General features: G+C 44.5%; 97 protein-coding genes and 1 pseudogene (2 of these 98 running past the window's edge). 50 read left to right on the forward strand and 48 right to left on the reverse strand.

The features are described 5' to 3' along the window. The 3 genes in view from P2W76_RS10790 to P2W76_RS10800 are tightly spaced (at most 13 nt apart) and all read left to right on the forward strand, a layout consistent with a single transcriptional unit that may run on beyond the window. Positions 1–242, forward strand: the 3' end of a protein-coding gene (locus tag P2W76_RS10790) for a D-alanyl-D-alanine carboxypeptidase (RefSeq protein WP_276347839.1). It extends 1,054 nt beyond the left edge of the window; the window shows 242 of its 1,296 coding nt (coding positions 1,055–1,296); its start codon lies off the left edge, out of view; it ends in the stop codon at positions 240–242. A 10-nt stretch (positions 243–252) separates the two neighbouring features. Beyond that, positions 253–1,290 (forward strand): N-acetylmuramoyl-L-alanine amidase, encoded by a 1,038-nt coding sequence (locus P2W76_RS10795; protein ID WP_276347840.1) that lies wholly within the window; start codon positions 253–255, stop codon positions 1,288–1,290. Between the two features lie 13 nt (positions 1,291–1,303). Continuing rightward, positions 1,304–2,287, forward strand: coding sequence for a glycosyl hydrolase family 18 protein (locus tag P2W76_RS10800; RefSeq protein WP_276347841.1), 984 nt, complete (start codon positions 1,304–1,306; stop codon positions 2,285–2,287). A gap of 53 nt (positions 2,288–2,340) precedes the next feature. Here P2W76_RS10800 and P2W76_RS10805 read toward each other — a convergent pair whose 3' ends face one another. Continuing rightward, positions 2,341–3,825, reverse strand: coding sequence for a M14 family zinc carboxypeptidase (locus tag P2W76_RS10805; RefSeq protein ID WP_276347842.1), 1,485 nt, complete (start codon positions 3,823–3,825; stop codon positions 2,341–2,343). Between the two features lie 71 nt (positions 3,826–3,896). On the opposite strand from P2W76_RS10805, the gene P2W76_RS10810 reads away from it, so the two are divergent. After that, the gene (locus P2W76_RS10810; protein WP_276347843.1) at positions 3,897–4,799 is read left to right on the forward strand and encodes a serine hydrolase; all 903 of its coding nucleotides are present in this window, start codon (positions 3,897–3,899) and stop codon (positions 4,797–4,799) included. A gap of 5 nt (positions 4,800–4,804) precedes the next feature. Here P2W76_RS10810 and P2W76_RS10815 read toward each other — a convergent pair whose 3' ends face one another. Beyond that, on the reverse strand, positions 4,805–5,941 hold the full coding sequence (locus tag P2W76_RS10815) for a glycoside hydrolase family 18 protein (protein ID WP_276347844.1): 1,137 nt from the start codon (positions 5,939–5,941) through the stop codon (positions 4,805–4,807). A gap of 183 nt (positions 5,942–6,124) precedes the next feature. Between P2W76_RS10815 and P2W76_RS10820 the strand changes: the two genes are divergently transcribed. Continuing rightward, complete coding sequence (locus P2W76_RS10820) at positions 6,125–7,528, forward strand: putative oxidoreductase C-terminal domain-containing protein (protein ID WP_276347845.1); 1,404 nt, start codon at positions 6,125–6,127, stop codon at positions 7,526–7,528. A gap of 188 nt (positions 7,529–7,716) precedes the next feature. Here the strand turns inward: P2W76_RS10820 and P2W76_RS10825 are convergent, their stop codons facing one another. The 3 genes from P2W76_RS10825 to P2W76_RS10835 all read right to left on the reverse strand — a co-directional run bounded on the left by P2W76_RS10825 (position 7,717) and on the right by P2W76_RS10835 (position 10,091). Beyond that, positions 7,717–8,574, reverse strand: a complete 858-nt coding sequence (locus P2W76_RS10825; RefSeq protein WP_276347846.1) for a fumarylacetoacetate hydrolase family protein — start codon at positions 8,572–8,574, stop codon at positions 7,717–7,719. 134 nt (positions 8,575–8,708) lie between these two features. After that, positions 8,709–9,473: an SDR family oxidoreductase gene (locus P2W76_RS10830; protein WP_276347847.1), complete on the reverse strand. Its 765-nt coding sequence runs from the start codon at positions 9,471–9,473 to the stop codon at positions 8,709–8,711. Positions 9,474–9,512: 39 nt separating this feature from the next. Continuing rightward, positions 9,513–10,091, reverse strand: coding sequence for a YbhB/YbcL family Raf kinase inhibitor-like protein (locus tag P2W76_RS10835; RefSeq protein ID WP_276347848.1), 579 nt, complete (start codon positions 10,089–10,091; stop codon positions 9,513–9,515). Positions 10,092–10,338: 247 nt separating this feature from the next. Between P2W76_RS10835 and P2W76_RS10840 the strand changes: the two genes are divergently transcribed. The 6 genes from P2W76_RS10840 to P2W76_RS10865 all read left to right on the forward strand — a co-directional run bounded on the left by P2W76_RS10840 (position 10,339) and on the right by P2W76_RS10865 (position 17,824). Further along, on the forward strand, positions 10,339–10,839 hold the full coding sequence (locus P2W76_RS10840) for a DinB family protein (protein WP_276347849.1): 501 nt from the start codon (positions 10,339–10,341) through the stop codon (positions 10,837–10,839). A 17-nt stretch (positions 10,840–10,856) separates the two neighbouring features. Beyond that, positions 10,857–11,084 carry a hypothetical protein gene (locus tag P2W76_RS10845; protein WP_276347850.1) on the forward strand — a complete coding sequence of 76 codons (228 nt, stop codon included), beginning with the start codon at positions 10,857–10,859 and terminating at the stop codon, positions 11,082–11,084. A 120-nt stretch (positions 11,085–11,204) separates the two neighbouring features. Next, positions 11,205–11,708, forward strand: a complete 504-nt coding sequence (locus tag P2W76_RS10850) for a VOC family protein (protein ID WP_276347851.1) — start codon at positions 11,205–11,207, stop codon at positions 11,706–11,708. A gap of 75 nt (positions 11,709–11,783) precedes the next feature. After that, the gene (locus P2W76_RS10855; RefSeq protein WP_276347852.1) at positions 11,784–12,671 is read left to right on the forward strand and encodes an SMP-30/gluconolactonase/LRE family protein; all 888 of its coding nucleotides are present in this window, start codon (positions 11,784–11,786) and stop codon (positions 12,669–12,671) included. A gap of 387 nt (positions 12,672–13,058) precedes the next feature. Beyond that, a complete protein-coding gene (locus P2W76_RS10860; protein ID WP_276347853.1) occupies positions 13,059–16,343 on the forward strand; it encodes a SusC/RagA family TonB-linked outer membrane protein in 3,285 nt (1,094 codons plus the stop codon). A gap of 44 nt (positions 16,344–16,387) precedes the next feature. Then, on the forward strand, positions 16,388–17,824 hold the full coding sequence (locus tag P2W76_RS10865) for a SusD/RagB family nutrient-binding outer membrane lipoprotein (RefSeq protein WP_276347854.1): 1,437 nt from the start codon (positions 16,388–16,390) through the stop codon (positions 17,822–17,824). A 417-nt stretch (positions 17,825–18,241) separates the two neighbouring features. On the opposite strand, the gene P2W76_RS10870 is transcribed toward P2W76_RS10865, so the two are convergent. From P2W76_RS10870 to P2W76_RS10880, 3 genes are read right to left on the reverse strand one after another with little or no spacing between them, the layout of a single operon-like run. Next, a complete protein-coding gene (locus P2W76_RS10870; RefSeq protein WP_276347855.1) occupies positions 18,242–18,970 on the reverse strand; it encodes an MIP/aquaporin family protein in 729 nt (242 codons plus the stop codon). A gap of 49 nt (positions 18,971–19,019) precedes the next feature. Further along, positions 19,020–20,507, reverse strand: a complete 1,488-nt coding sequence (glpK, locus tag P2W76_RS10875; RefSeq protein ID WP_276347856.1) for a glycerol kinase GlpK — start codon at positions 20,505–20,507, stop codon at positions 19,020–19,022. 5 nt (positions 20,508–20,512) lie between these two features. Next, on the reverse strand, positions 20,513–22,114 hold the full coding sequence (locus P2W76_RS10880) for a glycerol-3-phosphate dehydrogenase/oxidase (protein WP_276347857.1): 1,602 nt from the start codon (positions 22,112–22,114) through the stop codon (positions 20,513–20,515). A 155-nt stretch (positions 22,115–22,269) separates the two neighbouring features. On the opposite strand from P2W76_RS10880, the gene P2W76_RS10885 reads away from it, so the two are divergent. Further along, on the forward strand, positions 22,270–23,034 hold the full coding sequence (locus P2W76_RS10885; RefSeq protein WP_276347858.1) for a DeoR/GlpR family DNA-binding transcription regulator: 765 nt from the start codon (positions 22,270–22,272) through the stop codon (positions 23,032–23,034). 36 nt (positions 23,035–23,070) lie between these two features. Continuing rightward, on the forward strand, positions 23,071–24,330 hold the full coding sequence (locus P2W76_RS10890) for a prephenate dehydrogenase (protein WP_276347859.1): 1,260 nt from the start codon (positions 23,071–23,073) through the stop codon (positions 24,328–24,330). On the opposite strand, the gene P2W76_RS10895 is transcribed toward P2W76_RS10890, so the two are convergent. The 3 genes from P2W76_RS10895 to lepB form a co-directional block, all read right to left on the reverse strand. Next, on the reverse strand, positions 24,308–24,883 hold the full coding sequence (locus P2W76_RS10895) for a DinB family protein (RefSeq protein WP_276347860.1): 576 nt from the start codon (positions 24,881–24,883) through the stop codon (positions 24,308–24,310). The two genes, P2W76_RS10890 and P2W76_RS10895, sit on opposite strands and share 23 nt — an antisense overlap. Positions 24,884–24,947: 64 nt before the next feature. After that, positions 24,948–25,535 carry a Crp/Fnr family transcriptional regulator gene (locus P2W76_RS10900; RefSeq protein WP_276347861.1) on the reverse strand — a complete coding sequence of 196 codons (588 nt, stop codon included), beginning with the start codon at positions 25,533–25,535 and terminating at the stop codon, positions 24,948–24,950. Positions 25,536–25,640: 105 nt separating this feature from the next. Continuing rightward, positions 25,641–26,753 carry a signal peptidase I gene (gene lepB, locus P2W76_RS10905; RefSeq protein WP_276347862.1) on the reverse strand — a complete coding sequence of 371 codons (1,113 nt, stop codon included), beginning with the start codon at positions 26,751–26,753 and terminating at the stop codon, positions 25,641–25,643. 16 nt (positions 26,754–26,769) lie between these two features. Here lepB and P2W76_RS10910 point away from each other — a divergent pair, with 16 nt between their 5' ends. Both P2W76_RS10910 and P2W76_RS10915 read left to right on the forward strand, forming a co-directional pair. After that, the gene (locus P2W76_RS10910; protein ID WP_276347863.1) at positions 26,770–27,876 is read left to right on the forward strand and encodes a ligase-associated DNA damage response exonuclease; all 1,107 of its coding nucleotides are present in this window, start codon (positions 26,770–26,772) and stop codon (positions 27,874–27,876) included. Further along, positions 27,873–29,468, forward strand: coding sequence for an ATP-dependent DNA ligase (locus tag P2W76_RS10915; RefSeq protein ID WP_276347864.1), 1,596 nt, complete (start codon positions 27,873–27,875; stop codon positions 29,466–29,468). Before P2W76_RS10910 ends, P2W76_RS10915 begins: the two co-directional genes overlap by 4 nt. Positions 29,469–29,601: 133 nt before the next feature. On the opposite strand, the gene P2W76_RS10920 is transcribed toward P2W76_RS10915, so the two are convergent. The 7 genes from P2W76_RS10920 to P2W76_RS10950 all read right to left on the reverse strand — a co-directional run bounded on the left by P2W76_RS10920 (position 29,602) and on the right by P2W76_RS10950 (position 39,223). Further along, on the reverse strand, positions 29,602–30,363 hold the full coding sequence (locus tag P2W76_RS10920; RefSeq protein WP_276347866.1) for a DUF72 domain-containing protein: 762 nt from the start codon (positions 30,361–30,363) through the stop codon (positions 29,602–29,604). Between the two features lie 172 nt (positions 30,364–30,535). Further along, the gene (locus P2W76_RS10925; RefSeq protein ID WP_276347867.1) at positions 30,536–31,657 is read right to left on the reverse strand and encodes a lactonase family protein; all 1,122 of its coding nucleotides are present in this window, start codon (positions 31,655–31,657) and stop codon (positions 30,536–30,538) included. Positions 31,658–31,804: 147 nt separating this feature from the next. Beyond that, positions 31,805–31,978: a hypothetical protein gene (locus P2W76_RS10930; RefSeq protein ID WP_276347868.1), complete on the reverse strand. Its 174-nt coding sequence runs from the start codon at positions 31,976–31,978 to the stop codon at positions 31,805–31,807. Positions 31,979–32,242: 264 nt separating this feature from the next. Then, positions 32,243–33,643: a glucuronate isomerase gene (gene uxaC / locus P2W76_RS10935; RefSeq protein WP_276347869.1), complete on the reverse strand. Its 1,401-nt coding sequence runs from the start codon at positions 33,641–33,643 to the stop codon at positions 32,243–32,245. 169 nt (positions 33,644–33,812) lie between these two features. Continuing rightward, positions 33,813–35,465, reverse strand: coding sequence for an altronate dehydratase family protein (locus P2W76_RS10940; RefSeq protein ID WP_276347870.1), 1,653 nt, complete (start codon positions 35,463–35,465; stop codon positions 33,813–33,815). Further along, a complete protein-coding gene (locus tag P2W76_RS10945; protein ID WP_276347871.1) occupies positions 35,465–36,985 on the reverse strand; it encodes a tagaturonate reductase in 1,521 nt (506 codons plus the stop codon). Before P2W76_RS10945 ends, P2W76_RS10940 begins: the two co-directional genes overlap by 1 nt. 42 nt (positions 36,986–37,027) lie before the next feature. Beyond that, positions 37,028–39,223, reverse strand: coding sequence for an acetylxylan esterase (locus P2W76_RS10950; RefSeq protein ID WP_276347872.1), 2,196 nt, complete (start codon positions 39,221–39,223; stop codon positions 37,028–37,030). Between the two features lie 237 nt (positions 39,224–39,460). Here P2W76_RS10950 and P2W76_RS10955 point away from each other — a divergent pair, with 237 nt between their 5' ends. The 5 genes from P2W76_RS10955 to P2W76_RS10975 all read left to right on the forward strand — a co-directional run bounded on the left by P2W76_RS10955 (position 39,461) and on the right by P2W76_RS10975 (position 45,514). Beyond that, complete coding sequence (locus P2W76_RS10955; protein ID WP_276347873.1) at positions 39,461–40,501, forward strand: LacI family DNA-binding transcriptional regulator; 1,041 nt, start codon at positions 39,461–39,463, stop codon at positions 40,499–40,501. 74 nt (positions 40,502–40,575) lie between these two features. Beyond that, positions 40,576–41,778 carry an alanine racemase gene (locus P2W76_RS10960; RefSeq protein ID WP_276347874.1) on the forward strand — a complete coding sequence of 401 codons (1,203 nt, stop codon included), beginning with the start codon at positions 40,576–40,578 and terminating at the stop codon, positions 41,776–41,778. Positions 41,779–41,788: 10 nt separating this feature from the next. Next, positions 41,789–43,048, forward strand: a complete 1,260-nt coding sequence (locus P2W76_RS10965; protein ID WP_276347875.1) for a cysteine desulfurase-like protein — start codon at positions 41,789–41,791, stop codon at positions 43,046–43,048. Between the two features lie 139 nt (positions 43,049–43,187). After that, positions 43,188–44,432 carry a PQQ-dependent sugar dehydrogenase gene (locus P2W76_RS10970; protein ID WP_276347876.1) on the forward strand — a complete coding sequence of 415 codons (1,245 nt, stop codon included), beginning with the start codon at positions 43,188–43,190 and terminating at the stop codon, positions 44,430–44,432. 179 nt (positions 44,433–44,611) lie between these two features. Next, the gene (locus P2W76_RS10975) at positions 44,612–45,514 is read left to right on the forward strand and encodes an aldo/keto reductase (protein ID WP_276347877.1); all 903 of its coding nucleotides are present in this window, start codon (positions 44,612–44,614) and stop codon (positions 45,512–45,514) included. 35 nt (positions 45,515–45,549) lie between these two features. On the opposite strand, the gene P2W76_RS10980 is transcribed toward P2W76_RS10975, so the two are convergent. Further along, positions 45,550–46,461 (reverse strand): pirin family protein, encoded by a 912-nt coding sequence (locus P2W76_RS10980; protein ID WP_276347878.1) that lies wholly within the window; start codon positions 46,459–46,461, stop codon positions 45,550–45,552. Positions 46,462–46,615: 154 nt separating this feature from the next. On the opposite strand from P2W76_RS10980, the gene P2W76_RS10985 reads away from it, so the two are divergent. Both P2W76_RS10985 and P2W76_RS10990 read left to right on the forward strand, forming a co-directional pair. Continuing rightward, complete coding sequence (locus tag P2W76_RS10985; protein WP_276347879.1) at positions 46,616–49,351, forward strand: PQQ-dependent sugar dehydrogenase; 2,736 nt, start codon at positions 46,616–46,618, stop codon at positions 49,349–49,351. An 18-nt stretch (positions 49,352–49,369) separates the two neighbouring features. Next, positions 49,370–50,515 carry a prolyl oligopeptidase family serine peptidase gene (locus P2W76_RS10990; RefSeq protein WP_276347881.1) on the forward strand — a complete coding sequence of 382 codons (1,146 nt, stop codon included), beginning with the start codon at positions 49,370–49,372 and terminating at the stop codon, positions 50,513–50,515. A 22-nt stretch (positions 50,516–50,537) separates the two neighbouring features. On the opposite strand, the gene P2W76_RS10995 is transcribed toward P2W76_RS10990, so the two are convergent. Further along, complete coding sequence (locus P2W76_RS10995) at positions 50,538–51,995, reverse strand: sulfatase (protein ID WP_276347882.1); 1,458 nt, start codon at positions 51,993–51,995, stop codon at positions 50,538–50,540. A gap of 162 nt (positions 51,996–52,157) precedes the next feature. Here P2W76_RS10995 and P2W76_RS11000 point away from each other — a divergent pair, with 162 nt between their 5' ends. Beyond that, positions 52,158–54,500, forward strand: a complete 2,343-nt coding sequence (locus P2W76_RS11000; RefSeq protein ID WP_276347883.1) for a DUF4838 domain-containing protein — start codon at positions 52,158–52,160, stop codon at positions 54,498–54,500. A gap of 75 nt (positions 54,501–54,575) precedes the next feature. Here the strand turns inward: P2W76_RS11000 and P2W76_RS11005 are convergent, their stop codons facing one another. Both P2W76_RS11005 and P2W76_RS11010 read right to left on the reverse strand, forming a co-directional pair. Next, positions 54,576–55,049 (reverse strand): OsmC family protein, encoded by a 474-nt coding sequence (locus P2W76_RS11005; RefSeq protein ID WP_276347884.1) that lies wholly within the window; start codon positions 55,047–55,049, stop codon positions 54,576–54,578. A 36-nt stretch (positions 55,050–55,085) separates the two neighbouring features. Continuing rightward, on the reverse strand, positions 55,086–55,295 hold the full coding sequence (locus tag P2W76_RS11010; protein WP_276347885.1) for a YqaE/Pmp3 family membrane protein: 210 nt from the start codon (positions 55,293–55,295) through the stop codon (positions 55,086–55,088). Positions 55,296–55,433: 138 nt separating this feature from the next. Here P2W76_RS11010 and P2W76_RS11015 point away from each other — a divergent pair, with 138 nt between their 5' ends. The 5 genes from P2W76_RS11015 to P2W76_RS11035 all read left to right on the forward strand — a co-directional run bounded on the left by P2W76_RS11015 (position 55,434) and on the right by P2W76_RS11035 (position 60,718). After that, complete coding sequence (locus P2W76_RS11015) at positions 55,434–56,015, forward strand: Crp/Fnr family transcriptional regulator (protein ID WP_276347886.1); 582 nt, start codon at positions 55,434–55,436, stop codon at positions 56,013–56,015. A gap of 76 nt (positions 56,016–56,091) precedes the next feature. Beyond that, positions 56,092–57,027: a ring-cleaving dioxygenase gene (locus P2W76_RS11020; protein ID WP_276347887.1), complete on the forward strand. Its 936-nt coding sequence runs from the start codon at positions 56,092–56,094 to the stop codon at positions 57,025–57,027. 6 nt (positions 57,028–57,033) lie between these two features. Then, complete coding sequence (locus P2W76_RS11025) at positions 57,034–57,660, forward strand: dienelactone hydrolase family protein (protein WP_276347888.1); 627 nt, start codon at positions 57,034–57,036, stop codon at positions 57,658–57,660. Between the two features lie 655 nt (positions 57,661–58,315). After that, complete coding sequence (locus tag P2W76_RS11030) at positions 58,316–58,738, forward strand: transcriptional repressor (RefSeq protein ID WP_276347889.1); 423 nt, start codon at positions 58,316–58,318, stop codon at positions 58,736–58,738. 24 nt (positions 58,739–58,762) lie between these two features. Then, entirely contained in the window at positions 58,763–60,718 is a 1,956-nt protein-coding gene (locus tag P2W76_RS11035) for a heavy metal translocating P-type ATPase (protein WP_276347890.1), read from the forward strand. 265 nt (positions 60,719–60,983) lie between these two features. Here the strand turns inward: P2W76_RS11035 and P2W76_RS11040 are convergent, their stop codons facing one another. Continuing rightward, entirely contained in the window at positions 60,984–61,937 is a 954-nt protein-coding gene (locus P2W76_RS11040) for a sugar phosphate isomerase/epimerase (RefSeq protein WP_276347891.1), read from the reverse strand. Positions 61,938–62,296: 359 nt separating this feature from the next. Here P2W76_RS11040 and P2W76_RS11045 point away from each other — a divergent pair, with 359 nt between their 5' ends. The 3 genes from P2W76_RS11045 (at position 62,297) to P2W76_RS11055 (ending at position 66,599) form a co-directional block, all read left to right on the forward strand. Then, positions 62,297–63,655, forward strand: a complete 1,359-nt coding sequence (locus P2W76_RS11045; protein ID WP_276347892.1) for a hypothetical protein — start codon at positions 62,297–62,299, stop codon at positions 63,653–63,655. Between the two features lie 161 nt (positions 63,656–63,816). Next, the gene (locus tag P2W76_RS11050; RefSeq protein ID WP_276347893.1) at positions 63,817–65,184 is read left to right on the forward strand and encodes a hypothetical protein; all 1,368 of its coding nucleotides are present in this window, start codon (positions 63,817–63,819) and stop codon (positions 65,182–65,184) included. A gap of 47 nt (positions 65,185–65,231) precedes the next feature. Next, the gene (locus tag P2W76_RS11055) at positions 65,232–66,599 is read left to right on the forward strand and encodes a hypothetical protein (protein ID WP_276347894.1); all 1,368 of its coding nucleotides are present in this window, start codon (positions 65,232–65,234) and stop codon (positions 66,597–66,599) included. A gap of 405 nt (positions 66,600–67,004) precedes the next feature. Here P2W76_RS11055 and P2W76_RS11060 read toward each other — a convergent pair whose 3' ends face one another. Beyond that, positions 67,005–67,913, reverse strand: a complete 909-nt coding sequence (locus tag P2W76_RS11060) for an EamA family transporter (protein WP_276347895.1) — start codon at positions 67,911–67,913, stop codon at positions 67,005–67,007. Between the two features lie 265 nt (positions 67,914–68,178). Here P2W76_RS11060 and P2W76_RS11065 point away from each other — a divergent pair, with 265 nt between their 5' ends. Next, a complete protein-coding gene (locus P2W76_RS11065; protein ID WP_276347896.1) occupies positions 68,179–68,760 on the forward strand; it encodes a YdeI/OmpD-associated family protein in 582 nt (193 codons plus the stop codon). 1,573 nt (positions 68,761–70,333) lie between these two features. Here the strand turns inward: P2W76_RS11065 and P2W76_RS11070 are convergent. The 7 genes from P2W76_RS11070 to P2W76_RS11100 form a co-directional block, all read right to left on the reverse strand. Further along, positions 70,334–71,764 carry an efflux transporter outer membrane subunit gene (locus P2W76_RS11070; RefSeq protein WP_276347897.1) on the reverse strand — a complete coding sequence of 477 codons (1,431 nt, stop codon included), beginning with the start codon at positions 71,762–71,764 and terminating at the stop codon, positions 70,334–70,336. Beyond that, the gene (locus P2W76_RS11075) at positions 71,757–74,957 is read right to left on the reverse strand and encodes an efflux RND transporter permease subunit (RefSeq protein WP_276347898.1); all 3,201 of its coding nucleotides are present in this window, start codon (positions 74,955–74,957) and stop codon (positions 71,757–71,759) included. Before P2W76_RS11075 ends, P2W76_RS11070 begins: the two co-directional genes overlap by 8 nt. A 23-nt stretch (positions 74,958–74,980) precedes the next feature. Continuing rightward, positions 74,981–76,060 (reverse strand): efflux RND transporter periplasmic adaptor subunit, encoded by a 1,080-nt coding sequence (locus P2W76_RS11080; RefSeq protein ID WP_276347899.1) that lies wholly within the window; start codon positions 76,058–76,060, stop codon positions 74,981–74,983. Positions 76,061–76,164: 104 nt separating this feature from the next. Next, positions 76,165–76,518 carry a hypothetical protein gene (locus P2W76_RS11085; RefSeq protein WP_276347900.1) on the reverse strand — a complete coding sequence of 118 codons (354 nt, stop codon included), beginning with the start codon at positions 76,516–76,518 and terminating at the stop codon, positions 76,165–76,167. A 482-nt stretch (positions 76,519–77,000) separates the two neighbouring features. After that, positions 77,001–77,885, reverse strand: a complete 885-nt coding sequence (locus P2W76_RS11090; protein WP_276347901.1) for a PorP/SprF family type IX secretion system membrane protein — start codon at positions 77,883–77,885, stop codon at positions 77,001–77,003. Between the two features lie 21 nt (positions 77,886–77,906). Then, positions 77,907–80,198 carry a cadherin-like beta sandwich domain-containing protein gene (locus P2W76_RS11095; RefSeq protein WP_276348372.1) on the reverse strand — a complete coding sequence of 764 codons (2,292 nt, stop codon included), beginning with the start codon at positions 80,196–80,198 and terminating at the stop codon, positions 77,907–77,909. After that, the gene (locus P2W76_RS11100) at positions 80,180–82,954 is read right to left on the reverse strand and encodes a cadherin-like beta sandwich domain-containing protein (RefSeq protein WP_276347902.1); all 2,775 of its coding nucleotides are present in this window, start codon (positions 82,952–82,954) and stop codon (positions 80,180–80,182) included. Before P2W76_RS11100 ends, P2W76_RS11095 begins: the two co-directional genes overlap by 19 nt. Positions 82,955–83,186: 232 nt before the next feature. On the opposite strand from P2W76_RS11100, the gene P2W76_RS11105 reads away from it, so the two are divergent. Beyond that, complete coding sequence (locus P2W76_RS11105) at positions 83,187–83,960, forward strand: helix-turn-helix domain-containing protein (RefSeq protein ID WP_276347903.1); 774 nt, start codon at positions 83,187–83,189, stop codon at positions 83,958–83,960. A gap of 257 nt (positions 83,961–84,217) precedes the next feature. Here P2W76_RS11105 and P2W76_RS11110 read toward each other — a convergent pair whose 3' ends face one another. Next, entirely contained in the window at positions 84,218–84,733 is a 516-nt protein-coding gene (locus P2W76_RS11110; RefSeq protein ID WP_276347904.1) for a putative immunity protein, read from the reverse strand. A gap of 481 nt (positions 84,734–85,214) precedes the next feature. Between P2W76_RS11110 and P2W76_RS11115 the strand changes: the two genes are divergently transcribed. After that, a complete protein-coding gene (locus P2W76_RS11115; RefSeq protein ID WP_276347905.1) occupies positions 85,215–86,153 on the forward strand; it encodes an HNH endonuclease in 939 nt (312 codons plus the stop codon). Positions 86,154–86,471: 318 nt separating this feature from the next. Here the strand turns inward: P2W76_RS11115 and P2W76_RS11120 are convergent, their stop codons facing one another. Continuing rightward, the gene (locus tag P2W76_RS11120; RefSeq protein ID WP_276347906.1) at positions 86,472–90,311 is read right to left on the reverse strand and encodes a tetratricopeptide repeat protein; all 3,840 of its coding nucleotides are present in this window, start codon (positions 90,309–90,311) and stop codon (positions 86,472–86,474) included. A gap of 251 nt (positions 90,312–90,562) precedes the next feature. On the opposite strand from P2W76_RS11120, the gene P2W76_RS11125 reads away from it, so the two are divergent. Next, positions 90,563–92,479, forward strand: a complete 1,917-nt coding sequence (locus P2W76_RS11125) for an AAA family ATPase (RefSeq protein ID WP_276347907.1) — start codon at positions 90,563–90,565, stop codon at positions 92,477–92,479. Beyond that, a complete protein-coding gene (locus P2W76_RS11130) occupies positions 92,479–94,197 on the forward strand; it encodes an ATP-dependent helicase (RefSeq protein WP_276347908.1) in 1,719 nt (572 codons plus the stop codon). The genes P2W76_RS11125 and P2W76_RS11130 overlap by 1 nt, the downstream gene beginning before the upstream one ends. 47 nt (positions 94,198–94,244) lie before the next feature. On the opposite strand, the gene P2W76_RS11135 is transcribed toward P2W76_RS11130, so the two are convergent. Then, positions 94,245–95,912, reverse strand: coding sequence for a hypothetical protein (locus P2W76_RS11135; RefSeq protein ID WP_276347909.1), 1,668 nt, complete (start codon positions 95,910–95,912; stop codon positions 94,245–94,247). 647 nt (positions 95,913–96,559) lie between these two features. On the opposite strand from P2W76_RS11135, the gene P2W76_RS11140 reads away from it, so the two are divergent. The 9 genes from P2W76_RS11140 to P2W76_RS11180 all read left to right on the forward strand — a co-directional run bounded on the left by P2W76_RS11140 (position 96,560) and on the right by P2W76_RS11180 (position 100,895). Further along, entirely contained in the window at positions 96,560–96,832 is a 273-nt protein-coding gene (locus tag P2W76_RS11140) for a hypothetical protein (RefSeq protein WP_276347910.1), read from the forward strand. Positions 96,833–97,038: 206 nt separating this feature from the next. Further along, on the forward strand, positions 97,039–97,323 hold the full coding sequence (locus P2W76_RS11145; RefSeq protein WP_276347911.1) for a hypothetical protein: 285 nt from the start codon (positions 97,039–97,041) through the stop codon (positions 97,321–97,323). Continuing rightward, positions 97,320–97,583 (forward strand): nucleotidyl transferase AbiEii/AbiGii toxin family protein, encoded by a 264-nt coding sequence (locus P2W76_RS11150; RefSeq protein WP_276347912.1) that lies wholly within the window; start codon positions 97,320–97,322, stop codon positions 97,581–97,583. The genes P2W76_RS11145 and P2W76_RS11150 overlap by 4 nt, the downstream gene beginning before the upstream one ends. 131 nt (positions 97,584–97,714) lie before the next feature. Beyond that, a complete protein-coding gene (locus P2W76_RS11155) occupies positions 97,715–98,086 on the forward strand; it encodes a hypothetical protein (RefSeq protein WP_276347913.1) in 372 nt (123 codons plus the stop codon). Between the two features lie 375 nt (positions 98,087–98,461). Further along, positions 98,462–99,037: a DUF6088 family protein gene (locus tag P2W76_RS11160; RefSeq protein WP_276347914.1), complete on the forward strand. Its 576-nt coding sequence runs from the start codon at positions 98,462–98,464 to the stop codon at positions 99,035–99,037. Positions 99,038–99,153: 116 nt separating this feature from the next. Next, positions 99,154–99,510: a hypothetical protein gene (locus tag P2W76_RS11165; RefSeq protein ID WP_276347915.1), complete on the forward strand. Its 357-nt coding sequence runs from the start codon at positions 99,154–99,156 to the stop codon at positions 99,508–99,510. Then, complete coding sequence (locus P2W76_RS11170; protein ID WP_276347916.1) at positions 99,510–100,139, forward strand: hypothetical protein; 630 nt, start codon at positions 99,510–99,512, stop codon at positions 100,137–100,139. Before P2W76_RS11165 ends, P2W76_RS11170 begins: the two co-directional genes overlap by 1 nt. 9 nt (positions 100,140–100,148) lie before the next feature. Continuing rightward, the gene (locus tag P2W76_RS11175) at positions 100,149–100,499 is read left to right on the forward strand and encodes a hypothetical protein (protein ID WP_276347917.1); all 351 of its coding nucleotides are present in this window, start codon (positions 100,149–100,151) and stop codon (positions 100,497–100,499) included. A gap of 36 nt (positions 100,500–100,535) precedes the next feature. Beyond that, positions 100,536–100,895, forward strand: coding sequence for a hypothetical protein (locus tag P2W76_RS11180; RefSeq protein ID WP_276347918.1), 360 nt, complete (start codon positions 100,536–100,538; stop codon positions 100,893–100,895). Between the two features lie 40 nt (positions 100,896–100,935). On the opposite strand, the gene P2W76_RS11185 is transcribed toward P2W76_RS11180, so the two are convergent. Continuing rightward, on the reverse strand, positions 100,936–101,112 hold the full coding sequence (locus P2W76_RS11185; protein ID WP_276347919.1) for a hypothetical protein: 177 nt from the start codon (positions 101,110–101,112) through the stop codon (positions 100,936–100,938). Positions 101,113–101,230: 118 nt separating this feature from the next. Further along, positions 101,231–102,451 carry a site-specific integrase gene (locus tag P2W76_RS11190; RefSeq protein WP_276347920.1) on the reverse strand — a complete coding sequence of 407 codons (1,221 nt, stop codon included), beginning with the start codon at positions 102,449–102,451 and terminating at the stop codon, positions 101,231–101,233. 528 nt (positions 102,452–102,979) lie between these two features. On the opposite strand from P2W76_RS11190, the gene P2W76_RS11195 reads away from it, so the two are divergent. After that, positions 102,980–104,206, forward strand: a complete 1,227-nt coding sequence (locus tag P2W76_RS11195) for a hypothetical protein (protein ID WP_276347921.1) — start codon at positions 102,980–102,982, stop codon at positions 104,204–104,206. 52 nt (positions 104,207–104,258) lie between these two features. Here the strand turns inward: P2W76_RS11195 and P2W76_RS11200 are convergent, their stop codons facing one another. The 6 genes from P2W76_RS11200 to P2W76_RS11225 all read right to left on the reverse strand — a co-directional run bounded on the left by P2W76_RS11200 (position 104,259) and on the right by P2W76_RS11225 (position 107,808). After that, complete coding sequence (locus tag P2W76_RS11200) at positions 104,259–104,942, reverse strand: metallophosphoesterase family protein (RefSeq protein ID WP_276347922.1); 684 nt, start codon at positions 104,940–104,942, stop codon at positions 104,259–104,261. After that, positions 104,939–106,015: an ACR3 family arsenite efflux transporter gene (gene arsB, locus P2W76_RS11205; RefSeq protein ID WP_276347923.1), complete on the reverse strand. Its 1,077-nt coding sequence runs from the start codon at positions 106,013–106,015 to the stop codon at positions 104,939–104,941. Before arsB ends, P2W76_RS11200 begins: the two co-directional genes overlap by 4 nt. Before the next feature lie 5 nt (positions 106,016–106,020). Beyond that, positions 106,021–106,440 carry an arsenate reductase ArsC gene (locus tag P2W76_RS11210; RefSeq protein ID WP_276347924.1) on the reverse strand — a complete coding sequence of 140 codons (420 nt, stop codon included), beginning with the start codon at positions 106,438–106,440 and terminating at the stop codon, positions 106,021–106,023. After that, the gene (arsN2, locus tag P2W76_RS11215; protein WP_276347925.1) at positions 106,437–106,868 is read right to left on the reverse strand and encodes an arsenic resistance N-acetyltransferase ArsN2; all 432 of its coding nucleotides are present in this window, start codon (positions 106,866–106,868) and stop codon (positions 106,437–106,439) included. The genes P2W76_RS11210 and arsN2 overlap by 4 nt, the downstream gene beginning before the upstream one ends. Positions 106,869–106,874: 6 nt before the next feature. After that, a complete protein-coding gene (locus P2W76_RS11220; RefSeq protein WP_276347926.1) occupies positions 106,875–107,417 on the reverse strand; it encodes a DUF6428 family protein in 543 nt (180 codons plus the stop codon). Between the two features lie 61 nt (positions 107,418–107,478). Continuing rightward, positions 107,479–107,808, reverse strand: coding sequence for a metalloregulator ArsR/SmtB family transcription factor (locus P2W76_RS11225; protein WP_276347927.1), 330 nt, complete (start codon positions 107,806–107,808; stop codon positions 107,479–107,481). A gap of 73 nt (positions 107,809–107,881) precedes the next feature. Here P2W76_RS11225 and P2W76_RS17910 point away from each other — a divergent pair. From P2W76_RS17910 to P2W76_RS11235, 3 genes and pseudogenes are all read left to right on the forward strand, one after another. Beyond that, positions 107,882–108,223 (forward strand): annotated as a pseudogene (locus P2W76_RS17910) (MerC domain-containing protein); the annotation flags it as partial. A gap of 81 nt (positions 108,224–108,304) precedes the next feature. Next, a complete protein-coding gene (locus P2W76_RS17915; protein WP_346429833.1) occupies positions 108,305–108,487 on the forward strand; it encodes a GDCCVxC domain-containing (seleno)protein in 183 nt (60 codons plus the stop codon). Between the two features lie 17 nt (positions 108,488–108,504). Beyond that, a complete protein-coding gene (locus tag P2W76_RS11235; RefSeq protein ID WP_276347929.1) occupies positions 108,505–108,915 on the forward strand; it encodes a hypothetical protein in 411 nt (136 codons plus the stop codon). On the opposite strand, the gene P2W76_RS11240 is transcribed toward P2W76_RS11235, so the two are convergent. Then, the gene (locus tag P2W76_RS11240; RefSeq protein WP_276347930.1) at positions 108,912–110,321 is read right to left on the reverse strand and encodes a HEPN domain-containing protein; all 1,410 of its coding nucleotides are present in this window, start codon (positions 110,319–110,321) and stop codon (positions 108,912–108,914) included. The genes P2W76_RS11235 and P2W76_RS11240 overlap by 4 nt on opposite strands. Before the next feature lie 116 nt (positions 110,322–110,437). Here P2W76_RS11240 and P2W76_RS11245 point away from each other — a divergent pair, with 116 nt between their 5' ends. After that, a complete protein-coding gene (locus P2W76_RS11245; RefSeq protein WP_276347931.1) occupies positions 110,438–110,857 on the forward strand; it encodes a helix-turn-helix transcriptional regulator in 420 nt (139 codons plus the stop codon). Here P2W76_RS11245 and P2W76_RS11250 read toward each other — a convergent pair whose 3' ends face one another. The 5 genes from P2W76_RS11250 to P2W76_RS11270 all read right to left on the reverse strand — a co-directional run. Then, on the reverse strand, positions 110,858–111,325 hold the full coding sequence (locus P2W76_RS11250) for a JAB domain-containing protein (protein ID WP_276347932.1): 468 nt from the start codon (positions 111,323–111,325) through the stop codon (positions 110,858–110,860). 304 nt (positions 111,326–111,629) lie between these two features. Continuing rightward, the gene (locus P2W76_RS11255) at positions 111,630–112,730 is read right to left on the reverse strand and encodes a DUF932 domain-containing protein (protein ID WP_276347933.1); all 1,101 of its coding nucleotides are present in this window, start codon (positions 112,728–112,730) and stop codon (positions 111,630–111,632) included. Continuing rightward, positions 112,687–112,863 (reverse strand): hypothetical protein, encoded by a 177-nt coding sequence (locus P2W76_RS11260; RefSeq protein WP_276347935.1) that lies wholly within the window; start codon positions 112,861–112,863, stop codon positions 112,687–112,689. The genes P2W76_RS11255 and P2W76_RS11260 overlap by 44 nt, the downstream gene beginning before the upstream one ends. Before the next feature lie 45 nt (positions 112,864–112,908). Continuing rightward, on the reverse strand, positions 112,909–113,463 hold the full coding sequence (locus tag P2W76_RS11265; protein ID WP_276347936.1) for a hypothetical protein: 555 nt from the start codon (positions 113,461–113,463) through the stop codon (positions 112,909–112,911). Between the two features lie 462 nt (positions 113,464–113,925). Next, on the reverse strand, positions 113,926–115,343 hold the 3' portion of the coding sequence (locus P2W76_RS11270; RefSeq protein WP_276347937.1) for an RNA-directed DNA polymerase. Its footprint extends 256 nt past the window's final position; 1,418 of the gene's 1,674 nt are visible here — the last part of the coding sequence; its start codon lies beyond the right edge, outside the window; its stop codon occupies positions 113,926–113,928.

The raw sequence follows: 115,343 nt of genomic DNA on the forward strand, positions 1-115,343 counted from the left end.
TGTTCCCTGTGGGCGGTGTAAGCGGCACTTTACGCACGGCGTTCAAAACAGACAATGGCGTTCCTTTCGTTTGGGCCAAAACCGGTACCCTCTCTAACGTGCGGATACAAGGTGGATACCTGGTAACCCGCAAAGGAAAGAAATTCATTTATTCCTTTATGAATAATAATTTCCTGATTCCCTCTGCCGATGTGAGTAATGAAATGGTCCGCATCATGACCCTGATCCGTGAAAAGTATTAAAATCCTGTAAATGAACCATCATCTAATTAAAATGCTTTCATCTGATAATTTACAGCGAATGATAAGGACGACAGCACTGTCATTCGCATTCCTTCAACTTTTCATTTTAAGCTCATACGCCCAGAAAACGCTGCCATTGGCAGGTAAGGTAATAGTAATTGATCCCGGCCACGGCGGTTCTGCCGCAACCGACAGTTACCGGCAAGGCCCTACCGGCGAACGGGAGGAATGGATCGATTTGCGGGTAGGAATCCTCCTAAAAAGCTTGCTGGAAGAAAAAGGCGCTAAGGTGCTTCTCACCCGAAGTGAAGACGTGACCTTCCCGCTCGCCGCCCGTTCAAAAATGGCGGTCGATAACAAGGCTGATCTTTTTGTATCTATTCACCATAATGCAACGGCTGACCCAGCTGTAAACTTCCCTATCATCTATTACCACGGGCTTGCTTCCGAGAATGCAGCCAGCGTAGAGTTCAGCAGGCATCTGGCGAAAAACCTGGCTAAATACATGTACAAGAAGAAAACTCCGGTAAGCATTGTTTCTGATTTTACCATATTCTCGGCACAGGGCGCTTCTGTACTCAGAGGCTCGTATGGCATACCCGGTGTATTGGCAGAGGCCTCGTTCTTTACGAACCCCGCTGAGGAAAGCCGCCTGAAAGAAAAAGAGCATAACCTCAACGAGGCCATTGCCTATGCCCAAGCCATGGAAGCATTCCTTACGAAACCCGTTCCGCAGATCCTGCCTAAATCCCAGTCGAAATTTCCACCGCAATTTCAAACGCTCCAGGAAGCAGAACGCATGAGCCCCGTTGCACGTCGTTGGATGCAGGATTACCAGGAGGCTAAAGTCCTAATGAAAAACAAGGACGAAGCATCACTTCAAAGAGCTTACGACCTCTTCTCCCAATCCGCAAAATCGTTTCCGGATTCGCCAGTTGCACGAGACTGCCATAAAAACCGGGCTGCCTTGCTTCGTAAGCTTGGGAAAACAGAGCAGGCGATCCAGGAGGAAACGCGGGTACGGGAATTTTATCCTGTAAAACCTTAAATTATTTCCCTTAATGACAAGATCACTTCTGGCACTGGTGCTGATACTTCTATCAATCTGGACCACAAATGCCCAGTCAAATAAGAAAAGCGCCAAAGAGAAACAATTCAGGGTAGTTGGGTATTATTCCCTGAGATCTGCAATGAATGCTGATCTAAAGACCGTTCCGTTTGATAAATTAACGCATGTTAACCTATCATTCCTTAATCCCGACACCTCGGGCAATTTCACTCAGGACCTCTCCCCCCTGGTACCTTTTGTTAAAGCAGCCCATGCCCGGGGAGTGAAAGTCCTTCCTTCCATTGCCGGCGGTGGCCGACATGAGTATTACCATAAGCTCCTTCGGGATGATAGGCGCTCAAAATTCGTCAGTGATCTCGTAGATATAGCGGTCAGATATGATTTCGATGGGATCGATGTAGACATTGAGGGCAAAGACATCGACGAAAACTACGAAGCTTTTGTCATAGAACTAAAAAAGGCGCTCAAAGCGAAGAAAAAACTTACAACGTCAGCCATAGCCGTATTTTATAAAGATCAGCCCAGCGACCGCGCCTTGAAGCAGTACGACTTCGTCAACCTTATGAGTTACGATCATACCGGGCCCTGGACACCTTCTAAGCCGGGACCGCACTCCACTTACGATCATGCAGTCGCAGATCTAAATTACTTCAGGGTGGATAGGAAGATCCCTAAAAAGAAAATTGTACTGGGTGTAGGATTTTATGGCTACGGCTTTGGACCCGATTTAACATCCAAGCCCTCCAGCATGAATTATGGCCAAATTGTAAAGAACTTTCCGGGATCCGAAAATTCAGATCAGGTGACCATGCCTGGCGGACAGACTATGTACTATAATGGTATTGAAACCATGAAAAAGAAGGTTCAATTGGCAAAAGAGAAAGCTTCAGGAATAATGATCTGGCAAATACTGGGAGATGCGCCGGGTGATCAATCATTATTGAAATTGATCAATGAGGTCGGTTACGCCAGGTAGATTCGAGAAACGAGATGCGGGGTTTCCCGTTTCTCCCATCTCGCTTCTCGTATCTAATACCCCATCGTATTCACCAAAACCTTCGCCGGCCGGCTCAAATCAACTTTATACCCGTTCACAACTGCGTAGACCGGCTTTTCGTCCCGCGTGAGAAGAAACTGGGCGCTTTGTCCGACGCCTGCCGTCTGCACAGGGCTCTGGTTGCTGCTCGTCAGATTCAACAGCCTGCCCTTTATCGCTCCGGCAGGAGATTTACCGTCCGACCATTTAACAAAAAGATAACCCGCCTTCATAAGATCTAATTCCTGCTGCGGGTTTAGTCTATCCCATTCAGCTCTGGTCATGCTCTTAATTTTGCCGGGTGTGAACTTTAATCCTTCGGCGTCGATCTCATCGTATCCAAATATCAGTTCCTGGTCGCCCAGTTCGGCAATACGGCCGCTGTATGACATGCTTGCATTCTCCGGTCCCCGGATCTGAGAACGGTTGACACCTAAATGAGTTTTAAACTCTCTGCCTTCTTTAGTTATCAGTACGTTTTTTACAAAAACATCATAGAGGGCGTTTTCATTTTCAGGAATAGCCTCGTAATCCTTGATGTTTTCCTGTTCATAAGACTGCTTAGCGATCGATTCGAATGCGGTAAGTAAAGCCAGGAAATTGAGTTTGCGTATATACTGCTTCTCCGGGTCATGATAGTATCCTCCTGATTCGATCAGGATAGTAGAGATTCCCATACCCTGAAAGGTATCGCCAAAGCACCGCGGGTCAAAATCATCGTTATATTTTGCCACGTTACCCGGAGATTTGATTTGCAAAGCCTTATTCATGGAAAGAATGATCTGTGTAGCTCTTCTCCGAACATCATTCATATCCTTGGCGTAATTATATGCAGGTGCAAGGAATGAAATAGTAGCAGATTTACCGGAGCGGCCGGCAGAATAGAGATAATTCTGATCATGCAGGTTAAAACCGATCTGGGGCTTAAGCTTTTTAGCAAGCGACATTAGGGCATTACCCTCCGGTGTAACCAACATACGGGCATCCCGGTTGATGTCTATTTCAAGTTCATTCCGCCTTCTCCATGCCTGTGCGCCATCCGGGTTCAGCATCGGCACAAAATGGAGCTCAAGATTATCGAGTATAAGATTTCTCAGTTCGCTATTATCGTCATCAGAACTCAGGAAGTTAAATATATCGAATAAGGCCATGGTTGCCGTCGACTCATCACCATGCATCTGTGACCATAACATCACGGTTGTTTTACCACGTCCTGCCATTAAATGATTAATGCTCCTTCCCCGAACCGATTTGCCGATTTCTTCCTTAGTTAAAAACTTCGAAGCTACATGCTTCTCTATAAGCGGAAGCATTTCACTGTGCTTCATAAAACGGTTGACTATTGCCGGTTCCCTGTATTTATCATACTGTTCCCATGCTTTTTCCACCGCCACACTGTTTTTTGCAGCGCTCTGGCACATGGCGAAGTGTGTGGTAACAAATAACAAGTTGAATAATAACAGCAGTCTGATTTTCATGACGGGTCTAAGTGTTAAAGCAATTTTATCAGATAAAAATACAATTGTATCTTTAATTATATCAAATAATTATGAGCATCCTCTTATCTGCAATCCTATTCACCCTTTCGGCAATGATGTCAATAACAAGAAACCCTGGGCCTGACCCGGAACACCTTAAAGAACAAATACGAGCCGAATTCGCCAGACAAAAGGGGACCTTTGCGCTCGCATACAAGAATCTGCAAACCGGGGAAGAAATCCTTATTAACGAAAAGGTTAGCTTTCATGCCGCAAGTACCATGAAAACCCCGGTTTTGATCGAGGCATACAAACAGACTGCAATGGGAAAGTTTAAAATAAACGAGCCCATACTTGTAAAAAATGAATTCAAAAGCATCGTGGATGGAAGCCTCTATTCTTTGAATGAGAACGATGATAGCGACTCAGTGCTCTATTCCAAAATAGGGATGAAACTTCCTGTCTATGATCTGCTTTACCTGATGATCATTAAAAGCAGCAATCTCGCGACGAACATCATTATTGATTTGGTCGGTGCTCAAAATGTAAATAAGACGATGCGTGAAATGGGAGCAAACGACATCCAGGTGCTCAGGGGCGTTGAAGATAGCAAAGCTTTCCGTAAAGGAATGAATAACACCACCACGGCTTACGACCAGATGCTGATATTTAATGCGATGGCTCAAGGGAAAATCGTAGACAAAGAATCATCCCGGGCGATGGTCAACGTTCTGTTTGACCAGGCCTTCAACGACAAGATCCCCGCTCTTTTACCAAAAAATGTAAAAGTGGCTCATAAAACCGGTTGGATCACAGGGATAAACCATGATGCGGGGATCGTCTATCTTCCTGATGGCAGAAAGTACACACTGGTACTGCTATCGAAAGAAATAACCGATGACAAAGCGGCCATCGCGGCGATGGCAAATGTGAGCAAGATGATCTATGACTACTTCGTTGGGGATCAGAAGTAACGATCCTACTGCAGTACCCGGTCGATCTTCGTTAGCAAATATTCCTTTGGGTCACTGAAATACTCCCAGAAAAATATACCTCCCAGCTTGTTCCTTTTAATATACCTGGCTTTCTTCTGAATGGATTTTTCATCATCATAAGTTAAGAATATCTTTGTCTCCGGATTAAAAAGGTATGGTGCCTGCGCGGCCTTATCCCAATACCGCTTATAGCCTTTCTGATTCACAAATTCATCTTTCATTTTAGTGTACCCCCCGCCTTGACCAGCAACAGCTTTAGACCCGCTTACTGAAGCCTGAAGTAGTCCATTGTTCTCTGCAGTTACCGCCTCGCGGCTGCGACTATAAAATGCGGCCCCCAGTCCTATCTTGTGAGCCGGAACACCGGCTGCCATAAAATCCACAACAGACTGATGAGCGGAACTCCCTCCCACCTGGCCTTTTGCTGGATAAAGATTAGTATGGTGAGATACCGATCTGCCTCCGTAGTCATAAGTCATAATTAGTATGTAGTCTAGTATTTTACCGACTTTATCCATCTCTGTATTGTTCACAAACGACTTCGACCCGCCCACTGCAGCTGTCAACAGATACTTTTTGCCTGTTTCTGCTGATAATTTATCAAGCTCAGCGCGGATCTCCTCGAACATCAGGGTAAAGTTCTGTTTGTCCTCCGGCCGGTAAATATTCCCTTCCTCTCCACGCATGGCTGGGTATTCCCAATCTATGTCTACGCCATCCAGGTTGTATTGCCGTACTATATCTATACTACTTTTAGCAAACTTTTTTCTTGACGAAGGTGTCAGAACAGCATCTGAAAAATTTTCGCTCCATGCCCAGCCACCAATAGACGGAACGATCTTTAAATCGGGATTTATCTTCTTCAGTTCATTGAGTTTGCGAAAGTTGGTAGAATCTGTCTTAAGATTTGTTAGAAATGCCATACTGTCTTTCACATTCACAAATGCGTAGTTGATATGAGTAAGTTTCCCGGCATCAATCTCTTCGGTGTTAACGAGGCCCCGGTATCCCCCCACATAGCCGTTGACTATATATTTCTTTTTCTTTACCTGAGAAAAGCCGCCGCCTGACAAAAGAAGCAGCAATACGATAAGAAATGATTGAAGTAACTTTTTTACCATAATAAGATCCTTAAATGCTATAATTTAATGGCCTGTACCTAAGAACAGTATAAACTAATATACAAATTGTCCCATTTAATTCATGTCACAATATATTGACGTTGCTATCGGACACAGTTCAAAGGCATGAATAGCTTGCCTTTTAGATTATAATTCCTATTTTCATTCCTGATACATCCAATTATGAGCAAACATTTAAAATTTACCCCCGGAAACAGAATTACATTTACGATAGTTCTTTCCGCGGTCATGATCGCAGTCAGCAGTTTTATAACAATTCCGACCGGCACAAAAAGCATTCAGGCTACATTAAAGCTTATAATACTTGATCCGGGCCATGGCCATGCAACGTTTATGCAAGGCTCAATGAACCCGGCTATCGATCCCGAAGTGCATATTTATGCGCCTGCCGGACCGGATGTTCAACAATATATGAGCGCCATCGAACGAGCGAATAAACGGCCAAACAACCCTACTAACTGGAAGCTCGTTTTATATACCGGTGCCGATTACCTGGAGAAAATGCTGGCCGACAAAAAGGGAAACGCAGTACTCATATCAGGTAATAACAGCAAAAAATCGAATTATATTATGCGCTCCGTCGAAGCTGGTTTTCACGTTATCGCCGACAAGCCCATGGCTATCACGGATTTCAAGTCGCTAAAAAAGTCTTTCGAAATAACCGAACGTAACAAGGTAGTACTTTTTGACCCGATGGACCTCCGTTACGCGGTCAGTAATATTCTACAAAAAGAACTCTCCCAAATACCCGAATTGTTCGGCACACTGCAAAAAGGAACACAAGAAAACCCGGCCCTGATCCAGGCCAACCTGCATCATTACCTTAAGGGCCCGGCGGGGCAGACATCTGTACGGCCGGCATGGTTCTTCGATGTCGAGCAGCAGGGACATGGTATCGTTGACGTAAGCACTCACCTCGTAGACCTGAACCAATGGCTTGCATTCCCGGAAAAACCACTGAACTACCAAACTGATGTCAAGGTTCTCTCTTCCAGGGAATGGCCGTCGACGCTAAGTCCCTCAGAATTCCGACTGGTCACCAAAACAGAAAACTATCCGGATTATCTCAAAAAGTATGTGAAAGACAGTATCCTTTCGGTATATTCTAACGGCGAAATGAATTACACGCTAAAGGGCATCCACGCAAAGGTTACGGTGCTTTGGAACTACAAAGAGCCCCCGGGCAGCAGCGACACTCATTATTCCTTGATGCGAGGTACAAAAGCTAATTTGGAGATCCGGCAGGGCCGCGAGGAAAAGTATAAATCTACGTTATATATCCGCCCACACGCAGATAGTGATATTGCTTTATTTGAAAAGTCGCTGCTGGCCGCACAACATATTCTCCAGCAAAAGTACCCGGGAACAGAGTTCATACAAAGAAGTAAGGAGTGGGAAGTAAAGCCGGGTCAAATTCAAAGGACAAACTCGGCCGCAGTTGCCTTGTCGTATATCCAGGCCAAAAAAATGCCCGTGTGGGAAGCCCCGAATATGCTGGCGAAATATTATACCACTATAGAGGCCTTAAAGAAGGCTAAAAAAGAGCCCGGAATCAGGAATCAGTAGTAACAAGCAACCTGGCAGACCCTCAGCAGGGCCAGTCCAAAAATGTTGCCGCGGCCGGCTGACCCTGCCTGAACACCTTCCCGTGATCATCTTGATCAGGAACCGGTTGGTTTTCAGGCAGGGAGCCGCAGCGAATAACTAACTATATCATTGCTGTCGAGCCAGATATCAGACAATACAGAGGCAAATCAATTTTTAACGTAGGCCTTAACACTCTGCCTTGACACTCCCAGCCCGTCAATACCGAGTTCCATCACATCACCGTCTTTAAGGAAGACTGGAGGGTTTAAGCCCAGTCCAACGCCGGCAGGCGTACCTGTTGAAACAACATCTCCCGGTAGAAGAGTCATAAATTGGCTTAAATAAGAAATAAGGAATGGTATATTAAAAATAAGATCGTCGGTATTGCTATCCTGCAATATTTTACCGTTAAGCTTAAGCCACAACCTCAAATTGTGGGGATCTTTAATTTCATCGGCAGTTGCCATAAAAGGCCCCATAGGAGCAAACGTATCACACCCCTTGCCTTTATCCCAGGTACCCCCTCTTTCCAACTGGAACTCTCTCTCCGATACATCATTGTGTAAACAATAACCTGCAATATAATCCATCGCTTCTTCCTCAGAAACATGACTGGCCCTTTTACCGATCACAAAAGCGAGTTCAACTTCCCAATCGCTTTTTACTGAGTTCTTAGGAATGACTACATCATCGAAAGGCCCGATCAGGGACGTGGTAGACTTCATAAATAAGATCGGCTCGATTGGTGTAGCCGCCCCGGTTTCAGCAGCGTGTTTAGCATAATTAAGGCCGATACAAAGTATCTTGGACGGACGTGCAAATGGTGCGCCAAGCCGCTCACTGTCACTAATAGGTTGTAACTTGCCCTGGTTACCAGCCAGGTAAGCCTCCAGTCTTTTCAAGCCATCGCTTTCAAAGAACTGCTCATTGTAGTCCTCACCGAAAGATGAAGTATCGTACTTAACATCATCAATAATAACTCCTGTTTTTTCTTTGCCGGGATTACCCCATCGTATTAATTTCATAAACAATTAAATTTTTAGCGGTATGACCCGCCATTTTTGACCTGTTGTGCAGATCTGACTATAAATAAAAAGGCTTTCTGCCTGTTGTTTAAATTCTTGCTGTGCCCAGCCCTCTGGTCTCCCGTTACCTAAGATCAGGTATTCAGTTTGATAAACCCGCCATCAACCGGATAATCGCAGCCGGTTAAGAAACCCGCTTCATCCGAGCACAGGTATAAAGCCATTGAAGCCACTTCAGCAGGTTTTGCCATGCGGCCAATTGGCTGGCTTTTAGAAAGCTTCTCAAACATTTCATCCTCCCTGCCCGGATAATTTTTTGCAATAAACCCATCCACAAAAGGAGTGTGGACCCGGGCCGGTGAAATACTGTTACACCGGATATTATCAGCAAGGTAATCTTTAGCAACTGACAAGGTCATTGCATAAATCGCTCCTTTACTCATCGAATACGCAAACCTGTCTGACAGGCCAACAACTGCAGCAATTGATGCCAGGTTCAGTATTACCCCACCGCCATTTTGCTTCATCAGGGGAATGGCTGCAAACAGACAGTTATACGCGCCTTTGACATTCACATTATATACACGGTCAAAATCCTCCGCCGCGGTATTGTCTGCCTTTCCTACATGAGCTATCCCTGCGTTATTGACGAGGATGTCTATTTTACCGATCTCTTTAAATAGCGATACCACCTTAGCCTGATCGGCAACATCGCAAGCATGAACAGAAGCTTTGCCATTCGCCGATGATATCTCATTGGCCACCGACGCTCCCGATTCTGAGCTGAGTTCTAAAATGTGAACATGCGCACCCTGCGCCGCGAATAAGATCGACATGGCTTTTCCTATTCCGCTCCCCCCGCCTGTAATAATTGCTGATTTTCCTTTTAAGCTAAACATGTATTTGTATTTTGGTTCTTTAAATTTTGTATTCCTGTCCTATGGCCTCCGGAACCTTCCGCCATAAGCTGCTCTCCCTAGTACATGACCTTCCATTGCCTGCATCACAGCCTTTCGGGTTGCAAAAGCATCTCCAGCTGGTTTAACGTCCAGCTTGGTGTCGAGCGCGAACAGTTCAAACATGTAATGATGAAGCGGGCCATTAGCGGCAGCGCCCGGCCCCCGGTAAACCTGGCCGGTAACACTGATCTGGTAACTCCCGTCAGGCAGGGTTTCTCCCCTCGGAAGACCTTCGGGCAAGCCCTTTGAATCTCCGGGAATATTCCATACCAGCCAATGCACCTGATCGTCTGTTGTTTTATTGCGTACAAAATCCAGGTCGTGCATATGCAGTACAAAGCTTTGCGTGCCTGCCGGAACATCCGACCATTTCAGGGCCGGTGAAGTACCCTCCCCGGGCGCAGCTCCCGGGGCCGCCTGGCTGAATTTCACCGGAATGATAGCGCCATCCGCAAAAGCTGTGGTCGACAGCGACATTAAAGATGCAGGAGCGGGCGCTTGTGCCCTCGCTAACGATAAAGTCCCAAAAGAGAGGAGCACGATCAATATATTTTTCATCAATGTATAATAGTTTTCAAGGGTTGTGAAGCTTGCATAAGCTTATATTCATGATTACTTGCTAATACTTTCAATAATGGTAGCAAAATAGGTATAAGACAGGCGTTTTCCAATGTTTTCTATAAAAATTCCCTACATATCACACATAATAAAAATGAATGTCGCAATTCACCCTTCATAATGTCTTATTTACCCCCCGGTATCGGCTGCATTTCAGTTAAATTTGTATATAACAATTTTGGAAAACATGGAAGCAAAGACTAAAAGCAGCAGAATGGCTACTATCCCGGCCTTATACGATATGCAGACCACCTTTTTCATTAGCGCACTCGACGGGATCTCAGACAAGGACGCACATTCACGTCTCGGTACAAAAGCTAATCACATTGCCTGGCTGGCGGGGAGCCTGGTTCAGCAGAGATATGAACTTGCTAATGATCTGGCTGGAGAAAAAAAGTATAATCAGCAGGCAGGTGATTTGTTCAAAGATAATCAGGGGATTAAAGATGGTGTTGCTTATCCGTCGCTGGATCAGTTTCGAAAAGACTGGAATGAGATTAGCCCCATCCTCCGTGAATTACTGATCAATGCCGATGATGATCGGCTCGATAAAAACATCGACATGCCCGGAATGGAGTTCCCGCTTTTTGACATGATAACCTTTGTTTCGTACAGAGAAGCAAACTGCATTGGTCAGATCGCCTTATGGCGGAGGCTTCTTGGCTATGAAGCCATGAAATATATGTAACAATATCCGACCGTTTCATGATAGAAGTTTTTAAAACTAATGTAAAAGGACAGGACGAAGCGGCGTGGTTGGTAAACCTGATAAATAGTGTATTTGAAAGCTACATGGTCAATTTCGATCTTGAAGACTGCGACCGCATTATGAGGATTAAATGCGATGAAGCAGCGATAGATTCGGATAGCGTCATCGCCTTATTATCATACTCGGGCTTCACTGCAGAGATCCTGGAGGATAATCTTGCATAAGTATGAAGCCCTGAAATTCCACTTCAAGCGGGGTGTATTTCACGAACATTGGATACAAAGCATCGACTACCTGATGGTATGATGCTTGCGGCTAAATTTTCTCACTAAAACAAAACGCATATGGCAATTACACAAAAGATCACCAGCAATTTATGGTTTAACAGCAATGCTGAGGCTGCTGTAAACTTTTATATGAGCGTTTTTAAAAACGCTAAAATTGGTCGCAGGACATATTACACCGAAGAAGGCCAGGAATACCATAAAAAAGAGCCCGGCACCGTCATGACCATCGAGTTCTGGATTGAAGGCCAGGAATTTGTGGCGCTTAATGGCGGAACAGAATTCAAATTCAATGAAGCAATTTCATTTATTGTTAATTGTGATAACCAGGAGGAAGTTGATTACTATTGGGACAAATTATCTGCTGGCGGTGACCCTGGAGCCCAGGTATGCGGTTGGCTCAAGGATAAGTTCGGGGTATCATGGCAGGTAGTGCCAACTATCCTCACTGATCTCATTATGGATAAAGATGAGGAAAGAGCCCGAAGAGCTACCCGGGCGATGTTCCAGATGAAAAAGATTGACATTCAAGCTTTAAAGGATGCGGCTAACCGTAAAGAATGAGTCTTTACTTCAAATACTGGAATATTTTTCGGTATTAACTCTTAAATTCGCTTAAAATCACCAAAACCTAAAAGCATGAAAATTAAAAATCTATTGTTCCTGGCCGCATCCGGAATCTTGTTTTCGGCGTGTAACAACTCGTCTCAAAAAACAACGGGCGCATCTGATTCCACAACTGTATCGGATAGTTCAAAATATGAGCTTGTTCTGAAATGGGAAACCGACAGCCTGATGAAGGTACCGGAAGCCGTTTTAGTTGATAAAGCAAATAACGTTCTTTATGTAAGCAATATCGATGGACAGGATCCATGGGGCGCCGATGGCAAGGGCTCGATAGGAAAAGTGGGAATGGACGGAAAGATCATTGCTACTGATTGGGTAAGCGGACTGGATGCGCCCAAGGGCCTTGGCATGTATAATGGGAAATTATATGCTGCGGATCTGACAAACCTCGTTATCATAGACATTGCGTCGGGTAAGATCGAAAAGAAAGTTCCTTTCGCAGGCGCCACTGGCTTAAATGATATAGCAGTAGATAGCAAAGGTGTTGTGTATGTATCTGACTCGCCGGGGAAAAAGGTATTTCGTTTTGAGAACGGAAAATCTGAGGTTTTCCTCGACAAACTTAACGGTCCTAATGGCTTATACATTAACGGGGATGATATATTTGTGCTTGATAACCAGGCAATGCATAAAGTAAATGCCGATAAATCGCTAACCCAGATCGTGGATGGTCTTGACGGGAACGCCGACGGGCTTGAAAATGTATCAGGCGATGATTACCTTATTTCATGCTGGGAAGGATTGATTTGGTACATCAATGCAGACGGCAGCAAAGAGAAACTCCTCGATACTAAAGCCCAGAAAAAGAATACCGCAGATATTGGATTCGACAAAGATTCTAAAACTGTTTACGTACCGACATTCTTTAAGAATACTATAGTAGCTTACGAAGTCAAATAAAGCTTATTTCAAGCAGCAATAATTCAGATTCCGGCTTTCGCCGGAATCTTTTTTTTTCAAAATGGTCTTGTCATCCGGCCAAGTCAGGAACATAAATAACTATCTTTACTTACCCGCCTCTGCCGGAAAACCAATATTTTATTATTTTGTTAAAGTTTTGTTAATTAAACTTTCCTAAATCCGGCAAAACCGGGAAATACACCCGCCAATATTAACTCAATATTAAAATTAAAAGTTTTTTTCCTTTTCTAATATTTTGTTTATAGTTTCGTTTTATTATTTATTAGGCACAATCGAAACATTTAATAATAAAATAGTTAGTGTTTTACTGACACCTGAAATAAAACGAAATAAATATCTTATTTAATTACCCTAAATGATCCTATTATGAACAAAAGATTTACTGAACGTTTCGGTAAGCTAAGGCGAAGCTCAGATTTGTCAAACATTTTGAAGAATCTACTGGCCGACCTGGTATTGAAGATCCCGGGAAAGTTTGCAATCCGGGTGGCTATGCTGCTGTTCGCCCTTTCTGTTTTCACCGGAGACGCTCTGATGGCCCAGCAAAACATCAGCGTGAAGGGTACAATTGCCGATAATACCGATGCTGAAACCCTGATCGGGGTAAGCATTACAGATGCACAGCGGAGGAGCCTCGGCACAACAGACCTGAATGGTAATTTCAGTATAACCATCCCATCCGGCACCACGGTGAGCTTCAGTATGATAGGGTATACAACACTTACCCGGGTATTTAGTACAAGCGAAAATAACATCTCGATCCGTCTTACCCGTTCAGACAATGCACTGAGCGAGGTGGTGGTTACGGCCCTGGGTATAAAAAGGGAGCAGAAAGCGCTTGGATTTGCAACTCAAACGCTGAAAGAAAACGCCCTTAACGATGCCCGTTCAAACAACTGGGTTGGAGCCCTGTCAGGAAAAGTTGCCGGCCTTAACGTGGTTTCGCCTGGATCCGGGCCATTAAACTCAACCAAGATCATACTACGCGGAGAAACATCCATGAACTCTGATAACAATGGCGCTCTGATCGTTCTTGATGGCGTGCCTGTTGGCGGAGGATTAACTTCTTCCGGCGTGAGCAGTGCTTACGGTGCAGGATCAGGAAATGATGTACCTGTGGATTTCGGAAACGGAATTTCGGACATTAACCCTGACGATATCGAAAGCGTTACGGTTCTGAAAGGTGCCAGCGCAGCCGCTCTTTACGGAAGCCGTGCAGCTAACGGCGCACTTATCATCACCACGAAATCGGGCACCAAACGAAATAAGGGCATTGGCATTTCACTTAATACAAACTATAGCCTGAACGATGTTTTAAGATGGCCTGATTACCAGCACGAATACGGGCAGGGAACCGGTACCACCATCAGACCGGCCAGTAGTTTGTATTATTCATATGGCGCTTCCGCTGATGGTGCAAGCACCTCCGGCACGAGTAGCGCATTCGGCCCCAAGTTCAATGGCCAGTCTTTTTTTCAATATGACCCTGTACTGGGTGGACAATCAGCAACCCGTCTTCCCTGGGTGCCGCATACAGATAACGTAACCGGTTTTTGGCGCACCGGGTCGACAATAACCAACAGCCTTTCTTTTGATGGCGGAAATGACGTGGCAACAGCACGTGCTTCAATTACCCATTCTAAAAATGAGTGGATCATGCCAAACACGGGCTATGAGCGACTCACAGCTGCCTTAAGCCTTAACTACAAACTTTCGTCTAAACTGAGGCTTGCCACGAAGGTCAATTTCACCAACAAGAAAAGTGATAACCTTCCTGCCACGGGTTATAACAACCAGTCGATCTCCTATTTCATGATATTCCAGAATCCAAACGTTGATCTGGATTGGTACCGGCCGATATGGAAACCTGGCCAGTTCCAGGTTGACCAGATCCACCCTTTCAGTAGCTTCATTGACAATCCTTTCCTTATTGCCCATGAAATGACGAACGCAGTCAATAATTATAAAACCATTGGTAACATCCAGGCCACTTATGATGTCACCGACAAGTTCAGCATCATGCTCCGCTCTGGTATGGATATGACCAATGAAGACCGCGATCAACGCCGTCCGTTTAGCACGGCCAATTTTGGCCGCGGCTACCTCAGACAGCAGAACATCTTCAATTTTGAGGTAAATACTGATGCCTTAATGACTTATAAAACCGGGCTTTCCAGGGATTTCGATTTCAGCGTTTCTGCAGGCGCCAACGCCCTGAACCGCCGCTATACCGGCGTTAACGGCTCGGTAGACGGCCTTATTATTCCGGGTGTATACAAACTAAGCAACGGAATAAGCAGTCCGATGATGAGCACAAATTACCTGAATAAAAAGGTTCACAGTGTCTATGGTTTTGCTTCCCTTGCCTGGAAAGACAGGATCTTCCTCGATATAACAGGACGTAACGACTGGTCGAGCACACTGCCCGTACAGAACAACTCGTTCTTCTACCCTTCGGTAAGTTCCAGCTTTATTCTGAACGAGATGTTTACGCTTCCGGCAGCATTTACTTATGCAAAGCTTCGTTTATCTGCTGCACAAGTTGGAAATGATACAGATCCATATAAAACAAGTAAGTATTATGGCATCAGTGAATTCCCGGGCTCGGCATCGGTACCTACAACATTACATAATGCAACCTTCAAACCTGAGATAACCACCAGCTATGAGGCAGGCCTGGAATACAACCTGTTTAATTCAAGATTTACAATGGATGTTACCCTTTACAGTAACGTAACAGAGAACCAGATCCTGGACGTACCGCTCGATCCCACTACCGGCTATTCGAGAGCGGTATTAAATGCTGGTAAGGTTAGAAATAAAGGTATTGAGGTTTTACTGGGCGGTAAGCCGGTCAGCAACCAGAACTTCCAGTGGACTACCACTGTTAACTGGTCTACTAATAATAACGAGGTACTTGAATTAGCAGAAGGCCTGTCGGATAAACAGGATATCGGCTATGGCGGAAACGCAACTATCCAGGCCCGCGTCGGAGGAACAACCGGCGATATATACGGTTTTGGCTTCGTGCGATCACCGGAAGGAAAGATCGTTTATACAGCGGCAGGCCTGCCTGCACGTCCGGCTGAGATTCAGTATATTGGGAAAGCCTACGCAGACTGGAGAGGTGGTTTAACCAACGAATTCCAGTATAAGAACTACCGGTTCAGCTTCCAGTTCGACGGACAGTACGGCGGCAGGATCTATTCTCAAACTCATCACAAAATGATGGAGCAGGGTAAACTTAAGAAAAGCCTTCCGGGTCGTGAAGACGGATTTATTATAGGCGACGGCGTGGTAGCCGGAGCTGGTGGTACGTTTACACCAAACACCACAAAAGTAGCTCCAGCTACTTACTATGGTGATTACTACAGGCGCGCAAATGTCGAGTCTAACTCGTTCGATGCATCGTTCATCAAGTTGCGTGAAGTACGCTTAGAGTATGCCCTGCCAATAAAATTTACCCGGAAGTTAAAACTCAACAATGCATCAATTGCGTTTTACGGACGTGACCTGGCGTTGATCTCCGATTTCCCGGTATTCGATCCTGAGGTTGCAGCCTTAAACGGCTCTACAATTTTGCCGGGAGTGGAAATCGGTCAGTTGCCATCCATGCGTACGTTCGGCATGAACCTAACCGTTAAGTTTTAATTACAGAAAGATTAACCGCAGCTGATACTGCTAATTCCAATAAAATGAAACGTTTCAAAAATATATTTACAGTCCTGGTAATTTCTTCCCTGATCATGGGCTGTACCAAGGATTTTGAAGAGATCAATACAGATCCTAACAAAATTGAGAAAATAAGCCCCGGTACCCTTTTAAATCCGATCATTTACGAAGTAACTGCCTTTAATACGGAACGGGCTGACGCCTTCACGTTCGATATTATGCAGGTTCAGATTCCTTTCCCGAGCGTGGCAGGCGGGATCCACCGGTACGACGTATCTGAATCGGCCGGAAATTCTACCTGGAACACCTACTACCGCTGGCTAAACAATGTGAAAGAAATGCGTGCCGCAGCCGTTACCGCACAGGACCCAAACTACGAAGCGATCGCTCTTACCCTAAACGCGTGGATCTACTCGAACCTGACCGACTCGTTTGGCGACGTGCCAATGTCGGAAGCGGTAAAAGGTGACGAAGGACTTTACACACCTGTGTTTGACACCCAGCAGCAGATCTACACTACACTCCTCGCTGATCTTGAAAGGGCTAATACCCTTTATGTCACAAACCGGGCGATGATCTATGGAACCGACATTCTCTATGGCAATAATGTAAGCCTGTGGAAAAAATTTACTAACTCACTAAGGATGCGCCTGCTGTTACGCGTTTCCAAAAGAACGGAGCTTGATTCCTATACGAAACTTGCAGCTATTATTAATAACCCAACGGTTAACCCGGTTTTTACAAGTAACGCCGATGCAGCCATCCTTAAAATTACGGGGCTTGCACCAAACGTTTCACCATGGGGACGCGCTATCGACTTTACAACATTCAGAGCATCGGCAGCCTTCCATATTGATAACCTGAACGATTTCAATGATCCAAGGCTTGCGAAATGGAACACTATGGCACGTAACGCCGGGGGGACAGCTACTATTGGATACAAAGGTATCCCTAGTGCATACTCAGGCCCGGAGTCGCAGTTTACATACCTTCCTTCCAACGCTAATGTCGCCCTGGCAACTGCGCCGATGGTCGGTGTGATCATGAGCTATGCAGAGGTTGAATTGATCAAGGCTGAACTTGCTCAGAAAGGAAGGATCGCAGGCAGTGCACAAACATTCTATCAAAATGGAGTAAAAGCCGCCATCGAACAATGGGGAGCAGTTATGCCTGCTAATTATTTCACTAACCCTAAGGCTGCTTATGATGGCACTTTAGAGCGGATCATGCTGCAGAAGTATTACGCCCTTTATTTTAATGATTACCAGCAGTGGTTTGAGTACCGTCGTACAGGCCTTCCGGTATTACCAAAAGGTGCCGGCCTCATGAACAACGGAATGATGCCTGTCAGGTTCAAATACCCGACAACAGTTGTAACTAACAACAATGCCAATTATAAAAAGGCAGTTGCAAGCATGGGCGGCGATGATATAAACACTAAAGTATGGTGGGAGAAATAAGGCTATTATAACAATTTACATTAACAAAGGATACTCCTCGGGGGTATCCTTTGTTATGTTCAGCATATTTCAACGCAAGAAGAACGATGTTGCATTTGACTGTTGCAGGACATCAGAGCTGGGAGAATGTTAAGGGGAGAGAAATATCTGCAGGAATAAACAACTTCGGTATTTTTTCCTTTAATGACGACCCATTGTTCACAGGTTGCAAAAAGGAAACCCCTTATTTATAAGAAAAGATAAGACAGAACCCGAAGGTGCCCGCTCGGATGAACACCGTTCGGACGGGGTCATATGTTTGTAGAAAACCCGTTTGAACCAATTTCCCTACAAACCATATTCATTTGCTATAAACATACGACCCTTTCGGGTCGGGTAGCAAATACTTTCCCCGGAACCTAAACTAACTCTGGAATTCTAATTCAAGACATTATAAAGCAACGCTGCCAAACTCCCCCCTATTATCGGCCCAACTACAGGGATCCACGCATATGACCATTCACTCGACCCTTTTTCAGAAACAGGAAGAATAGCATGCATGATCCGGGGGCCAAGATCACGTACTGGGTTAATAGCATATCCGGTGGTACCGCCTAAAGACAATCCGATAGCCCACACCAGGAACATAACCGGTATTGCTCCTATTGATCCTAAACCAACAGGAGTTTTTGTATCGCTGATCTCGGCACTTGTAATGTAAAAGATAACGAAAAGCAGTACAAAGGAACCTATAATTTCGCTGAAGAGATTTGCTGTAGTGTTTTTAATAGCCGGCCCGGTGCTGAACGCAGCGAGTTTCAGGCCTTTATCTTCTGTGGCTCTAAAATGATCGATGTACTTTAGCCACACTACTGATGCGCCGACCATTGCTCCCAGCAATTGAGCTAATACATATTCAGGCACAAGGCCCCACTCAAATTTGCCTGCAATAGCCAGTGCAATGGTCACGGCAGGATTCAGGTGCGCCCCGCTATATGGGCCGGCAATTACCACACCGACGAAAACAGCGAGCGCCCAGGCTGTTGTTATCACTATCCAGCCCCCGCCATTGCCCTTAGTTTTATTTAAAACCACGTTGGCTACTACTCCGTTGCCAAGTAAGATCAGTATTGCTGTACTTAAGAATTCTGCTAAAAATGGTGTCATAATGTTTTAGATGTGTGATTTGAGATATGAGACATGAGAGAAATTAAATTCACAAACTAACATTCGCTTTTGCAGCTTTGATCGCACGGTTCCAGCCATTGATCAGTTCATCGTAATTTTCAAGGTTTACTGGCTCAAAATTCTTTTCTACCTGCCATTGTTGTGCAATCTCATCAACGTTTGCCCAGAACCCGGTAGCTAAACCCGCAAGATATGCGGAGCCCAGCGCCGTTACTTCCGTAATCTTCGGCCTGATAACCCGGCTTTTCAGGATATCGGCCTGGAACTGCATTAAAAGATTATTTGCAGTAGCACCGCCGTCTACACGCAACTCACTTATCGGCGTGCCCGCATCTGCTTCCATTGACTTCAGAACATCCATCGTCTGGTAGGCGATACTCTCCAATGCGGCCCGCGCAAAATGGCCGGAGTTTGTCCCCCTTGTTATTCCAGTGATCGTACCCCTTGCATGCTGATCCCAATGCGGTGCCCCAAGCCCGGCAAAGGCAGGAACCATATAAACCCCGCCGGTATCTTTAACCTTTGCGGCAAGATCTTCCACTTCTCCTGACGTCTTGATCAGGCCAAGCTCGTCCCTAAGCCATTGCACCACCGCTCCGCCGATAAAAATGCTCCCCTCAAGCGCATAGTTAACTTTTCCATTAATCTGCCAGGCGATGGTCGTAAGAAGATTATTAGTTGAGATCGTTGGCTTCGAACCGATATTCATCAGCATAAAACAACCCGTGCCGTAGGTGTTCTTCACCATTCCAACCTCAGTGCACATCTGTCCGAATAAAGCTGCCTGCTGATCTCCGGCGATTCCCGCAATGGGAATCTTTGCGGCAAGGATGTTTCCTGCAGTTTCGCAGTACACTTCGCTTGATGATTTAACTTCCGGAAGCATTGAATAGGGAATGCCGAAAAGATCAAGGAGGTTCTGGTCCCATTTCAGCGCATTGATATCGTAGATCATGGTGCGCGAAGCATTCGTCACGTCAGTAACATGGGTTGTACCGCCTGAGAGTTTCCAGATAAGCCAGCTGTCGATAGTTCCCATAAGCAGCTTCCCTTCATTTGCTTTCTGCCTGGCGCCATCCACATTCTCGAGTATCCATCTCACCTTGGTAGCTGAAAAATACGAATCAATGATCAAACCGGTTTTACTCCGGATCATATCACCATGCTCAGACCGCACAGAATCACAATAACCTGATGTACGTCTGTCCTGCCAAACTATAGCATTGTACACAGGCTGACCGGTTTCCTTATCCCACACAACTGTGGTTTCCCGCTGATTGGTGATACCTATAGCATGAATATCACGGGCGCCGATACCCGCTTTTACAATGGCTTCTGCGGCTACGGCAAGCTGGCTCGACCATATCTCCATAGGATCATGTTCAACCCATCCGGGCTGCGGGTATATCTGCTCAAACTCCTTCTGCGCGATTGCCGCAATATTTCCCTTTTTGTCAAAAATTATCGCCCGGGAGCTGGTAGTACCCTGATCGAGCGCCAAAATATAATCTGCCATAAATACTATTTAGTCGTTAAAATTTCTTCAGCCTCTGCAGACGGCTCTAATATATATTGTTCTGCAAGCAGTTTAAACTCCTGTACCTGCTCCATGATCCACCCTATGGTCCTCCCTGTTTCAGCAGCCATTAATTCAGCTACTTCCCTGCTCATTTCAATCGCAGCCCGGGCGTCTACAAACAATACTCTTAGCCGTCTAGCCAATACATCCTCCACTGTATAAGCCATTTCATTTCGCACCGCCCAGATCACCTCTGCTTTAATATGCGGGAATCCGGAATGTAATTTAGCATTCAATTCCGGATTTTCTTTCACCAATTCCGCAATATACTTCCTGTCTGTTCCATAAACAGCCAGGGGGCCTGGCGTGCTGACCGGGTCAGATGAATGTATCTTTAGATCCTTTGTCTGACATTTCCTGTATTCAAGGTTTGCAGTGCGAATAACCTGGTCTACAGTTTCTTCAGACATCTTCCTGTAAGTGGTCCACTTGCCTCCGGTAATGGTAACAAGTCCTGATTCAGACACAATAAGCTTATGATCGCGCGATATTTCCTTCGTACTATTTGTATCATTTTTGTCGGGCGCAGCAAGCGGGCGAAGCCCTGCAAATACGCTCAGGACGTCTTTCCGGTTTACTTCACGCCGGAAATACTGCGTAGCGGTATTCAGTATAAAATCGATCTCCTCATTCAAAGCCTGAGGCTCCAGGCTATTCGATTCAATAGGAGTGTCGGTGGTACCTACCAATAACCTTGAATGCCATGGCACGGCGAACAGCACGCGCTTATCAGAAGTTTCGGGGATCATTAATGCAGATTCGCTTTGAAGGAAGGACCTATCCAGCACGACATGAACGCCCTGGCTGGGACGAACCAGCTTTTCAGCTTCCGGCAAATTCATCTGCAGGATCTCGTCTACAAATACACCGGTGGCATTCACTACTGCTTTTGAATGAATTTTAAAGGATTTACCGGCTAGTTCGTCAAACGCCTCAACACCTGACACCCTGCCGGCCGCATCTTTCAGAAGACCATTCACTTTAACGTAGTTAAGTACGTGCCCGCCCTGTTCCATACAGGTCTGAGCAATATTTATAGCCAGCCTGGCATCATCAAATTTACCGTCAAAATAGCTGATCCCTCCTACCAGACCCGTGTCGTCAAGTCCTGGCATCCTGGAACAAACCTCTTTCCGGGTTAAAAAACGTGACCTTCCAAAACTGTATTTCCCAGAAAGCCAATCATACATTTTAAGGCCCGCCAGGTACTTCACGACCGAGAACCAGCTGAAGCATGGTATAATAAACTCTTCTCTGGATACAAGATGCGGAGCATTTACCTGAAGACGCCCGCGCTCCCTTAAGGCCTGGTAAACCAGGGAAACATCGCCCTGCGCGAGGTACCTGACGCCCCCATGTACAAGTTTCGTACTCCGGCTGGATGTCCCTTTTGCAAAATCGGCCTGCTCTAATAAAAGGGTTTTAAACCCTCGCGATGCTGAATCAAGGGCCGTTCCCAGTCCAGTCGCTCCTCCCCCAACTACGATTAGGTCCCATTCGTCCCCGGATTCAAGAATATTACGCTCCTGCTTAAAATATTGCATAAAAATAATAAATCGAAATAATACGCAATTATAATAAACATTTCGAAAGCTTTATGCCATTATTTTAAAAAAAAAGAGCTGTTCCGAATATGGGCCGCGCCGGCAATTTTCAATTAAATTTGTTTATTTTGCATTAACCTAAATACCCGCAACGAATGAGCAGTTTAGCAGAAAGGCATCAGTACATCCTGAAAAAACTACAGAAGGAGCAGTATATTAATGTTGTCGATCTTTGTAATGAACTAAAAGTTTCATCAGTAACCATTCGAAAGGATTTAAAACTTTTAGAAGACAAAAATCTGCTTTTCAAGATCCATGGAGGCGCTACGTTAAGCAATCCGTATACTGTAGACCGGCCGGTAAATGAGAAAGAAAAGCTTCAATCGAATGAGAAAACAAGTATTGGCCAGGCTGCGGCCGACCTTGTAAAGGAGAACGATTCAATAATCATAGCATCAGGAACGTCTGTCCTGGCATTTGCACGCTGCCTGCCGGCTAACATCAGCCTGACTGTTATTACTTCAGCGCTCAATGTTTCTATGGAACTGTCGCGCCATCCAAACATCGAGGTCATACAGCTCGGGGGTATGATGAGGAAGAGCTCCACTTCGGTCATGGGAGCATATTCTGAAAATATCCTGAAAGACTTTTTTTGCAACAAGCTGTTCCTGGGTGTCGACGGTATCGACCTTGAGTTCGGGCTCACAACTACCAATATGATGGAAGCCAGTCTCAATCGCCAGATGATCGGCGTGTCGCAAAAGACCATTGTACTGACAGATTCTACTAAATTTGGTAAGCGGGGTTTTGGCAAGATCTGCAATATTGACGAAATAGATCATATTATAACTGACAGGGGCATCTCAGATCATACCGTTAGGCAGCTTGAGACCCTTGGTGTACAGGTTACTATCGTCTGAGTCCTAATTATTTTACATTTATATCCAGAATTTAAAATGAATATCGGAATTATCGGCCTCGGAGATATGGGCTGCATATATGCTAAATCCTTTGCAAAGGTAGGTTACCGCGTATACGGCTGCGACTTGCCCCATAGAAGGGAGTTGCTTGAAGTAGAACTGGGCTCATTCGGGATCGAGGTCTTGGACGACGGCAGGGAAGTATCGCGTATTTCGGATATCATCTTCTATTCTGTTGAAGCTGAACGGATAGCCGAAGTGGTTCAACTATATGGCTCATATACCAAATACGGAGCTATTGTTGCCGGACAAACCTCTGTCAAACACCCTGAAATTGAAGCTTTCGAGAAGTACCTCCCAAAGGATACGCATATAATCACGTGTCATTCATTGCACGGCCCCGGCTTTGATCCCAGGGGGCAAAAGATGATAGTCATACCACACCGCACCAGCCGGGAAGCTTATCAAAGAATGACGGACCTCCTCACCGGACTGGGCTCTGTGATCGCCGAGATCCCCGATTATCATGAACATGATAAAATAGTTGCCGACACCCAGGCTGTTACCCATATGGGATTTGAAAGCATGGGCACAGCATGGAAGGAAGCCGGATTTTTCCCCTGGGAGAATGCCGCCTACCTTGGTGGGATCGATAATGTAAAGATCCTGATCACTCTTAGAATCTTCAGTTACAAAGCGCACATCTATGGCGGTCTTGCTATCCTCAACCCCTACGCCCGCCATCAGATAAAGCGATATGCTGAATCGGAGTCTGAGTTGTTCAAACTGATGATAAAGGAAGAGGAAGCAGCATTCCGGAAGCGTTTGTACCAGGCAAGGGATTTCATCTTCGGAAAAGATCATAAGCCGGTGATGCTGGATGAAAAGGTCATGCAGGAGTTTTCTCTCTCTGCAGGATCAGAAAACAGGAAGCCAAATTCACATTTAAGCCTTCTCAGCATGGTCGATGCATGGCATCATCTGAAGGTAAATCCGTATGATAACCTTATCTGCCAGACACCGCCTTTTCGCCTGCGTCTGGGAATTGCCGAATACCTGTTCAAGAATGAAGAGCTGCTGGAAGAATCAATAAGCACAGCTTTATTTGACAAGAGCATTCGTGGTGATGACCTGGAGTTTCACTCTGCTGTACGAGAGTGGTCATCTATTATCGTCTATGGCGATATGGAAGGCTATAAGCAACATTTCGAACAGGTCAAATCTTTCTTCTCTGAGCGGCTCGACCAGGGAAGGAAACAAAGCGCTGAGCTGATCAGGAAGTTACAGATGGAGTAAGATCCTGAGAATTGAAATTTCTTTCCGCCTGCAGAACATGCCGGCGGTTATGCGCGATTAGAAAACGAAAGGTATCTCCAAGCTTCATAGTGATCCATTTTGAAATAGAAACCGGAATTCTTGCAGAACCTATGTCTAACGCCCTTGCCTTTTGGAGATAAAGTAATAAAAGCTCCTCCTGGCGAAGGAATTCACTCAAAACCCCCGCGGCATCCAGGCTGGCGCCAGGTACATGCCCTTTAAATGCTTTATGCTTCTTAGTTCCGGTTTCCGGCGACATGATCTTTGTGAAATAGTCGCCAAGCCAGCCACTTCGGTAAAATTCATCAGAACGGATATGTGCCTTTTCTAATGCTTCATTTATTTTCGGAAGATAATAATCTCCATAACTGTTGAGGTGGTCCAGGCACTGAAGTACACTCCACCCCCCGTCCAGTGCCGGCTTATTTAATCTATTTCCCGGCGAATTTATATAATGCTTATTAACGATGTCTACCTGATTATCTATTTCAGCCCTGAGTTCATCGATTAACTCTGATCTATTGAATTTCATATCCTAATTTATGATACAAAATAAGCCATTGCCAAATGAATAATTGTTGGTAATTACCAAGATTTCAAATTACTATTTTATTGATCAGCTTACTGAAATTGCTTGGGTCGATACCTAAATAATTGGCAAGGTACTTATGCGGCACATGCTGCAGGATATGAGGGCTTCTGGTTAAGAGCCTTTTAAATTTTTCTTCTGAAGAACACGACAGCAATTCAGCCATACGTTCCAGGACACCCTTAAGTGCAAAGGAAACGCCCTTAAAGATCAGCCGGTCTATATTCTTATGCTCACCCATCAGTCTTTCAACCTCTTCAAACGGAGCTCTCAAAAACTCCGATCTGCTTATTGCTTCATAATAATACGAAGATTTCTGGTTGAGCAGCATAGCATCCAATACTCCGCCAAACGAAGGTGCGTAAGTAAAAACTAAAGTCGCTTCCCGGTCTTCCTCGTCCCGGTAATAAATGCGTTGAACACCGCTTAGAACGAAATACAGATATTTTTCCTTCTCACCTGCATGACTGATCAGCTCCTTTCTTTTAGCTGCATAGGGTTGCCAGATCGACGAAAAAGCGAGCCATTCAGCCTCGTTCAATTCGCCCATTCCCTCAACTAAATGCTTTAATTGTCTTAGTTCATTCGCTATCATTATCTTAAAAACTGTAACAGATCCCGACACGGTACCACGCCCCGAGCCGGGCCGGATAATGTAGTAATATGTTCCCGCCGGGATATTTGGAAGTAAATCAGAAGCTTAATTTATCGGCCTCAATATCCTGTCCCACCTGATCTTTTCTAAAACAGAGGCATTGTTATCGGTACTCATCCAGGTGATCATGGCCTTTCCCACGATATGGTCTTCAGGCACAAATCCCCAGTAGCGTGAATCTTCTGAATTGTGACGGTTATCGCCCATCATCCAGTAATAATCCATTTTGAATGTGTACGTGCCGGCTTTTTTACCATTTATAAGAATATCACTGCCTGACCTGCCTACTTTATTATTTTCGTACTTCTCTATGGCTTGTCCGTAAAGTGCCATAGTCGAATCACTCAACTCTATTGTCCAGCCCTTTTCAGGAATCTTTAGCGGGCCGAAATTATCGAGGTTCCATTTGAACCGGCCGTCATGTGGAAAAATACTTTCGTCATAAACATCCTTTGGTGAGATCATCTCAGTTATCGACTTGACATTCTGCCGGTTTTTAAAATCATCGTAACTGGCAGGAGGTATTATCAATACATAGTCATTGATACTTAGCTGCTGATAAACTTCAATCTTAAGATCTTTCAATAGCTCGGGATTCATCCCGTTACCATCTGTTCTTACATAATATGATGTTTGTGTTTTCGGGGCATTTTTAAAAATCTCATTATTGATATAAACCCTGGAATCAATAATTGAAACCACATCCCCTGGCTCCCCAAGGCAACGTTTTATATAATGCACCCGCATATCTACCGGGTTGTTACCGGCATCAGGTGCGTAATTAAATACAACAACATCTCCTTTTTTTACTTCACCCAATCCCGGAAGCCTGAAATACGGAAGCTGAATCCCATCCCAGTAAGTCTTTATTTTGCTGCTTCCTATCCTTGATTCTAAAAAAGGAATTGAGACCGGGGTAACAGGCATTCTTGGCCCATAAGACAGCTTACTTACAAAGAGATAATCTCCCGTTAAAAGCGTCCCTTCCATAGATCCCGACGGGATCGCGTAAGCAGAAAAAAGAAGCCCTCTGATCACCGTTGCTGCTATTACAGCAAAAAGAATCGCATCAAGCCACTCCCGGATTTTACTTTTCGGCTTAACTACCTCGTCATTGGTACCGGCATCGGCCTTAGGGGACAAAAATGGAATTTTCATAACACGCTATTTATGCTTGAAGATCAGACTCATATCCAAGCCGCTTGTTACAAAAAGTACTATCAGCAAACCGAATATTGTTCCCCGTGTTGTAGAACTAATGTCGAAGCCAGTCCTGAAATTCACGCCATCCAGTATCTACTGTCCTGCGGCCGGCATACATATAGATCCATGGAGACCTGTAGACCGGGCTATAATAACCCACGCCCATAGCGACCATGCCAGGCCAGGATGCAGGCATTACCTGGCGCACAAAGACTCAGAAAGCATCCTGCGCCTTCGTCTGGGTGAAGACATTTCGCTCCAGACGGTGGAATACGGCAAAAAATTTCAGATCAATGGCATCTCCTTTTCCCTGCACCCTGCAGGACATATAGTAGGATCGGCTCAGGTAAGGGTAGAGGATAAAGGTGAGGTGTGGGTAGCAAGCGGCGATTACAAGCTGCAGGACGATGGATTTTCCAAGCCTTTTGAACCGGTAAAGTGCGATGTCTTCATAAGCGAATCGACCTTCGGCCTGCCGATCTATAAGTGGCCGGAACAGGAAATTGTAATGAACGATATACGGGAGTGGTGGCTTCAGAACCGCATACAGAACAAAGCAAGCATATTGATGGGCTATTCGCTTGGAAAGATGCAGCGCTTGATAAATAACCTCCAGCCCTTTGATGGCCCGGTATATGCACACGGCGCCACCTTCAATTTGAATGAAAGACTCAGAGCGGCAGGCTTTAACCTGCCTTTCATCCCGCTGATCACACGCGATACAGATAAAAAGCTTTTCAGGGGAGCGCTGATATTGGCGCCGGGGTCGGTATTAAATACCAGTTGGATCAAAAAATTTGAGCCTTACTCAACCGGCTATTGCTCAGGCTGGATGGCTGTACGCGGTGCCAAGAACCGGAAAGCTATCGACCGGGGTTTTGTACTTTCTGATCATGCCGACTGGAACGATCTGGATACGGCAATTGCTGAATGCGGTGCACAAAAGATTTATGTAACTCATGGTTATACTCATACGTATGCCCGCTGGCTGAATGAGAAAGGCATTGAAGCCGCTGAAGTAAAGACTATGTACGGACAAAACGAAGACATTACAGAAGAGGAGATCATAGAACCATGAAGCGTTTTACCGAACTTTTCCTTCAGCTCGACCGCACCAATAAAACCAATGAAAAGGTCGGATTACTCAAAGGATATTTCTTATCCGCCCCTGAGGAAGACAAGATCTGGGCACTTGCGCTTTTCACCGGACGAAGACCACCCAGGAAGATCAAATCTTCCCAGGTTCAGGAGTGGGCACTGGAACTCGCAGGAATCCCCCACTGGCTCTTCAGGGAAAGTTATGGCAGTGTGGGCGACCTTGCTGAAACTGTGTCCCTAATACTTCCGCCACCCTCGGAAACAGGGGAGGAAAAAAGTTTGGCTCAGTGGTTTAATACACTGGCGGGCTTGAAAGATGCTGATGATCTGGAAAAGAAAAGTTTTATTTTAAATGCCTGGAAGCAGCTTTCTTCCTTCGAGATCTTCGTTTTCAATAAGCTCCTGATGGGAAGTTTCAGGATCGGCGTTTCGCAGACACTGGTTACACGTGCCATTGCTGACATCGCGGCCAGTACGCCGGCAATTATCTCACACCGGTTGATGGGAGGATGGGACCCGGCAGTTGTTTCCTACAAAGAGCTTATTCATTCAGAAAACGCAGGAGACGAATTCTCTAAGCCATATCCCTTTTATCTTTCCTATGCGATCCAGGGTACAGTTGATGAGTTGGGAAAAGCTGACGGGTGGTTTGCTGAATGGAAATGGGACGGGATCCGCTCACAGATAATTTTCAGAAACAATGATATCTATATCTGGTCGCGTGGTGAAGAACTGATCACAGACAAATTTCCTGAGCTGCTGGTTCTGAAGGATCATCTCCCTGAAGGAACGGCACTGGATGGAGAGCTGATATGCTTCGGTGAGACAAAGCCCCTTTCGTTCAATGTATTGCAAACGCGTATCGGCCGGAAGAACCTGACGAAAAAAATACTCGAAGATGCCCCGGCAGCTTTTATATCCTATGATATCATGGAATACCAGGGCCGGGATATCAGGAATGAGGAGCAGCAGAAAAGGCGAACTATTCTGGAAAACATTGTGAGCGCTGTCAACATACCGGCCGTTTTTAAACTCTCTCCGCTAATAAGTTTCCGGGATTGGAATGAACTCAAGGCTCTCCATTTACGGGCACGCGAATTTGCAGCCGAAGGTTTTATGCTCAAACATAAACAAGCACAGTATCTTTCAGGGAGAAAGAAAGGTAACTGGTGGAAATGGAAAACAGATCCTCTAAGCATCGATGCTGTCTTGGTTTACGCCCAAAAGGGAAGCGGCAGGCGTGCCGAACTTTATACAGATTATACATTTGCTGTGTGGGATGGCGATAAACTCGTGCCCTTCGCAAAGGCATATTCCGGCCTCACTGACAAGGAGATCGGTAAGGTAGATTACTTCATAAAAAGAAATACTCTTGAAAAATTCGGCCCTGTACGTACGGTAAAACCAGAGCTGGTCTTTGAAATTGGCTTTGAAGGAATTAATGCTTCCAGCCGTCATAAGTCAGGAATTGCCGTACGCTTCCCAAGGATTTTAAGATGGCGAACAGACAAGGGTATCAAAGAGGCGGATACACTGGAGAATCTGAGGGCGCTGCTGAACCAGTTTGAATAATTAAGAAACCGGCGTAATTTGCTGCTTGAATGCCATATTTGATACTGGGACAGGAGGCTCCAAAATCAAGTTTCACATCAGCTCCCGAGGAACCTCCAGTTTATATATCCTCCCGGGAATGAACGATAAATAATTACCTCCCCAACGTGCTCACAAAATTATTCAGCGTGATTAAATTATTGACAGCGTCGCCCATGGTATTATTGAAATACGCGTAAACGGTCTTTCCCTCTTCGATCCAGGCCCTGATATAACTGGAATATTCGTACAGGAAATCGTCTGTATATGATCCCCGGTAATTCCCTCCGGGGCCATGAAATCGAAGATAAACGCTGCTTCCATCCTGATCGATAAAGTCTGTTTGAGATCCCGCCTTATCATGTAAAACTATTCCCGCACCGTAGTTTTCGAGCATTTGATGTACTGCCTCAGTATACCAAAACAGTTTCCGGAATTCAATAGACAGAGTCCATTCTTCATCAGGATCGGCTTCACGGATGATCATTAACAGCCTTTCCAATTGTCTCAAAGCGCCAAACTGCAAGCCAGGAGGAAATTGCACCAGTAAACACCCTTTTTTGTCCCCCGCAGCCTTTATCACCTGCATAAACCGATGAACATCCGCATCCTTAAACAGCAAATCCCTCACATGGGTTATATCCCGCCACAATTTATAGGTAAAACGGAAACCGACGGGCACTTCTGCCGCCCACCTGTCAACCGTAGAGGGCATCGGAACTTTATAAAACGAACTGTTTACTTCAAGACTGTTAAATAAATGCCCGTAATAGCGCAGTCTTGAGCTGCCTTGAAATTCGGGAGGATATGCCGATTTGTTAGGAACAGGAAGTACCATCCCACTCGTGCCGGAAAAGAAACTGCTCTTAAATTCCATGCTGAAATAACATAAGCTCAGAAGTAAGGTTTTTCCTCAGGCCGCTCAATGTTAATTAAACAGGTTGTTCTGCAGCGCTTAGGCGCTTTTATCTAAAACAACCTTAACCAATCCCACAAAAAAAGAGGAACCAATGCGGTCCCTCTTTCATTATAAATCACCTTATTTTTTCTTAGTCGATCTTAACGAATTTCACAAGTGAAGGCCTGTCATGCTGGATCTTCTGACCAGTAGGGGTTAACAAACCCGTTTGCTGGTCGCGTTTAAAGAACAATATTTCATTTGTGCCCTGGCTGGTTACAAGCATCCAGTTACCTGAAGGATCGATATCAAATGTCCGGGAGCTCTTTCCTCCGATCGGCTGCCTGCCAACTACCGTTAGCTTTCCGGTCTTCTGGTCAATGGAGTAAATAGCAATTTCATTCAGAACGTTGCGCGTTGTCGCGTAAAGGAATTTTCCGTCAGCAGAAACATGAATATCGGCTCCGTCTGGCTTGCCTGTATAACTGTCATCAGCCATCTTAATGGTCTGGATCAAATCGATCCGGCCATTTTTATAAGTAAAGGCATTTACCGTACCATCAAGTTCGGTTACTGCGTAATAGAATTTCTTGTTCGGATGGAAAGTTGAGTGCCGCGGGCCTGAGCCGGGAGCAAGAGATACGAATCCCTGGGCCGTTGGTGTTAAGGGATTAGGGCGTTTCTTAGCATCAAATGCATAAACATTCATTTTATCAGTACCAAGATCAGCAGTGATCACAAATTTATTATCCGGTGAAACCACGGCTGAGTGCACATAAGGCTTAGTTTTAGCGATGCTTTTTCCCTCGTGTTTGATATCCTGAATATCAGATCCCAGCGTTCCGTCCGGGTTGATTGGCAGGGCTGTAATCGTTCCACCACCATAATTACCTACAAATACATACTTGCCGTTAGCGTCTACGGAAATGTAAGTAGGGCCACCACTGCCAGAGGGCACACTGTTCAACAGTTTAAGCTCACCTGTTTTTGAATTAAACGACATCGCATTGATGTTCCTGTTACGGTCCTCGCTTACGGCATAAACAAATTTACGATCATTAGTTACGGCGAAATAAGACGGACTGCCTACTGCAACCTTTGATTTATAAGTTGTTGAAGCGTCCTTGGTATCGAATTCGTACACATAAATACCTTCACTTTTTCCCGGAGCAGTGTAGGTTCCTATCAGTAAGTGATATTTAGTACCCTGGGCAAATAAAGAAGTTGAAATTGCCAGGAAAGTAAAGAGGCTAAGGAGTTTTCTAGTATTCATCGCACATTTTTTTTAAGCCACCAAGATATAAAAATTAAAGATCAGTAGGAACCAGGAGATTTGTTTTGCAGGTATTAAAAAACTTTTGTATTTTCGTTTAACGAAATCCCCGTTAACAGATCTCACCCAATTTTCACCTTATATTCTTTACATCCTCTTCGGGAAGGATTCGTATTTTGTTATTATCAGATCCGTAACAGAAGGGATAATGATCCGGTATACATCCGGGACAGCTTCGGCAATTTCCCGAAGCCTTCCCGGAACTGTCCCGGAACCATCCCGGAACTGACACGAATGAGTCTGCACGAGATTACCTAACATTCTCGAACGCTTTCGGAAAGATTGTACTGATTTTTTTGATGGGATCAGATGATCGGATAAACGGCATCGGTATTAACTTAAAGTTAATCAACCCGCGGCATATATCCAAATATTTACCAAATTACTGTGCTTCCTGCCTGACCACGCCACCCGGGAAAAGCGCAGATTATTTAAACCCAATCCTGTTTCGTCCGGTATGGCATTTCTGAAAGCCGGGATGTAACAAAATTACAATATTATAGCGGCTATGAGATCGCAGGCAAATTAAAAATTGAAATAAGACCGGGCGTTATGATATGATATATCCTGAACAGTCTTCCCTAACCACTCAATATCGTAAGGTAGTTCGCCATTTTCTACATCCTCTCCGATAAGGTTACATAATATTCTGCGGAAGTATTCATGTCTCGGGAACGACATAAAACTTCTGGAATCGGTGAGCATACCTATAAAGCGGCTTAACAAACCCATGTTTGAAAGAGCGTTCAACTGCCTGGTCATGCCGTCTTTTTGGTCCAGGAACCACCAACCTGATCCAAATTGTACTTTACCGGCTACCGAACCATCGTTAAAATTGCCGACCATTGCCGCAATAAGCTCATTATCGGCCGGGTTCAGATTATAGATAATCGTTTTTGTAAGCCTGTTGTCATTATCCAGCTTGCTTAGGAACTTAGACAGTGCCTGTGCCTGTGTGAAGTCGCCGATGGAGTCCCACCCCGTGTCCGGGCCTAGTACCCGCAGCATCCTGGAGTTATTATTACGCAGGGCCCCGAGGTGGTACTGCTGCACCCAGCCTTTTTCATGATCCCAGATTGCGAAATGGAAGAGCATGGCTGATTTGAATTTCCTCACCTCTAGTCCGGACAATACCTGTCCTGCCCGTATTTTCAGGAAGATGGCTGCAATTTCCTCATCGCTATAATCTTCGGCATAGATCTGTTCCAGTCCATGATCTGATACGGAACAGCCATTGGCAGCAAAGTAGTCATGACGCTTACGCAGAGCCGAAAGATATGTACTGATATCCATTATGGCTTGACCCCATAACTGTTCGAGCCGGCCGATATATTCGTTCAATGCTTCAGGATTATCAGCGCTCATAGCCTTATCCGGCCTGAACGCGGGTAAGACCTTTATCGAGAATCCATCATTAGAGATCCTCTGGTGATGTTCCAGGCTGTCCAGCGGATCGTCCGTGGTACAAACAGTCTTTACATTCATCCGGCTTAATAAATTACGGACAGAATATTCCGGCGATTGAAGCTTTTCGTTACATTCATTCCATATCTTTTTGGCTGTGGCCGGAGAAAGAATGTCCTTGATATCAAAGTAACGCTGCAGTTCAAGATGCGTCCAGTGATACAGGGGATTGCGCAGGGTGTACGGAACCGTTGCCGCCCATTGTTCGAACTTTTCCCAGTCGGAAGCTGCTCCTGTGCAATATTTCTCATTCACACCATTGGCACGCATTGCACGCCATTTATAATGATCACCGTAAAGCCATACCTGGGTTATATTTTCAAATACCAGATCGGAAGCTATCTGCTCAGGAGGCAGGTGGTTATGATAGTCTATTATAGGCATATCCTTCGCAAAATCGTGGTAAAGCTGCTTTGCAACATTCGATTGCAAAAGGAAATCCTCGTTTAAAAATGCTTTCATTTCTTAGTTATTTATGGGTTTTGGGCTGTGGGCTGTGGGCTGTGGGCTTTGTTATATTAATATTAAGGTTCTCTATTTACATGGGTGGAAGCTCAAAGCTCACAACTCACAGCTCATTGCTCATCTCTCATTGCTCATTGCTCATTGCTCATCTCTCAACGCCATCTCACTACAACGATATCCCTCTCTTCCAGGGAATAAAATCATCCTGTCCATGCTTCACCGCAGCTATTTCCGTTTCGCCGCTTGCCACACTGATCACATAATCCAAAATACGTTCCCCTGCTTCGGCTATTGTTTCCTCACCTTCAATAATTGACCCGGTATTAATGTCGATTATATCACGCATTTTATTGAACAAGGCAGTATTAGTTGCGATCTTGACTACCGGAGCTATCGGGTTGCCGGTTGGCGTTCCCAGGCCGGTTGTGAATAACACCAGGTTTGCGCCAGACCCTACTTCCGCAGTGGTAGATTCGACGTCATTGCCCGGGGTACACAGTAAGCTCAAGCCCGGCCTGGATACTTTCTCGGGATAATCCAGCACTTCCACTACAGGAGAAGTACCGCCCTTCTTCGCAGCACCTGCCGATTTAATAGCATCCGTAATAAGACCATCCTTAATATTTCCAGGTGAGGGATTCATATAGAAACCTGATCCGGCATCGTCTGCGAGCTTGCTGTAGCTCCGCATAAGGGTCGAAAAGCGTGCAGCCTGTTCCGTGTCGACACAACGGTCGCTGAGGTTTTGTTCCACCCCGCATAACTCCGGAAATTCTGACAATATAACAGATCCTCCCATGGCTACCAGCAGGTCGGACGTATAACCTATGGCCGGATTCGCCGAAATGCCCGAAAAGCCATCTGAGCCGCCGCATTCAAGTCCGATACAAAGCTTACTCAACGGCGCAGGACGGCGTTCTGAACGGTTAGCCTGGATTAAACCTGCCAGGGTTTGCTTGATCGCCATTGATAGGAGATCAGCTTCAGTTCCAACAGTTTGCTGATCCAGAATATAAAGTGGTTTATCGAAAGACGGGCTCCGCTTTTTGATCTCCGCCTGTAAAGCCGATACCTGTGCATTCTGACAGCCGAGGCTTAGTACCGTTGCCCCTGCAACATTGGGATGAGTGATGTATCCTGCAAGTAAGCCGCACAAGGTTTCGGAATCCTGGCGGATTCCGCCGCAGCCGCCGTCATGAACCAGGAACTTGACACCGTCGATATTGGGGAATACCCTGTCCTGCTTTTCCTCGCCTGTTTCCAGGAAGACGGGGGCATTGAGAAGTGCATCTTCATTGCCGCCCTCCCTGATCATATTAATAAGTTTTACGGCATGGTTATAATATTTCTTCTTACGTCCATACCCCAGTGGAGCAACGAGGGATTCCTGCAAAACCTCAAGATTTCTGTTCTCGCAGAAGACCATCGGGATAACCAACCAATAATTCGCAGTTCCCACACTCCCATCTGAACGATGAAATCCCATAAAGGAGCGACCCTCGAACCTGCTGGTATCCGGTTTGTTCCAGCTAAGTTTGCGGTCGCGCACCTCGAAGTCATTTGCCGCATGCTTAACATTCTCCGTGGTGATAAGGCTTCCTTTCGGAAGGTCAGTTTGCACAATGCCCACGAGGACGCCATACATAATGACTTCACTGCCGGCAGGCAAGGCAAGCGCAGTAAATTTATGTTTTGCTTTAACATCGTCCTGAAGGACTATTGTTTCACCGTTGCTGGTGACAGAATCGTTTCTTTTGAGGTCAGTCAAAGCCACAATTATATTATCATCCGGATGGACCTTCAAGTTATTCTGTTTCATCAAGCTTTCTGATTTTTAGAATTCATTTTTTTCATATTTTCCATCACACCTGTGTCGCTGATAGTGCGAACATGTTCTTTTACCGCGTCGGCAAATCCGGGCAGGGCGGAAAGATCCGCACTCCATAATTGTTCGTTTGAAAGTGCAGAACTGACAACTTCCTCAACCGACCCGGCGTTAGACCAAAGATCGGAGTAATAAGAGGCATGTTCATCATCTATCTTATAGTTTTTCCCCTGCGCTATCCCCTGAAAACTTTTTTCACGCTGTTCTGACCGCATAAATAATAAATACGCAGCAAAGCCAAAAGCAATATGCTGCGGAACCGTGTTAAAGGTTTCATAATAACGTAAAAGTACCGGAACCACACGCATCTTAAGTTTCAGCGTATAGTTAACGCATATACCTATCCACTGATGCCTGATAAAAGGATTGCGGAAGCGGTCAAGGACCTTGTTCGAAAATTGCAACGCATCTTCGGGCTCCACCGGATGGGGAATTGCGCGGGCGAGATCACGGTGAAGCAATTCGGTGATGAATGCAGAAAACTGATCATCAATCATTGCCGAATGCACCGTATCGAAGCCGGCCAGTACCGCAAGGCCGCAGGTTAAAGAGTGCGATCCGTTTAACAAGCGGAGCTTTAGCTCTTTGAACGTCGCAATGTCGGGCGTTATGACTACTCCCGGGTCGGCTCGCCAGAATGACAGGATATCTTTAACCCTTTCGTCTCCCTCTATCGCCCACAATCTGTACACTTCGGCAATAATCAGCAGATCATCCTTATAACCGAGCTGCTCCTCAAGTACCTCTAAAGCTTCAGCATCCGGCTTTCCGGGAACAATTCTGTCGACCAGTGAATTACAAAACGTATTACTATGTTCCAGCCAATGAAAGAAACCCTCTTCCAGGTTATTTTGCTTCGCCAATGTAAAAACTATCTCCCTAAGCACCCTGCCGTTATCAGAAATAAGCTCGGTAGGAACTATTACCAGTCCCCTATCCTTATCACCGTTAAATGCCTTATACCTTTCATGTAATACTGCCAGCAATTTACCGGGAAACGACCCGGGCGGATTGGCGCTTATATCATCATCTGTAAGCTGAATACCTGCCTCCGTAGTATTTGAGATAATGATTTCCAGGTCGCGGGATCGGGCTATAGCAAGTATATCGTTCCATTCCGTGTGCGCATTTATCACCCTGCTTATTGATGAGCAGATGATGTTTTCTTCGGTTTTTTGGCCGCTTTCAATACCCCTTACAGCTACGGTGTACATCGAGTCCTGCCGGTCAAAATCGTCGGTATTGCCTTTACTCGTTGATTTTACAACTACTGCCCGGCCATTAAATATGCCCGACTTATTTGCCTTATCAATAAAATAATCGGGAAGCCCGCGCAGCAACACTCCCGTACCAAATTGAAGTACTTTTTCGGGGAGGTCAGAGGCTTTTGCATGAAAGCGCCTGAGCTCTTCGTTGCCTCTAATACTAATTAAATTTTCCTTGTTCAGTATCATATCTATACAATGTGTTTGAGTCGTAAGATTCGTTGGAAGTTTTTACTTCCCATTCAACCAGCTTAAAAGGCTTGATTGCAAATTCGCCGGCTCCGCAGGTATAACTTGCAGACTTGCTGCATTACTCCTGTATGCGTTCCGGACTACTGTCAAATCCTTCTCTATCTCGGCGGTGTTTGAATTGCTGGCGTTACCATCAGTACTGCCGGCGATCAGCAGCTTCCTGGGCGCGAGGCTCGCTGCCAGGTCAGGAAGATCGTATTGACCGATTGACCCTGGCACGGCGCTAAATAAAAACCTCGGATTATACCGAAAGTTCTTCACCACCGACCGGTAAGAAGAATATGGTTCGATCAGCGCTATCCGGCTGATCGCCGGCTCGAAAGCCGCAGCATGCAGGAGAACAGGCGTAAACTCTTGTTTCGCTAAGCCGGAAACCTCTGTAATACCATCCTGCTTCATCAGTAGCCGGGTCAGTTTAACGGCATCAGAGGCATGTATTCCCACTATGCTCTTCCCAACCAATAATGCGGCGAACCATGAATTATAAGGAACGTTGTTGATGTTCGAATCGCCCCTGAATATACCGGGGCCCATTTCTCCATAGCCTATGAGATCAGGAACAAGAACGGTGACACCATTATTGACCAGAAACTCAATAGGCCCGCCAACTGCCGCGTCAGCTTGATTTCCTTGGGGATTCAGGTAAAGTACGCCCTTGCCGGATGGCTTATCAGGCTTAAACAACAGGTAAGGGATTGGATAATCCTGCTGATCGGCTAAAATGTATTTCTCAACACCATAGCCCTTTCGCGGACTACGGCCAACGAAGAGCGGTGCGGCGGCGGGAGCAGGTTCTTCATAAGCAGAAAGGCTTTTTGCGCGTGGCAGTATCTGAGACCGGTGTGAATTTGTTTTCCTGAGTGCTTCCAAGCTTTTCATACGCATGTTTGCATTCCTCGCATTCAGATCAAATACCGTTGCACTTTTAAGAGAGGTGGAGATCTGACCGTCCCTAGTTACCAGCAGATCGTCTGCATCCAGCATGGGGATCCTAATATCAGTAGAGTCGCCAGGGTTGTTCAGCGTCTCCTGGAAAAATGCGTACATCGCCTCCCGGTTCTTTTTTGTAGAAGCATGCGGCCCGTCGTCGCTTACCATTTTAAAAGATCCGGGGTTGCCGTAAGCCTGGTATATCTGCGAAATTTCCCTGGCACTTTCCTCGACGCCCTTAATCGGAAACATATCCATCGTCGTTGCTATCAGCAAAGCCGGCTTTGGAGCCCGTACTGCCAGCAGGTCGGCCATATCAAGACCTTTCAATATGCTTCCGGGGAAATTTTGTTCAGCATCCTGAGGCCCGATAGTCTGAAAGATCCGGGTCATATTTGTGATATAATTTTCGGGAGCAACCGCCTTGAACCGGGGTTCCATGGCCGCGATGTAAGAGCTCTGAGTGCCACCACCCGAACGGCCGGTGATGCCAATTCGTGCGGTATCTACTTCCGGCCGGGTAACAAGGTAGTCCAGCGCCCGGATACCATCCCATATCATGGTACTTGCAAGTGTATTTCCTGTAATAAAGGCCTGGGCACCGACGTATGAATGCTCGCCGGTTGGTGAACCTAAGTCAGATTTTTTCTTTTCAGGGTTATAGTACTGAAGGCGCTCGCCTTGTCCCAAAGGGTCGAATGCGAAAACTACAAAGCCCTTTTTCACCAGGTTAACCAGAATATTCTGGTAAGACCGGTAGCCAGTTTCGGAGTGCCCGCTGCAGTAGATCACCGCCGGAGCATTGGTGGCGTTTGCGGGAATAAAAAGGGATGAAGTAACATAAAATCCGGGCTGCGATTCAAAAATAATGTTCTCGATCGTATAACCATCTTTCTTCCTTACCCCGGTTATAACGGGATTCAAGGGTGTTTTTTCCGGGAACTTGCCGATCACATCAGCCAGCGTCTGGCGGACCATATTCTGTCGGCTTTTCCATTCGTTCAACGACTTGATAGCTGCTACATTCTGCGCCCGCTTATCGAGCTGCTTATAGGCTGTCTTCGAAAGGTGATGATACAGTGTGTTGGGAGCATCACTAAAGCTCATCAGCCCTTTTATGATGTCCAATTCCTTATTTTGGGCTTTGGCTGCATCCAAAAAGCAAAATAATGAGGTGAGAACGATTGCGGTTACCACCTGGCTGGAGAGCCGGAAGCAAAATAAGTTCAGTAATTTTGATTTCATAATAAGCGAACTGGGATGGTCATTTACCTGAATATCTGATATGGCTCAGACGAAAATCCGTATTTAGCAAGTCTAGGCAGATAAACCCCAGGAAACAAAAATCAGACAATAAATTTATGCAATCGATGCCGGGATTCCGCGCCGGGTCAGGTTACGATACGGCCCCGGTCAATGCCAGGGGCGAAGCAATTCGATTTTGTATATTTATGCGCTGGTGGCTCAAATACTAATTTAAAAATGTTTAAACCCGTAACCATAAAAGATATTGCTAAAGCGCTTGGCCTGTCGCCATCCACGGTTTCGCGGGCTCTCCGGGATGGCTATGAGATAAGTCCGGAAACGAAAAGGATCGTTAAGGAATATGCTGACAAGATCGACTACCGGAGCAATCCCATTGCGTTAAGCTTAAAAGGCAGAAGAAGCTATTCGATCGGAGTTGTGGTGTGCGAGGTAGCAAACAGTTTCTTTTCCCAGGCAATTAACGGCATTGAATCCATTGCCTATAACAAAGGGTACCGGGTTATTATATCGCAGAGCCACGACCTGTATGAACGCGAGGTTATCAACACAAAGCACCTGGCCAACAGCTCCGTAGACGGGCTGCTGATTTCCATGGCTGCAGAGACTACTGATTTCTCACATCTTTCCAGCTTGCACGAAAACGGCTTGCCGATCGTCTTCTTTGACCGGGTAATAGATCAGATACAAACGCATAAAGTAATAGTCAATAATTTTTCGAGCGCTTTTGAAGCTACTGAATTACTTATAAAACGCGGCCACTCCCGTATTGCGCATTTAGCCAGCGCTCCACACCTGTCTATAACCACAGAACGAATGGACGGTTATACAGCGGCCCTGAATAAACATTCCATAGCCTTTAACCCTGAATATGTTCAGTATTGCCCGCATGGCGGCCGCATTTACGGTGAAGTAGAAGATGCCGTAAAAAAACTGCTCAGCCTGCCAGATAGTGCTGATGCAATTTTTGTCTCCAGTGACCGGCTGAGCATAGGGTGCCTTAGAGCTCTCAAAAAATTTCATTTAAACCCTGAGGACATGCCTGTAGCCGGTTTTTCAAATTCTGACGTAGTTGAGCTTCTTAAACCAACACTTTCTTATGTAAGACAACCGGCTTTCGAAATGGGAAGAATTGCGACAGAGTTACTTATCGGTCTGATCGAAGCCAAATATCCTGTCACAGAATTTGAAACAAAAGTACTGGACACCGAGCTGTTCCTTAACGACGGACCGCTGGCGACAGGTTCAAAGTCTGTCTGATACCGTCTAAAGGCTCTTATTTTCATAAATTTCTTTCTATCTTGATCGCATTATTTATGTGTTAAATAAGGATTATGATGCAAAATTTCAGGCTCATTCCCGACGAGGCCTTTGGCATAAAAGCGATTGTCCGTATCCGGGATATTGATGCCATAGTCCATAACTTCAGGCTATTTAAAGCCAAAGCCGATCAGACAAATACTATTTGTGCCGCCGTACTTAAAGGTGATGTATATGGCTTGCAGATCAAAGACGTAGCACCTGCCCTGTATGAAGAAGGCGCCCGTTATTTTTTCATAGAGGAACTGGGTGAGGGAGTTGAACTTCGGGGTATCCTTCCTTATGATGATATCCATATTTATGCTTTGGGCGGGCTGCTCCACGATGAAGAGCGATATTTTAAAGAGTATCGGCTTAAGCCATGCCTGAATTCGCTTGAGCAGATAAAGCGCTGGAATGCCTACTGCAAAGATCACGGAAGAGGTTCGGCTATCATTCATCTTGACACGCACATGAACCGGCTGGGCTTGTTGGATGACGAGGTTCAGATCCTGAGCGAGAATTATAAAGAGCTCACTTCTGATATTAACATAGAATTCTTCATCAGTCATTTTTACGACATTAAAGGCTCAGATCCGTCCAATTGCTACCGTCAACTGGAAGTACTCGACGGTTACCGTGCTAAATTACCTGACGTGCCGGTTTCATTTGCCTGTACAGACAGTGTTATCCTCCTGGATAATAAAGTCTTTAATTTTGACATGATCCGGCCGGGAATAGGGCTGGTAGGCGGAGCTCCGAATGCCGCAAGCCCCATTTCTCCCGACGCCAGGCATACGATGGAAGTCTATGCAAAAATATCCCAGGTAAAGACTGTTAAAAAAGGGCAAACCATTGGCTACGGAGGGGCGTATAGTACAAAAAAGGACACCCGCCTGGCGCTGGTACATATTGGATACAAACACGGATATCTACGGCTGTTAAGCGAAATTGACACCAATCCTAAGGGAGTTTACATGTTTATCGCCGGATATAAGATCCCTGTTATCGGGAAGATCTCATCGGGCGCTACAACAGTAGACGTAACGGATGTACCGGAAAAAATACTGGAACAATATCATTATGCCGAAGTGATCGGTCCGAACGTGGATATTAAAATACTTGCCGATATCAGCGGCTGTTATGATATCCTGGGTGCGCTTGGCGGGATAAATTCACGCATCGCAGATTATACACTTGAAGATTTCAATACCAGATTTCATAACACGGGTTTCTAACATCAGCTCCATGAACTTCGACATTAACGGAATAAGATCACAATTCCCTGCATTAAACCGGGAAGTAAACGGTTTTCCAGCGATATTCTTTGACAGTCCAGGCGGAACTCAAACACCTCAGCGGGTTATCGACAAGATGGTTGATTACATGATCCACCATAATGCAAACAGCGGCGGTGTTTTCGCAACTACAGTAGAGACTGATGAGCTGATCTTTAATGCACGTAAAGCTTTCGCTGATTTCTTCGGCTGCGATTGGAAGGAGGTGTCTTTCGGAGAAAATTCGACGGCGATAAACTTCAGACTTTCACAAGCGATCGCCAGAGACCTTAAGCCAGGTGATGAGATCTTAATTACCGACATAGACCATGATGCCAACCGGAGCCCCTGGGAGATACTCGCTGAACGGGGAATAGTGATCAAAAGCGTGAAGGTTGATACAGAGACGTTGACATTGGATATGGACGACCTGGCAAATAAGCTTCCTTCCAAAACCAAAGTCGTTGCATTCAATTACGGCTCAAACGCGGTTGGCACGATCAGCGATGCCAGGAAGATCATCAAACTTGCTAAAACAGTAGACGCAATAACAGTTGTTGATGCTGTTCATTATGCTTTGCATGGGGTACTGGATGTGAGGGGTCTCGATGTTGATTTCGTTTTCTGTTCTGCTTATAAGTTCTTCGGTCCGCACATCGGGGTTCTGTACAGCAAAACTCAAAGAATGGATCAGCTTAAAACTTTGAAGGTAAGCGCGCAGAAGGATCATGCACCTGATAAGTTCGAAACAGGCACCTTAAGTCATGAGGCAATTGCAGGTGCAGCAGAGGCAATTGCGTTTATCGCGGAGATAGGAAGCAAACATCCTCAATATTTGAATGAAAGCCATTCTAAGAACAGCCAAAGGAGAAATAATATTATCTGCGGCATGATGGCACTTGAAGACTATGAGATACCGTTGGCTAATTATTTCAAGGATGAGTTAAGAAAGATCAAAGGTTTAAAACTCTATTGTCCGCCCAAACAACAGCTCTGCACGTCGACGATATCATTCAGGCTGGAAGGTATCCATCCCCTGGATGTTGCGAAACGTTTAGCTGAAAAGGGAATCTTCGTGTGGGCCGGCGGCTTCTACGCCGTAGGGTTAATGAAGGCGCTCGGATTAAGCGATAATGGCGGAATGGTAAGAATAGGGCTTGCACCGTATAATACAAAAGAGGAAATAGAAAGAACCTTGCAGGAAATACGATCAATTGCCGGGGCGTTGTAAACGAAAAAATTTACTTTTATCTGCAACTATATTGCTCCCGAATTGTTAAACCAGCAAAATAGCCTTGCCTTTACACCAAAAAAGTTTGATTTTTACCAATAGATTAAACTTATTAACCTAAAAAACTAAATACAAGATCATGGTCAAAACATTTCTAACCTTAGCTGCAGCCAGTACTTTGTTCGTGGCCTGCAGTACTACTGCTTCGCGCAGCAATGGTGCAGATTCCAGTGGAAGCGCTGCGGAGGATACTTCTGCTGTATCGGTAGAAACAAAAGCGGCTAATACGAGTTACAAACCCGCCTTCGCCGGGCAAACCCGGATCGGGGCGGTAAAAACCGGCACCGCCTTTGAAAGCAAAGTCCTTACGTCAGATCTTAAAAGTCCCTGGGGAATTGTACAACTCCCTGACGGTAAGTTCCTTATAACAGAAAAAGGCGGCACAATGAAAATCGTGAACCAATCGGGAGTCGTCGGCGCAGCGCTCAGCGGTGTTCCTGCTGTTGATCCTAAAGGTCAGGGCGGCTTGCTCGGCATTACTATTGACCCGGCCTTTGAGCAGAACCGCATGGTTTATTGGGCGTTCTCAGAGCCTGTATCAGGTGGGAACCATACCAGCCTGGCAAAGGGCAAGCTGTCGGCTGACGAGAAAAGCATTGAGAATGCTACTGTGATCTACAGAGCCACCCCTGCTTATAACGGAAGTTTACACTATGGCGGCCGCGTAATTTTCGACAGGCAAGGGAATTTGTTACTGAGCACCGGTGAACGTTCGGATATGGTAACAAGACCGCAGTCGCAGGATACAAACTCAGGCTTGGGAAAAATAATCCGCATTACCACAGACGGAAAGCCAGCCGCCGGCAATCCGTTCCTGACAAATGGCCAGGGACGGCCTGAAATATACTCCTATGGCCATAGGAATGTTCAGAGTCTTTCTATTCACCCGGTTACGGGCGACATCTGGGAAGCCGAGTTTGGACCGCGGGGAGGTGATGAAATTAACCTGGTGCAAGCGGGTAAGAATTACGGCTGGCCAACAATAACCTACGGTATAGAATATAGCGGTAAAACTATAGGTGATGGCATTCAGCAAAAAGAAGGTATGGAACAACCTGTGTATTACTGGGATCCTGTTATTTCTCCAAGCGGCATGACTTTTTATAGTGGAAAGGGTATTTCAGAATGGAAGAACAATCTGTTTATAGGAGGCTTGAGTGGCATGCACATTGCCAGGCTTGTCATTGAAAACAATAAGGTTACCGGCGAGGAAAGATTGCTTTCGGGTGAGAACCAACGGTTCCGGGCGGTAATCGAAGGTAACGACGGCGCTCTTTACGCCGTAACTGACCAGGGAAGACTGTACTGGATCGGAAAAAAATAACAAAGTCGTATACCCTTTTCAATAAACAGGAGCGGCACTGATCAGTGCCGCTCCTGTTTATTGAATAATGTTGAGTCGGCTATTACTAAGGGCAGCTGCACTGCCGATTGGTTGTGAAGACAGAAGACATTATCCGTTTTGAATGCTTAACTTACATTAGCTTTTTATATAATTGTAACATGCAAAAAATATATATGGGGGATACTGGGCTGAAGGTTTCCCCCGCAGTGTACGGATTCTACAGGTGGCATAAAGTCAAAGATGCGAAGGCTACTTTGGAGAAGATCGTCGACCTTTGCCTTGATCTGGGAATCAATACATTTGATCACGCAGATAGCTACGGAAACTACCAGTGTGAGGAATTATTCGGTGAGCTTTTGGCTGGCAAAAACTTCAAACGCGAAGAGGTAGTGATCTTTACTAAGTGCGGCTTAAGGTTGCCGAACCCACAGGATCCTGAAATCACGACCAGACATTATAATACTTCTGCAGCGCACATCACCAAAAGTGTTGAAGCATCTCTCAGAAAATTAAGAACCGATTATATAGATATATTTTTGCTGGATAAAGTCGATCCAATCTCCAACCTGGAAGAAACTGCACTGACACTTGAGAAACTCGCCGACTCCGGAAAGATCCGGAATATTGGAATAGCAAATTTCTCCGTCTTTCAGCATCAATTGTTAAGCTCCTATTTAAGAAAGCCTATTGTTACTAATCACATAGAGTTCAATTTATTGAACACCCAGGCCTTGGATAACGGGCAACTTGATTATATAAAGCAAAAGTACATGCAGGCACTTGCTTCAGCTCCCCTGGCTGAGGGACAGATTGCTAATGGAAGCGGAATTCAGGCTACCCAGGTCAGGGAGAAACTGGAAGAACTCAGCGCTAAGTACAACGCTGACATAGAAGCCCTTGCCGTAGCCTGGCTGGTTAAACTTGGTACTATACCGTTAATCGGCACAACCGACGAACAGAGGATCAGGAATATTGCAAATAGCTTTTCTATAGATCTTGATCACCAGGACTGGTACGAGTTGTATAATATATCAACTGAATTCCAGAGTGTAAAATCTTGACAACAGGATATTGTGCGAGGGCAGGGCAACCGGTCTCAGGATAAAGCTTCCGGCGGTGGACTTCCCGTTGTTCGGAACTTATCCTCGGGAAGCGGTATAAATTCCATGTTATCTGTTGGTGGCAGCAATATCCTTCCGGCGGCCCAGTCTGCCTTAGCTTGTTCGATACGCTCCTTCCGGGACGACACAAAGTTCCACCAGATATGTCTTGGCCCAAGTTGTTCGCCGCCAAGCATCATTATTACTGAGTCTTCTCTGGCGATGATCAGCGGATCGACCCCTTTGGTGAAAACCAGCATCTGACCCGAAGGATAAACCACTCCCGACATTTCGACGCTTCCTTTCACAATATAGAAGCCGCGCTCCTCATGTTCAGGCGGAAGCCCGAAGCGCGCGCCCTTGTCGAGAACGATATGCATGTAAAATAAGGGCGAATGGGTTTTAACACTGTTCTTCAATCCGTAAGCGTTACCTGCGATCAGCCGCATCCAGACGCCGGTATCTGTGTAAACAGGAAGCTGATCCGGTTTATAGTTATCAAACGCCGGCTCGGCCTCCTCGTCTTTTTCAGGCAAAGCTACCCATGTCTGTATCATTTCCAGTCCGCCGGTTAAAACCGAAGGGTCTTCAAACCGTTCTGAATGAGCGATACCCTTACCCGCGGTCATCCAGTTCACCTCACCCGGCAGGATGATCTGCTCAACACCCAAACTATCGCGGTGTGTAACCTGTCCGCCGAACAAGTAGCTCACTGTCGAAAGGCCAATGTGAGGATGGGGAAGTACATCCATATCAGAGGCCATGGACGGCTGTATACCAACAGGGCCCGCATGGTCCATAAATATAAATGGCCCCACCATGCGGTGCAGCCTGAAAGGAAGGATACGCTTTACATCCATACCCGGTGCGATTGAAGCTTTGCGCGCTTCTATAACGATATCAAGCATAACAGAACGATGTAGCGTAATTTAATCATAATTATTCTTCCCTCCCATGGGATATTTAATTATACTTAACCGACAAAACTAAACAGGCTTTGATGTCAGTCGATCGTCAACGTAAGATATTGAAATATAGCCTGATCTGATTTTAGCTGATATTATGCAAGTTTATAAAAATAGATCTTTTTTTCTCGCCTTAGCTATCGCCGTATCGCTGGGCGTGGTAGCTGCAAGTGAAAGTCCTTTAATACGGTTTACATCCCAGGCCAGGCAAGCATCACAGGCAGAGAATATTAGAGTAGATCGTAACAACGGTCCTGATTCGACCCGCTTTAGCCACAGCACCTTAATATCGGGCTTCGACGAGCCCATGCAAATGGCTATCCTGCCCAATTACGATGTGGTGGTAGTTGAAAGAAAGGGCGCTGTCCGCTATTTTAATAACAGCACCAGGGAATTATCCACCATTGCCCAGTTCAATGTATTCAGTGGAATAGAAGACGGCCTTCTTGGAGTGGCTGCCGACCCTGCTTATGAGAAAAATCATTGGATATATTTCTACTATGCCGTTGCAGGGGAGAAAAACATAAGTGAACTAGCCCGCTACGAACTGACCGGGGGCAAATTGCAGCTTGCATCGAAAAAGGTCTTACTAACTGTCCCAACCCAGCGAAGCTATTGCTGCCACTCAGCCGGCCACGTTACCTTCGGATCTGATGGCCTACTCTACCTCTCTATTGGTGATAATACTAATGCCGAAGAGATCGAAGGTCACAATCCTATCGATGAGCGGCCCGGAAGAGAATTATCTGACGGTCAGGCTTCTACTGCAAACAGCAATGACCTCCGCGGAAAAATACTACGCATCCGGCCCGAGCCGGACGGAACATACAGTATCCCCGATGGCAATCTCTTCCCAAAAGACGGATCTGCAGGGAGGCCTGAGATATTTGCCATGGGATTACGTAATCCCTTCAGAGTTTCGGTTGATCCTAAAACACAATATGTTTACTGGGGTGATGTCGGACCAGATACTCAGGTCAAAACCGAAGATGGGAAGCTGAGTTATGATGAAATCAACCAGGCGCGTAAACCCGGCTTTTTTGGCTACCCCTACTTTCTTGGGAATAATGTAGCCTTTCCCGATTATGATTTTGCAACTAAACAGGAAGGACCAGGGAAGGATCCTTTACGGCCATATAATGACTCGCCGAATAATACAGGTATAAAAATGCTGCCGCCGGCTCAGCCAGCCTTTATCTGGTATGGAAAAGGTCCCTCAAAAAAGTGGCCGGTATTGGGATCGGGAGGCGCGAGTGCGATGGCCGGCCCTGTCTATTATAGCGATCTATATCCAGCCGCACCTTATAAATTACCGGAATACTATAATGGTAAGCTTTTTATCTATGACTGGATCCGGAAATGGATAATAGCTGTTGAGATGGATGCTGATGGCAATTACGTGTCGATGGAACGTTTCCTTCCGCAGCTGCGTGTAGTGGCACCGATCGACATGCAGATCGCGTCCGACGGTGCTATTTATCTTCTGGCATATGGAACGAACTGGTTTGCCAGGAATACCGATTCAGGAATTATCAGGGTGGAATATTCTGAGGGCAACCGCAAACCCCTGGCGTCTATAAAAGTTGATAAAACAATAGGCGCGACTCCGCTAAATGTTTTGCTTTCTGCTGCCGGTTCGCGCGATTACGACCAGGGCGATATCCTGTCGTACAAATGGAAGGTCGGTAACACGAGCCTTTCGGGAAAAGAGATCAGGCATAGTTTTACCAAGCCCGGCACATATAATGTCCTGCTAACCGTAACCGACCAAACTGGTGCGAAGGGAAACGCAGCTGTGCAGGTAAAGGTGGGAAATACACCGCCAGTGGTAAATATAGAAACCACTGGCAACAAAAGTTTCTATTGGGATAATGTTGCGCTTAACTATAAGATACGCATCAGCGACCGGGAAGACGTAAAAGTCAGCAACGCGAATATTAAAGCAAGCTTTACTTACCTGCCATTCGGAAAAGACCTGGCAAACGCCTTTGCCGGTGGGCAGGAGAGCGATCCTTCCTTTGCTGGAACAGCAAAATTATATGCTTCGCTCGACTGCAAATCATGTCATAGCCCGGATGTGAAATCAATCGGCCCGTCGTTAAAAGATATTTCTGCACGCTATAAAGGACAAGGCAACGTGGCCGGCGTACTTGGCCGGAAAATCATCGCCGGCGGCAGCGGTAGCTGGGGTACATACCCGATGCCCCCGCATGCCAACCTGACTGAGAAAGAAGCAGAGGATATTGCAGAATATATCTTGTCCTTTGGCAAACAAAAGACGTCGCTTGCCCTGTCTGGCGAGATCCCGCTCAAAGAACATATTGGCAAAGGTACTGAGGGCGCATATATTCTGCAGGCCACATATACCGACAACGGGGCGAACGGCATTGAGCCCCTTACTACCAGGGATCATTTGGTTCTCAGGAACCCCTGGATACAGATGGAAGACTATCACCAAGGCAATGTAGGTGTGGTCATCGCTACCCGAAATACTGGATTTGTTTCATATATAGCCAATATTACCAACGGAAAATTCACCAGTTATAAGGACATTGATCTGAAAGGTGTTAAATCAATACGCCTTCGCGTGCGGGCGCAGTCGGCCGGCGGAAGCGTAGAAGCAAGGCAGGGATCGAAGACCGGCATCCTGGCCGGCCAGCTGCAAATACCTGCGGCGCAAGTACCACAGTCTAACGAATGGATAGAGGTTTCCCTGCCCCTGAACGGTGGCGCTATTAAGCCTGGCCTTCATGAGCTCTTCCTTATATACAGAAACGACCAGGTCAAAGGCCAGCTATTCCATATTGATTGGATGAAATTTGAAAACGAATAAATTTCTATTTTTAGTACCATGTATCTTAAATATCTAACCAAAGTACTATTGGCTGCATTGCTGCTGTTTACCGGTAATCTGAACGCTCAGGAACTGAAAAAGGCAGCCGATAAAAAAGAAAAGTACTTCAGGATAGCGCCGTACTTCGCGCCTCCTGCCGAGTTCGCTGGTATCTACGGAAAGTTCCGCTCTCCTCTTAAATTTTACAATAACGACACCGTCAAAACTGCCGCCCGGTGGAAGCTGCGGCGGGAGGAGATCCTTGAACGATGGCATTCTTTAATGGGCAAATGGCCGCCGTTGATAACCGACCAAAAGATGGAGGTGCTGGAAAGTGTCGAAAAAGAGGGATATACGCAACACCACATCCGTTTTAGGTGGACGCCGAATGAAAAGACAACAGCCTACCTCTTAGTCCCTCATGCAAAGGGCCGGAAGCCGGCAGTGGTGACAACATTTTATGAACCTGAGTCGGCGCTTGGGTTACTGCGTCCCGACAGAGATTTTGCATATCAGCTTGCAAAACGCGGATTTGTAACACTGTCTATCGGAACCACCGAGACTTCTAAATCGAAAGATTACTCCATTTATTATCCTTCTATTGATAAAGCTGAAGTGCAGCCTTTATCTATGCTTGCTTATGCGGCTGCAAATGCCTGGCACTTACTCGCGAAAGTACCCGATGTCGATTCAACGCGGATCGGTATAATGGGACATTCGTATGGCGGCAAATGGGCTATGTTTGCTTCCTGCCTCTTTGATAAGTATGCAGCTGCAGTTTGGTCAGACCCGGGAATTGTTTTTGACACCCGCGAATCTGTCAATTACTGGGAGCCGTGGTATTTGGGATATCACACCAAGCCATGGCGCAAACGAGGATTGATCACCGAAGCGAATCCGGCAAAAGGACTGTACTTAAAATTACTTGCTGAAGGATACGATCTTCACGAGCTGCACGCGTTAATGGCCCCACGGCCCTTCCTCGTTTCGGGTGGATCTGAAGATCCTGTTCACCGGTGGGTCCCGCTCAACCATACAATAAAGGTTAATAAGTTGCTCGGCTTTAAAAATAGGGTAGCAATGACCAACCGGCCCGAGCATTCTCCAAATACGGAGTCAAATGAACAGGCTTATTCGTTCCTGGAATACTTCCTGAAAAAGTAATTTGAATCAGCAAGCACATGCTTTAACGCTGCTCTATCCTGCCCGCCGGACGTACATTTGCACCCGTACGTTTCTGCAGGTCGTCACCCAGGTCAGTACGGGCTGCTTCTGCAATTTTTTCCAATGAAGCAACGATCTCCGGAAATTGCTTCCGGACATCGTAACGCTCACCCGGATCCCGCTCCAGATTATATAACGCATCCGGAAAATCCTTGTTCTCGTTGACCTCTCCGGGCTGCCCGTTGGTGCCAGGCAAAAAGCCTTCGTATGTTCGCCCCGGATGAGCGAATACTAGTTTCCAATTTCCCTCACGTACCGCCTCCAGATTATTCCGACGGTAATAATATAAAAATTGGTTGCGTGGTGTTTGCGAGTCATCCCCTTTCAGCAAAGCAGTCCACTCTATACCATCTATTTTCTTCGCTGGCTGTCGTGCACCGCAGATGCTGGCAACAGTTGGTAATATATCAATAGTTGATAATAGTTTATTACTTACCCTTCCGGCAGGCACCACTTCCGGCCAGCGAACTATACATGGAACACGCTGCCCTCCTTCAAATGAATTGCCCTTACCTTCGCGGAAACCACCGGACGAGCCTGCATGATCGCCATAATTAAGCCAGGGCCCGTTATCGCTGGTAAAGATCACCAGAGTATTTTTTTCCAGACCCTGTCTTTTTAGTTCACCTAAAATCTCGCCAACAGACCAGTCGATCTCCATCATGACATCACCAAAAATACCCCGGCTGCTTTTCCCTTTAAACCTGGCAGACGCAGCAAGAGGTACGTGTGGCAATGGGTGCGGCACATAGAGAAAGAATGGCTTGTTCTTGTTTTTACGGATAAAGCTTGTTGCCCGATCCGTAATAGCGCTTGTTAACCCGGCTGCATCGCCCAGGTCGTTGACATTTTTTACAGCCTTATTGCCTTCTATAAGGCTTAATGGCGGATAGTTAGCCTTTGCCTGGTTTGGATGAAGAGGCCACATATCGTGAGAATACGGTACTCCGAAATATTCGTCAAAACCTTGATTCAACGGCAGAAAAGCAGGGTGATCGCCCAGGTGCCATTTCCCAAAAATAGCCGTTGAGTAACCTTTCTCTTTTAGCAGGTCGGCAATTGTTTCCTCATCAGGGTTTAGTCCAATCGGTGATCCCGGACCCAATGCCCCGCTCAACCCAAGCCTGTTAGGGTAACAGCCGGTAAGAAGTGCCGCCCGGGATGCAGTACAAACAGCCTGGGCCGATAAAAAATTGGTAAATCTTGTGCCCTCAGCTGCCATACGGTCGATATTGGGTGTTTGATAATTGAGCGCGCCGGTAACAGTCAGATCGCCGTAACCCATATCATCGAGGAAGATAAGCACCACATTGGGTGGGGCACTTTTTTCAGGAGGATTGGCACCGGTGAACAAAAACACAAAAAATATGGCTCCCGTTCCCAATAAGAACCTAAGGATTTTATTATTGAACAAGTTCATGGATGTAAATTAAACAATTTGGAAGCTCTGTGAAAACTTTAGGCAACAATTCAAACCGCTTGATCCGCTCGATGTTCTCCCAAATCTCTTATTTCATGAAGCATAATTAAACGATCATTTTTATCTTTATATTCAGTCGATATTATCTTAATACTTTTCTGAATGGCAAACAACTCCTGGAAAAACAAAGACCTCTCTCGCCTTAATTTCTTAAAAACATCCAGCCTTATGGCTGCCTGTCTTACCTTTCTCCCCGGCTTTTTAAGTTCAATGGTTAAAGGTGAAAGTCTGCCGGAGACTGGCGCTGTCATAGATCTTCAGATCATCATCCCCGTGCAGGCTGATCCGGTTGAAAAACTGGCTGCAGAACAACTCAAGCAGTATCTCTCACAGCTGCCGGGTACGGCAATTTCTGTTGTTTCAGAAGATAATAAAAAAGCGAACAATGCTGTTTATATAGGACAAACTGCTTACGCAAAAGCCCAGAAAGTTGATTTCAGTAAACTGAAGGAAGGCGGATATCTTTATAAACCCGTTGGGAGCAACTTAATTATAGCAGGTGGCACCAAAAAAGGCGTCCTGTATGGCATTTATGATCTGCTGGAAGGTCTTGGTTTCAAAAAATATACCCCCGACTACACTCAAATCCCCAAAATCAATTCGATTGCATTTCCAAAGTCAGAGAGGATATTTACGCCACAGATCACCTACCGGACAACTTCCTACGGCTCTATAGGCGACGAAGATTACACCGGGTGGAACAAACTTTCTTCCAGATCTGACTGGGGTTTATTTGTTCATACCTTTCACACCCTGATTCCTGCAAAAGAATATGGGAAAACCCATCCTGAATATTATTCCCTGATCAAAGGCATTAGGTCGCCGGGAACACAGTTATGTCTGTCAAACCAGGAAGTAGCCGACGTGCTCGTTACCAATCTCAGGAAAAGAATAGCTGAAAAGCCCGATGCTACATACTGGTCGGTGAGCCAGGATGATAATGACCAGTACTGTTCTTGCGATAACTGTAAAGCCCTGAATGAGAAATATGGGAATGTCCCAAGCGGTTCTATCCTCTATTTTGTAAACAAAGTAGCAAAGGAATTCCCTGATAAAAAGATCTCCACCCTTGCTTACTGGTATTCCCGCAAGGCGCCGAAAAACATAATAGCAGAGCCGAATGTGAATATCATGCTTTGTAATATCGAAAGCAGCCGGGAGGCGCCGGTATATGTAACAGACCCGGCTTTTTCCAACGACCTTAAAGATTGGGGAGCATTGTCAAATGACATTCTGATCTGGGACTACAACATCCAGTTCACGAATTTCATTTCTCCTTTCCCTAACCTGTTTACCATAAAGCCAAACATTAAGTTCTACACCGACAATAACGTCCACGCATTATTTATGCAGGCAAACAACGAGCCGGCAGCTGAAATGGCCGTCTTGCGTTCCTACCTGATCAGTAAACTCATGTGGGACCCGGAAGCAGACGAAAAAGCTATCATCGACGAATTTGTAAATGGCTATTACGGTGCTGCGGGCCCATACGTACGACAGTACATCGATACCATGCAGGAATCATTAGTGCAAAGCAAATTCAAACTCAGCATTTTCGGCGATCCAATAGATGCCAAGGAAGCTTATTTGTCGGCTTCGATGATGGCCTCCTATAACGAGCTTTTCGACAAAGCCGAAAATGCTGTTAAGTCCGACTCTCAATTATTAGAACGGATACAAGTAGCCCGTCTGCCCCTAATGTATGCTTCCGTTCAGATCGGCCGCACCGAGATCGATACAGCAAGGAGCATGTACCGAAAGGGTGCTGAAGGCATAGTAACAGTAAAGCCGGAAATGAAAACCCTGGTTAACCAGTTTGTCGAAGTATGCAAGAAAAAAAACGTGAAGCTGGTAAGGGAGCGCAGCGGCAGCCCTGACCATTTCCTTGCATCCTACAATCGCATCTTTACCAACATGGAGCAAACCGGTAAGGTCAAGTCTTTCGGTAAAAAGATCACTCCTATAACAAACCCCGCAAGCAAATCGAAAGGTGTTGATGCACTGACCGATGGCATTTTTGCCTCCTACGAATCCTGGCAGCAAGCCGATAAGAACTGGGTGTTTTACACAGGTGAACATATGGATTTTATCCTCGATCTTGGAGAGGTGATGCCCGTTAACACCGTGAATATGGATTTCCTTAACCCGCAAGCGCAACCCGACTGGCATTTATTCGCGCTGCCTAAATATGTTAGTTATTCTACGTCTGTCGATGGCCGGAAATATACAGAGCCGATCCAAGTTGATAACCCTCATAACCCTAACCCTATAGAAAACCCCGATGTAAGTAAAACATCCTTCCAGGCCTTTAGAGCAAGTATGCCAGCCGGCACGAAAGCCAGGTATATAAAAGTTCACGGGGAAAGTTTGTTAAAAATGCCGTCGTGGCATATCCGGTCAGGCTCACCGGCTTCTATTTATACGGATCAGATTGTGGTTAGTTGATGGGGAATAGGGAATAGGAAATGGGAATAGCAGCCCCAGCCTATTCCCTATCACCCATTCCCTATTTTCTATATCCTATTCCCCAATATCAACTTTACAAATATGCCGCACCGGGAAATTCACCGATCTCGCTATAAAACACATCTCATTTGCCTTTTTATGAAGTTCATTTGCTTTTCCGGCCATTGCTATATCAGATACCGTTACTTTAGGATTTAGCGTCACCTCCGTAAACTGTCCGCTGCCGCTTTCCATTTCTGTCATTTTTCCGGTAGCATGGTCTTCATAGCCGGTCACTATTACACCCGCTTCAGCACAAAGGTGCAGGTACCACAGCATATGACATGACGAAAGCGATGCCAGCAAAAGCTCTTCCGGATTATACCGGCTTTTGTCGCCCCGAAATGAAGGATCAGAAGAACCTGCAATCTCTGGCTTATTGCCAGCCTGAATGGTGTGACTTCTTTCAAACGCCCGGTAACCTGAAGTTCCCGTTCCGGTATTCCCTGTCCATTTCACCGTCAATTGATAATTATGTTGCGCACTCATAGTTTTTATTGATTTGCAATTAACCAATAACCTCCGTCATCGGGTCTTTTGATTTGCAAGAATCCTCTTCTCCATTTCCCTTAACTTCTCGTCGCGAACGGCGTTACTTCTTGAAACGACTGCCCATAGAGCTGCCGGGAGCCAACCGATTAAAGTAAGTTGCAGAATAAGGCACAATAAAGCAGAAAAGATCTTGCCTCTGAGGAAAAAGGATAACGAGGGAAATAAAATTGCAATTAAGATCATCTGTATTCAGATTTATATTCTGTATTTACTTTAAATTGGACTTTCGAAAGAAAGTTTTGTTACCTGAAATCTAATGAATAAGAAATCTTTCAGCAATAGAGGCTAATAATAAATTAGTGCTAATCCCTATATTTAGCCATGTTTGAGGAATTAGACAACCACATCACCCGCTGTGCCCCGATGAGTTCATCAGAACTGGGCGTCTTTCATTCCCGTCTTAAATCTAAAATCCTCAAAAAGAAAACCTTGCTTTTACAGCAGGGCGAAATATGCAAGTTTGAAGCCTATATCGTTAAGGGCTGTGTTAAAAAATACTATATCGACCCGGATGGTGAAGAGGTGATCCTGCAATTCGCTGTGGAAGACTGGTGGATCAGTGATATTGGCAGCTTTTCTGAACAAAAACCTTCCAACCTCTTTATTGAAACGCTGGAAGATACCGAAGTGCTGATGATCGATTTCGAAAGCAAACAGCGGCTTTTCGCTGAGATTCCTAAATTGGAGCGAGTATTCCGGATTATGATGCAGCGGGCATATTCAGTTCTCGAAGGGCGCTTTTACGCTACCGTTGCACATTCCGCGGAAGCTTTATACCTCGAGTTCCTGGAGAAATATCCTACTATCCCGCAAAGGGTACCGCAGCAGCAGATAGCTTCCTACCTGGGCATCACCCCTGAATCGTTGAGCCGCATCAAATCAAAACTTTTAAAGAAGGATTAAGTTCTTATCCTACATCAAGAGTTACGATTCCCGGTCGCTGTAAATTTGTATCAGCAATTACAGCTAATTAAATAAGATGGAAGATAGAATATTAGGACTTCATCATATCACAGCGATAGCAGGTGGAGCAAAACGCAATTATAATTTTTATACCGGTGTTCTGGGTTTACGACTGGTTAAGAAGACGGTCAACTTTGACGACCCTTATACTTACCATTTTTACTATGGTGATAAGGTTGGTACACCAGGTTCGATCCTTACCTTCTTTCCATGGGAAGGAATGCAAGCGGGCCGTCGTGGCACACGTCAGGTTACTGAAATAGGCTATTCTGTTCCTCAAAACAGCCTGGATTTTTGGTTGAAGCGCTTTGAAGAGCATAATGTTGTTTATAACAAGGTCTCAGAAAAGTTCGGCGAACAGTATCTTACCTTTTTAGACCCTGATGGATTGAAATTTGAATTGATCACATCGAAAAATGACGACCAGCGCCTGCCATGGGAAACGGAACAAATTTCCGCAGACCATGCTTTAAAAGGTTTCCACAATGTGACCATAACCACGAATAAAATGGATGCAACAGCAAGGGTGCTGACCGACATATTCGGTTACAAATTATTGGAAAGCCATGTGAACAGGCACCGTTTTCTAACTGACGCAGTTGAAACTGCCAATATCGTGGACCTGGTTGAGGCGCCGGGCGAAAGTGTAGGCCATGTTGCTGCAGGTTCGGTACACCACGTAGCCTTCCGCGTGAAAGACGATAAAGTGTTAATGGCTTTCAGGGACAAGGTTGTTGCAGCTGGTTTAAGCATCACCGAGAAGATCGATCGCAATTATTTTTACTCTTTATATTTCCGTGAGCCGGGCGGGGTATTATTCGAAATAGCAACAGACAATCCGGGCTTTGCAATTGATGAGTCTGTAGAGGAACTGGGTTCAGATTTGAAGCTCCCGGCCCAATACGAAAGTCACAGGGAGGATATCAGCAGACGTTTAGCCAGTTTAGATTAACAGACGATGTACACGCATAGCAGACAACTTACAGAAAGCGGGCTTCCGCTAAATGAAGCCAAAAAAGCCATTATTATGCTTCATGGCAGAGGTGCCAATGCAGAAAGCATAATCAGCCTGACACATCACCTTAGCCTTGGAGATGCTGCGATATTAGCGCCACAAGCCACCAACCACAGCTGGTATCCTTACAGCTTTTTAGCACCAGTGGAACAAAACCAGCCGGCGCTAGATTCCGCGCTTCAGTTAATCGGCGAATTGGTAAGGGAAATAACAGCAGCAGGAATATCGCTCAATCAGATTTATTTCCTGGGCTTTTCGCAGGGAGCATGTTTGGCGCTGGAATATGCAACACGCCATGCAGCAGGTTATGGCGGTATAATTGCTTTTACAGGAGGACTAATTGGAGAGCAGCTGAATCCCAATAATTATCAGGGAGACTTTACCGGAACACCTGTGCTTATCACAACAGGCAACCCTGATCCCCATGTCCCTTTAACACGGGTGGAAGAAAGTGTTGCTGTATTAGAAAAACTCAACGCCAAGGTAACGCTAAAGGTTTATAATGGCAGGACGCATACTATTCAGAAACAGGAAATCGACTTGGCTAATGAACTGGTTTTATTCCCGTAACCGCAAACGGCACGCTTCCTGCTATCCAGTATACCCACAAGTATTTATTCCAGGTAATTTTGATCAACCGACCCCGGAGGGGTCACACGTTTATAGAAAAAGCACCCAGCCTCAATCAAACCGACCCCGAAGGTGGTCGCATAGGATAATCGGTATACATACGACCACCTTCGGGGTCAGGATCTGGGTTTAGATAATGTTCTATAAACATATGACCCCTTCGGGGTCATACATTATTGAATTACCGGCAAGGGGCATCGAACAAAAAACCTGATTCCAATGGAACGGAAATCGCTTTTCGTTACATATAAATAAATACCATACTATATGGTTTCCGTGTACCCACAAGCATTTATTCCAGGTAATTTTGATCAACCGACCCCGGAGGGGTCACACGTGTATAGAAAAAGCACCCAGCCTCAATCAATCGACCCCGAAGGTGGTCGCATATGATAATCGGTATACATACGACCACCTTCGGGGTCGGGATCTCGGTTTAAATAATGTTCTATAAACATTTAACCCCGTCGGGGTCATACATTATTGAATTTAGAGCTATTAAGATAGTGACGATTGCATATACTGCGAGAATATCACATATATCTGCTAGACAAAATCTATAAAAGAGTAATTTTACAGAACCAGAGGCAACGCAATGAAAACCGAAGTCGAACACAAGCTAATCTCCAAGCAAATCAATCCCACTGCAAACCGCATGCTGGTGCTTGATTTCCTGCTGGATCAGCGCTCGGCCATCAGCCTGACTGATGTAGAGCGGGGCCTGGTGCCGACCGACCGGGTGACACTTTACCGCACCCTAAAAACATTCGAGGAAAAAGGACTGGTACATTCCATCGATGATGGGTCCGGCGCGCCCAAGTACGCGCTGTGTGCTGATGATTGCGATGCTGAAGGGCATCACGACCTGCATTTACATTTTTATTGCAATACCTGCAGCGAAACCTACTGCCTTCCAAAAACTCAAATACCGAAAGTTCAATTACCGGCTAATTTTCAAGCTGGCGAGATCAGCCTCCTCATAAAGGGTCTATGTGACAAATGCAATTCCATTGCATAGCAGTGAACGCTTTCTTTGTACATTATGAAAGCGAACCACAGGCACACTGATTGCTGCAGCACACATACTATACAAGCAGAACCAACTACTCATAACCATGATGACGGCCACGACCACGGGGCAGAGACAACCGGATGGAAATCCCATTGGGATCTTTTGCTGGCCCTTACAATATTGGTTGTCATGCTTATCCTTGAATACGGTTTTAAGACAGAATTCAGCCAGGCTGTAAATCTTATAATCTATGGGGTTGCCTACCTGCTGGCCGGATGGACGGTCCTCGATCTCGCATTCAGAAAATTAAAGCGCTTAGATATTTTTAATGAATTCTTCCTGATGAGCGTTGCCACCATCGGCGCGTTTCTTATCGGCGAGTATAGTGAAGGAGTGGCGGTTATGGTATTTTATTCCATCGGCGAATGGTTCCAGGACGCCGCCGTTAAACGGGCCAAACGCAGTATCAAAGCTTTGCTTGATATTCGCCCCGATGAAGTGACGGTTCTGAGAGACGGCTTGGAATTGCGGGTGAAACCGGCTACTGTAAAACCCGGTGAGATGATTATTATAAAACCGGGAGAAAAGGTCGCCTTGGATGGAAATCTGGTTTCAGATGCGGCCTCGTTCAATACGGCGGCATTAACAGGTGAAAGTAAGCCTGATACGAAATATGCCGGTGAGACTGTACTCGCTGGGATGATAAACCTCAATACAGTAGCCCAGGTTAAAGTCAGCACCTCATTCCAGGACAGTAAACTGAGCAAGATCCTTGAAATGGTTCAGGATGCTACTGCCCGCAAATCGCAAACGCAGCTCTTCATTTCAAAGTTTGCTAAGGTATACACCCCAATAGTATTCTTTCTTGCACTGATGGTCTGCTTCGTCCCCTACTTCTTAGCCGACAGCTACGACTTCAACACCTGGTTTTACAGATCCCTGGTATTCCTGGTAATTAGCTGCCCCTGTGCTTTGGTGGTCTCAATCCCATTAGGCTACTTCGGCGGCATCGGGCTTGCTTCCGGAAACGGGATCTTATTTAAGGGCGGCAACTTCCTTGATGTCATGACTAAAATAAATCTTGTGGTAATGGATAAGACAGGCACTCTTACAAAAGGCGTGTTCAAAGTCCAGGAAGTGGTTGCTAACAATATTGATGAAAATGAACTGGTCCGCCTGATGGCAGCCCTGGAGAGGAACTCAACACACCCGGTAGCGAAAGCTATTGTTGAGTATGCAGGAGATACAGCCGGAATGGTATCGGTAAAAGCTGAGGAGATTGCCGGCCATGGGCTAAAGGGCACAATTGAAGGTAAAGAGCTCCTTGCCGGGAATACCAGGCTGCTGAAGAAATTCTCCATAGCCTATCCAAAAGAGCTGGATACCGCAGTTGATACCATTGTGGTGGTCGCTATTGATAATGTCTATTCAGGATATGTCACCATCGCCGATGAGATCAAAGAAGATGCCGCGAAAACTATAAATGACCTTCACAGGCTTAATATCAAAGCCATTATGCTATCAGGTGATAAACAAAGCGTTGTTGATAAGGTTGCAAAGCAGCTTAAGATCGATTCCGCATACGGTGATCTCTTACCGGAAGATAAGGTAACAAAGGTTGAAGAACTTAAAAACTCAAGCTTTCGTTTGGCTTTTGTGGGTGATGGTGTGAACGATGCCCCGGTTGTCGCCCTGGCAGATGCCGGTATAGCAATGGGTGGCCTGGGAAGCGATGCCACTATTGAAACTGCTGATATCGTCATCCAGAATGACCAGCCGTCTAAGATTGTCTCTGCAATTCTGATAGGCCGTATAACAAGGAACATCGTCTGGCAGAATATAATTCTTGCGATGGGGGTTAAGCTTGTTGTATTGGGGCTAGGGGCTGGAGGGGTAGCTACACTTTGGGAGGCGGTGATTGCTGATGTTGGTGTTGCATTGCTTGCGATATTGAACGCGGTGAGGATACAAAGGAAGAGGGTTTAATCCTTACTTATTCCGTAGGCCTTCAAAACAATAGAAGTTGTCACGTCAGTTGCTAACGGACTACTTCATCTAGCAATTTACCATTCTTATCAAAAAATCGCTTACGCGTCCATTCACGTTTCTTTCCGCATCGGCTGGTGCGGTAACGACAGCCCAAGCCTCAGCACTAACTTTAGAAGCAGCAGGCGCAGCGGCGGCTTTTTGATACTTTTCAGCTGAAGGAAAAGTACCAGGCCGTCCCGCGGCTATGAGCGGTCGAAAAAAACTAAACTCCTGCTTTCTTAATAACTTCCAACGTTTTCGCTAAGCCAGTCTCCGCAACCTTCTGCAAATCCTGCTTCCAGTATTCCGGATTGTATAATTCAAGCGAAATACATTTTCTAAACCCGCTCGCTTTCAAGTCGCGAAGGATCTGCGGCAGGGGCAGGATACCATCACCAGGATAAACACGATGACTGTCCCCTAATTCAGAGACCGGAGGAGAGGCCGGGGCATCCGAAAATTGGAAGATAGCAATAGATTTGCCGTTAACCAGTTTCAATGCTTCAAAGCCACCTTCTGAAATATACATGTGGTAAGTATCCGGGATCATCATGGCAGATGGGTGATTTGAATCCATGATAATGCCCATAGCCTGTCCCATAGTTTTGATCGGCTGATATTTCACGAATACCAAAGCCGGCTGGATCTTGTATTCGTTGATGCCGATCTCAAGAATATCCCGGTAACGGGCGGCCATCCATTTATGATTATAGTTTTCTCCCGCATTGTTTGCAATGGTTTGAATATGCTCAGCGCCAATATCCGCGGCCATCCGCATCCGGTTGCGGGTATCTTTCAACGAGCTTTCAAACTGCTCCTTTGTTGGAGGTATGGAATTCCACAAACCAATAACGCTGGGAACGAATAAGCCGAGATCTTTAATCTCCTTACCCAGATCTTTCAGGTTCCCGCCATCAGCTTCAAATTTCTGCAGTTCACCATCCCATGGTTCTATGGCGTCGTATCCGGCTATCGCCGCTATTTTTACTTTGTCTTTTAAGGATGCCGGCCTTACGGTGGCAGTGTCCAGGCAAATGGGCCATGGGCTTATCCCCTTCTGATATCGCTTCTCTCTCTGAGTACCGGGCGAGTCATCGCCGGCTAGCAAGTCTAACGGCAAAATGCTGGCGGCTGCACCGGCAGCAGTGGTAAAGGAAACGAATTTTCTTCTGTCCATATGCTAGTGTTAGACTCTAATATACAAATTCGCCTCAGGCATTTCCCTCTTCAACAGAATATCTTCATCAACTATTTTCCAGCGGATCATTTCCATGGCATGCCCAACATTACTTTCATCCCTCATTTGTAGAATCTCCAATACCGTAGTCCCACCAAGATGTGAGAGAAATTACTCCGCCGTACTGTTGATAAGTTTTCGGGATAGATCAGCGTCCTTTTCAAAAGGAGATAATGTTCAGGGCTTTACAGATCTAGAAGCGCTTGCATTCGCTCATGCACTAAAAAAATAAAGTCTGAGAAATTATTATAGTCAATTTGTAGATTTAAGTCTTTCCGAACTGCAATTTGTAAAACACTATGTCAAAAAATACCAAAGCTGCATCTAACGTACCGGACTTATTTCCTATCAATGAGACCATAAAGACAGACCCTGTTTTCAGCCGGCGTAAAATGCTGAAGATAGCCGGTGTGGCGGGTGCGATGACCCTGACAGGTAAAGCAACAGACATTTTGGCCGCGCCTGCGCGGCCGAGGATAGCCTGCCTGGTCAGCTATTGGGCCTTTACCCGTTCGCACGCGGATTGGATCATCTGTAAACTCATGGACGGATATTGGTGGGATAGCGCACACACCCCTTCACGGGTAGAAGTTGTTTCTGTTTTCATACATCAACTGGAACAAAGCGAATTAGGCCAGAAAGTATGTAAGGCCAAAAACATCCCGATATTTAAGACGGTAGGCGAAGCCGTAACTCTTGGTGGAAAAGACCTCGCTGTAGATGGTGTTGTCATCGTTGGTGAGCACGGAAATTATCCGGTCGATCTCAAAGGTCACTGGCTCCTGCCGCGTTGGTGGATCTACAATCAGGTTATTCGCGTTTTCGAGCAAAGTAAGCGCTCAGTACCTGTCTTTAACGACAAACATCTTTCCTATAACTGGGATGAAGCGAAGTGGATGTTCGACAAATCCCGCGAGCTGAACTTTCCGTTGAGCGGAGGATCTTCCATTCCCAGCTACTTCCGCAAGCCAGAGATAGAACTGGAGATTGACACGCCAATAAAGAATTCGATCGTTGTAGGGGTGGCCCACGATGAAGGAGCTATTTTTCATTGCATTGACTTCCTTCAATGTTTTGCCGAACGCCGCAAGGGTGGTGAGACCGGTGTTAAATCAATACAGTCCATCCGTGGGCCGGAAACCTGGAAGTGGGTGCAACGTCATCCCTGGGCAGAAAGGCTGCTTGAGTCCGTCCGAAAAAGTTTCGACTTCAGACCTGGCTATTTCCAGGAGAATAAAAGACCTGGTCTTTTGGTTATCGAGTATAATGATGGAACCCAGGGTGCGATAATTTCAGGCCTGGAAGTTGGGTGGACCTACGCCGGCGAAATCGAAGGAAAAGAAGATCCGACAATAGTATCCATCCTCGGCATGCCCGGACCCTTCTCGCAGTATCATGCGGCCAACGACCTGGTGCACTGGATCAACGAGCTAATGGTCACCAAAAAAGAACCCTATAATGCAGAACGGCTACTTCTCTCCACCGGAATTACAAACCAATTCAACGAATCAAATTGGGACAACGGCCGCTATTCTGAAGTCGGTCGCCGCATAGAGACACCGTTCTTAAATATCCGGTATCGTTCTACACGGGGCCCCCGTTTTATTAGGGGTGAACGACCGCCGAACAGGCCGTATATACGTGGATTTGACCAGTAATCCCTGTAGATCAGAGGCTTCGTATTATTTTTGATAGCTTCTCGTTTTTGTTGTTAAAGGAAGTACTGATCTCTATATTTAGACAAGCGGTCTGCGGGAAATTCTGAAAAATACAATTATTCGCGGCGGCATAGACAGTGAAAATTAATACTGAAAATCATATGGCAAAGAAACCAGCCGACGGTTCATCTCCGGCGACAGACTCGTTCCCAATTAAAGAAATTTTTGAACTGAACCCTCTCTTTACCAGGCGCCAAATGCTGGGAGTAGGCGGTCTGGCGGGCTTGGCAGCATTCACGAGCTTTGCTCCGGGTGCTTTCAGGCAGGCTCCGCAGCAAAAGCCCCGGATCGCGGTCCTGGCAAGCTTCTGGGGTGCAACAAGATCTCATGCCGATTGGATCGTAAACAAGCTGATAGATGGTTACTGGTGGGACGGAGCCTATACTCCGTCGCGGGTAGAAGTTGCTTCTATTTATTTGCACCAGCATGACACAAGCCTGCTCGGCCAAAAAGTAGCTAAAGCGAAAGGCATCCCGGTCTTTAAGACGGTAGCCGAAGCCGTTACGCTCGGCGGGAAAGAACTAGCTGTAGACGGCGTGGTGATCGTAGCAGAACACGGGGATTATCCGGTGGATCTGAAGGGGCACTGGCTCCTGCCGCGCTGGCTTATCTATAACCAGGTGATCCGGGTTTTCGAACAGAGTAAGCGTGCAGTGCCTGTGTTTAACGACAAGCACCTCTCCTATGATTGGAACGAGGCTAAGTGGATGTTTGATAAATCCCGCGAGCTGAACTTCCCATTGACCGGTGGATCATCTATTCCGGTGTACTACCGCAAACCGGAAATAGAGTTGGATATCGATACACCGATAAAACATTCTATTGTAGTGGGAGGCACGGGGGATGAAGGAGGCATTTTCCATGCCATTGATGTGCTGCAGGGCTTTGTTGAGCGCCGTAAAGGAGGTGAGACGGGTGTTAGATCGGTTCAATCCATCCGTGGGGCTGACACCTGGAAGTGGGTGGAAAGTAATCCCTGGGCCGGCAAGCTTCTTGAATCTGTCGCGAAGAGCTTTGAATTGAAGCCCGGACATTTTCAACAGGCCGCGCAGACAAATATGTGCCTGATCGAGTATAACGACGGAACAAAAGCAGCTGTAATCGGTGGCCGCGGTGTGGGCTGGACCTATGCAGGTGAGATCGAGGGGAAGCAAGAACCAACGATCATATCAATGCTGGGCTGGGCCGGGCCATTCGATCAGTATCACGCTTCGAATGCACAACCCCACTGGATCACTGAAATGATGGTTACGAAAAAGGAACCATTTAATGCCGAGCGACTTCTTTTGTCGACGGGCATTACGAACTTTTACATGGACTCAAACTGGGAAAACGGACGTTACACTGCCATCGGCCGCCGCCTGGAAACACCTGTATTAAATATGAAATACAAATCGACCCGCGGAGCCCAGTTTAGCAAGGGCGAGCGCCCGCCAAGCCGGCCTTATATCCGGGGTTTTGACCAGTAACAGTTGGCCAAAAAACAAAATAACCTATCAACCTGAGCAAGACATATATGCAGAAGAAACAATCTGAAAGAGTAATGCGGGAGCCAGATCCATTCTCCATGAATGAACTTATAAAATCGAATCCGGTCTTTAGCCGCAGGCAGATGCTCGGAATAACCGGAATAGCCGGCTTGGCGGCTTTAACAGGTATCTCCACGGAGGCTGCCGGACAAAGCCAGCAGAGAAAACCCCGCATTGCGGTTCTGGCCACTTTCTGGGGAGCTACCCGATCTCATGCCGATTGGCTGGTGAACAAACTGATAGACGGCTATTGGTGGCAGGGTGCTTACGTTCCCTCCCGCGTGGAAGTTGTTTCGCTCTACCTGCATCAGCATGACACCAGCTTACTCGGTCAGAAGGTCGCTAAAGCGAAAGGCATCCAGGTTTATAGAACTGCCAGTGAGGCCCTGACCCTTGGCACAAAGGAACTGGCGGTAGATGGCGTGGTGATCGTAGGAGAACACGGTGATTATCCCACCGATCTGAAGGGGCATTGGCTCCTGCCGCGCTGGTGGTTGTACAACCATGTTATCCGCGTTTTCGAGCAAAGTAAACGTTCGGTACCCGTTTTTAACGACAAGCACTTTTCTTACAACTGGGATGACGCGAAATGGATGTTTGATAAATCCCGGGAATTGGGCTTCCCTCTTACTGGCGGATCTCTGCTTCCGGTCTACTACCGTAAACCCGAGATAGAACTGGAGAACAACACGCCGATAAAGCATTCTATCGTGGTTGGGGCGACCCCGGATGAGGGAGCCATCTTCCATTGTATCGAATTGCTTCAAGCGTTTGTAGAGCGCCGCAAGGGCGGTGAGACGGGCGTGAAGTCGATCCAATCCATTCGCGGACCTGAAGCGTGGAAGTGGGTGGAAAGCAATTCCTGGGCAGCTAAACTACTTAATTCTGTAGCAGCAAATTTCAAATTGAAACAGGGGCACTTTCAGGAGAGCGGCCGTACAAACATTTGTATCATCGAGTATAATGATGGAACGAGCGCAGCTATAATTGGCGGACAGGGAGTAGGCTGGACGTATGCCGGTGAGATAGAAGGGCGTAAGGAGCCGACGATCGTCTCTTTACTTGATTTTCCCGGACCATTCGATCAGTACCATGCCTCTAACGCCCAGCCGCACTGGATCGTAGAAATGATGCTAACCAAAAAGGAGCCGTTCAATGCCGAGCGGCTGCTTCTGACAACCGGAATTACAAATCATTATATGGAATCAAACTGGGAAGGCAGCAAGTACTCTCCTGTAGGCCGGCGCATTGAAACTCCATTCTTAAACATGACTTACCGCCCGACCCGCGGAGCACAGTTTAATAAAGGGCAGCGGCCACCGGCACGGCCGTATATTAGGGGCTTTGATCAGTAGAGCAAGGAGCAAAGAATAAGGAACAAAGAAAAAAGACACCCTATCGTCCTCGTTTGCAACCTACTGTGTACCCACAACTATTGCTAAGGTGTGACCTTAATCATATATCACTGTTCAACCCCTGAGGGGTTGGCATGTCGTCTACTATTATAACCCCCGATTCCATCGGGGGGTATCGCTATTTAAGCCCTTCAGGCTTACAAGACACCCAGCAAGCCCGGAGGGCTTGAAAAACAATAACCACGGATAAAATCCGTGGATAAGCGAGAAGCATAACCGACTAGCAAGCCTGAAGGGCTTGAACAGCAAATTGAAAATTGTGGGTACACGGTAGGCTTACAACGAGGGTGCACGAGGAATGCGACTTAGTCGCACAGAAATAAAACTCAATAAGAAACCTACTATTTAACCTCCCGAACGTAACTTCTTCACTAATCCATATACCTGCTTCTCAAGTAAGCCAAACACTAAGCCCCCAATAATAAACACGGAGGCTAGCAGTTTCCACCAGGGAAGAGTTTCACCCAGGTACAATGCTGAACTTAAGAATCCGACTACCGGAATCATCAGTGTAAAGGGAACAACGGCCGATGTGGAATAAGACTTCATCAGAAAACTCCAGGCTCCGTATCCGACATGCGTGGAGATATAAACAATATAAAAGACAGCGCCCAGGGTTACCCAGGACGAACTTTGCAGGGAGCTTAGAATAACAGCAGGCCCGTCATAGAACAGCGAGACGGCAGCCATTACGGGAAAAGCGAACAGGTTTCCCCAGACTACAAGCGCCAGCGGCGATTCAGAATTAACTTTCTTCGTAAACATGTTTCCTGCCGACCATGAAAAAGCTGCAAGCAGTAACATGATCAACCCTATAAAAGTACTTCCCTGATCCACATTAACTGCAACAATGCCTATTCCCAGAAACGAGATCAGCGACCCTGCGATTTTAAAGGCCGTTGGCCGGTCCTGGAAGAAAAGAAAGGACAACCCCATTGAAAAGAACACCTGAACCTGTAATACGAGGGAGGCAAGACCCGGCGATACGCCAAGATGAATTCCCGTGAACATAAGTCCGAACTGCATAGCGAAGTTAAACAAACCGTAACCTATAATAAGCTTTAGCGGAGCCTTAGGCCTGGGCAGGAAGAAAATCCAGGGTAATGCTGAAAGTCCGAACCGGATAGCAGATAGTAGAAATGGAGACAAGGTCTTTAGCCCGATAAAAACCGCGATAAAATTGACACCCCAGATCAGGACTATAGAAAGAACTACAAGAAGATGTTTAGGGGTTAAATTGACGGTATTTCCCATTGTTTTAAAAACGAGGCAAAGTTAAGTTTAACAACGAAATATTATTCATCAACAGGGAATTATCTTTAAAAATGGGATTGCAATGACGGGATGCTATTTGCTTCTGATCAACGGGCATGAATTTCTATCGTTTAAAGCCTATAAAACTTAATTTGAGGGTGCGCCGCTAAGGTTGAGCAATCATTCTAAAGGCTATCTACAGCTTTTTTTCATATTTTGTCCTGGGATCCGGTGACCGGAAGTTTTTGTTATGTAAGGAATGCTCATGGAAGTCGAATTAAAAGATAAATTGCCGGTTCTGTCGTTTGAGACGATGGAGGCCTTTGCGGAGTGGATCGAGGCGCATATAACGGATGCTGGATTGTGGCTGAAGATCGCGAAGAAAGCTTCGGGTGTGACGACAATTAGCTACGCGCAGGGGCTGGAGGTGGCGCTGTGCTATGGATGGATAGATGGGCAGAAGCAGGCGTATGACGGCCAGTATTTCTTGCAGCGGTTCACCCCCCGGCGGGCTAAGAGCGTCTGGTCCAAGATTAACGTAACGAAAGTAGCTGAGCTGATACAAGCGGGCAAGATGCAGCCGGCGGGGCTGGCGGCTATGGAGGCGGCCAAGGCAGATGGACGCTGGGATGCGGCGTACGACGGGGTGCGAACGATGGCTATTGCGGAAGATTTTGCAGCAATGCTGGAGGCCAATCCTGGAGCGAAGGCGTTTTGGGCGACCTTAAACAAAACTAATATGTATGCATTTAATTATCGGATCCAATCGGCTAAAAAACCCGGGACGCGGCAGGCGCGGATTGAGAAATTTATTGCAATGTTAAATGAAGGAAAGACAATTCAATAATGAAGAAAGCCGTACCAGCTGATTTTAAAGTCTTGATACTCGTCTCGCTTCTCAAAAAAACTTTTAGCAGAGTCGTTTGCTGCGCTGCGCTCGCAATGACATCACTTTGCCCACTCTCAACTTTCAACTCTCAACCCGATAGCTATCGGGTTTCAACTTAATAATAAACTTTTAGCAGAGTCTTCATACTTACCGCCTCTTTCGCTTTCGGTGTACAATCCGTCCCGGGCTGACTTCACCATACTAACGGCACCATTCGGGATTAGAACCCAATAACTGTAATGCACCAGTGTTTGTGTTTCAAGCAACAGTAAGCTATTGACCATGTGGCAGGTCTTTCTTTGCCTTTGGGTTACGAGACGCGAGATACGAGGCTGGGCGCCCAGCGCTCTTCCCCGACCGAATCCTATCGTGTGGACACATCTTTATCTTATATAAACACGGTACAACCGACCCCGAAGGTGGTCGCATATTTATAGCAAAACATTCATGAATTTTTCGACCCCGAAGGTGGTCGTATGTGTCGCTTTATTACATGCGACCACCTTCGGGGTCGGGATTTCGAACTAAAATGATGCTCTATAAACATTTGACCCGTTCCGGGTCATTAAAATGCATTAAAAATAAAAAGATGTGCCACACGATAGGACTGGATCGGGGATCTCGTGATGACACGCAGCCGCATGTGTCGACCAACTCCTGTCGTATGCACGCATCGTACAATATGACGTATCCCGCTTTTTGCGGGGCTGAGGGGTCATCCTCCTGTTCTAAATAATTCAGAACTCCTATCCCGGCTTTTTTCTTGTTGTTACTACATTTCCTTTCCCATAGGCAAAACTTTAAATGGTTTATATTAAATCCTCATACCGGTACAATTCTCCTGGGCTTCCAGTAACCGCACTAAGCAGGTTCGATCCTACGCTTATCCTACGTTCATCTTAGGCTCATCTCATAGTTAAAGCTCCCCCTCCGACTTTGTCCTCCGACCTCTGACCTCCGACTTCAAATTTCCCACTCCCCCCTAAAAAGCAATAACAAAACCGTTCCTGTTTTCGGAACGATAATTCACAGCCGCCAAAACATCTCACCCGCTGCTAGTGAGCCTTACTAAGCACCCTCCATCCTACGCTCATCTTATGCTCCACTCATTCTTAACTCTCCCCTCTCAGACCTCCGACTTCCTTCAGCTTTCAGTTTTCAACTTTCAGCTCTCCACTTCCCCTTTTCTTCCTCCCTATAATTTACTAAAAATCCGCGTCATTTATAGCTTAATTGCACTTTTACCATATTTTCAATGCCGGTGAATGCGCAATTATGAAATCGATAATGCCGGCACTTCGGCAATTATGAAATTCGCACCGACGGTGAATAACGAATTATGAAATTCGTAATGAAAAATTCTCTTTACTACGAGGTTTTTAAGAAAATGGGCATAAATTCTGCGTGAAATTCAATTTTACCCGACAAAGTTTATCCGCCCACTCCGACCTCCGACCTCGAACCTTCCCTAACAAAAAAGGCCATGTATTTCTACATGACCTTCCTCACACTTAAACCAAACTAAAAAAACTCAGTTCCAGCCTCCTCCTAAAGCCCGGTAAATATTCACCATAGCTTTCATCTGCTGCATCTTAGTTTCAGTCAGATCGAATTTAGACTCAAGCGCATCCCGCTGGGTCATCAGCACTTCCATATAATCTGCTCGTGCAGATCGGAACAAGCTATTTGAAATATCGATAGATTGAGTCAGCGCCTCAACTTCTTTCATTTTCAGGTTATAACTTTGTTCAAGGTTGCTAATCCTGGCCATTTCATTCATAACCTCAATGTTTGCGTTAAGAATTGTCTTCTCATAATTGTAAACAGCCTGCACCTGTTGCGCAGAAGCGCCAAAATACATGGCTTTAATAGCGTTCTTATTTATCAATGGCGCTGTGATGTCTCCGGCGAGGGAATAGAATAAGGATTCTGGTTTAAACAGGTAGCCCGGGCTAAATGCCCGCAAACCCAACCCGCTGGTAATTCCTAAAGATGGATAGAACGACGCTCTTGCTACCTGAACATCTAGCTTAGCTGCCTTAAGCTGTAATTCTGCCTGCCGGATGTCGGGACGGTTAGCCAGTAAGTGTATAGGTAATCCAGCTTGTATTCCGCGGGGCAGTAAATTTTCCAGCGACTGCTTTTCTCTTTGCACTGCTTGCGGAAAGCGTCCCACCAGGAAATTGATCCGGTTCTCTGTTTCAGTTATCTTCTGCTGGATATCATACTGTAAACCCTGTGTGTGCAGCGCTTGTGCCTGAAATCTGCGTACAGCAAGCTCGTTTACCCGGGCCGACTCCTTTTGAATTTTTACAATCTCCAGGGCGCTGCTCTGCAGCTTCATATTCTGCTGAATAATGGCTAATTGATTGTCCAAAACCAGCAGCTCATAGTAAGAGCTGGCAATTTCAGCGATCAGGTTCGTCACTAAAAAGTTTCTGCCTTCTACACTGGCCAGGTAGCGGTTAACTGCCGACTGTTTCGCGTTACGCAGTTTATGCCACACATCCACTTCCCAGGAAGCAACTAAACCACCCATCAAATCCGGTAAGGGCTCAGGCATTTCCTTTCCCGGCTCCATTTCTGTCGTAGCTTCCATAGCGCCAATGTTAGTATATCGTGGCACCTTCTCGACCCCGGCGCCCGCGCTTATACCCACTGAAGGAAGATACTCCCCCTTACGGGCCCGTATTTCGTTTCTGGCAATTTCAATCTCCTGCATCGTGATATTCAGCTCCTGGTTATTTTGCAGGGCTGAATCGACAAGAGTGGTTAAGTATGGATCGTTAAAGAATTCCTTCCACCTGGTATTTACAGAATTAACCGTATCCTTTGATGTGTTGTAACTCTGCGGCACTGAAGTGTTCGCATCTTTCTGGATTAATGCCGGCACACTACAGCCCATAAAGGCCAGGATGATAAAAGCAATCCCCAGCCGTTTAAATATTCTTTCTTTATACATGGTTTTCACTTTCTTCTAGATCTGGGAAACTATCATCGGCATAAACGAATCCTTCGGTTAAAGGCTTTTCATGCTCATCTCTGATTAAATGGCGGCCATCTGCTAAACTGCCGAAGATGTAGTATAAACCGGGAACGATGATCACTCCGAAGATGGTCCCGAATAACATACCCCCAAGTGCGGAAGCACCGATCGTGCGATTTCCGATAGCACCGGCACCGCTTGCGACTATTAGCGGTAATAAACCGGCAATAAATGCAAATGAAGTCATCAAGATGGGCCGGAAGCGAACCTTAGCGCCTTCAATTGCCGCGTCGAGCAAAGTAGCTCCCTGCTGCCTTTTCTGAACGGCAAATTCGACGATCAGTACCGCATTTTTCCCAAGCAGACCAATCAGCATGATCAATCCCACCTGTGCGTAGATATTATTCTCAAGGCCCATAAGCTTCAGCAGCAAGAAGGAACCGAACACACCCACAGGGAGAGAAAGAATTACTGCCATAGGAATAATGAAGCTTTCGTATTGGGCTGCCAGCACAAAATAGACAAACAGCAAAACGATGATAAAGACGTAGAGCGCTTCATTTCCTCTTATTGATTCATCGTAGGATAGACCTTCCCATGCGATATCATATCCCTTAGGTAAAGTCGTTTTAGCAACTTCCTGTATGGAGTGTATGGCATCCGCTGTGGTATATCCTTTAGCCGGTAAGCCCTGGATAGCTGCAGAATTATACAAATTGAACCGGGTTACCTCATTTGGACCCTGCGTCTTTTTAAGCGACATAAATGCAGAGTAAGGAACCATATCTCCATCGTCGTTTTTCACATACAGCTTCAGGATATCAGACGGAAGTCTCCTGTATTTCGGGTCGGATTGTACATAGACTTTAAAGAACTGATTAAACTTAATAAAGCCCTGCTCGTACGTACTGCCAATTAAGATATTCAGGTTTTCCATTGCCTTTCCGATCGAGACCCCTTTCTGCATAGCCAGATTGTTATCAATTACAAGTTCGTATTGAGGATAATTGGCAGCAAAAAAGGTGAACAGGCCTGTCAGCTCTTTGCGTTTGCGAAGGTTATCCATGAATTCATTATTTATTTTATCGAACTCATGATAGTCGGTGTCTGAATTCTTATCCAGTAATCGCATGGAAAAACCGCCTGAAGATCCGAATCCGGGTATGGCTGGTGGCTCAAAGAACTCAACAACTGCACCGAGCCCTTTAGATTTTTCTTCAAGTTCCTCCATGATCTCTTTGACAGTATGTTCCCGGTCTGACCAGCTCTTGAGGTTAATTAAACAAGTACCGGCATTAGATCCGCGGCCTTCGGTCATGATCTCATATCCCGCCAGGGAAGACACAGATTCTACCCCGTCAATCTCTTCACAGATCTTCTGTAGTCGTTGAGATACCTGGTTCGTTCTTTCGAGCGTCGACCCGGGCGGCGTTTGAATGATCGCATAGATAGTTCCCTGGTCCTCATTTGGAATAAATCCCGATGGCAAGATCCTGTTCTCAAAGAATATTCCTGCACCAAAAGCCAGGAGTATGGTCCATGTAAGCCACCTGCGGCTGACCATTGACCTTAGTAAGCCAACATATCTTCCTGTGAGCCGTTCGAACCAGCTGTTAAAAGCATTCAGCGATCGTGATAAGAGATTTTTCTTCTTTGGTTTCCCGTGATTGTTCTTCAGCAGCATGGCACATAAAACCGGGGTAAGCGTAAGCGCTACTACCGCGGAAATTACAATTGAGCTGGCCATAGTAATGGAAAACTGGCGATAAAATATTCCCACCGGGCCTGACATGAACAGCAAAGGAATAAACACTGCCGTCATCACCAGGGTAATGGCGATAATAGCGCCGCCAATCTCCCGGAGCACCTCTACTGTAGCTTTATAGGGAGAAAGGTTATTCTCTTCCATCTTGGCATGCACGGCCTCAACCACTACAATAGCATTGTCCACCACAATTCCGATAGCTAAGACTAATGCGAACAACGTGATCAGGTTGATCGAGAGCCCAAAGTACTGGATCACGAAAAAAGAACCTATCAAAGAAACCGGCACCGCCAGAATCGGGATTAATGTAGAACGCCAATCGCCCAGAAAAATAAATACCACAATAGCCACCAGGATAAATGCATCCCTTAAGGTGTGGAGCACTTGCTCAATAGATGCATCAAGAAACTGGGACACATCATAGCTGATTTTATAGTCAACCCCGGGAGGAAAAGAGGATTTCATCTCATCCAGCTTCGACTTTACCTCAGCAATTACATCGCTGGCATTACTTCCGTAATTTTGCTTCAGCACTATTGCTGCCGATGGTTGCCCGTCCAGGTTTGAATAAATGTCAAAAAACTCACTTCCGAGTTCAACAGTGGCGATGTCTTTCAGGTGTATACTTTCTCCTTCTGCATTGGCACGCACAATGATGCTTTCGTACTCTTCGGGTTTATTATATCTGCCTTTATAGGTCAGCACATATTCCAGCGATTGAGCAGCGATCCCGGAGCTCTGGCCTATCCTTCCGGGACGTCCAATAATACTCTGCTCTGCTAAAGACTCCATCACTTCCTCCACAGAAATTTTATAGGCCCGCATACGGTCGGGATTTAACCAGATACGCATGGCATACCTGCGGCTGCCCAATATTTGTGCCCGGGCTACTCCTTTGACCCGCTGAATCTCCGGGATCATTTTGACCGTAGCATAGTTAAAAAGGAACTTTTCGTCAATGCTCTTATTTTTCGAATAGAGGTTAACGTACATCAGCATACTTGGCTGAATTGGCGTGATGATGACGCCTTCACGCTGGACCAGCTCAGGGAGTAGTGGCATTACCTGGTCTACCCTTGTCTTTACCCGGATTACCGCATCATTCGGGTCTGTACCAGGTTCAAAGATTATTCTCAGGGTAGCCTCACCTGCGCTGGTTGCATCTGTCGCTATATAGCGCATACCTTCAACCCCATTTATGGCAGTCTCCAGGGTTATTAGCGTGGAATTCACTAATACATCTGCGCTTGAGCCAGGGTATGCAATAAATATGTTAACAGTTGTGGGTGCGATTTCCGGGAACTGGGAAATAGGAAGCTTCTTTATTGCCAGCCCTCCAACAAAAATCATTATGACCGATAGGACGATAGCAAATACCGGTCTGTGTATAAATCTACTAAACATGTCTTCTGATTTTTAAGATGTGATTACTCAGCATATAAATCTAACTGAGACATGACTGATGCTGGTTTCAGGTACTTATAGTGTATTTTTTCATTCTCTTTAACCAGCCGCAAACCTTCGAGAAGAATTTTATCGTCTTGACTTAAACCTTCCTTAACAACATAGATATGCGGTAGTTCGGCAGCAATAACGATTTCCCTGGACTTCAGTCTGCCGCTTTTATCTACCACATAGACATACTTTTTATCCAGCACTTCGAAGGTGGCCTTTTGCGGAATGAGCAGGGCATTGGAAATGGGAATGTCCATCAATATATTCCCTGTCTCACCGTGCCTTAAAAGCCTGTCAGGATTCGGAAATGTAGCACGGAAGGCAATATTTCCTGTTTCATTATTAAAATCCGCTTCAATAGTTTTAACAACTCCAATTTGCGGGAACAATTTATGATTTGCCATCTGCAGCCGCACTCTCGACATATTATGGCCTGCCTGATTGCTTCTATAATCGAGGTATTCAGCTTCAGGAACGTTAAAATAAACCCACATTTCGCTATTGTCTGATAATGTGGTAAGCAGGTCACCCTCATCTAACAAGCTTCCTAATCTCACCTGAAAGTGATCCATAATTCCATTAAAAGGCGCGCGGATCTGGGTAAAACCTAAACGGACCCGGGCCAATGAAACTTCGGCCTTTGCTTTATCCAGTTTTGCCTTGGCCATCGCCAGCTCATTAGCAGCGACTATCTTATTATCTGCAAGATTTTTTGTGTTCTGATATTCGATTTGTGCGAATTCTGCTTCAGCCTGTGCTTTTTGAAGTTCAGCCTGGTATATAGCCGGCTTTATTTGAAACATTAGCTGGCCTTTGTTTATCGATTGCCCTTCGTCTACAAAGATCTTCTCCAAGTAACCTCTTTCCAGGGCCCTTATTTCGATGTGGCTTATTGCACTAATTTGACTGACATATTCCCTGGTAATTAAGGTGTCTTTGATTAAGGGAGTACTGACCAGAAATTCAGTCTCCTTTTCTTGTTCTGCTTTTTTTGTTTCACAGCTTTGACACAAAAAGGCGCCCAGCATTAGAACCATGAAAATTCTATTCATATAGATTTGTATTGAGGAAATAATTAAAAGTGTAGGTTAATACACTGGCACATCATGGCAGCCATGTATGTGCGAAACGGACAATTAAAATGGAGAAGGGAACATCAAATCCGGAAGACTTGAATCAGGAGATAAACTTTGTTTGATAAACTATCCGGGACATCCGTAAATGAGACGAATACTCCCCTAAGAATATTTGAAGAAGGCTGAAAAACAAACGCAAATGCTGCGGCTGTGGAAGTATACTTGATAATACCCTTTTTGGATGAAAAGTAATCCTCCTGCACCTCATTTTCGTTGGCAAGGAGCCGAGTCGTTCGCCTTTCAGTTCCGGCCAGCGGCAGCCTGGTTAAAACCGCACGCACTTGCTCAGGGCTGCGAAGTTCACTTTGAACTGATTCAGTAAAACTTTTTGCAGATTGATGATACGAGCCGGACTTTTGCAGCAGTGCCGGCATGAGCCCGGTTGCGCAAAACAAAAAAACATACAGAATTAAGAAATACTTAATAAAGTCTCGTGTCATTCAGCGGCAAAAATATGTTTACGAAACGATAATATCAATGGGTGTTAAGTAATTATTCTATAGACACGATTGACTGATAATCTTTAAGTTAAATGGGCTGGAAGCTCTTCATACTCTTACCTCTTACCTCCTGCTTCATCACCGCACAAACCAGCAAATATCACGTACCCGAACTACCCAAATCCGCATAAAGACGCGGGGATTTATTTGTTTTTATCTATGTGTTATCTCAGTGCTTAGGAAGTGTTAAGACAGTGCTTAAAGAGGGTTAAGGCGTAGGAGCCAAAATGAAGTCAATTGGGGTAAAAGTTGCGGGATTGTGCAAGCTAGGTTCGAAGCTTTCTTCCCCGGGGCAAGATCCGTTTGTGCGACAAACGTACATCTTAGCTTCCACGGACCAGATTTTATTGCTCTTATTATTTAAATACTGAGGCTTTCAAACCAATCTCAAAGGTCCCGCTGCTATAAGCAGCCAGTGATGTGGTATTGGTTGAGTAGATGCCAATTATACCAAATGATTGGTAATTCATGCCCAATCCGAAAGTAGCGCTTCCTATGCTATGATACATTCCGAAAAGATTAACCTTGCTATTTGCATAACTAACATTAGCCCCGATGTCCAGGATATTATTAAGTCCTTTAATGCCACGATATACCACTTTGGGCTCCAGGCTTATCCCACCGGGGTTTTCGCTATCAATTTTATAACTTACTGCTGAGAAAAACGTGGGATGATTTATGCTCTGGTTTACCAGGTCACGTTGAAAAATACCCTTAATATTCGGCAGGGCAGCCTGAACACTCAGCTTGTTACTGGTATATGCCAGGCCGAAATCACCATCTATATAGGTTTCCTTCTGGTTATAGTTAACAACAATAATATCATTTGGATCACCATTGATATCTTCCCGGCTTAGGCGTTCATTCAGGAAGCCTAATGAAAGACCGAATGAAAGTTTAGTATTATTTTCGTTGAGAGGCATATGATACGCATAGCTGGCTACGCTCCTCAGGCTTTTGAATAATCCCGACGTTTCATTGGACACATTCAATCCGATACCTGCATTGCGGGCAAATGCGTATTCCCCTGTAATTATTTGGGTGGATGGTCCACCGGGCATATTGCTCCATTGTTTGCGATAACCCATGTTAACATCAATGCCTTTTCTTCCTGCCATCGCCGGATTGCCCAGGTATTGATTTTGGAAGTAAAGTGCGCCAATTGGATTAAGCTGTGCATGGACGTGTATGGCGATGCCTTGTAAAATACAAAGCAGGAACGTCTGGAATATAAATCTCATTCTTAAAATCATCCTTTTACTTTATTTTATAATGCTCACAAAACCTTTCAGTCTGTTCTTACCTGCACCGAAATCTACCACATAGTAATAAGTGCCTTCTGCCAGGGGTGAACCTTCAAAGCTGCCATCCCAATCGTTCTGGTAACTTACTTTTTGATAGATTATCCGGCCCGAACGATCAAATATCTTGAGTAAATGATCAGGGTAATAGTCCAGATTTTTAATGATCAGGAAGTCGTTTTTCCCATCCCCGTTCGGTGTCATGATATTCATTGCATCAAGTGCCTGATAATCGTCGATCACGTTGACAGTGATGCTTTGTGAGCTTGTACAGCCCATAGCGTTAACTGCGGTTACCGTGTAACTCGTTGTTACTGCCGGTCTGACAGTCAGTACTGCTGAGTTTTGCCCGCTGATAATGCCTGATTCCGTTTTCCAGCTGTATTCTGTTCCTCCCGAAGCTGTAAGCACTGCTGTATTTCCTTTGCTCAGCGAATTACCCGCACTGTTACTGATATGGATCAACGGCAGTGGATTAATGGTGACAGTGAATGACCTTGATATTGTGTCTGTACCGCCAGCATCTGTACCACCGTTATCTTTTGCTGTAACGGTGATTGTTGCTGTACCGCTTGCTCCCGGTACAGGTACATAAGTGACTGTACCTGTTGAACCTCTGGATGTCACACTAAGTTGATTAAGCAGATTATTGTTTGAGTTCACACTTAGTGTAGTGCTTTGCCCTGATTCCGGCCCTGCGCTGATGCCACTTAATGCTATACTTTGCACGACCGGGGTAGAACATATTGCCGGCTGATCAAGGATAGCTGTAAGTGTTGGTGCCTGGTTAGCCAGAGGCAATATCCTCAAATTAAATATCTTTGTATCAGTTATTAATCCTTTCTTAATCGTTGCAGTAAGCGTTATCATCGGACATGGCAGCCCCATTAAGGGCCTGTTTAGCATTTGTCCGTCTGCCGAAATTACAGCAGCATTGCTGCTTGTCCAGGTCACTTCAGATCCTCCGGGAAGCTTTGCCGGGAGTGGATTAGTCAGCTTAGTGGTGATATGATTAAGGTCTGTGTTTGCACCTTTGATCAGATCCTCTGTCAGTGCATTTTTATCAGATGCTACTACAGCCACGTTCAGGTCTGTTATTTGGGTAAAGGTGATAAACCTTGAAAACGCTTTAGTCCAGATCACCAGGTCGGCACCGGCATTGATCTTAAAGGCTCCGTCTGCCGGAAGTGCGTCACCTGCCGCCTGCGTATCTGATGAGCCTACAGCGGTGATTTCTGTATACACGGATCCGTGAACCCTGGCAACACGCATACCGGCTTGTCCCGGCAACAACAGCCTGACTCCTTTATTAAACGAAAGTGAATTCGTTTCACTTCCAACTTCTATGATCAGTCCAACCGTAGTTATCTCCCCCGTTACTACAGGAAGATCATAACTTGAAACCGCCGGTGCATAGATTACACCATTCCATGTGGAGCTTGAGCCAGTTACAACAGTTCCGGCCGGGATCTGCACGTTTGCCAGTGGGGAATTAATACTGGTTTGAGGGATAGTTCCTGTGCCCCCGGAAATAAGATTACCATAAGAAATAGATGGAGTTGCTGTTGTTCCGGCTGCTACCGTTAACGTAACAGCTTGTGCAGGAGAAGTTATTATTACCTGATTAGACGTGTTATTTACGGTGCTATTACCGCCTGCATCGGGTAAAATCTGCTCTGGTTGCAAGCGGGTGACTTTTAAGACATAGGTATTTGTGTTTTTGCCATCCTCGGCGGTTACAATAGTAGTAATGGTATTTTCCCCTGCGCTTAGTGCTATATTTCCCAAAGGATTTTTAGCAGTTACAGTATTGCCATTTATTTTAATGGTTGCTCCAGCCTGATCTGCTACCGGGCTTAACGTAACGGCGCTTATTCCGTTATTGACATAAGCAGTATAAGAACTTACTGAGGGTGAAAATGCCGGGCTTAATATTCCTGCACTTAGTGAAAGAGAAGATAAAGTACTTACAGAGGATAAAATAGCGGCCGCACGTGTTATAGCGATGGTGTAGGTTTTGCTTGTTGTCCCATCCTGGGCCGTAACGACTGTACTGATTATATTACTTCCCACATTGAGAGCTAAGATTCCTGAGGCAATTCCGCTATTTACTATGCTTCCGTTTACCCGGATTGTGGCATTTGCCTGTTCAGCTGCAGGAGTTATTGTAATAGCGCTAACCCCGTTTGGTACAGATACATGATATGAAGTCTCCGTTGCTGCGAAAACCGGACTTAAGGTTCCGGTGCTAATGCCAAAGCCGAGAGGTTAGCAATAACTGATACTCCTTTGCTAACAATCAATACCTGCTGCACGTCTGCCGCATCAGTATAATTAGCGTTACCCGCTTGTGATGCAGTAATATTAGTTGATCCGGCTCCAACCAGCGTCACGGTTCTGCCTGATATTGTAGCGACAGCCGTGTTCGAGCTGACGTAGGTAAGCGCATTGCCTGATGCTCCGCCTGTAGCGGTCAGATCAAATGCGGCATCCCCAAAAGTTTTAGCTGCCAGTGCCGGGAAGTTGATGCTTTGTCCTGCTTTGTTAATTGTTAGCGACTGTACCACATCGCTTGCTGCATTGTAATTTGCATTTCCTGCCTGTGATGCAGTAATATTAGTTGATCCGGCTCCAACCAGCGTCACGGTTCTGCCTGATATTGTAGCGACAGCCGTGTTCGAGCTGACGTAGGTAAGCGCATTGCCCGATGCGCCGCCTGTAGCGGTCAGATCGAACGCGGCATCGCCGTAGGACTTTGCAGTTAAGGAATTGAAGGTGACTATTTGGCTTGCTTTATTCACTGTTAGCGTTTGCACCACATCCGAAGCAGCGTTGTAGGTCGCACTCGCCGCCTGAGAAGCCGTGATATTGCTTGTCCCCGCGCTAAGGATGGTAACCATGTTACCTGATACGGTGGCAACCGATGTATTAGAGCTTGCGTAGATTACCGGATTGCCCGATGCGCCGCCGGTAGCTTCGAGTTCAAAGGCAGCATCACCATATTTTTTAGTGCCAAGGGCATTGAAAGTAATTACCTGATCGGCTTTCTCTCTGGTTACTGTAATCGTATACGTTTGTATCGTTGTCCCATCCTGAGCGGTAACCTTTACATCGATGGTATTACTGCCTACGTTCAAGACTAATGCCGATGATGCACTGGCGTTGGTAACACTGGCGTAGCCTCCACCATTTACCTGGACCTGGATGGTCGCGTTCGCCTCCGACAGGGTAGGTGTGACAGTTATCGAAGAGGTGGCAAACGGTACACTCGCTGCATAGCTCAACTTAGCCGCATCGAATTCCGGGTCGATGGTGCCCGAACTGGTTAACAAAGTCGCCAGGTTAGCGTTAGTTGAAAGCGCTCGATTTACTGTAAGGGTATAGGTTTTGGTCGTTTCACCATCCTGTGCAGTTACCACAGTAGTAATCGTATTAGAACCTCCGGATAAACTGATTGCCGGACTTGCGCTTCCGCTTGTTACTCCAACACCGTTCACAGTTACCCCTGCTGTTGCATCTGAAACCGTTGGTGTTACCGTGATGCTGGCCGTGCTGTTGCTCACCGAAGCTGAATAGCTCGTGGTATCGGAATGAAAATCTGGCGACAAAGTGCCATCAGAAAGCGTAAGGTTAGCAAGTGCCGCACTGGTAGAAACGAAAGTGGCTGACCACAAGTCTCCCCGAAGACCAGACCTTCCGGTGAGGCCAAAACCTACGCCGCCGAATAGATAGAGCTTGCCCCCGGCTTCCCAGCTTGCTATAGCATCTCTTGCCCCAGGCTGATTTGCGGCCTCTATCGATCCTAGTGTGCCGAGTTTGTTAGGCAAATTACTCCCCTTGATCCAGCGCCAGTACCCGGTATCTGGATTATATTCCCAAAGGTCATTAAGTCTCCCGGAACTTGATGTGCCGTAACCATTTCCTCCAAATAGAAAGAATTTGCCCCCGCTTTCCCAGCCCCCGGACTTGTATCTTGCGCCTGGATTATTATCTGCCGCTGCCGTACCACGCGTGCCATAGGAGCCAAACTGGTTTGTCGAGTTACTTCCTTTGATCCATCGCCAGTGGCCAGTTCCTATTTCATACTCCCAAAGGTCATTGAGATTCCTGCCATTATAGCCCCCAAAAAGATAGAGCTTTCCTGCGCTTTCCCAGGAAACTGAACTATATCTTCCGCCTGGCGTATTGCCTGCCTCTGCTGCACCCAGTGTACCATAGGTTCCTGCTTGATTTGCTAGGCTGCTGCCCTTGATCCAGCACCAGTATCCGGTTGCGGGATCGAATACCCAAAGATCGTTCAGGTAATAGGCTTCGCCTGTTGAGGCATTATTGTTTAGCCCCCCAAACAGATAGAGTTTGCCTCCGCTTTCCCAGCTTACCGAACTATGTCTTGCGCCTGGCGTATTGCCTGCCGCTGCTACACCAATTGTTCCATAGAATGCATTTGGGTTCAATGAACTGCTGCCCTTGATCCAGCACCAGTATCCGGTTGCAGGGTCGAATACCCAAAGATCGTTCAGACGGTGGTTATTGCCTGAGCTATAGATTTGCCCCCCAAACAAATAGAGCTTGCCTCCGCTTACCCAGGTCACCGAATTACCTCTTGACCCCGGGGTATTGGCTTCTGCCGGTTCGCCCATGGTGCCGTAAGCAGCTGGTTGATTAGTTGAACTGTTCCCTTTGATCCATCGCCAGTTCCCGGTATCCGTATCGTATTCCCACAAGTCGTTGAGGTATGAGGTGTTGGAGGATGTGCCACCTCCCCCAAACAGATAGAGCTTGCTGCCGATTTGCCAGGTAGCAGAACTGTGTCGTGCGCCGGGCAAATTGGCTGGGTCTGCTACACCTATTGTGCCATAAACGGGGGTTCCTGTTGTATCCTTAAAGCCTTTCAAAAATGCCCAGGTCACGCTTTGAGCGTTGGCAACACTAGTGCACAGCGAAAGGAGAAAGATGAGATAAATTCTCTTCGAATTGCTTTTAAGAAAATGAGTATAATGTTTTTTCATAGACAGGTAGAAATTCTTAACAGGTTAATGCCGAATATTTAATTCTGCCTCCCCTACATCTACAAAAATCTGCCATAAGAAAAGAACAAACCCGCCAATCTCCTGAACCAGCCTGCCAAAATGGTCGATACGATTTAATTCTTACGGTAAATTTTGACCTTATATATCGTTTAACTCACGATAATTATCATATTTGAAAGACCGAAACCTTTTGAGCATAAAATATCCTGCGATGAATCAGCCCACTTTTACAAGTTTGTTCGACCTCGAGTATTTTATTGAACTGACTCCGGATTTGGTCTGCATTGCCGGATACGATGGTTATTTTAAGAAAGTAAATCCCGCAGTTTCAAAAACGCTTGGATATACTGATGAAGAGCTGACATCGCGACCAATAAACTCGTTTGTTCACCCCGACGATCAGGACATTACAGCTAAAAGCAGGCAAAGCGTAAAGGAAGATCAACCGCTCCTTAACTTTGAAAACCGATACCTTAGCAAAAGCGGGGAGGTAGTTTGGTTATCATGGACATCCATACCAATAAAGCGCGATCACTTGATCTTCGGAATCGCCAAGAAGATCAATCCCCGGCATAAAAAAGAAGAAGCGGTGTCTCACCTGCTCGTTTCTAATCGTGGTGTTGTTAACGAGCGTTTAAAAGCAGAAGAGGAATGGCTCAATGAATTTGAAGACGCTGTTAAAAAGTATATCGGCCATCTGAATTTAAGTGTCGGCTTGCTGAGTACGGAATTGGGGATGAGCGAACGTCAGCTTTTCAGGAAGGTTAAACGGATACGAGGTCTCACTCCTAATCAACTAATCCAGAATGTCCGGCTAAAAATAGCATCCGAAGCTATTTCGTCCGGGAAGTATACAACCATAGCCGAAATTTCAAACATTGCCGGTTTTAGTACAGCCACTTATTTCAACAGATTATACAAAGAGGTATACCAATTAAATGTATCGGATCTGCTTGCCGCGGCACCGGATGAAAAGGAAGTGTAATTCCGGCAAAACCAAATACTTTCCTCCATCCAAAGGTCTCAGTGGGAGTCAATTTTGCTTAAAATGCTGATTTGATTGAATTAATAATTGACCAGTAGCCATGCCAAAACTAATTAAAACAGTCCTGGCAGTACTCAGAAGTTACTTTAAACTAAAAAAGCCTCTCCAAAGAGAAGCTTTCTATTTCTGTGCGCCCACCTGGGCGTTTATCGAATCATTTTATGGATCATTTGAATAGACTAATAATAATCCCTTGTTTAAATATTAAACACATTCCAGCAAATGCTATTTCTTAATCTTTGATCATCCAGGACAAGATCACGGATCTCATCAGGAAGTTGATCCCGTTGCCACTGACACTCCCTTTGTCCTGCTTCATCTGCCTGCTCTTTTTCAACAGACGCCCAAACCGCTTTGATAGCATAAGCCGCAGCACCCAATTCGTGTGCAGCGACGTGGGCAACTACCGCCGCCTGCCCTGCCGCATAGGCTGCATTCCGGCTGGCACCCTTTAAATCTCTTGCCGCCGACATAGCCCGTCCACCCGCTGATCTGCAATCCCACATTTTCATTTCGCCGCGAACCCAGGTCCTGATCGCTTTAATAGCTTCGCGTGGCCGCGTATCATCAGGTCTCACCGACTCAAAAAGCGGCAATACATGTTCCGCACAATCTGCTGCCCACAGCGCTAACAAATGGTGGTCGCCATCCGTCAACGTACCGCCTCGCCGGATCGTAATAAACCTGGAATCCCGTTCTTGGGGTAGGATCATATGTAAATTTAGGGAATCTTTATTTTCAGTCCATTACAATTACGCTTTTCAGACTGGGATGTCATAAACCTGAGATAAACGAAAACCCGAATGAAGCCGAATAAAAAGTACCTCTATTCGTTTTAAAGGCAGGCTCAAAAGTTCGCTTTAACTAAAAACGGTCCTAATGATATCATTAAGACCGCTCGCCCACCTGGGCTCGAACCTTGCGCTGTAATTAGCTAAATATCAATTATATACAAAGAACCGGAGTGTACTGGTAGTTGGTTTGGTAACTGGGCCAAAACGACGGTGTAAAGGTAAGGATTTTCGGATTTGTTTCGATATTTATACTTAACTGCATCTGGAATACGACCCGGGAAATTTATATTGAGTGCAAGCTTGACCAGCCGGGTTGAAAGGTCTAGGGCAGATGAGATAATTCAAACTCTCAAATAATTTCACTGCCAATTTTATCTTACTTTTAGGAAAATAAGGTTTGATGAAGTTTTACGCAGGAGCGACTGACAATAGTTGGTTTAATTATTTAAGCAGGATATCACCTGAAGATGTCAATTTTTGGCAACCCGGAGGAAATTTGGCTTTTAAATATCTTCAGCCAGGAGAACCGTTTCTGTTTAAATTAAAAAAGCCTTACCATGTTATTGGCGGGCTCGGATTCTTTTCAAGTCATACTTTTCTCCCGCTTAATATGGCATGGGATGTTTTTGGAGAGAAAAATGGGTGTGGGTCCTTTAATGAGTTCAAGAGATCAATCCTATCCTATCGTACAGACAAAGAAAACTCAAACCCAACTATCGGCTGCATCGTTCTGACAAATCCAATATTTTTTAAAACCCAAGATTGGATTCCTGTAGATCAATTTATGAGCAAAACCGGCATCGTTCAGGGAAAAGGTTTTGACACCGCAGGTATAGGAAGTGAACTTTGGACCCAGATCAACAACACGCTACAAAAGTATCTCCTTTCAAATCCAGAATTCACAGAAAATCCTTTTGTTGTAAATGATTCGGATTGGCCTGGTTACGGAAAGTCGGTTTTACAGAAAGTTCGAATTGGACAAAGTGCTTTCAGGGTCTTGGTAACAGATGCATATAGCCGACGATGTTCCATAAGCGGTGAGAAAACCTTGCCAGTTTTGGATGCAGCGCATATTAAGCCATACAACGAACAAGGACCACATAATATTTCCAATGGCATTCTTCTTCGATCTGACATGCATAAATTGTTTGATACGGGATATATCACCATTACAAAAGATTATAAGGTTGAAATTAGCAAAGCAATCAAAGAAGAATTTGAAAACGGGCGGGAGTACTACCAATATCATGGCAAAGAATTATTGTACCTGCCTGGAAAAGAAATTGACAGACCCAACCAACAATACATAGAATGGCATAATTCCATTTTCAGGGGTTAAATATATCGCACCTTGGCATGCATTTCATTTTAGCTTTTGATAGAGGCAAAAAATTTGTGCAGGGCCTGGGACGGCAAGGCTTTGCAGCGAAAAAATACTACCCGAAGGCGTGGAGATTTTTTTGTTCAAACCCGGAGGGCATGGCCTTGCCAACCGAAGAGGTATAACTTTGCCTCAGCAGAAGCCAAAAAGAAAGGGCTGGATAATTATCACTTGAATCACTGGGGTATGTGATTCTAAGAAAGAGTAGATAAGTAGCTCAGCAATCGCGTTATAACAGCTGTCAACAAATTAATAATCATAGGTTGTGAACTCATGCTAAATTTTCCTTCGGTTCGAAAGGGGGATTCCATGGTCGATACAGAGTTCCCAAATTGCATGTTTAACCAGCGAAATGTTGGGATCTGAAATGTAGTAATCTGATAGCCGAGAAAAACGAGAACTTAATCCAAAGACTGTTCTGCCACTCATGAACCTCATCAATAAATAATAACATAATTCTTCAAACCGTTTAGGTGTTGGTGCCAGCTTTGTAAGTTCAGCTATGATCGTGAATGCAATTTGAAGGGAGTTTTCATCACTATGATAGCCACTTAAAATATCAACGGTCGCGGATACAGCCTGATCAATAGTATAGTTGCTTTTTTGCAGTACATGCAAGACCATGTCCTTATCAACGGTAGTATGCCGGTGACCCAACTTAATTAGCTCAACATAATACCGGTAACCGTCTTCGCTCGAAATCATATTTCTAACGACAAGTGAGCGCACAAACGGCTGAGTCCAGACACTTTTAACCTGTAATTCTTCCTCTATCAAGCCTCTCGTGGCAGTATCATCCGAAAGCATAAGGGCACCCGTTTCCAGGCTCAGTATTGCAGATTCAAAGATATCAACGCCGATCGCGTCCTTGAATTTTTGCCACTTTTTACTGTCGTATTCAAGCAGCGTTTTGCACGGTTTGATTTCGCAATTTTGACCGATCCAAGATTCAAGAGTCTTGAGGTGCTCTAACTCTCTTTGTTTTTCCTCAGCAGTAATATGGATCCGTATTTTTTGCCCTTTATGTACTCCGAAGCTCATGTGCTCGGTGTGCGAGGTAAGACCTTTCTCACCTACATAGTTGTAGATCAGATCAGCAGTTGTGTGCGGAATAATAAACTTAGGTGTATTCTCAGGTCGGTTTAATCCGATCTTGAACATCGTGAGCAACGCTGTAATATCTGGCACTAACAAAGACGACGACCCGGCAACTTGAACGGCCTGATCGTATTGCACTACATTACCTAAAGCACAACGAATTCCACAGGACCGACTAAAATACTCATAGATGTTTATCGGACTTGTTTTATTAAAAATGGCATAAGTAGACAGCGGCAGTAAATGAGCTTCGTAATTTTTTTCCTGCTTCTCCATTGCCTCATCGAATGGTTTCCGTTGGGCGAGTTGTCGGTCTATAAAATTTTCAATATCGGAAAGCTCGTTCACTTCTCCAGATATGATACCGGATTGCGCGGCGTAGATCGTGGTGTTCTGATGTAACGCCTGTTGAAAGACGTGCGTGTACAATGGAAGTATTTGGGTGATTTGCCAACGCTCATCCTGGTTCTTGTGTAAAGCAATGCGCTTTCCAATTGTTTGGCCGTCAAGGAGTTTATAAATTGGATCCTGGAGGTTTATTTCTCCTTCATGTTTTTTCAGCTGATTTCCCGGCAGATCAAGGACCACGTAGCAGACTGTTAGTTTGCCACAAACGAGCGTGACGGCGACATTTTCTGAAACTTTTTCTGGTATAGCTGTATGTTCACGTTCATTTGGATCTGCAAGGCAATAGTTCATAAACAGCTGGTTCGATTCAAATGATGGGTTTGCTCTTCGGTAATCGTAAAGCAGTTTGAGGCAACGGTCATGATAACCTCCACTACGCAGCAACTCAACATAGCCCCACATTTGATCCGGTCGAAAGTCAAAACGGCTCAAATCTGTGTTACAAAATTCCCTAAAAGCATTTAAATTTTTATTACGGTGAAAAAGGCCTGCGAGATTAAGCTGGGCGGACAGATCATCAGGGAAATGTTTCACAAATTCTGTCAGTATCTTCTCCGCTTGTTTGTAGTCATGATAGTGGAAATAGATCGCCACCTCCTTAGTGGTATATTCCGGGCTCGGGCCAAAACGTTCGCGCAAATCTATGCAGACGGGCAGTGCTTTTGCTTTTTGACCAGAGCGCATCCAAGCATCGATTAACTGATAGGTTAAAAAATGATTGCGGCCGGGCTGCGTCATCGTTTCAAATAGCAATGCCGCCTCTTTCGGCTTGCCAAACTGAAGAAAATATGTCGCTGCAAAATAGCGATCCTTAATAGTTTGTTCACTCAGATGCTCTGCAATCAACGAACGCATCTGCGTTTCAACGTTTTTAGCCTCTTGGTTTCGGTTAGTCGCCCGTAGAATCTTCGCCTTGTCCGCAATTACTCCGAGACTATATGGATTCAAAAGTGCGGCTTTCTCAATATAATTGAGAGCTTCCTCATATTGTTGGTTTTCGGCATATAGAAAAGCTAACGTATTCAAAATCCTCTGCTGATCCTCCCGTAAAATATCAGGTTTATCCAGTTGCAGATGTGCAATACGTTTAGCGTCATCCATACGATTAGTCTTACCCAAAGCAAGCAGCCAAGAGGTGTGGAATTCGTACAGTTGGGGATGATCTGAACCGATCTTTGCAAACTGATCAGCTGCTTCCGCGTACCGTTGTGAGAACATGAAATTGACGCCAGCTTGCTTGGTCGCGAAATAGTTACTAGGATCTATTTCAAGCAGCTGTTTGGCAGTCTCCAATGCGTCAGCCTGCTCGTCTAGAACCGTTTGCAACAAATTAAGTCGTTCCAACAACGGAATCTGCAACTGAAGTTGCCCGGTATTTTTGAATTTCTCCCATTGTTGCACTAAAAGTCGCTTCGCCAGGCGCAAGTGATTTTTGTCTTCTTCACTTAGTAGTTCCAGCGTTTGAAAGTCCACATGGTCACCGACAATGACAAAACAAACGATGTTACAATAGATATCAATAAAATTATCACTATCTGTTTTAAGCTCGTATAAACGTTTCGCGTATTTAAGAGCAACCTGTGGCATTCGTTTATTTGAAATGTTAATTAACGCAACCAATAGTTCTGGAACGTCGCGCAACTCCTGCGGCACTAGATCATCCAGGTCGCTCGGAAATTCGTTTTCGGGTAACGCATAGAGCTCCAATGCCAATTTAAGCGCAGGGTGTGAGTCAGACAACTTCTCGGCCAGCGGAGCAGCTTCCCTATACCGTTTCTTAACCATATACAATCCTGCCAAACTGGAGAGATTAGCGGCATGATCAGGATTGATAGCGGCTGCTTGCTCATAATATGGTATAGCTGCATCAAAATCATTGAGCAGCATAAAGCTGTAACCGATGTTATTAAGTACTTTGAAACGAATATTGTCCGTGGTGCCTTCCCATATTCTTTCTTTAAATCCTAACAGATTCTGTTGGGCAGTTTCAATTTGGTGCGTGTCGAACGCTTTCTTTATCTGGTTTAGCTGTGCCTGATGCTCGGTGTCTATCAACTGTTCCACATCGCCTCTTAACATATAGTTTTCCAGCGGAACAGCTGCTAAGTTGTTGACACGCTCTGCCAACTCCAGCAGCAGATTATGACTTTTATCAACAGTGTCACTTATTTGTGCGGTTGCCCGCAAGCTTTCCATGTGAGATGGAGACAAATTGTCGCGGACTTGCGTTTTGTAGACATCAATAAAGTTGTCTACTAAAGGGCTGGGAACCACATTCAGATCCTTTAACGGCCCCGTTTTGATCGTCGTATGCAGGTGTTGGTCCAGCAATCGCCGGACCTCCGTCATATCGTTAGCTGGATAACCGGTGTGAAAGGCCTTCCGCACATCTTCCAGTTGGAAAATCTCGCCCCATTGATGCTCCACATCCAGCAAATAGATCGACAGGCTTTGCAGGTATGTAAAATCAAAATCATCTTCATGTATCTCAACGCCGACATCTCGGCATATCTCATGGAAGAACAGCTTTTTCTTAATTATACCTGCACCTAAAACGGAAACCGCTGGCCAGATCTTTTCGATGAAGGGAATAAAAGGCGTAATAATCAAGGCGCTAAAACTTTTTAGTAAAGATAATTATATAGCCGGCTAATCTTTTTAGTACTTCTTCACATTAATATTAGTGTCACATGACTACCTAAAGCACGCTACGGCAAAGAAGAAAGACGAATGATTAAGCCGTCATAATCACTGTGACCAATGCGCGCTAGCAACCGACTGATATACAAACAAGCACAAAGACTTTTAAATATTAGTAAAAGGATTTCATAAATTGCATTTACCTAACCTATTAAATCTCAATGTATTTAGCCACTATTTATATTAAAAATTACAAAGGTATTGAATCGTTAACTATCCCATTCGATCCAAATATTAATATCATCATTGGAGAAAATGGCTGTTGCAAAACAGCGGCAATAGACGCCATTAGGCTACTTTATAATTTGGGGAATCCTAAAAAAGACATTTATCTAGCTAATGATGACTTCTATATCAACAGCGCAAATGGCAAGCAAAGCAATATCATTGAGATTAAATACTTATTTTATGGATTAACCACTACAGAGAAAGGAGCTTTATATGAATATTTAATACTCCATCCGACAGACCCAGTAAAAGATTATGCTCAAATCACTATCCAGTACGAACGCCGTGAAAAAGGCTATCCGAAGTTTTCATATTATACAGGTGCAACCCTTGAACAGAAGGCGGATCCTGGTACTTTTGACATCTTTCAACATTACTATTTAGGGGCCTTACGCGACAGTACGACTGATCTTCTAAATATAAAAAGCAACGTCCTGGGTTCTGTGATCAAGAGATTAGTTGAACGAAGCAACACAGAGGATGATTTCAGAAAGATTATAAAAGATGCAAATACCGAATTGCTAAAGCGCCCAGAGGTTTTGACCACGAGGCAAGGCGTAAATTTGCATTTGGATGATATTTTTAAAATATCTAAAGATAATCAGATCGGTCTACGTATAGAGGAGTCCTCAAGAATCGAAAGCATAGTCAACGTAATAAAACCATACCTCCCGCACGATAAGAAACTCCTTGAGAATGAAGGATTTCAGCTTTATCAAAACAGCTTAGGCTTTAATAACCTCATTTATATCGCTATTATTCTCGGTGATATCAAAGAGCGACTTGTGGATAATTCGAATCAACATTTTGTTCTATTAATCGAAGAACCGGAAGCTCATTTGCACCCACAATTACAACTGAATCTTTACAATTTTTTAAAGGTAGCCAGTTCCCCAACAAATTGTCAGCTATTTATTACAACGCACTCACCAACACTGACGTCTAAGTCAGACCTTGACAATCTGATAGTACTAAAAGGCTCTGCCGTGAATGTTGGCGATTGCTTTAAGGAACGTGCCGCGGAAAATATAATTGAGCAAATCGTCAAGAAAACAGTCCTCACCGAAAAAGACTTCTTAAGGCGAAAAATGCAACTGCAACGATATTTGGACGTTACAAAAAGCCAACTTTTCTATGCCCGCGGAATACTTTTTGTTGAAGGCATCTCAGAAAAACTTCTAATTCGAGCCTTTGCAGAAGTCTTAGACAAGCGTATAGAGGATCATCGCTGTGAGATCGTCAGTGTTGACGGTATTTCTTTTTATTCATTCATACACCTTTTTAATTCTACCGATCCTAATCGGAAACTCAGTTATAAAGGAGCTATTATTACTGACGATGACCGCTTATCAAAGTCCAAGAACAGTTTTAAAAATTTAACCACCCAATCTTTTAAAAACCTAACCGGCTTTCATGCAGACCTTTATAACGCAACCATTGGTAATCGGCTAGGTAATCTTCGGTCAACGCTTAGTAATCATGTTACTGATGTGAGGCTGTTTGCAGCGTTCAAAACGCTTGAATTTGAAATTGCATTAGCAAATATTCCGGGGACCAAAGTCGAATATTTTAACAATTTTTTAGTGCAGTATATCGCAACGGTTGATTCAAAGAAATCAGCAGTAATCGACTTGTATGTAAAAAGTTTGCCCAACCCCACGCTGAGCAATGACGAGCGAGAAAAGATAGCCATTTTGTTGTGGAAATCTTTGCCATCGAAAGCTGAATTCGCACAAAACTTCTCAATTGCTTTAGATGAGGAATTTTTACAGGCGCAAGCAAGTGGGAAAACTCTCCAATTTAATGTACCGGAATACATCAAGAAAGCTATTAACCATGTAATTCAATAATGCAGTTCGACATAACCCCTGATAATAAACCTTACTTAGATGGTCGCGGAAAAATCATTTTAAACGCATGCCCAGGCAGTGGCAAAACTACTGCAATCGCTTACAAATTGGGAGCCCTAGTAAAAGAATGTGAACAAACTTATGGTCCTTATGCTGGGATTGCCTGCTTATCCTTTACAAATACAGCTACGGAAGAAATTGCAAGCAAGTTCCGAGGTTTGACCAATAGCTATTTAAGCTTTCCACACAGTGTATCCACGTTGGATAGTTTTATTAACCGATATATAACATTACCGTTTTACTATTTGATGGGGAAACCTTCAAAGCGGCCGATAATTCTTGATGTTGTTTCCTTTCTTGATGAAATGAATCTTGGTTATTTTCCGGCCAAGTCCAAACAACCCCTTGTTAGGATATTGCAGCCATCAAAACTGAAATTTGAATCAACTGGTGAGATCAGCTGGAACGGAAACCGTCCGAAGGCACAGACGGTTGATCTTGCTATATTCGACAAATATGCGGCAACATTTAAGAATTGGCAACTAAACAATGGCTATTTAAATAACGATGATTCTACTTACATAGCTTTCCGGTTATTAAATAAATTTCCTTCTATTGCCGACGATCTGGTGCAGCGATTCCCGTATTTCATTATTGATGAAGCTCAAGATACCTCGGAAATACAATACAAGATATTTGATATACTCATCGCCGCAGGGCTAACAAACATAGAGTATGTCGGCGATCCATACCAGAGCCTGTATGAGTTCAGAGAAGCACGTCCAGACCTTTTCTTGGCCCGTTTTGCCGACACAGCTAACTGGAAACCGTTACGATTAAAGGATTGTAGGCGTACGTCACAGCAAATCATAAATGCTTATAGCCTCTTCCGATCTCCAGCCGAAGTTTCGATTATTTCATCTTGTAAGCATACTACAGATCATCGTTTAAAAGTATTGAGATATGATCCAGCGAACCTTTCCGATCTAATAAGTCGTTATGAAGCTTTAATAGACATAACGAAAGAAAACTATATTCTGGTTCGGGGGAGCACGCATCTTGAAATGTTCGGTGCGAAATTCTCTTCTGAACAACCTTGGAAACATGGGGCAGCCAGGAGCTTAGTGGATGCTCAACAGTTCTATAATGGGGGAAATGTAAAAAGTGCTGTTGATACACTGAGAAAGTTTCTAGTTGAGATACAAGTACCTGCTGCAGATCGCAAGGAGCAATGGAATCTTCGAGAGAAAATGAAGGAAGATTTAGATGTCAATATTCAACTATTTGAGTTCTTAAGGCGAATGCCTTCAATTGATGACACATTAGAGGCCTGGACAAAAAAAGTCGTGGATTTTATTTATAGCGAACTCAATGTCACTATCGACCTCCAGCTAAAACAGAAAGGGAAGGCATTCTACGCGTTAAACTTAAAAGCACTTCTTTATCCCGAAATAAATGTAGATTATCCAGTGACTACTATTCACAAAGTTAAGGGCATGACATTTCATTCCGTTTTATTAGTATTGAGTGAAAATAGTACGGCAGCAAACATTTCCCTTTCGGAATTTAAAAAGCCGACCGGTTTGCCTTCTGAAAAGCAACGTATGATTTACGTAGCATTATCGCGTCCTGAGGCGATGGCTTGTATCGCTGTGCCAAATACAATCGGAGAGGAAAAGGTTAAAGAATATTTGGGAAACGACATCGAATTTGCATAGCAGGCGAATTTTCAAGTGTCGGTATTAACAATATAACGATCCCCTTATTATTCAGGTTTCGAATAGAACTTCTCTACAGTGGCCTTAATTTTATCAAAGTCGTTGTCTTCCAGCATTTTCAACAATCGCTGTCCATCGTAAGAAATTTCAAATTTTTTAGGTTTCAGAGCTGAATTCGATATTTTCTGTAAAAATTCGGAACCATCATCATAGTATCCTGCCGGGGTTATGAAGCTTGCCGCAAAATGAGCCCCTTCCTGTATTTCTTTCTTAAAGTACTTTTGAGCAAAAGGAAGAGTTTTTCGGAAGAACCATCTTAACGTATTCTTTGTGTTAGTATCACCAAGTGCAATGTGTGCGTGCGACGAATAGCCTTTTAATTCCACAATTACTATTTCCTTGGGGTTGGAGGACTTGATAATATAATCATATTCATAATATTCCTTTTCTTCTCCCGAACGCTTCTCCGACAAAGTTTTGCCGTGAATAATTTCAGCATTAGGATAAAAAGTTTTCAAGACCGGATACAGTAGAAATTCAAAAAGTGTTCCTTTGAGGTCTTTTAAATTATCATCCTGACCCGCTGACTTCAAAGTTGATAAAATAGATGTTACTGTTTTTTGAATATCATCTTCATCCGGATCCATTCCGATTTGGATTTCACTGAATTTCGTTATTACCTCATGGATTCTGGTGCCGAAAATAGATGAAATATTAAATGCCAGGAAACCTAGCTTACTCAATGAATTAATGATCAATTCCGACGCATCCCTATAAATTACAATCGGCAACACCTTTCTGACAGTCGTTTTGACTGAATTAATAACGATTTGCACACGGTTGTAAAAGCCGTCTAAATCCACCTGTTCATAAGGCCTGTGTATAACGATATCGAGAGGAACGAATGTCTGCTTGTCTATTGTTGTCGCTTCAGCCCCTAGTGTTGGATTGATGCCAGTAGTTTTGGTATACGCCAGTGCGTCCCATACTAAGCTATTTTGTTCTGCTCCAATAGACGGTGTTTTTTTATTTCTATACAAAAATTGAATATTATCGATCAGATTACTCTTTCTCAACCAGCGTAAGATATCAGGAATAAACATACAATCAATGATCATTTTATTAAAATGGCCCGCCATTAATGCCGCCTCCTCAATATCTCCTAGCTCAACATTGGAGGTCTTCACGATAATGTACTTTACACCATTTTCATCATTCTTCTCATAAACAAATTCCATTTTCGAAAGGACATCTACCAACTGATTTAAAGTATTAACTTTCGAAGATGTAGGTTCTTCAGGCGCAGATGTAACTTTAAGCCCTTCGTAATAGGAGATTATACCATTATTAATATCCATCGCCATCATCAATCTATAGAGCGGAGGCCGGTTCTCCTTACATATCTGTTTAACCATTTGATAGGTTAAGACTGTACCAGGTTGTAAGTAGGCAAATTGCCCGTACCCAAAAGTTACCGGAGAAGATGATGTGATAAAGTTTTCAGCTACTGCTCTTTGAAGGATCTTGCGCGCATAATCATCCTTTACTGCAAATTCACTTTTTAACAACGTGACTAATTCTTTACCAACTAAAAAGCGTGACCTTTTAAGCAGATTGAGGATATACAATTCGTACTTGTTAGGAAGTTTTATTTTCGATAAATGTTCTTTTTGTCCCACTGCCCTTAATAATTTTATTTCTTCTATATTTAGCAAGCTCGAATTTTTTTTTGATTATTAAAATTGTTCTTATGTAAATATTTGATTATTAGAGCTTTAATTTTCTTAACATTTATTCATTTTCGAAAATAGTTAAAAAGTTTGTCCAGTGGGTTCTTAAGTTACACCACCTTACGCAACAAAAAGCTCGTTTCCGCGGGCTCCTAATCCTAAACTTTAATACCTTTTCCGGCTCCGCTTATTCTGCACCAGCGAATCTCCTTTCTGCTCGGCCTTATGTTTTCTGTCCAGCGAGGCCTTAGGCTTCCTGAGCTTGCGAAACGCTTTCCGACTTCTTAGCCTCCTTAATCGTGTCCCCCTTCACCGGATTCATCTTATGATCATTGATGTTCTATACTGCGGTGAGGGCGTCAATAAAGTACCGCGCCTCTTAGCCCTATCATGGAATTCAGTACCAGAGTGAATGTTTCCACCCCCAGCGAGCTCTGTCACCAATGGCATACTTCTCATTTGGCTTTGGTAGAGGCAAAAAAAACGAGCGCGGGCCTGGCGAAGCAAGACTTTGCGGCTGGAAAATACTATCCAAAGCAAAGCGGAGGTGTAGAGATTTTCTTGCCCCAAACCCGGAGGGCTCGGCCTTGCCTGCCGCAGCGGTTTACCTTTGCGAAACAAAGCCAAAATGAATGAAAAAAAATGTTGGTTTAGAGACGAGACTGCGCTTTGAATTCTCATCTCATTTCTTGCTCTTAATTCCGTTTAAGATGGTCATTGAAAAATCCGACTTCGGAGGATTTTTGCCATATGCAAGATTAGTTTGTGATACAAACGTACATCTTGCTGAAGCCGAAATTCGAGGCTTCTTCCCTAGGGCAAGATTCGTTTGTGCCACAAACGTACATCTTGCTGAAGCCGGAGAATCAGGGCTTCTTCACGAAAGGCAAGATTCATTTGTGTAGCAAATGTACATCTTGCTGAAGCCGAAAAACGTGGCTTCTTCCTGAGGGACAAGAGCACTTTGTCAGACAAACTTACATCTTGCTGACCATTCAAAATAGATGGTCTATCTTTGTTCATTTAGTATCAAAAAGAGTATTCTTACAATTGGTACATAGTTTGCTCCTATTTAAATTATTACATTTGTAATATTTGTAATAAATTGAGTGTGAAAAAATTGCAAAATATTTCCCAGATACTCCCGAAGCACCTTGTATGGGATATGGATATTGATACTCTTGATCTTAAGAAAGACAAGGATATTATTATCCCGCGGGCGCTCCTTGCCACAACTCCAGCTACTTTTTTGCATGACATAACAACTCTTGAACAGGTTTATACCAAAAGCCAAATTGTTAAAGAATTAAAGTCGACTAAAGAACGGATTAGTAACAAGGTATGCTTTCTTGTTTCTCAGCGATACCATGTTCCGGTATTTGCACGTTTCAAATGAGCTCTATTTCAGAAGCTTTAATTAACACTATTCAAGAACTTCAAGAACTATCTTCTCTTCGGCGTTTTAGTCTGGGTGGAGGAACAAATCTTGCTTTACGCTACAACCATCGTCAATCAATTGATATAGATCTATTTTGTCCCGAAATTATCGGGAAAGAAGGTTATAAACATATAGTAAAAGAAGTTAAAGACCTGTACGGTGAAAAGCTATTTGGTTGTGACTATCCTTGTGATGAAGATGATCAATTTATGTTCTGAGATTTTTTGTCCAGAAAGAGGAAACGGCAATAAAGGTCGAAGTCCTTCAAAACTTTAAAACACTTGAAGAGCCTGAGATTATAGATGGTATTCGTCTCTTAAGTGAAAAAGATATCGGATTATTCAAATTGATGAGTGCTTCAAACAGAGCAAGCAATAAGGATATCTATGATCTTGATTACTTAACTGAGAATATTCAGCTTAAAGACCTTATCACTTCTCTTAAGAAAAAGCAAGAAAGCTTTAAAGAAAAGATTGACATGACCATCTTTGATCTGGACGGCGAAGAAAGTCCAGTTAATTCGCCAGAATTACTTCTAAAATTTGACATGCGCTCGACACCAAAAACTGGCAGGCCATCGCACACTAATGATCGAATCGATATTATGCCAAATAATAAGAGTTGGTTATTGGCTAGAAGCAGTTGGAGAAAGAAAGTCAGGAGCTTGTATGAAATTATGGGACTTGAGTTTCCCTCTGCCCAGGGATTCGATATTGAATAAATACAACAGCAGCTATCTCCCCATTCTTTGAGAAGCAAAGATCTCACTTTCATTTCACCAGTAAAGAGCTTTCACGGCATAAATTCTCCTTCGTCCGATTTATTCCATGTTCTCTTGACAGGTTCATTCACTTAGAGGGTTGTGGCTTAACAAAGTAATGGGGTGGTGTATGAGTCTCGTTAAGAATTAAACTTCTCAAGTCTTTCCGGAGAGTTCGTGCAATTACAATTATATGTGTCCGTGTAATTACAATTAAACATGAGATACTGGTATTAGCACCTTATAATCAAGGAATATATCTGCATTTTGCATGAATTTTAAATAAGAAAACTTTCATGCTTTCGAACTAAAGGTTAGTTTTGTATTGTTTACGCAATGAAAAAGCTCGAAGAATTAAAGAAGCAACTTAAAAGAGGTCAGGTCTATCGACGGGATAGTTTACTTAAGTGGTCTAAATCAGTGGACCGGCATCTGGAAGCTCTGGTAGAAGATGGCACACTGGAGAAGCTATCTCAGGGATTGTACCATTATCCCAAATTAAGCGCCTTTGGGCAAACTCCGCCAGAAGACGATGTATTAATACGGAGCTTCCTTAAAGATAGCAGGTTCCTGCTTACTTCCTTAAGTAACTATAATAGCCTTGGAGTGGGCACTACACAGCTTTATAATGAGAGAATAGTGTACAACCATAAACGACATGGTGATTTTAAGTTGGGAAACAGAATGTATTCATTTCGGATAAAACCGCACTTTCCGGGTAAAATAACTATAGAATTTCTACTGGTAGACTTGGTAAATAATCTTGAGTTACTTGCTGAAGATCCAACGGAAGTCTTAAAGAATGTAGCTCTTAAACTGAACACCATGGATACAAAGAAATTGAAACGCCTTGTTTCCAGGTATGGAAACGCGAAGACGAAAAGAGTATTCGATCCAATAATGGAACACTAATTCAATCGGAACCTAGCAAATTATAAACAACTTAGAACCTATCGGCAATAAAGATAGGTACTACACTCTAAGCTTCTTTTTAAAGAAAATCATCTATCTTAGAATAAATTGACGCTATGGCTAGAAAGATCAGAAAGGATATAACTGTTGGAAGCTTAGAAAAAAAACTAAAGTTAGCTCCTGGATCTATAAAAAATATAGATGGGCGTGATGCCCGCAGTGATAAAAAGTTAGAAACCCTTCAGAAGGAAGCGATAAGAGCAATAAAAAAACCTGCAGCAAGAAAGGCAACTCCTAAGCCTGCGAATGCAAAAAGCTCTTTAGCAAAACGAACCTCCACTCCCAAAAGTGCTAAACCGTTGACTGCAGACCAAAAAACAGCAGCTCTAAGGAAAGTAAAACATAGCCCAAAGGCGACTCAGAGCATGGTGAAAAAAGTACAGACGGCAATTAAGAAAACAGGGAAGAAATAATGGCACAACCTGCTAATTACCTAAACAATGTTTTCATTAATTGTCCCTTTGATCCTCCTTACCATCCGATGTTTGAAGCGATCGTTTTTGCCATTCACGACTGCGGTTTTATAGCACGATGTGCAAGAGAGGAAGATGATGGTGGAGATGTTAGATTTCAGAAACTAATCCGCATTATTGACAATTGCAAATATGGCATACATGACCTTTCGAAAGCGGACCTTGACGCCGGTTCAGGACTCGCCAGATTTAACATGCCTTTAGAACTTGGACTTTTTATGGGGGCTCAACGCTATTCAACGAAAGGGCACCATAACAAAGACAAAAAGTTGTTAGTATTAGATCAGGAGAAATATCGTTACCAAGTCTTTATTTCTGACCTGGCTGGGACTGATATCTCCAGCCATGAGAATTCGATCGAGGTCTTAATAAACAAAGTCCGCGATTTTCTTTTCAATAACTCAAGACGTAAAAGCATCCCTAGTGGCACATACATCTATGATAGATTTAATACTTTTATTGCCGCTCTCCCGGATTACTGTGCAAATTTGCATTGGGATAGAAATAACCTTTCATTCATTGCTTATGCAATATGCGTAAGTGAATGGATGGAAATCAACCCAATTTAAGATATGAATATGTCCTATCAAATATTCGGGGACTTACCCCCTACAACCTTATCAACGGACGAGCTCAGAAAACTTATGGTTTCTGTGTTTGCAGCAAACCCAGGCAGCTATTATTTTACCAGTTTCATAAATCACCTTTCGTCAATTATAGTTAAGGAGGGAAATGGTTTTAATGCGGCGCCTAATACTACATATACAGGCACAGTATGCCAGACAGATCAAACGAGGATTTGTGAGATCATCTGGGATATGATTATTGATCGTCATCTTACGATTGGTGGGAATGGTCATTATGAATGGCCGAATTTCTCTGTCACTGAAAGAGGTAAAATATATTTTGCGAATGCTAATAAAAAATAACCAATTAAAATTCCACCCATATAATCATCAATGCTTATGGAAATAACGATCAGCAGATGGCGCTTAGAACCCAGAACTTCTGCAGATGTAAGAATATTGACCTTCTTATTTACCACCGATGCTCCTGAGGTACCGGAGCAAATTGCCAAGATAGTTTTAAGCGGATCTTTGATGACAGAACTCGGAGATTATTTAAATGAACAGTACGAGACAGAGGCTTTTGTTTTGCAACTAGCAAAATTAGCGGCAGCCCTGTTAAAAAGAGAGCTGGAAATAAACCCAGAGGCAATTTATAATCCAGATCTAAAATTCGGCTATATAACTGATAATTTTCCTTTTGGAGGGGTGGAAATCCCTGACATTGACACGCTACAGAACTGGAAATTTACCATTTAGTATGGTTTGATTCTTCTGAGCATTCATGTTTAAATATTGCTTACTTTTCAAAAACCTTCAGATCTTCATCAGACCAGACAGAAATATTAGCAAGCTTCCTTCTAACCTCTGAGATATTCTTTTTCTTTCCTGGTTCTATAATTACTCCAAGCTCTTTTAGGATCTGTTTTACCTGTGAGCTTTTTTCTTCCGGAATATCGATGGTTAACCTTTCCACATCTCAAATTTACGAATAGCTTGGGACAAACAACTACTCTGTAGATACGAAACAGAAGATTTCCAGACTAAGCAGTCATTTTACGGTGTCACCTACTGTGTCATTATTCTGCAGTCAGTCACGCCAACCTCTTCCTCAAGGCCGCCATATCCTCACTAATCTTCTTCTCCAGCACCTTAGCATAAATCTGAGTCGTTGCAATCTTGGTGTGCCCCAGCATCTTACTCACCGTCTCAATAGGTACCCCATTAGAAAGCGTAACCGTAGTCGCAAACGTATGTCTCGCCAAATGGAAGGTGATATTCTTTGTTATCCCGCATATAGAAGCGATTTCTTTCAGGTACGCATTAACCTTCTGATTGGAGATCACCGGAAAAACCGTGTTGGTTACTGCCGCTCTTGGGTTCCCTTTATACTTCTTTAAGATTTCTACTGCTTTGGGAAGAAGCGGCGTGTTAACCGGAATATCCGTTTTCTGCCGGCAGGTACGCACCCACATTTCTCCATCAGAAGCTTCTACAATATTATCATGCTTCAAATTGATAACATCCACATAAGTAAGGCCGGTATAACAACAGAATACAAAGAGATCCCGGATCATATCAATCCGGTCAATCTCAAAAACCTTGCTTTCCATAGTAGCCAGTTCCTTTTCCGACAGATGCTCCCGGTTTACTTTAAGGATTTTAAGTTTGTAATTGACAAATGGGTCTTTGGAAATCCATTCCAGTTGGATAGCCAGGTGAACCATTTTTTTCATGCGGATAATATGTTTCATTACCCCATTATTATTCATCGGCTTCTGGTGATCTAACGGCTTGTGATTCCGAAGGAATGTTTCAAAATCGTAAATGAATTTATAATCCAGTTCGTCGAGATATAAATCGGCAGATTTGAATTGCATTTGAATGAACTTAACCAGGTACCGCTGGGTTACGTAATAATGTTTAAGCGTGCTCCACTTCAGTGTACTGGCAGCGGTTTCGTTATGGTACTCAAAGAGACTGCTTAGGGTATGAACTTCTTCTGCCGTTCCCAAAAAAGCATCCTTGATGGCATCAGCATTAACAACTCTGCCCCTTAAACTTAGTTGCTGGTAGCAGGTGCCGATGGCCATCCGAACTTCATGCAAGTAGTAATTAATACTTTTAAATTCTTCCCGATTGCCCTTTAACGTCCCTTTGACGTTATCCCAGCTTTTAACTTCTACCAACTGTTTCAATGCGATATAACAGCGCTTCCTGTTAACCGTAACGCATGCATAAACTGGTGCTTTTCCATCTCTTACTTTATCAGCTCTGATAGTGAAATGGATTCCGAATGACTGTGATGTTCTCATAAAATTGCTTTTTTAGCTTAAATTCATACAATACATCCCGTTTTTTGGATCAATTACAGGTAACACAGAGGTAACACAAACAGCTTGAAAACAAGGCCATTTTAGTTAACTTTTTAGGCCGTAAATAAAAGACATTCAATTACTTACAGCGTTTTGTGTTACCTCAAAGGTAAAACTAAAAACAGGTAGTCGGATTGGTAACCAGAATGGTAGATTGATATGAATTGATATAGACTAAAAGAAAGCAAAAAACCCTGTAAATCAGACTGTTTACAGGGTTTTGAACTAGTATGAACTAGTGTTTCGTGCGCCCACCTGGGCTCGAACCTATTTCTATATTCTACTAAATACCAATAACTTACAAAGAGCACCAGATAGAAGGTATCTGGTTAGGTATCTGGCCTAAATGACAATACAAAGTTACGGGTAAAACGTCGCACAACAAAAAAATACGATCTTTATTTGTGATACCATTGGCGAACATCAAATCCTATAAATTACGGAAAAGACTTTCTTGTCGAAAATACTATGATTAACTCCAGAGGCCTATTATATCCGGCATTGCATAAATTTCATAGCGCCCTAAGCTGTTTAGAGAAATTCGAAAAAGGGACTAACTTTTTCGACAATATCGGTTACTTGGATAATTTTTTTTCAGAATACAGAAATATCACCTTTGTCCTGCAAAAATCATTAGCACATAGCGATTTCACCTCTACATATGAGAAATTGCGAGATCAACACCTCGTCAATAATGTGGGTAAATGGTTCATCGAAAAGCGTAACGAAGTACTTAAACAGCAACCATTTGATCTTGAAAAAAGGATTGTAATCAGTATTTATGCTGGCCAGGGTGCTGTAATTCTGCCCGAATTAGTCTTTACAATTGATAATGATGTAGAATTTTCGACGATTGTTGATTCCCTGAAGGCAACCCTTTTGGGTCTTAACCAATTGGAGGTGATGTTTTCGGCGGAGTTTTTCTTTTATGAGCATGGTCACGGTCAAGATCTCTATGATAATTTCATTTCCGGTATAGATCAAATGAAACTCTTTCTGTTAGACATGAAAAAGGCCATTAATGAGGAATGTAAATTGTCTGATGCACTCGAAAGCAAAATTGAAAAGATGACTTTTTACCATGTGCCTAAAGACATGCTTTTTGTGGATGACTACATGTTTTATACTAAGAAAAAACGCTTTGAAAAAGCTTCACGGATGGCTATGTGGGCTGGTCCACGTCAGTCTAGAGTTCCGATTGAAAACCTAAATAAATATTACCCTGACGGAGACGTATTCAACAAATTTGAAATTATGCATTTGATGTTTTTTCAATGGCAAAAAACATTATTACCGACTTGCCTAATTGTATATAGCAATGATACTTTTGAATTAAACAGCTTTGGGTTCTCGATCAAAACCACAGTTTACAGGAAGTTTAATGAGATTGCGAAACGCATTGAGTCCGATAATATAATAAGCGTCCTCTTCGTAACTGAAATGTATACTTATAACATACAGGACATAAAGAATCTAGACAGCCGTGAAAGGGTCAAACATGCAAAAAATGAGATATTAGCATTCTATATGATCGATAACCAATTAGGAATGAAATCTCATGGATTTGACACAAAACTAATCGATGATTTCAAATATATCGCTTCCGTAATGTTTGCAGAACCAAGTGAACCTGAATTACCACGATTTATGAATCCAGTTATAAAGGAATTTGCACGTTTGAGAGCCAAGTCTTAGCGAAGTCAAAATTGCAGATCTTCGGTCTAACGAATTTAGTCTGGGCGCAAAATCAATATCCTTTCCTAAGTCGATCCGCCAAATCACGTGGCAATAGGCTGTCCTCAATCGCCATTGCCGCCTTGCCTACGTCATATTCAAATCGTATAAATTCTACCCCTATCTCGGCTTCCTGCGGTGTTGGGATCGTTAATACAACATAACATCCGCGAGGGTCTCCATCTTTAGGCTTGCCTACCGAACCAATATTTATGACATGCCGTTTACCATTGTCAATTACCCGATAGTACGGCTTATGGGAGTGTCCGACACAGAGAATAGTTGCTTCGCCCATCAATTCCATAACATATTCTTCTGCCGTATCTTCCAGCACATATTCATCTACCTTCTGAGGACTTCCATGTGCTAATAGCACTTTACCAATTGATTTAAATTGCAGCTCGATAATAGCGGGTAGCGATAGCAAATAATCCCGGTTAGACCGTGTAACTAAAGTGTAGGCGTAATTCTTTTCATCGCATGCGTCCAGATCAGCCAGCTTCAAATCATGATTTCCTGCAAGTGTGGAAATGCCGCGTTTTCGTACCTCATCAATTATTTCGTTCGGCCAAATATGGTAGCCGATCAGATCACCAAGGCAATATACCGCGTCTGCCTTTCTTGCATCAAGGTCTGCGAGGAATGCCTCGAAAGCCGGTAAATTGGCATGTATGTCGGAAAATAGCGCAATCTTCATTGTGAAACAGGTTTGGAATAATACTTTTTTCGAAGCCAAAATGCTACGTTGACCAGGGCAATTAACGCAGGGACTTCTACTAGAGGACCGATCACACCCGCAAACGCCTGACCTGAATTGATCCCGAACACACCGATTGCTACAGCAATAGCCAACTCGAAGTTATTACCAGTGGCAGTGAATGCGATGGAAGCACTGCGCGAATAGTCTGCTCCAAACCCTTTCCCGATAAAGAAGCTGATCAGGAACATAAACGCGAAATAGATCACCAGCGGAATAGCGATTCGTACCACATCCATCGGGATCTGCACGATCAATTCGCCTTTCAGACTAAACATGATTACGATGGTAAACAACAAAGCAATAAGTGTGATTGGCGAGATCAGCGGAACGAACTTTGTTTGGAACCATTCAATACCTTTTAAACGGATCAAGCTATAGCGACTGATAATCCCTAATGCAAACGGTATTCCAAGGTAAATTCCCACGCTTTCGGCAATTTGCCCAATGCTGATATTTACTTCCAAGCCGTTCATTCCCAATAACGGTGGAATAACCGTGATAAACAGCCATGCATAGACGCTGTAAAGCAAAACCTGAAAAATGCTGTTTAAAGCAATCAAACCGGCGGCATACTCGCGGTTGCCTTCGGCCAATTCGTTCCAAACCACTACCATTGCGATACATCGGGCAAGACCGATGAGGATCAAGCCTACCATATAATCCGGGTAATCACGCAAAAACGTAACTGCAAGAATAAACATGATAATCGGACCAATTATCCAATTCAGGATGAGCGAGGCCGTCAAGACTTTGGTATCACTGAAAACCTCGCCCATGTTTTCATATTTTACTTTTGCCAGCGGTGGATACATCATCAGGATCAGACCGATTGCCAACGGAATGTTCGTTGTTCCACTTGAAAAAGAGTTTATAAAGCCAGAAGATGATGGAATAAGATACCCTATAGCAACACCGAGTGCCATTGCCAAAAAGATCCACAGGGTTAAATAGCGGTCGAGAAAACCGAGTTTCTTTCGCTCCACGACCGGAGCGCAGTTGGTAGCCGACATTCTGGTTAATCTTTTAGGTAAGTTTTTACGAAGTCTGCTGAATACACTTTGATCAGGTCGCGCACCCGCCTGAACTCGTTCATCACTTCCTCGTCTGTTCCATTCGCTTTTGCCGGATCAGGGAAGTTCTGATGGAAGCGTTTTACGTTTCCGGGAAAGAACGGACAAGCTTCGTTTGCGTTATCGCAAACGGTGATCACATAGTCGAAAGGGATATCAAGGTATTCATCTACGTGGTTGGACGTATGGGCCGAAATATCAATATGATCTTCAGCCATTATCTGGATCGCTTTAGGGTTCACACCATGTGTTTCTATGCCTGCGCTGTAAATTTTGACTTGATCCCCGGCAAAGTGCTGTAAATAACCATGTGCGATCTGGCTCCGGCAACTATTGCCAGTACAGAGTACTAAAATGTTCTTCATAATGGGTTTAAGGTTTTCTTCATCACGGTAGCCGATTGCGGACAAACGTGGCTAAATTCAGACGACTGCTGTACTTCTTCTGGCACTTCGTTCCTGGTGATTCTTAGATAAGCTCTACGATCGAAATATTCAGGCGCTGTTTCAGTAAGAAGGTAAATTTCTTTTAACCCCTTTGAACTGGCGTGACTCTCGATATTTCGGATTAACTGATCTGCAATTCCCTGACCACGAAATTCGGGGTGAACGACGAGTGAACGTAGCAGCGCGAAATCTCCATAGGTTTCAAGCCCTACCACACCGGCAAGCTGATCATTCGTTCTTGCGATCAGAAAGCTATTCAACATTTCCGGCAAATCCTCAACAGGTAGCTTTTGGGAAGCGAGCAGAGCAACTATACTTTCTCTATCTGATGCTTGTTCTATCTTCATAACAGATTAGCAGCAGCCTCCGCCGGGTGTGCAACAATCAGTGGCCACCGCCAGATTCTTCATTTCAACCTTTGGTTTTTCAGTTGGAGCGCAACATTCCTCGCCACTATTTGTGGTACCACAGCTTCCACCACGATTAATTGCTTTGCATTGTGTAAAATCAGGTTGAAGGTCCACAATCAGATTCTCGCCATTTATGCTAATCGTTCCGGGAAACATCTGGCGTGTGTCGAACTGGGAATTACCGAACTCAATCTTTACTGTGGCGGTTGGATTAAGCGGCAACGCCGTTTCCACGATTTCTACAATTGAAAGCGCTTTACGTACTTTCATTGCCCGCTCTTGTTGTTTTTCACCCGGTTCCCACAGTTGCACGATGATCTCCGTCCAGCTATTTTTAACGCCGCCGCAATCTACCGAAGTAATGGGTGCTTGTTTAATTTCGGTAATGTGGTACGATGCATCTACCCATTTATTTTCAGCGTACTGAAATTGGAGATCTAAATCAGGGTTTGCCACCAACTGTTCTTTGAAGGCTTTCCAGTTCATTGTTTGTGTAGTGTCCATAGCTTTATGATTGTAATATTGCGATAGTTTAATTCAATTTTTTTTAACAACAGCCTGTCGGCCCTTTATATCCAGTAACAAAGTCTCCGAAATTCTCGATCAGCATTTTCCAGGCTTTAGGTTCGATACAATAACAAACGCTCACGCCTTCAATCGTTCCTTGAATCAACCCGGCACTTTTCAGTTCCTTTAAATGCTGAGAGATAGTTGCTTGTGCCAGCCCAAGTTCACCTACCAAGTCGCCGCAAATGCAGGTATTGGCAATCATGATTCGCTGCAAGATTGCAATCCTTGCCGGATGTGCCAACGCTTTCAGCATCGTAGCAAGCTTATTTTGCTCTTCTGTGAAGATTTCGGTTTTGGTAGTTCCCATAATTCCATCGCAATATTACGATTATTTTGTAGTATCGACAAATAAGTAGAAAAAAAGATCGAAATTTGCGTGAATGAAATTGACACATAGCATAGATAAATTGGGCACAACCGGCCTATTTTTAACGGCGATCCTATCACCATGCTGCTTTCCTATCTTTGCATTTGGTGCATCGCTGTTCGGTTTTGGAAGTGCCGAACTATTTGGAGGTTGGACTATGTGGATCTTTCAGGCAATGATCATAGTGTCAATTGCAGGTCTTATCGTCTCCTATTTCCAGCACAAGTACCTGTATCCACTGCTTATTGCGATACCCAGCGCAGCCCTGATCTTTTATGGCTATCATTTTGACCTTAGCGACTATTACCAGTACATGATCTACATAGGTATGGTAGGCATGTTAGCTGCAACCTGGGTAAATTACAAGAAGAATAAGGGTAATAATCATCGGGGAAATGCGGACGATCCAACTAGTGCAGTTGAGCTCACCTCTACAATTACCTGCCCGGATTGCGGGTTTAAAAAAACTGAAACGATGGCTACCGATTCCTGCCAATATTTTTATAAGTGCACTAATTGTGAAGCGGTATTGAAACCTCAAAAAGGTGATTGCTGCGTATTTTGTAGTTATGGCACAGTGAAATGCCCCCCAATACAGCAAAACACGTCCTGTTGCTAATTACAAGTTGAACGCCAATGAGACTCAAAAAAACCATTCCGGCCTTACCCGTTGTAAGCATTGAAGACGCAATTGCTTTTTACGAATCGAAAATGGCTTTTAAGGCCCGCCACAAAGAGCAGTATTTTGCCATCCTCATTAGGGATGAAGTAGAGATTCACTTATGGGCATCTTGTGACAAAAGCTGGAAGTTTACCGGGTTGCTGCGATTGTTCAAACCTATTTGGAGCGGAGCAGAAAGCTTTTTAGCTGGTACTGCAAGTTGTCGTATTGAGGTGGAAGGCATTGATGAATTATACCAACATTACAAACAGGCAGATGTATTGCATAACAAACAGACTATTGTTGAAACACAGCACTGGGGTCAACGAGATTTTGCTACTGTTGATTTATACGGTAATCTCCTGACGTTTTATGAAAATTCTTAAAATGCTGTCCTTTGTTTAAAAATCTGCTTTGCCATGTCCAGCAGCTTTGATACTCGACTTAGAATTTCGGGTAAATCATTCTGGGGAATCAGGTAATTGGTATTGTATCGGGCATCTAAGTACGCATCCTCCAATACCTTTAACAACCGCTCTTCCTCCTCCGTATCAGCAGGAAAGATGTCGTTTAGCTGTGGAGCCAGCCGCCTGTTAAGCTTTTTTAACGACTTAATCGAATGTGTACGACGCTCTATACCATACAGTGAAAGCGCCACCGCTCGAAACGTCAGCTCCGTGGCCTGCTGGAGCATAAACATTGCCATAGCGGAATCATTGCTTTCTGCATACTTTTCGGCGCCTGTGTAAAAGCTATGTGCTTTTGCCATCCCCGCCTCAAACTCCCGCCGGGCTTTGTCAACCACTGCCGCAAACTTTTCCGTTGGCAGATCCGGTATTTTTGCAGAAGTATTTTGGAAGATTAAGTTTTCCTTTAAACATACCAGCGAATAGTAGATGTGCCCATCGTTCAGCGCTTGTTGGATGGCAGATGCTTTGTGTAACGAACAACTTAACCCACCGTCCTTCGCCGTAATCAGCTCCACCACAGGCTCAAGCTCTTGAAAAGGCGTCCCATTGTTGTCCGGCAGTACAATTAACAAATCCCGATAGGTAGCAGCCGTTTCTTGCAAAACTTTAGGGTGGGTAACCTGAAAAATCATTTCCGGTTCAAGGGATGCTACGATCAGGTCAACGATTGGAGATGACTCCGATGCCTTATTGAGTTTCTTGAAAGTACTCGGAATCTTATCATCTCGCTCGTAAATTAGGTATATCGCCTCAATCAAGGATTCTAAAAAGTCATAGTGGCCAAGTCCAATGCCTTCCCCTGTCGCTTCACAAATGCTTGTTTTACTTAAAGCGTATTCCATCAATTGCGTCAATATTTCTGACCATTCCTCAAAGCTGTGGGCATTGAAAAAGCGTTTTATGGCAAGCAATGGCTCTTCGGTTTCTTCAAGTGTTAATCTGCGGACCTTCCCCTTATACGTTTCCTCTATTTCTCCGAGGTTCCGCATGTAGACGCGATCTGCCAGCGCTTGTTCCTCGCTAAACGGCGCGAAATCATCCAGCTCCAGATCGGCCTGGATGGCTTCGGCGGCATCAAGCAACGCCCTTGCGGCAGTCATAACGTCCATTAAATGTTCCTTGATCGAAAGAACGATCGAAGGGTTGCCTAGAAAGGACCACGGTGCTGAATCAGTCGCGGACTTGAACCACAGCCACAGTTTCATGCGCATATATTTCAAATTAGTAGCATTGAATATTTGAGCAATGATCTCCCGAGCAGTTTTTAGCTTCTCGTTGTAAACCAGTTCTATTGCCTCATCCGGCAGTTGATTGTTTTCCATACATTCTTGTTTTTTAGCAAATGACGGATGCATTAGTGCCGTACCGAACCGGTTTTGTTGGTAACTAACTGGTGCCCCCCTGTTTTCTACGGGCATTAATTTTTTTATCTTTGAGTATGGAAACAGCTACTAAACCTCTCAGCAATCATATCGGCAGGAAGATTAGCCGCGTTCGCGAACTTCGGGGAATGAAACAAGAAGCACTTGCGCTGGAAATCGGTGTAAGCCAGCAGACTATTTCAGAGATTGAAAGAAGCGAAACGGTAAAAGATGAGACTTTAGAGAAAGTAGCTAAAGCATTAGGAGTCTCCGTTGAAGGCATCAAGAATTTCAATGAGGAAGCCGTTCTCAACATCATTTCGAATACCTTTACAAGTAACGATACTTCAACGTTGAACGCCATCAATTTTCAGCCAAACTTTAATCCGATTGAGAAGATCGTTCAGCTCTATGATGAGAAAATAGCATTACTTGAACGCTTACTGCAAAGCGAGCGCGAAAAGGTTGAGCTTCTGAAGAACTCAAAGGGCGAGTAATTACATCAGCCCTTCATCAGCAAATGACAAGTAACCTTCACTTGTCAGGATGATATGTTCTAATACAGTAATATCTAAAAATGTACCAGCGGCGGCAATCTTTTGTGTCAACGCAATATCTGCGTGACTGGGCTTGAGGTTCCCTGATGGATGATTATGTGCCAGTATGATGGAACTAGCTGCTGCTTTTAATGCGGCTCCAAAAATCACTTTAGGATCTGCAACCGTACCCGACAAGCCGCCGGTTGAAATGTCCAAGATCCCCAATACACGGTTCGCCCGGTTCAATAAGATAATTTTAAATTGTTCAACAAATTCAATCTTATTTAGATCCCAATTATTACTAAGCAGTTCATAAACGTCTTTTGAACAGTCGATTTTCGGGCGTTGTGATGGTTTAATGACAGGTTTGTAAGTGATCTGAATTTCTGTAACCTGGCTCATTGGAGTTTTTTCTAGCGTTTCCATAATGTTCTTGATTAAAGTGAAAGAATGAATTATGGTGCCTGCCAGGCTGCGGGCGATCGAGCCCAAAAAGCAAAGGAATAAATGGCCCGGAGGATGAGCCCAGCGCGTTTATGCCGGAAGTTTTTGGGCGCCCAGATGCCCGTCGGCCTAACTTTGTGCCTAAATTGATGATTGAGAGAATGATCGCTAGTTAAAATCTTGCCGGCTATAAAAATGATCAGCGCCCGTGCCCGTAAGGGTCGGGCGCTTCCCGCGATCTAAAACCCGCGGACTTACATCCGCGGGAAAATAGCGATTCCTATTTTTAACAGTTGAAGTTTATCGACCTAGTTCCCGCATTAGCTGAGAAAAGGCTACCGGTGCCGATGCGCTCAAATTCTGAACATAGCCTAAATGCATTTTGTGACTTAGTAAGTCCGTTACCAAAAAGAATGGATTTAACTTTAGTCTCCTCGTCTTGATAGTTCTTTACATTTTGAAAATATCCAGTCACAGCATTATACGCTCCAAACAATGTTCCTCTTGTGGTCTCAGTCTGTTGCGTGTTATTAGTGAACGCATATTCGCAAATGTCCTGGCAAAGGTTTTTAAAGTAGCTCGAATATTGATCTTCATTACCATTCAAAACATTTTGCAATACCTCCTTAGATGGCGCCATTGCTTGCTGAACCAATTTCAAAACCGCTTGATCTGTAATACGAACCTTTGACCAACGGTTAAAAATCCCGTCGAGTTCGGTCGTAAGGCTGTTGGAAATACCCATGATTTTATGAGCCTCTTTCAACTTATCCTGTGCGCTAGCGGTATGGCGGATTTTAATAACGTTCGTCATGTTACCCAAAGCAGCATTTAATGTATTGTTACAAACAATACGGATTGGTGTAAACGCTGCCGTTATACTTCCAAACCCATCATGAGAAGTTGTAAGAAATAAATATTTCTCAATTAAATCGTCAGAACCTACCCGAATGTATCCCGGCAACTTCGCAGTAATAAAAATCTTTTCCCCTTTCCCCAATGCCCCGGCCGTTTCATATAATATTCCCTCTTGTCCCCCAACGATTGTATCAAAAAATGAAAATGCACTGGTATTCTGAATAACTTCATAATCGTTTCCTACCACACCTAGCACCTGTTCGGTGTCGGTGCGCACGGTAGCATAATAATCCGGCACGTCGATTTCCGGAATGATAATATCAGTTTCGGGGTCGGCGTGGTGGTTTTCCGTATCGTAAGTAAATAATGGCCGTTTCTCGACGGTGTAATCAAGTCCAGCGTATTTAATGGCTTCGGCGCTACTAGGATATTCTGATACAATTTGTCCTAATCCGTGCCATGCTTTTTCTTTGACAGAAAAGAAACTATGCTTTCCGGTCTTTTCGTTGAAATTTATTAGATGTGCCATAATTCCAAAATTGATAGGTGTTTAAAAACTCGTTAAAATCGATGCTAAACCGCTCAGGGTATTCTCTCGATAGTTGTTCGGTATAACCCTCCCAAAACACCAGGTCGGTTATCTCAATAAATAATTCGATCATCTTTAAGGATTAAATATTGCCCCTGCACTTGGCAGGGGCAAAGAGCTACGCATGTGGAAATACAATGTTGGCTTCGATGTCTTGCAATTTTTCAATGCAAGCATCATAAATGAATTGTGATACCATGCGGATAAGTCCGGCAGTATTGGTGGTGAACTGCTTGCCTTTATCGTCGGTAATAGTCAGCTTGCAACCCTGAAAATGATTGCTTTCCAACTCGTCGCCACCTTCAATAAGCGAAATTTCAAAGGCTTCGAGTTGTCCGATTCGGTTCAATAAATTATCCCGTTGAATACTACGGCGGTGCAAATCATGAACAACCTTTAATGTTGCTTCCAAATTAAGCGCCGGCACAATTGCTTTTGCTTCCTGCTTTGCTTCTGCTTGTGGTTGTTCGGTGGCTCTCTGTTGGGTATTTTCCGGTTTTACCTCAACTTTTGTTTGCTCCGGCTTCCCAACATTTTCAGTTCCTTCAACCTTCTTTTCCTCCGCTTTGGCTGTGGGTAGAGCCCCGTTACTTTTTACTTCTGCTGCATTTGCACTGTTTCCTTTTGCCTGTGCGCCTGGCACATTTGGGCGGTTTTTGATTTTTGTTTCCATGTTACTGGTTTTTTAGTGATTAAAAATTTGTTAAAAAGCCATTTGGCAGAAACCACTTTTGGCTTTTGATAGAGGCAAAAAATTTGAGCGGGGGCCTGGGAAGGCAAGGCTTTGCGGCGAAAAAATACTACCCGAAGGCGTGGAGATTTTTTTGTTCAAACCCAGAGGGCTCGGCCTTGCCGACCGAAGAGGTATAACTTTGCCTCAGCAAAAGCCAAAAAGGACAGGGCTGGGTACTGATGCTAAAGCATTTTTCAAACCCTCGTTATACAAAAAGAAATGGGGGTGATAAAGGACAACTTTTACCAGTTAAACACGATTATTTGTTCACCCGTTTTTTGAAAGAATTAAGATAGGCTGGGACCGAGCAGCTTAATCCTTGCACATTAAGGCAAAATAGAATAGAATTAAGTTCTGTGGCGATCGTTGTACCTTACCCACTTTCGCTTTTTATGAATACGCTTAGATAAATGGCAAGTCTTCCCCTTCATCAGAAAATGGGGATCTTGCTTTGACAGGAGAAATGGCTTCAAAAACACTTTCCGGTTCTTCTTCCTCAGCTTCAGCCTCATCATCGCTAATAAACTCTCCAATAGACAATGAGGCAGACGTAACTCTTACCTTTGTCAAATCTAGTTGCCTTTCCGGCTTATAGAATTGTACATCATTATCTTTAAGCATCTTAAAAAACGGATCTTTAGATATATAGTCGACGGGTGTAGTAAGCCATCCTTTTTGTTTAGCTTCATAAGCCAATAACCAATTCTCACTATATAAACTCTCTGCAGAGAGAAGAGATTCCCATTCACTGGTATCTAAACCGGCAGGTATTAACCCAGATTGCTGAAGATCAAGAACAACTAAGACTACGACTGAATTATTTGTTTTAGAGAGCTGGGTTGCAACATTTTCTGAAATTGTAATTGATAAAGACTTAAGAATCCAAAGCCCCCATGATACTTCAAAATCATTATTTAAAGATAAATGGAACAAAATAAACTCTTCTAAAGCGCTATTTATAATAGTTTCATTTAAGGGATAGCCCTTGCTATCGTAACTAATCAATGTTTGCGCTATATATGGAAGGATTTTAGGCTCGATAATAAGGGAATTCAGTAAAAGTGATTGCAGGATGCTCCAATTTTTGATGTGAAAAATTGTAGCCCTCAATTTCGACATAGCGTACGTTAATACTAAGTCGTCTGGGAAGTTCTTAGCGTAAGAAAATGTCTTATCAAAAAAAGATATTATGTCTTTTCTTTGAGCGCGCCAATCATTCCGAAATCGAAATTCCCTTAAGTTATTAAACCATTCACTTTCTATTACTTCGGGCAACTCTACAATCCTCTCCTTGCTCTGATTTAATTCAAGCTCAAATTCCTTCAGCGTTCGTTGTATGACAGCACGAGCGATCTCAAGATCGCCCAGGTTTTTAAAATACAAGAAATAGTCATCGATTATCCGAATACCTGTTAAATACTTTAATACACTATCCAACTCAACATCTATCGCAGAAAGGATGATTTCTGATACTATCCGACTGGAATCCGGTCCAATAGGAATTCCAACTGTTTGTCCGTCTTGTATTTTCCTGCTATCCTCGTCCAGTGCATTTCCTAATAAGGCCAATCGGTCTCTTTTGGCTTTGGATATAACTTTTGTGTGTAGTGCCCAGGGGATACTGTGAGTATAGATTGAATTATAGCAGCGAGAGATATCGATTCTTAAAAGGAATCTATATCCTGTAGAACGAATTATTCTCTCTTTGATATATAGATCAAAACTAGGTTTAACCAGAGCTCGTAAAGTATCTTTTTTTACTCTAAGTTTTGAAACTGAAATTTTAGATTTATTACAATGATCAACAATAGATATCCAGT

The sequence above is a fragment of the Daejeonella sp. JGW-45 genome (assembly GCF_029360805.1).
GTDB lineage: Bacteria > Bacteroidota > Bacteroidia > Sphingobacteriales > Sphingobacteriaceae > Daejeonella.

What these genes read in the sequence shown, in the direction of transcription:
- arsB (WP_276347923.1), bottom strand. Translation starts at nt 106,015, where the DNA reads ATGTCGGCTACCAACTGCGCTCCGGTCGTGGAGCGAAAGAAACTCGGT.
- P2W76_RS11170 (WP_276347916.1), top strand. Translation starts at nt 99,510, where the DNA reads ATGGCACAACCTGCTAATTACCTAAACAATGTTTTCATTAATTGTCCC.
- P2W76_RS10920 (WP_276347866.1), bottom strand. Translation starts at nt 30,363, where the DNA reads ATGGAATTTAAGAGCAGTTTCTTTTCCGGCACGAGTGGGATGGTACTT.
- P2W76_RS11245 (WP_276347931.1), top strand. Translation starts at nt 110,438, where the DNA reads ATGGAAACAGCTACTAAACCTCTCAGCAATCATATCGGCAGGAAGATT.
- P2W76_RS11115 (WP_276347905.1), top strand. Translation starts at nt 85,215, where the DNA reads ATGAAGTTTTACGCAGGAGCGACTGACAATAGTTGGTTTAATTATTTA.
- P2W76_RS11195 (WP_276347921.1), top strand. Translation starts at nt 102,980, where the DNA reads ATGATTAACTCCAGAGGCCTATTATATCCGGCATTGCATAAATTTCAT.
- P2W76_RS10815 (WP_276347844.1), bottom strand. Translation starts at nt 5,941, where the DNA reads ATGGTAAAAAAGTTACTTCAATCATTTCTTATCGTATTGCTGCTTCTT.
- P2W76_RS11155 (WP_276347913.1), top strand. Translation starts at nt 97,715, where the DNA reads ATGAGTGCTTCAAACAGAGCAAGCAATAAGGATATCTATGATCTTGAT.
- P2W76_RS11055 (WP_276347894.1), top strand. Translation starts at nt 65,232, where the DNA reads ATGCAGAAGAAACAATCTGAAAGAGTAATGCGGGAGCCAGATCCATTC.
- P2W76_RS11025 (WP_276347888.1), top strand. Translation starts at nt 57,034, where the DNA reads ATGTACACGCATAGCAGACAACTTACAGAAAGCGGGCTTCCGCTAAAT.
- P2W76_RS11180 (WP_276347918.1), top strand. Translation starts at nt 100,536, where the DNA reads ATGGAAATAACGATCAGCAGATGGCGCTTAGAACCCAGAACTTCTGCA.
- P2W76_RS11150 (WP_276347912.1), top strand. Translation starts at nt 97,320, where the DNA reads ATGAGCTCTATTTCAGAAGCTTTAATTAACACTATTCAAGAACTTCAA.
- P2W76_RS11030 (WP_276347889.1), top strand. Translation starts at nt 58,316, where the DNA reads ATGAAAACCGAAGTCGAACACAAGCTAATCTCCAAGCAAATCAATCCC.
- P2W76_RS11250 (WP_276347932.1), bottom strand. Translation starts at nt 111,325, where the DNA reads ATGGAAACGCTAGAAAAAACTCCAATGAGCCAGGTTACAGAAATTCAG.
- P2W76_RS11130 (WP_276347908.1), top strand. Translation starts at nt 92,479, where the DNA reads ATGCAGTTCGACATAACCCCTGATAATAAACCTTACTTAGATGGTCGC.
- P2W76_RS11015 (WP_276347886.1), top strand. Translation starts at nt 55,434, where the DNA reads ATGTTTGAGGAATTAGACAACCACATCACCCGCTGTGCCCCGATGAGT.
- P2W76_RS11255 (WP_276347933.1), bottom strand. Translation starts at nt 112,730, where the DNA reads ATGGCACATCTAATAAATTTCAACGAAAAGACCGGAAAGCATAGTTTC.
- P2W76_RS11085 (WP_276347900.1), bottom strand. Translation starts at nt 76,518, where the DNA reads ATGCCGGCACTGCTGCAAAAGTCCGGCTCGTATCATCAATCTGCAAAA.
- P2W76_RS10840 (WP_276347849.1), top strand. Translation starts at nt 10,339, where the DNA reads ATGGAAGCAAAGACTAAAAGCAGCAGAATGGCTACTATCCCGGCCTTA.
- P2W76_RS11265 (WP_276347936.1), bottom strand. Translation starts at nt 113,463, where the DNA reads ATGGAAACAAAAATCAAAAACCGCCCAAATGTGCCAGGCGCACAGGCA.
- P2W76_RS10835 (WP_276347848.1), bottom strand. Translation starts at nt 10,091, where the DNA reads ATGAAAAATATATTGATCGTGCTCCTCTCTTTTGGGACTTTATCGTTA.
- P2W76_RS11160 (WP_276347914.1), top strand. Translation starts at nt 98,462, where the DNA reads ATGAAAAAGCTCGAAGAATTAAAGAAGCAACTTAAAAGAGGTCAGGTC.
- P2W76_RS11100 (WP_276347902.1), bottom strand. Translation starts at nt 82,954, where the DNA reads ATGAAAAAACATTATACTCATTTTCTTAAAAGCAATTCGAAGAGAATT.
- P2W76_RS11080 (WP_276347899.1), bottom strand. Translation starts at nt 76,060, where the DNA reads ATGAATAGAATTTTCATGGTTCTAATGCTGGGCGCCTTTTTGTGTCAA.
- arsN2 (WP_276347925.1), bottom strand. Translation starts at nt 106,868, where the DNA reads ATGAAGATAGAACAAGCATCAGATAGAGAAAGTATAGTTGCTCTGCTC.
- P2W76_RS11065 (WP_276347896.1), top strand. Translation starts at nt 68,179, where the DNA reads ATGGAAGTCGAATTAAAAGATAAATTGCCGGTTCTGTCGTTTGAGACG.
- P2W76_RS11050 (WP_276347893.1), top strand. Translation starts at nt 63,817, where the DNA reads ATGGCAAAGAAACCAGCCGACGGTTCATCTCCGGCGACAGACTCGTTC.
- P2W76_RS10985 (WP_276347879.1), top strand. Translation starts at nt 46,616, where the DNA reads ATGCAAGTTTATAAAAATAGATCTTTTTTTCTCGCCTTAGCTATCGCC.
- P2W76_RS11045 (WP_276347892.1), top strand. Translation starts at nt 62,297, where the DNA reads ATGTCAAAAAATACCAAAGCTGCATCTAACGTACCGGACTTATTTCCT.
- P2W76_RS10895 (WP_276347860.1), bottom strand. Translation starts at nt 24,883, where the DNA reads ATGAAATTCAATAGATCAGAGTTAATCGATGAACTCAGGGCTGAAATA.
- P2W76_RS10820 (WP_276347845.1), top strand. Translation starts at nt 6,125, where the DNA reads ATGAGCAAACATTTAAAATTTACCCCCGGAAACAGAATTACATTTACG.
- P2W76_RS11190 (WP_276347920.1), bottom strand. Translation starts at nt 102,451, where the DNA reads ATGAGAACATCACAGTCATTCGGAATCCATTTCACTATCAGAGCTGAT.
- P2W76_RS11000 (WP_276347883.1), top strand. Translation starts at nt 52,158, where the DNA reads ATGGCAAACAACTCCTGGAAAAACAAAGACCTCTCTCGCCTTAATTTC.
- P2W76_RS10810 (WP_276347843.1), top strand. Translation starts at nt 3,897, where the DNA reads ATGAGCATCCTCTTATCTGCAATCCTATTCACCCTTTCGGCAATGATG.
- P2W76_RS10955 (WP_276347873.1), top strand. Translation starts at nt 39,461, where the DNA reads ATGTTTAAACCCGTAACCATAAAAGATATTGCTAAAGCGCTTGGCCTG.
- P2W76_RS11225 (WP_276347927.1), bottom strand. Translation starts at nt 107,808, where the DNA reads ATGGGAACTACCAAAACCGAAATCTTCACAGAAGAGCAAAATAAGCTT.
- P2W76_RS11165 (WP_276347915.1), top strand. Translation starts at nt 99,154, where the DNA reads ATGGCTAGAAAGATCAGAAAGGATATAACTGTTGGAAGCTTAGAAAAA.
- P2W76_RS10960 (WP_276347874.1), top strand. Translation starts at nt 40,576, where the DNA reads ATGATGCAAAATTTCAGGCTCATTCCCGACGAGGCCTTTGGCATAAAA.
- P2W76_RS11040 (WP_276347891.1), bottom strand. Translation starts at nt 61,937, where the DNA reads ATGGACAGAAGAAAATTCGTTTCCTTTACCACTGCTGCCGGTGCAGCC.
- P2W76_RS11240 (WP_276347930.1), bottom strand. Translation starts at nt 110,321, where the DNA reads ATGGAAAACAATCAACTGCCGGATGAGGCAATAGAACTGGTTTACAAC.
- P2W76_RS10900 (WP_276347861.1), bottom strand. Translation starts at nt 25,535, where the DNA reads ATGATAGCGAATGAACTAAGACAATTAAAGCATTTAGTTGAGGGAATG.
- P2W76_RS11035 (WP_276347890.1), top strand. Translation starts at nt 58,763, where the DNA reads ATGAAAGCGAACCACAGGCACACTGATTGCTGCAGCACACATACTATA.
- P2W76_RS11005 (WP_276347884.1), bottom strand. Translation starts at nt 55,049, where the DNA reads ATGAGTGCGCAACATAATTATCAATTGACGGTGAAATGGACAGGGAAT.
- P2W76_RS10880 (WP_276347857.1), bottom strand. Translation starts at nt 22,114, where the DNA reads ATGCAATATTTTAAGCAGGAGCGTAATATTCTTGAATCCGGGGACGAA.
- P2W76_RS10995 (WP_276347882.1), bottom strand. Translation starts at nt 51,995, where the DNA reads ATGAACTTGTTCAATAATAAAATCCTTAGGTTCTTATTGGGAACGGGA.
- P2W76_RS11110 (WP_276347904.1), bottom strand. Translation starts at nt 84,733, where the DNA reads ATGATCCTACCCCAAGAACGGGATTCCAGGTTTATTACGATCCGGCGA.
- P2W76_RS10980 (WP_276347878.1), bottom strand. Translation starts at nt 46,461, where the DNA reads ATGCTTGATATCGTTATAGAAGCGCGCAAAGCTTCAATCGCACCGGGT.
- P2W76_RS10975 (WP_276347877.1), top strand. Translation starts at nt 44,612, where the DNA reads ATGCAAAAAATATATATGGGGGATACTGGGCTGAAGGTTTCCCCCGCA.
- P2W76_RS11060 (WP_276347895.1), bottom strand. Translation starts at nt 67,913, where the DNA reads ATGGGAAATACCGTCAATTTAACCCCTAAACATCTTCTTGTAGTTCTT.
- P2W76_RS10865 (WP_276347854.1), top strand. Translation starts at nt 16,388, where the DNA reads ATGAAACGTTTCAAAAATATATTTACAGTCCTGGTAATTTCTTCCCTG.
- P2W76_RS11070 (WP_276347897.1), bottom strand. Translation starts at nt 71,764, where the DNA reads ATGTATAAAGAAAGAATATTTAAACGGCTGGGGATTGCTTTTATCATC.
- P2W76_RS10990 (WP_276347881.1), top strand. Translation starts at nt 49,370, where the DNA reads ATGTATCTTAAATATCTAACCAAAGTACTATTGGCTGCATTGCTGCTG.
- P2W76_RS10965 (WP_276347875.1), top strand. Translation starts at nt 41,789, where the DNA reads ATGAACTTCGACATTAACGGAATAAGATCACAATTCCCTGCATTAAAC.
- P2W76_RS10945 (WP_276347871.1), bottom strand. Translation starts at nt 36,985, where the DNA reads ATGATACTGAACAAGGAAAATTTAATTAGTATTAGAGGCAACGAAGAG.
- P2W76_RS11090 (WP_276347901.1), bottom strand. Translation starts at nt 77,885, where the DNA reads ATGAGATTTATATTCCAGACGTTCCTGCTTTGTATTTTACAAGGCATC.
- P2W76_RS10855 (WP_276347852.1), top strand. Translation starts at nt 11,784, where the DNA reads ATGAAAATTAAAAATCTATTGTTCCTGGCCGCATCCGGAATCTTGTTT.
- P2W76_RS11075 (WP_276347898.1), bottom strand. Translation starts at nt 74,957, where the DNA reads ATGTTTAGTAGATTTATACACAGACCGGTATTTGCTATCGTCCTATCG.
- lepB (WP_276347862.1), bottom strand. Translation starts at nt 26,753, where the DNA reads ATGAAAATTCCATTTTTGTCCCCTAAGGCCGATGCCGGTACCAATGAC.
- P2W76_RS10830 (WP_276347847.1), bottom strand. Translation starts at nt 9,473, where the DNA reads ATGTTTAGCTTAAAAGGAAAATCAGCAATTATTACAGGCGGGGGGAGC.
- P2W76_RS11235 (WP_276347929.1), top strand. Translation starts at nt 108,505, where the DNA reads ATGAGACTCAAAAAAACCATTCCGGCCTTACCCGTTGTAAGCATTGAA.
- uxaC (WP_276347869.1), bottom strand. Translation starts at nt 33,643, where the DNA reads ATGAAAGCATTTTTAAACGAGGATTTCCTTTTGCAATCGAATGTTGCA.
- P2W76_RS11010 (WP_276347885.1), bottom strand. Translation starts at nt 55,295, where the DNA reads ATGATCTTAATTGCAATTTTATTTCCCTCGTTATCCTTTTTCCTCAGA.
- P2W76_RS11260 (WP_276347935.1), bottom strand. Translation starts at nt 112,863, where the DNA reads ATGATCGAATTATTTATTGAGATAACCGACCTGGTGTTTTGGGAGGGT.
- P2W76_RS10845 (WP_276347850.1), top strand. Translation starts at nt 10,857, where the DNA reads ATGATAGAAGTTTTTAAAACTAATGTAAAAGGACAGGACGAAGCGGCG.
- P2W76_RS10950 (WP_276347872.1), bottom strand. Translation starts at nt 39,223, where the DNA reads ATGAAATCAAAATTACTGAACTTATTTTGCTTCCGGCTCTCCAGCCAG.
- P2W76_RS10925 (WP_276347867.1), bottom strand. Translation starts at nt 31,657, where the DNA reads ATGAATACTAGAAAACTCCTTAGCCTCTTTACTTTCCTGGCAATTTCA.
- P2W76_RS11200 (WP_276347922.1), bottom strand. Translation starts at nt 104,942, where the DNA reads ATGAAGATTGCGCTATTTTCCGACATACATGCCAATTTACCGGCTTTC.
- P2W76_RS11210 (WP_276347924.1), bottom strand. Translation starts at nt 106,440, where the DNA reads ATGAAGAACATTTTAGTACTCTGTACTGGCAATAGTTGCCGGAGCCAG.
- P2W76_RS11105 (WP_276347903.1), top strand. Translation starts at nt 83,187, where the DNA reads ATGAATCAGCCCACTTTTACAAGTTTGTTCGACCTCGAGTATTTTATT.
- P2W76_RS10890 (WP_276347859.1), top strand. Translation starts at nt 23,071, where the DNA reads ATGAATATCGGAATTATCGGCCTCGGAGATATGGGCTGCATATATGCT.
- P2W76_RS10915 (WP_276347864.1), top strand. Translation starts at nt 27,873, where the DNA reads ATGAAGCGTTTTACCGAACTTTTCCTTCAGCTCGACCGCACCAATAAA.
- P2W76_RS10940 (WP_276347870.1), bottom strand. Translation starts at nt 35,465, where the DNA reads ATGAAACAGAATAACTTGAAGGTCCATCCGGATGATAATATAATTGTG.
- P2W76_RS10850 (WP_276347851.1), top strand. Translation starts at nt 11,205, where the DNA reads ATGGCAATTACACAAAAGATCACCAGCAATTTATGGTTTAACAGCAAT.
- P2W76_RS10795 (WP_276347840.1), top strand. Translation starts at nt 253, where the DNA reads ATGAACCATCATCTAATTAAAATGCTTTCATCTGATAATTTACAGCGA.
- P2W76_RS10860 (WP_276347853.1), top strand. Translation starts at nt 13,059, where the DNA reads ATGAACAAAAGATTTACTGAACGTTTCGGTAAGCTAAGGCGAAGCTCA.
- P2W76_RS11125 (WP_276347907.1), top strand. Translation starts at nt 90,563, where the DNA reads ATGTATTTAGCCACTATTTATATTAAAAATTACAAAGGTATTGAATCG.
- P2W76_RS10800 (WP_276347841.1), top strand. Translation starts at nt 1,304, where the DNA reads ATGACAAGATCACTTCTGGCACTGGTGCTGATACTTCTATCAATCTGG.
- P2W76_RS10805 (WP_276347842.1), bottom strand. Translation starts at nt 3,825, where the DNA reads ATGAAAATCAGACTGCTGTTATTATTCAACTTGTTATTTGTTACCACA.
- P2W76_RS10930 (WP_276347868.1), bottom strand. Translation starts at nt 31,978, where the DNA reads ATGTTAGGTAATCTCGTGCAGACTCATTCGTGTCAGTTCCGGGATGGT.
- P2W76_RS11140 (WP_276347910.1), top strand. Translation starts at nt 96,560, where the DNA reads ATGAAAAAAAATGTTGGTTTAGAGACGAGACTGCGCTTTGAATTCTCA.
- P2W76_RS10825 (WP_276347846.1), bottom strand. Translation starts at nt 8,574, where the DNA reads ATGAAATTAATACGATGGGGTAATCCCGGCAAAGAAAAAACAGGAGTT.
- P2W76_RS10885 (WP_276347858.1), top strand. Translation starts at nt 22,270, where the DNA reads ATGAGCAGTTTAGCAGAAAGGCATCAGTACATCCTGAAAAAACTACAG.
- glpK (WP_276347856.1), bottom strand. Translation starts at nt 20,507, where the DNA reads ATGGCAGATTATATTTTGGCGCTCGATCAGGGTACTACCAGCTCCCGG.
- P2W76_RS11220 (WP_276347926.1), bottom strand. Translation starts at nt 107,417, where the DNA reads ATGAACTGGAAAGCCTTCAAAGAACAGTTGGTGGCAAACCCTGATTTA.
- P2W76_RS11020 (WP_276347887.1), top strand. Translation starts at nt 56,092, where the DNA reads ATGGAAGATAGAATATTAGGACTTCATCATATCACAGCGATAGCAGGT.
- P2W76_RS11175 (WP_276347917.1), top strand. Translation starts at nt 100,149, where the DNA reads ATGTCCTATCAAATATTCGGGGACTTACCCCCTACAACCTTATCAACG.
- P2W76_RS10870 (WP_276347855.1), bottom strand. Translation starts at nt 18,970, where the DNA reads ATGACACCATTTTTAGCAGAATTCTTAAGTACAGCAATACTGATCTTA.
- P2W76_RS10970 (WP_276347876.1), top strand. Translation starts at nt 43,188, where the DNA reads ATGGTCAAAACATTTCTAACCTTAGCTGCAGCCAGTACTTTGTTCGTG.